The following is a 115,343-nucleotide window of genomic DNA, read 5'->3' on the forward strand; positions in this document are numbered from 1 at the left end:
GCCCAACCCCCCCCCCCCCCCCCCCCCCCCCGCCCCCCCCCGGCCCCCCCGCGGGGGGGGGGGGGCCCCCCGACCGGTACGGCTCCGACGCCGAGGATCCGGTCGCTCCGATCGTCCTGGAGACATATCTCCGCGATGATCGGGGCGGCCGGTTTTCACGCCGTCGGAGCGGGCCGACAGACCGGCCCGGGCGGGCCGAACAGCCCGCGGTGATCGACGGATGAGACCCTGTCGACCCGGTCCGAGCAGCAGCTAGGCTGCACCATCGCCCGCACTCCAGGAGGTTGCGCTGAGACTCGAACTGCGCGGCATCACCAAGCGGTTCGGTGAGCTGGTCGCCAACGACCACATCGACCTGACGGTGGAGCCCGGAGAGATTCACGCGCTGCTCGGTGAGAACGGCGCGGGCAAGTCCACCCTGATGAACGTGCTGTACGGCCTGCTCCAGCCCGACGAGGGCGAGGTGTTGGTCGACGGCAGGCCGCTGAAGGCCAAGGGCCCCGGCGACGCCATCGCGGCCGGCATCGGCATGGTGCACCAGCACTTCATGCTGGTCCCGGTCTTCACCGTGGCCGAGAACGTCATGCTCGGCGCCGAGCAGGTCCGGGGCGGCATCGCCGGCTTCCTCGACCGGCGGCGGGCCCGTCGCCAGGTGACCGAGGTGTCCGGCCGCTACAACCTGCGGGTCGACCCGGACGCGGTGGTCGAGGACCTGCCGGTCGGCGTGCAGCAGCGGGTCGAGATCCTCAAGGCACTGACCCGGGACGTCGACCTGCTCATCCTGGACGAGCCGACCGCCGTGCTGACCCCCCAGGAGACCGAGGAACTGCTCGGGATCATGCGGTCGCTCAAGGAGTCCGGCAAGTCGATCGTCTTCATCACGCACAAGCTCAAAGAGGTCAAGGCGATCGCCGACCGGATCACCGTGATCCGCCGGGGCCGGACCGTCGGCACCGCCAGCCCGAGCGCCAGCGAGGACGAGCTGGCCGCGCTGATGGTCGGGCGCACGGTCAACCTGACCGTGCAGAAGGCCGCCGCCGCGCCGGGCGAACCGGTGTTGGAGGTCGAGGGACTCGTCGTCGACGACGAGCGTTCGGTGCGGGCGGTCGACGGCGTCGACCTGACCGTACGCGCCGGTGAGGTGCTCGGCATCGCCGGTGTGCAGGGCAACGGCCAGACCGAGCTGATCGAGGCGCTGATGGGGCTGCGTCCGGTACTGCACGGCACGGTGAGCCTGGCCGGTCAGCGCATCGACGGCTGGCCGACCAAGCGGGTGCTGCGGGCCGGCGTCGGCTACGTCCCCGAGGACCGCAGCGTCGACGGGCTGGTCAAGGAGTTCAGCGTCGCCGAGAACCTGGTGCTGGACATCTACGACCAACCGCCGTTCGGCTCCGGTCTGGTGCTCCGGCCGGACGCGATCACCGCCTCGGCCCGGGAGCGGATCCCCGAGTTCGACGTACGCACCTCGTCGGCGGAGGCGGCCGTCGGCACGCTCTCCGGCGGCAACCAGCAGAAGGTGATCATCGCTCGGGAGATGTCCCGGCCGCTCAAGCTCTTCGTGGCCGCCCAGCCGACCCGGGGCGTGGACGTCGGCTCGATCGAGTTCATCCACCGCCGGATCATCCACGAGCGGGACATCGGCACCGCCGTACTCCTGATCTCCAGCGAGCTGGACGAGGTGATCGGGCTGGCCGACCGGATCGCGGTGATGTACCGGGGCCGGATCCTCGGCGTCGTCGGGCCGGACACCCCGCGCGAGGAGATCGGCCTGCTGATGGCCGGCATCACCGACCCCGCACCGGACGGCACCGCCGGGACAGCCGGCACCGCAGAGAACGCAACCCCCGACGGGCCGGCGACCCCGGCTCCCGACGTCGCTGGTAGCGAGGAAACCCGATGACCGACGTGAACGAGCCCGGGTCGCCCTCGCCGGAGAAGTCTCCGGCCGGGCAGCGGCCCGGTGCCGAGCCGGTGACCACGGTCGGCCCGGCCGATCCGTCCGGCGCCGGCACCGCAGCCGGTGCGGCCGATTCCGACGGTACGTCGCCGGCCGATTCCGGGGCTGCGCCGGGCGGGCCCGGGGACGCGCTGACCGACCGGGACGGCGGCGGGCGGCAACTGCTCCGGTCGTTCGTGCACAACCTCTGGGCGGCCAACACCCTCACGGTCACCGTGCTGGCGATCGTGCTGGCCACGCTGATCGGTGCGGTACTGATCGTCGTCTCCGACCCGGACGTGCTCGCCACCTGGGGTTACTTCACCGCCCAGCCCTCCGACGCGCTCAACTCCAGCTGGGCCGTTGTCAGCGACGCGTACGCGAACCTGTTCAAGGGCGCGGTCTTCGACCCGGCGGCCGTGCAGGCCTGGGCGAACGGCACCGGCGGCTGGCAGCCGGTCTTCGCGCCGATCTCGGAGACGCTGACCTACGCCGCCCCGCTGGTCTTCACCGGGTTGGGCGTCTCGCTCGCCTTCCGGGGCGGCCTGTTCAACATCGGCGCGCAGGGGCAGGCCACCATCGGGGTGATCCTGGCCGCGCTGGCCGGCTTCCTGCTGCCACTGCCGCCGGTGCTGCACCTGATCGTGGCGGTGCTGGCCGGCGCGCTGGGCGGGGCGATCTGGGGCTTCGTCCCCGGCTTCCTGAAGGCGCGTACCGGTGCGCACGAGGTGATCACCACGATCATGCTCAACTACGTCGCGATCTCCTTCCTGGCCTGGATCATCGTGCAGAACGGCGTACACGATCCGAACCGGACGGACGCGATCAGCCGGCCGGTGGACGGCTCGGCCCAACTGCCCCGGCTGCTCGGCAGCGACCTGCGGGTACACCTCGGCATCGTGCTGGCGGTCGCAGTCACCTGGGCGGTCGGCTGGCTGCTCAACCGCTCCACCTTCGGCTTCGAGCTGCGCGCGGTCGGCGCCAACCCGGACGCGGCGCGGACCGCGGGGATCAGCGTCGGCCGGACGTACGTGCTGGTGATGGTGATCGCCGGGGCGCTCTCCGGGCTGGGCGGCGCGAACATGGTGCTCGGGACCACCGCCACCGCGCTCACCCCGCTGGTGGTCGCCCAGATCGGCTTCGACGGCATCCTGGTGGCACTGCTCGGCCGGGTGAAGCCGTGGGGAGTCGCGCTCGCCGCCCTGCTCTTCGGGGCGCTCCAGGCCGGCGGCAACCGGATGCAGTCGTACGCCAGCATCTCCCTGGAACTGGTCACCGTGCTCCAGGCGCTGATCGTCATCTTCATCGCCGCGCCGGCACTGGTGAAGGCGATCTTCGCGCTCCGGGCCGCCCGGGCCGCGAGGTTGTCCACGAGCATGGCGAAGGGCTGGTAGCCACAGATGTCAACCCTTACTGCCGAGGAACTCGCCGTCACCGTACGGCCGGGCTTCTGGACCCGGGACCGCAGGGTCGGCGCCGGTGCCGTACTGCTCGGGCTGGTCGCGGCGGTGCTCTTCGGTGCGCTGGCCACCGGCGAGGACGCGCGGTTCACCCTCAGCGAGGATGCCGGCGGTGCGGCGCTGGCCATCGACGGTACCGTCGGGGCGATCCTGTTCGGGCTGGTCGCGGCGGCGGCCGGCGCGGCGCTGCTGTCCGGGCTGCCGAAGCGCTGGTTCGTGCCGCTGCTCGGCGCGGCGGTGGTCGGAGTGGTGCTCTCCTTCCTCTGCTGGCAGGTGTCGGCCGCGCCGGCCGGGCAGAACTTCATGCCGCTGGTCAACATCGTCCGGGGTACCTTCATCCTGGCCCTGCCGCTGATCTTCGGCGCCCTGGCCGGGGTGCTCTGCGAGCGCTCCGGCGTGGTGAACGTGGCGATCGAGGGCCAACTGCTGATGGGCGCCTTCGCCGGTGCCCTGGTCGGCACCATCGCGGCCAGCGCCTGGATCGGGCTGATCGCGGCGGCGCTGGGCGGGGCGCTGATCTCGCTGCTGCTGGCGGTCTTCACCATCCGCTACCTGGTCGACCAGGTGGTGATGGGTATCGTGCTCAACCTCTTCGCGGTCGGCCTGACCGGATTCCTCTACGAGCGGCTGATGCAGCCGGAGGCGGCCAAGTACAACCAGCCGCCGAGGTTCGAGGCGTGGCCCATCCCGGTGCTGTCCGACATCCCGGTGCTCGGGCCGGCGCTGTTCCGGGGCAACATCTTCCTCTACCTGGCGCTGATCCTGGTGGTGGTGATCCACGTCGCGCTGTTCCGTACGAGGTGGGGGCTGCGGACCCGCTCGGTGGGTGAGCACCCGACCGCCGCCGACACCCTCGGGGTGAAGGTGCTGGCGCTGCGCTACCGCAACGTGCTGCTCGCCGGCATGGTCGCCGGGCTGGGCGGCGCCTCCTACACGCTGGCGCTCTACACCTTCAGCAAGAACATGATCGGCGGCAAGGGCTTCATCGCGCTGGCGGCCCTGATCTTCGGGCGGTGGAGTCCGACCGGTGCCCTGCTGGCGGCGCTCTTCTTCGGCTTCGCCGACCAGCTCGGCACCTATCTGGGCGCGATCGACAGCAGCATCCCGAGCGAGTTCCTGGCGATGCTGCCGTACCTCGCCACGCTGCTGGCCGTGGCCGGCCTGGTCGGCAAGGTGCGGGCGCCGGCCGCCGACGGCAAGCCCTACATCAAGGGCTGACCAGCGGCGGGGCAGGATGGGGGCGTGACGATGGAGATTGACTGGGCGAAGCTGCGGGCCGCCGCGACCGACGTGATGCGGCACGCGTACGCGCCGTACTCGAACTTCCCGGTCGGGGCGGCGGCGCTGGTGGACGACGGCCGGGTGGTGGTCGGCTGCAACGTCGAGAACGCCGGCTACGGCGTGACGCTCTGCGCCGAGTGCGGCGTGGTGTCGGCGCTGCACGCCTCGGGCGGGGGCCGGCTGGTCGCGCTGTCCTGCGTGGGGGCGACCGGCGAGCCGCTGATGCCGTGCGGGCGGTGCCGGCAACTCCTCTGGGAGAACGGCGGACCGGAGTGCCTGATCGAGGCGGATCCGGTACCGCTGCGGATGGCCGAGCTGCTGCCGCACGCGTTCGGGGTGGAGGATCTGGAGGCCATCGCGACGTCGGTGAAGGTGCCGGCGGTGCCGGAGGCGCTGGCCGCGTGGCGGGGCCGGGGGACCGTCTTCGTGCACCCGGACGTCTCGGGCGGCCGGCAGGTCTGGACCGGCTACTGGGAGCGGGCCGCCGGGGACGCCGAGGGGGCGCAGACCGGAGTACTCGAGGAGGCCCCGAGCTGGGACGACCCGGCCGAGGCGGTGAGCTGGGGACAGGCGCGTACGCCCCGGGTGGTGGTGGTCGACGCCGACGGGGCGATGTTCTGGGCGGGCGAGGCGGAGCCGCCGGCCGAGATCCCGCAGCGGTGGGCTGGCTGAGTCCGGTCCGGGGTTACCCAGGCCGGGTTCCGACGGGCCGGCGTTTCGACAGGCAAGTGGGGAAGAGGAAGCTGTGGGTGGGTTGGCCGCGGTCGACGTGATCCGGGCGAAGCGGGACGGTGGGACGCTCTCCGACGAGCAGATCGACTGGGTGGTCGACGCGTACACCCGGGGGCGGGTCGCCGACGAGCAGATGTCGGCGCTGGCGATGGCGATCCTGCTGCGCGGCATGACCCCGGCTGAGATCGCCCGCTGGACGGCCGCGATGATCGCCAGCGGAGACCGGCTGGACCTCTCCGGGGTACGCCGGCCGACCGTGGACAAGCACTCCACGGGCGGGGTCGGCGACAAGATCACGCTGCCGCTCACGCCGCTGGTGGCGGCGTGCGGTGCGGCGGTACCGCAGCTCTCCGGGCGCGGCCTGGGGCACACCGGCGGGACGCTGGACAAGCTGGAGTCGATCCCGGGGTGGCGGGCCGCGCTGGGCAACGACGAGTTCATCGCCCAGTTGGACGAGGTCGGTGCGGTGATCTGCGCGGCCGGTGAACGGCTGGCGCCGGCCGACCGCAAGCTCTACGCGCTGCGCGACGTCACCGGCACCGTGGAGGCCATCCCGCTGATCGCCAGCTCGATCATGAGCAAGAAGATCGCGGAGGGTACCGGAGCGCTGGTGCTGGACGTCAAGGTCGGCTCGGGCGCGTTCATGAAGTCGGAGGCGGACGCCCGGGAACTGGCCCGGACCATGGTGGAGCTGGGCGGCGCGCACGGGGTGCGGACGGTCGCCCTGCTGACCGACATGTCGACGCCGCTGGGACTGGCCGTGGGCAACGCGGTCGAGGTGGCCGAGTCGGTCGAGGTGCTGGCCGGTGGCGGGCCGGCCGACGTGCTGGAGCTGACCCTCGAGTTGGCCCGGGAGATGCTGGTGGCGGCCGGGCTGCCGGACGCCGACCCGGAGCGGGCGCTGCGGGACGGCCGCGCCATGGACGTCTGGCGGGCGATGATCCGGGCCCAGGGCGGGGACCCGGACGCCCCGCTGCCGGTCGCCCCGGAGGCAGAGGTCGTCCGGGCGGACCGGGACGGCTACCTCGCCGCCGTCGACGCGTACGGGATCGGGATCGCGGCGTGGCGGCTCGGCGCGGGACGGGCCCGCAAGGAGGACCCGGTCAGCGCCGGGGCCGGGGTGCTGCTGCACCGCAGGCCGGGAGATCCGGTACGCGCCGGTGATCCGCTCTACGAGCTGCGGGCCGACGACCCGGGGCGGATCCCGGCGGCGCGCGCCGTCGCCGCCGAGGCGGTGTCGATCTCGGCCGAACCGCCGACCCTGCCGGCCCTGGTCATCGACCGGATCGGATAGCCGCCCGCCGGGCGGGAACGGGCTCGTGCCGGTCAGCTTCCACCGCCGCGCCTGCCACGCCGGGCGCCCATGGTGTACGGAGTGCCGACCGGCTATCCTCCGTCGCCGGGGGGTAGCACCGGGTGCGCGGTCGGCTCGACGACGGGCCACACCGCACCCGGTGTCGTGGGTGCCGTGCGCGCCCGACGCGACTCCGACGTGACGGGAAACCAGGCTGTGACCGTATCCGCTCCCGACCCGCAGGCGGTCCGGGCCGCCAACGTGACCGAGTTGCAGCGGTTGGGGCTGCCGGTGCCACCGGAGCAGTTTCCGCTGGTCTGGGAGCCGGGTGACGCGGTCGAGCTGCGACCCACCGCCGAGATCGAGGCCCGGACCGCCGTACTGCACCTGGTGCTGGCACGCTGCTTCGGCATGCCGCCGGAGGCGGGGATGAGCTGGCTGCTCGGCTCGCACCTGGTGGAGGCGGTGACACCGCCGGAGTGGCAGTTCGTGATGGGCAGCCGCGGAGACCACCGGTCGTTCGTACTGCACCACGACGCGGTCTTCGCGCTGGCCTGGGTACTCGGGCTGAGCCGGCACCTGGACCCGACGGAGCCCAGCGACGAGCGGCTGATGGAGCGGCTGCCCAACCTGGCGGCGGGGGAGACCTTCAGCCAGTGGCGCTCCCGCACCCTGGCGGCGCCCCGGGACGCGGCCGAGGTCGCCGTGGTGCTCGACTTCTACTACTGCCTGGACTGGGGTTACCTGGAGGCCGAGCAGTCGGGGCTGCAACTACCGGGGATGATCGACAGCAACGCGATCGGCCAGCGGCGGTGGGCGCTGGAGTGGGCGGTGGTGTTCCACGGCCCGTTCCACGACCCGCCCGCCGGCTGGGAGGAGGTCGACCTCTCCACCTGACCCGCCGGCTCCGTCCGACCGTCCGGTCGGCGCTCAGCGGGGGTGGTGGGCGGTCACCTGGACCGCCACGGTCACCGTGGCCGGTTCCGGGAGTTCGTCGATCCGCCGGTCGAGCCGGGCCGGGTCGGCGTGCCAGGCGCTCGGGCCCATCCCGACCAGGGTGCGGATCCCGGTCCGGTCGAGCCGGAGGGTGGCCCGGTGCACCGCCGTCGGGCCCGGCGCGAAGTGCTCGGCCAGGCTGCCGGCGACCCGGGCCTCCTTGGCCGGGTCGACCCGGAGCAGGCCGAGCCGGTCGACGAGTTCGCCGAGGTGCTCGGCGGTCGGCGTGACCACCAGCAGCGCGCCGTCGCCCCGGAGCACCCGGCGGAACTCCGGCCCGTTGCGCGGGGCGAAGACGTTCAACAGCAGCCCGGCGGCGCCGTCGGCCAGCGGCAGGCCGCGCCACGTGTCGCAGAGCGCGGCACCGGCCCGGGGATGGGCCCGGGCGGCCCGGCGCAGCGCCGGCTTGGAGACGTCCAGGGCCAGCCCGACGGCGGCGGGCAGGGCGTCGAGCACCGCGCCGAGATGCCGGCCGGTGCCGGCCCCGGCGTCCACCACCAGTTCCGGGTACGTCTGCGGTGCCGGCCCGGCGACCGCCCTGGCCAGGTCGGCGAGCGCGGTCGAGATCAGGTCGTAGTGGCCGGCGCCCAGGAACTCGTCCCGGGCGGCCACCATCGCCGCGCTGTCCCCGGAGTGGGTGGCCCGGCCGGCGGTGAGGTTGACGTACCCCTGCCGGGCCAGGTCGAAGCTGTGCCCCACCGGGCAGCGCAGCGCGACCGCCCCGGCGGGCGGTACGGCGGCCAGCGGCCGGGCGCAGACCGGGCAGCGGAGCAGCCGCAGGACCTCGGGTGGCACCCCGCCACGATAGTGCGGGACCGGGTTGGGACCGGCGGCACACCGCCGGTGGTGCGGCGCTGGTCCGGGTGGCCGGGCAACTAGGGTCGGGGCATGGCGGCAATCGGCTACGAAGACATCGTCCGGGTACCCAAGGCGCTGCTGCACGACCACCTGGACGGTGGGCTGCGTCCGGCGACGGTGGTCGAACTCGCCGAGGCGGTGGGGCATCCGCTGCCCACCACCGATCCGGAGGAGCTCGGCCGGTGGTTCGTGGAGGCGGCGGACTCGGGCTCGCTCGAGCGCTACCTGGAGACCTTCGCGCACACCGTGGCGGTGATGCAGACGGCCGAGGGGCTGCGCCGGGTGGCCGCCGAGTGTGCCCTGGACCTCGCCGCCGACGGGGTGGTCTACGCGGAGGTGCGGTTCGCGCCGGAGCAGCACCTGGAGCGCGGGCTCGACCTCGACGGCGTGGTGGAGGCGGTGCTGGCCGGGTTCGCCGAGGGCGCCGCCGAGGCGGCGGCGGACGGGCACCCGATCCGGATCGGCACGCTGCTGACCGCGATGCGGCACGCCGCCCGTTCCCAGGAGATCGCCGAACTGGCCGTCCGGCACCGGGACACCGGTGTGGTGGGCTTCGACATCGCCGGTGCGGAGGCAGGCTTCCCGCCCACCCGGCACCTGGACGCCTTCGAATACCTGCAACGGGAGAACTTCCACTTCACCATCCACGCCGGTGAGGCGTTCGGGCTGCCCTCGATCTGGCAGGCGATCCAGTGGTGCGGCGCCGACCGGCTGGGGCACGGGGTACGGATCGTCGACGACATCACCCCCGGGGACGACCGGCCGGTGCTCGGCCGGCTCGCCGCGTACGTGCGGGACAAGCGGATCCCGCTGGAACTCTGCCCGTCGTCCAACGTGCAGACCGGTGCCGCGCCGTCGATCGCGGAGCATCCGATCGGGCTCCTGCGCGACCTGCGGTTCCGGGTCACCGTCAACACCGACAACCGGCTGATGAGCGGCACCTCGATGTCCCGGGAGATGGCGCTGCTGGTCGAGGCGTTCGGCTACGGCTACCCGGAGTTGCAGTGGTTCACCATCAACGCGATGAAGAGCGCCTTCATCCCGTTCGACGAGCGGCTCGCCATCATCAACGAGGTGATCAAGCCGGCGTACGCGAAGCTGTTGCCCTGACGGGTGGACCGATCCGGCCAGGTGCGGATCGGCCACCGAGTCGGGGCGTTGTCGCACGATTTCCGGTCTGCTATCTCTTTTGGTCCGGGAAAACTGCCGGGCCGGTCAGCCGGGCTGCCCAGGCGGCCATTCGGTGGTCCGCACGGAGCGCGTAATCCGGCACTTCGACCTTGCCGTGGCGGACCGGTCGGGCAATGGTTCTCCCCGCCGTGTGAGCCGGCCTTCCGGTGACACCGGAGCCGAACGCAGCCACCGTACGCGAGGGCGTAGGGTTTCCCGTGCCGGTAACGTTCGATACGTTGCGGTGTGGGTTCCGGGTCCGGGCCGAGCGGTGACCAGCCGGTTCTGGACGGTTGACGGCAGTGGAGCATGGACAGGATGCGTGACTACCCTGGGTGACGCCAGAAAGACAGACTGCTGTCAAATCGCGGGGACATCCGGATGCGCTTCCAGTCGGTGACAACCTGGGCTTTCTTCTTGAGTTGCGGCGTGATGGAATCTCGGAGGTCCGACCCGCCCGGGTCGGTCGATCAGCGGTGCCCTGGGCCATTGGCCGGGTACTGGATGGGAAGGCGGTGACGTGAGCAAGCGGCCGAAGACAGCAAGCCCGATCCTGTCGCGTCTCCGCTGGCCGGTCGCCGGCCGGCTGCGCGACATGCCGATCTGGTCGAAGCTGGGTCTGATCATGATCGCGCCGACCATCGCGGTCGTCGTGGTCGGTACGACCAGCATCGTCGACCACATGGAGACGTTGGACGACGCGAACCGGGCGCACACCCTGGCCACGCTCGCCCAGACCTCCGGCGAACTGGTGCACGACCTGCAGGACGAGCGGGCGGGCGCCGTACTGCTGCTCGGCTCGCCGAACGAGAGCACCCGGAAGGCAGCCCGCGACGCCTACAACAAGGTGCATCCCGAGGTCGACAAGGCCAAGGGGCCCTATTCGGAGCGCCGGGCGCAGCTCGACGAGCTGCCGGGCAACTTCGACGCGCTGCTGGCCCAGATCGACCAGGGCCTGGCCGACCTGCCGGGGATCCGCAGCCAGGTCATCAACTCCAAGCTCAAGCTGACCGACGCCGCGCAGTCGTACGAGGGTCTGATCAACGACCTGCTCAACATCCGGGACCTGGCCTCGCAGCTCGCCGGCGACGCCTCGCTGAGCGACCGGATGCGGGCCGCCGCCGCCAACGCGCGCGGCAAGGAGTTCCTGTCGATGCGGCGGGTCGTGGTGCACCGCGCGCTGATCGACGGTGAGCTGACCGCCGCGTTGCAGACCGACTACATCGCCACCGAGACCGGTCAGCAGCAGGCGTTGCAGACCTTCAAGGCGATCGCGACCGGCTCCGAGTCCGCCTTCTACGACGAGACGGTGACCGGCGCCGACGTGCGCGAGGTCGACAGCTACGGCGGCTGGATCCGGGGGCGGACGGACGAACGCATGTCCGACGCGCCGTTCGACGCCGACGACTGGGACTCGGCGATGGTCGGCAACGCCCAGCTGATCCGTGCGGTCGAGGGCCGGCTCGACTCCGACGTGCTCGCCGAGGCGAGCGCGCTCCGCGACGACGTGCAGCGCCAGGTCTTCCTGGAGACCGGCCTGCTGCTCAGCATGCTGCTGCTGGCTGTGCTCTTCGCCTACCTGGTCGCCCGTTCGATGGCCCGCTCGCTGCGGGAGCTGCGGCACGGCGCGCTCTCCATCGCCCAGTACGGCCTGCCGCACGCGGTGTCCCGACTGCGCGACCCGCAGATGACCGCGCAGATGTCGCCGGTGCAGCTGGCCAACCAGATCGCCGAGCCACTGCCGGTGCGCAGCAAGGACGAGTTCGGCCAGGTGACCGAGGCGTTCAACGCCGTCCACCTGGAGGCCGTCCGGACCGCCGCCGAGCAGGCCGCACTGCGGGCCTCGGTCGCGACGATGTTCGTCAACCTCGCCCGCCGTTCGCAGATCCTGGTCGACCGGCTCATCGGTCACCTGGACCGGCTGGAGCGGGGCGAGGAGGACCCGGACCGGCTGGCCGAGCTCTTCCAGCTCGACCACCTGGCCACCCGGATGCGCCGCAACGACGAGAACCTGCTGGTGCTCGCGGGCGCCGACTCGACCCGGGTGCAGCGCGAGCCGGCGGCACTGATCGACGTGCTCCGGGCCGCGCAGTCCGAGGTCGAGCACTACACCCGGATCGAGTTCGGCATGGTCGACCGGGACATCGAGGTGCAGGCCGCCGCCGTCAACGACCTGGTGCACCTGGTCGCCGAGCTCTTCGACAACGCCACCGCCTTCTCCCCGCCGGACTCGCAGGTGATGGTCGAGGCCCGCCGGGTGGGTGACCGGGCGACGCTCTTCGTCGAGGACCGGGGCATCGGCATCACCGCCGAGCAGCTACAGGACCTCAACGAGCGGCTCGCCACGCCGCCCGCCGTCGACGTGACCGTCTCCCGGATGATGGGTCTGGTCGTGGTCGCCCGGCTGGCGTCCCGGCACGGCGTCAAGGTCGAGCTGCGGCCCGGTCACGACCGGGGCACCGTCGCCGACGTCACGCTGCCCACCTCGATGCTGATTCCCCGGGCGCTCTCCGGCCGGACGCAGCACCCGGGCGGTTTCCCGGGTGCCCCGGAACCCTCCGCCCGTCCCGCGCTCGGCGCACCGCTCGCCCTGGAGAGCGGTCCGGCCACGCCGCCGGTACCGACCTTCGGTGGCGACCGTGGCCCTGGCTTCGGCGGGGACCGTGCTCCCGGCTTCGGTGGTGACCGCGGCCCCGGCTTCGGTGGCGACCGTGGTCCGAGCTTCGACCGCGACGGCGCTCCGCACGGCCGACCCTACGAGCCGGCGATGAACGGCGGTGGGCAGAGCAGCCCCCCGAGCCAGCCCAGGGAGATGCCGGCCTGGTCCGACCTGACCGGCGCCCGGGCGGGACGCAACGGAAACGACCCGTTCACGCCTCGGACCCCCAACGGACACGACATCGAGCCGCTGCCGCAGCGGCGGGCCACCGAGCAGGATCCGGCCGGCCTCTCGGCGGAGACGACGATGTCCGGGTTCATCCCACGGCAGCGCCCGGCCACGCCGGATCAGCAGCCGAACGGGATGACGGCGCCACCGCCGGTATCCGCACCGCCGGTCCCGCCGGTTTCGGCTCCGCCGGCCGCGCAACCGCCGGTCTCCGCACCACCGTTCGGGTTGAACCCGTCGCCGGCCGTGCCGCCGCCGGCGCCGATCCCGGTGCCGCCGCCGGCCGCGCAGCCGCAGGCTCCGGGGGGCAACGCACCACCGGCCTGGCCGCCGGTGAACACGCCGGACCGGGAGGCCACCGCGCCGCCCGTCCCCGAGCGACTGGCCGCGGCCCTGGACATGACCGCCGAGCTGCCCAGGATGGCTCGGCCCCCGGCGGCGGACGCCGCGGCCAACGCGGAGGCGCGGCCGAAGTTCGCCGACGAGACCATGGAACTGCCGATCTTCCGCGAGCTGGAGTCGGCCTGGTTCCGCACCCGCCGGAAGCCGGAAGAGACCGGTGGGCAGCCGCAGGGAGCCGCTGCGGCCTCCCAGGCGACCGGCCAGGCCGTCGCGGTGGACACCGCCGTTCCCGACGCGGCCCAGGTCGGATCCGTACCGACGACAGGCAACGCGGCAACGGTGAACAGCCCGAGTTCCGGTGGCCAGCAGCCGGGGAGCGGGCCGGTCACCAACGGCACCGGTCGGCCGGGCGAGGGCGGCGGCTGGCGTACGGCTGCCGACGACGGTTGGCGGGCAGCCATGGCGGCTACGGCAGCTGCCACGACGTCGGGTGGCCAGACCACCCAGACCGGACTGCCCAAGCGGGTACCGATGGCACAGTTGGTGCCCGGAGCCGTGGAGAAGCCGACCACCTCGGTGCAGCGCCGTACGCCGGAGGCGGTACGCGGGCTCTTGTCCGCGTACCACCGTGGGGTGCAGCGTGGCCGCACGCACCCGACGGACGACCAGTCGACCAACCCGGAGGCGACTCCGGCTGGGCAGCAATCCCCGCAGGCCGGGGTGGGCCCCGCGACCGCAAGCGGCCAGAAGGAGCATGAAGGATGACATCTACGCAGGATCTCGGTTGGCTCTTGGCCAACTTCGCCGATCGTGTGCCCGGCGTCGCCCACGCGATCGCCGTCTCCGCGGACGGCCTGCTCCTGGCGTCGTCACGGGACCTTCCGCGCGACCGGGCGGATCAACTCGCCGCGATCGCGTCCGGCCTGGTCAGCCTCACCCAGGGCGCGGCGCGCTGCTTCGAGGGTGGGGCGGTGCTGCAGACAGTGGTCGAGATGGACAATGGTTTCCTGTTCCTGATGTCCATCTCGGACGGCTCGTCCTTCGCGGTCCTGGCCGCCCGGAGCTGTGACGTCGGGCAGGTGGGATATGAGATGGCACTGCTCGTCGACCGGGTGGGTGACGCGTTGACGCCGCAGCCGCGGGCCGCTGCGGGGATGCTGAGCTAGGTGGTACCCGGCCGGTGTGGTTCGCTGGCCGGTGCGACGACAATGGAACAATGACGAACTCCAGGCGTTGAGTCTCGGGTACGACGAGAAGGGGGTGAACGGCGATGATGGCTGAACGCGACGAGCCGACGGGCGCGCTGGTGAGGCCATATGCCGTTACCCGTGGTCGTACCAGGCCGAGACTGGACATCGCCCTGGAGGCGCTCGTCGAGACGACGGTGCGCGGTCGGTCCGCCGGTAACGGCAATGGCGGCCAGGGCCGGGAGCATCAATACATCGCCGCGCTGTGTGATGGTCGGCTGCAGTCGCTCGCGGAGATCGCGGCGCGGATGCAGTTACCGCTCGGAGTGGCTCGGGTCCTGATCGCCGACATGGCCGCCGATGGCCTGGTGGCGGTGCACGAACCGACAATTCTGGACGACTCAAACGACGCGGTGGGCACTGAACTGCTGGAGAGGGTGCTGAGTGGACTTCGCAGGCTCTGACATGTCGCACCGCCCAACGGCCGGGCGCGTGACATCGGCGAAGATCGTCATCGCCGGTGGCTTTGGCGTCGGCAAGACAACACTGGTCGGTTCGGTCTCGGAGATCACGCCGCTGACCACCGAAGCGATCATGGCGTCGGCTGGGGTGGGTGTCGATGACACCCGCCAGGTGCCGGGCAAGACGACCACCACGGTCGCGATGGATTTCGGTCGGATCTCGATCGACCGGGATCTCATCCTGTACCTGTTCGGCACCCCGGGCCAGACGCGGTTCTGGTTCATGTGGGACGAACTGGTGCGGGGCGCGATCGGTGCGGTCGTCCTGGTGGACACCCGCCGGCTGGCCGACTGCTTCGCGGCCATCGACTTCTTCGAGCACCGGCGGCTGCCGTACCTCGTGGCGATCAACTGCTTCGACGGGATGCAGTACCACGACCCGCAGGACGTGCGGGACGCGCTGGCGATCTCGAACGACGTTCCGGTCGTCGCGTGTGACGCCCGGAACCGGGAGTCGACCAAGCACGTGCTGATCTCGCTGGTCGAGTACGTGCTCACCATGCGGCGTTCGCGCGCCGTCGCCCCGGCCTGACCGGCGAGCACACGTCGCCCGTCGGTAGCGGTCCGGCCCTGGGCCGGCACGCCCGACGAGGTTGCCCGGCCCGTGCCGGGTAGGCGGCTGCCCGCGTCTTCCCCGGCGGCGACGGCGCGGACCCCGGCTGCGGAGTTCCTCGGCCGGCGCGGTGAGGTCGAGCGGCAGGCTGGGCTTCGGTGCAGGTGGCCCGGCACAGCGACCCGGCCGACCGGCATCCGGATCGGACGGTGCATGGTCGCCTCGCATCGGGAGACTGACCGTCGCCCTCGGACGCTCGCCGTCGCCTTCGGACGGTGACCGTCGCCTTCGGATAATGATCGTGGAGTCGTCCTCGCGCCGTGCTGCCTTCTGGCGTCGCCGTGAGGGCCAGGGCGGGGCGCGCGCCGCATCGGAGAGCCGTCACGGGGAGCCGTGGCGGAGACGGTAGGCCGCCGGGCCCGGTGACCGCTGCGGCGGAGCGTCAGGAAACCCGGCTCCAGGAGCCGGAGACCACGGTGAAGACGCCGAGCGAGTCCGGCTCCATCCCGCCGTGCCGGATCGGCGCGAACGAGTACGCCCCGGCGATCCCCTCGGTGATCTGGTTACCCAGGTAGGCACGGAGCCGTCCCCGGTCGACGCTCTTGCCGAGCCGGGCCGCGTTGACGATCAGTCGCAGCGCGTCCGCCCCGTACGGTGCGAAGCCGCTGAACGAGCCGTACAGATGGATGTAGCGGTAGACGAAGTCCCGCCGGTCCAGCCCGGCGGTGGAGGTGTTCGTCAGCGACGAGCTGTTCAGCGAGGCGGGGTGCACGACGTACGCGCCCTCGACCGCCGAGGCGTTCGCCTCCGACAGGGTGTCCTCGGCCACCGCACCGGCGTCGAAGAAGATCCGGCCCTTGTAGCCGGTCTGCCGCAGCGCCCGGGCCGCCGTACCGGAGAACGGCGCGGTGCCCCAGATGACCACGGCCTCGGGGTCGGGGTCGGTAACCTTTCTGGCCGCCGGTCGGTAGTCGGCGTTCTCGGCCCGGGGCAGCCGGGTCACCTTGACGAGGTCGACGTCCACCGCCTTCAGAGCCGCTGTGAGGGCCCGTACGCCCGAATCTCCGTGCGCGCCTGGCGCGGCTAGCAGACCGACCCGTTCGAAGCCCTGCGAGCGAATCAGCGGGGCCAGCGCCCTCGCCACGTCGCGGGCGTCCGGCGTGAGTTTGAAGATGTACGTCCGCTGCGCGAGCGGCACGGTGAGGTTGTCGGCCGCGGCGAAGGAGATGAACGGCACCTGCTGCTGCTGCGCGATCGGGATGATCGCCAGGGAGGTCTCGGCGAGGCAGCCGCCGATCAGCGCGTGCACGTTCTCCCGGGTGGCCAGTTCGGTGGCGTGCTGGGCGGCGAGCCGTGGTTCGCTGGCGTTGTCCCGGACCACCAGCCGGACGCTGCGGCGCAGGTTGCCGACGGCTACGCCCTGCTCGTTCAGCTTGTCGACCGTGATCTTCAGCGCCCGTTCCTGGAGGACGCCCAGTGCCTGGCCGGGGCCGGTGAGTTCGAGGCTGGCGCCGATGACGAGTTCGCGGGCGCCCGGTCCGGGCGGTCCGACCGGATTCTGGTCGTCACGTCCGCAGGCGGCGAGCAGGGTGGTGGCGGCTGCCGCCAGGAGGCCTCGCCGGCTCAGCGTCCACGCCTCGACTGCCGGTCCGGCCATCGTCGCCCTCCATCCGCTGGCCGCAGGTGTCGCCTACGGTCCCGGGGTATGGTCGCGGCCCCTCCCAGGAGTCGTCAACTCCGCACACTGTGGGAAGAAACACCAGGTCGACATAGGTTCGAAGCTGATTGGCCAGTCAGCCTAAGGGTCCTGACCGGACGGTCCGACCGGCATTGTCGGCCGGCCGGCCGGGCAGCGCGGAGCGTGCACGAGCAGCCACGCGCAGCCCTGGGCGGATGCGGAGAACCCACACCGGCCGGGGTCGACGACCCGCCGGTGTGGGTTCGCGGTGGAACGGATGCCGGGTTGATCAGGAGCGGTAGCTGGCGGAGCGGTACTCGTAGTCGAGGTTGTCGGCCCGCTCGTCCGGGTCGCGGCTGAAGTCCCAGCCTCCAGCGGCCTCCCGGCCCGGCCGGCCACCCACGGCGTAGCCGCCGATCTCCTGGCCGCGCCGCCAGCCCCGGAAGTAACCCGTGGTGTGCTCGGCGATCCGGGCCGCGTCACGGACGATCCGCAGCGGGCGCTCGTCCCGCAGTGGCGAGCCGGGCACCAGGTTGGCCTGCGGCACCCGCTTGGGCAGGCCGGCGTTGGTCGAGGCGCCGACCGAGGGCCGGGACGCCTGCTCGGCGGCCCGCCAACCACTGTCGGCCGTCGACGACCACTCCACCTCGGTCTCCTCGGACTGACCGGTGAACCAGGCCGACCTGGCCGCCGCGAAGATCAGCAGGTCGCCGTCACCCTCGTCGGAGACCGGGGGCGTGCTCGGCTCAGTACCGCGGCGGGGCAGGGCCGACCCGGCGCGGGCCGCCGGTTCCTCCCGGTCCACCAGGCGCAGCGGCGGGTTGTCGGCGGGAAGTCCGTTGTGCCGGGGCCGGTCGGCCAGCGGCGCCGGCTCGACGAGGCGCAGCGTCGGCGGCTCGGGGGGCAGGTCGTCCGCCTGCCAGGGCGGGGTCACCCGCCCGTCGGCGGGCGCCGCGCTGACCGGGGCGTCCCGCTCACCCGACTGCCCACCCGGGTAGCCGGGGTATCCCGACCCACTCGCCCGGTCGTCCTGCTCCTCGCCGGAGTTGACCAGCGGCCAGTTGGCCCGGGAACCGGGCGGTGCCGTCGGCTCGGGCCGGGCCGCCGGCACCGACACGGTCAGGCCGGCGGCGGAGATCGTGCCCGGACGCGTCGAGCTGTCCCCGTTGGTCTTCGGCCGCGGCGTGATCGGCGTCGGCCGCCGCTCGTTGCGGGCGCTGTTGATGGCGGCGGTGGTCAGGGTGGCCCGGAAGGGTTCACCGGCCTCGGCGGGCGGGATCGACCCGCGCTGCGTCGGTGGGATCGGCGTCATCCCGGGCGGCGGGGGCGGCGGCGCGGAAACCGGCCGGTTCGCCATCGTGTCGGCCTGGTAGGCCGGCGGCGCGGAGGAGGGCGCGGTCGAACGCGGCTCCCGGGGCGGCCCGGAGACCGGCACGACCGGCATGGAGAGCGTGGCGGCCGGCGACAGCGGCGGCGCGGAGGAGGGGGTGACCGGTGACGGCGCCATCGGTGGCGGCGCGACCGGTGCCGGCGCGACCGGCGGTGGCCCCATCGGCTGCGGGCTGGCGGGCCCGTTGCCGGCCGCCGCCGGCTGGTGCCGGTTGCGCCGACCCGAGCTGGGCACCGGCTCCCGCACCGGACCGGGCAGCCCGGTGCCGGCCGGCGCCGGTGCCTCGCCTGCGCTGCGCCGCCCGGCCCGCCGGCTCGGAGCCGGCGTGCTGACGACCCGGGCGGTCAGGGTGGCGACCAGCGCGTCGCAGCCGGCGTCGCAGGCGCGTACGGCCGCCACGGCCTGTCGCACGGTCTCCGCCGCTGCGGAGGTGAGGGCCTTGTTGGCGGTGGTGCCCCGCCGAGGAGTCTCCGCGATGGCGACCCGGAGCGCGGTGACCGCATCGGTGATGACGTCGGCCTCGGCCACACCGTCGGCGGCGAGGTGAGCGGCGATGGCGTCGGTGGCGACCGAGTTTTCCCGGCCGCGTGCGGCGGTGCCGCCGAGCATGCCCGGCTCGGGCAGCGCGTCGAGTACGGCCAGCGAGACCGGCTCGGCCGGATCCGGGTACGCCCGCAGCGCGGCCGGGTAGAGCTCGCGCAGCACCTCGCGCAGGGCCACGGCGGCGGCGTGCCGGCCGTTGGCGAGCGCGGCGTGCGCGGCGAGTACCGGCTTGAAGCTGGCGAGTTCGCGCGGCGGCGGCAGGGTGGCCGCGGAGAGCGCGCCGGCCTGCAACGCCCGGGCCAGCCCGACGGCGCGTCGCTCGGCCGGGGCGGACTCCCGCTCCTCGGCCGACTCGTCGTCGGCGAACCGTTCGGCGAAGTCGTCGACGGAGTCGTCGTCGGCGATGACCAGTGGACGCCCGGCCGCGCTCAGCAGCGAGGTGACCAGGTGGTCGTCGCTGTCCGCCGCGACGGCCACGCCGCTCGGCCCGCTGCTCCGTTCGACGAGCACCGCGCCGAGCTGGGCGTAGCCAGCCGGGTCATCGGTGATCTCGCAGACGTGGAGCAGTCTGCCTGCGTCGTCGACCACTGCGGAGGTCAGCGTCGCGCCGGCCGGAGCCGGCCGACCCGTCGCATCCGCAGAGGCCAGACCGCAGTACACCCGCACGAGCGCCACGGCGTCGTCCTCCTCCCGAGACACAAGTGGTGTGCCAAAGACTGATGCTCCCTGGTAAGGGGTCAGTCGCGCCAGTCCACGGCGGCAGAGATCTTGCCGATAATCGTGCGCCACCCGAGACTTGCGGTTTGTGCCCCGATTTTCTTGAGTCGCCGCCGACCCCGGAATCCGCCGAGGCCGCCGGCTACGGTGGCCCGGAGCGCCTCGTCGAGGTCGTCCAGGCTGGAGCCGGGGGACAGCATATCCAGTACGGCTGGGAGCCGGAGCGCGTAGGCCAGGTCGCGGGCCACCTCACCTGCCTCGATGAGCAGCGTCGAGTCCCAGACGTCGTGCCCGCCACGGAGGTTCTCCACCACGAGGTCGAGCTCGTAGGAGTCCTCGTCAAGCGGGGCGACGTCGGCCGGGGTGATCCGCTCGACGAGTTGGTCCCAGGTGTCCAGGTCGGCCAGATCGTGCGGCGCGCCGGACCTGACGAATGTGACGAGAGCCTCAGGGCTCTTGAAGAGCAGCAACTTCCCCCGGTACGTGAGGAAGGCCGGCACCTCCTCGCCCTCGTCCTCCTCCTCGGCCGCCGTCTCGGCCGCCTCGGCGTCGGAGTCGGTTCCGGCCTTGCCGTCCCGCTCCGCCTCCTCCTTCTCCGCCTCGGCGAACTGGTCGGCGACCTCCTCGTCGAGGATCACGACGGTCTCGTCGTCGCCGTCCTCGTCCTCGTCGACCTCGGCCCGCCGGGACCGGCTGGCGAAGAGGTCGTCGTGCTCCCGGTCCTCGATGTCGGTGAGAGTCAGTTCGCTCGCCGGGCGGTACGCCCGCAGGGTGTAGCCGGAGCCCGAGGGGAGGGCGATCTCGACCGGGTCGATCCGGACCTCTTCCCACAGCGAACGGTCCGCTGTGCCGGACGCCGCCGCGGCGTCGCCGGTACCGGCGGTGTCGTCGCTGCTTTCCGAGGAGCCGGCGTCGATCTGCCCGGGGTCGACAGCCCCGTCGCTTCCGGCGGGCTCGTTTCCGGGCTCGTCGGTTTCGGGCCGGTGGGACGACTGGCGGGCCACGCTGACCTCCGTGTGCGCTCGATGTGGGCACCCGACCCGGCGAGGGTGCCGGCGGATCGGTGACTCTGCGCACACACCCTAGTAGGCCGGCGGCGGGCGTGGATGCCGGCACCCCGTTGGACTTCGCCGCATATATTAGTAGGCTTACTACCTATGAACGCCCAGGCGCTGCACGGCCACCTCGATGCGCTGCTGCTCGCGGTGCTGGAGCGGGGGGCGCTGCACGGCTACGCGATCATCGAGGCGCTCCGGGCCCGCAGCGGCGGTGTGCTCGATCTGCCCACCGGGACCATCTACCCGGCACTGCGCCGGTTGGAGCGGGCCGGATACGTCAGCAGCGCCTGGAGCACGGTCAACGGCCGCGAGCGCCGGACCTACGAGCTTACCGGTGCCGGGCAGCGTGCCCTGGCGGGCGAGCGGACGAGCTGGCAGGAGTTCAGCTCGACGGTGGGGCAGTTCCTCGGCGGAGCGCCCACTCCGGGCGCACCCGCCTGAGGCGTCGGTGCCGGTGCCGGTGCCGGTGCCGGTGCCGGTGCCGGGCTCAGGCGCCGAGCGCCAGATAGTCCTGTTCCGCGCCGGTCTGGCGTAGCCACTGCTCGCGGTACCAGCCCGGTCGTGCGACCAGTTCGGCGTGGCTGCCCCGGTCGACGATCCGCCCCTGGTCGAGGACGACGACCTCGTCGTACCGGTCCAAACCGGATAGTCGGTGCGTCACGAGTACCACCGTGCGGTCCGGGCCGGCGTGCGCGGTCGCCGAGCCGAGCACCGCGTCGGCGGCGCCGGGGTCGAGCCCCTCGGTCGGCTCGTCCAGCACCAGGACGCCGGCCGGCGCCGCGAGCAGGACCCGGGCCAGCAGCAGCCGTTGCCGTTGCCCGCCGGAGAGTTGACCGCCGTCCTCGCCCACCATCGTGTCCCAGCCGGCGGGCTGCTGGCGTACCCAGTCGAGCAGGCCGGCAGCCGAGGCCGCCCCGGCCAGGTCGTCGTCGGTCGCGCCGGCCGGGTCGTCGGGCGCGGCGGTCCGGCCGAGCAGGAGGTTCTCCCGGACCGTGGCGTGGAAGACGTGTGCCTCGGCGAGCAGCCCGCCGACGATCCGGGGCAGCCGGTCGACGGGCAGGTCGGGCAGGTCGACCCCGTTCAGCAGAACCCGGCCCTGGTCCGGCCGGACCATCCCGGTCAGTACGGCGAGCAGGCTGCTCTTGCCGGCACCGCTCGGGCCGACGACGGCGATCCGGCTCCCCGCCGGAAGGTCGAGGCTCACCCCGTCGAGCGCGGGCGGGCCCGGGCGACGGTACCGCAGGCTCACCCCCTCGACCCGGCAGTGCCAGCGTCGGGCCGCCTCCGCCGCACCGGCACCGGGCTCGGCGCCCGAGGGCGCCGCCGGCCCGCCGGTCGACTCCGCCGGGGCCTCCACCAGCAGGTCGGCCACCCGGGTCAGCCCGGCACGCAGCCGGGTCCAGTGCCGGGCCGCACCGACCAGCGCCAGGGCCGCCTCGACGGCGGCGAGCGTGCCGACCGCGAGGACCCCGACGAGTACCCCGGAGACGCCCGCCCGCAGTGCCACGGTCAGCACGGCGGCACTGGTCGCACCGGCCACCAGTACCCCGAGACCGTCGACGGCCCAGCCCACCGCCGCCGTCCGGCGCTCCAGCCCGGCGAGTTCGCGGGCTCGGGCGTCCGCCCGGTCCAGCGCCGCCGCGGTCGCGCCGAACGCGGCCAGGTCGGCGGCGCCGGCGGTCAGGTCCAACGCGTCCCCGGCGAGCGCGCCGCGCAACGGCGCCACCCGGTCGGCGGTACGCCGGGTGAGCAGTGCCGCCAGCGCCGGGAGCACGACTCCGGCCAGCAGCAGCCCGCCGGCCAGCGCCAGCCCGGCGAGCGGGTCGACGGCGGACGCGCCGAGCACGGCGAGCAGGCCCACGAGGCCGGCTGCGGCCCCCGGCACCAGCACCCGGAGCAGCAGGTCCTGCACCGCCTCGACGTCCGAGACGAGCCGGCTGAGCAGGTCCCCGGAGCGCTGTGGGGCGGCGGTGCGCCGGGCCGCCAGCGCGGCGAAGACCCGGGCCCGGACCTCGGTGACGACCCGCAGCGCGGCGTCGTGCCCGGCCAGCCGCTCGGTGTAGCGCAGCACGCCCCGGCCGATCGCCAGGGCCCGTACCGCGACGATCGCCACGGTGAGGGTGTCCAGCGGCGGCCGGCCGGCGGCGCTGACCAGGAGCCAGGTCGCGGTCGCCAGCAGGGCGAGCCCGGCGAGTTCGGTACCGGCGGCGAGCAGGCCGGCGCCGAGCAGCCGGCCGAGGTACGGGCGGGCCAGCCGCCAGACGGTCCGTTCGGGTCGCAGCCTCACGCCACCACCTCCCGGGGCAGCGCCGCGACCGGCTCCTGTTCGGTCACCCGTCCGTCCTCGACCCGCAACACCCGGTCCGCCTCGGCCAGCAGTGTCGGGCGGTGCGCCACCAGCACGGCCGTACGGCCGGCGACCAGCCGCCGGGTGGCCGCGAGTACGGCGGCCTCGGAACCGGAGTCGAGCCGGGCGGTGGGCTCGTCGAGCAGCACGACCGGGGCGTCCCGGAGGAAGGCCCGGGCCAGCGCGACCCGCTGCCGCTGCCCGCTGGAGAGCCCGTGGCCGCGCTCGCCGAGCCGGGTGTCGAGACCCTCGGGAAGCTCGGCGACCACCTCGGCAAGGTCGGCGGCCCGGACCGCTTCCCGGACCGCCGCCATCGGCGCGTCAGGTGTGCCGAGCCGGATGTTGTCGGCCAGCGAGGTGCCGAACAGGTGGGCCCGCTGCGGTACCCAGGCCAGTTGCCGGCGCCACCGGTCCAGGTCCAGCGTCGCCAGGTCCGTACCGTCGACGGTGATCCGCCCGCTGCTGGGGGTGACGAATCCGAGCAGCAGGTGCAGCAGGGTGCTCTTGCCGGCGCCGCTCGGCCCCAGCACCGCGATCCGCTCGCCGGGCCGGATGGTGAGGGTGACGTCCCGCAGCGCGGTGCCGCGCTGGTATTCGACGGTCACGGACTCGAACCTGATCTCGCCGGGTTGCTCCGGTGGGCGTTCGCCGTCCCCGCCAGCCGGGGCGCGGGTCGGCACGGCGGCCGGTCCGGCGGGGGTCCGGGCGGTGGTGCCGGCGGGCGGCTCGGGCCCGAGCAGGGTCAGCGCCTCGTCCAGCGCCGTCAGTCCCTCCTGGCTGGCGTGGAACTGGCTGCCGGCGGCGCGCAGCGGCAGGAACGCCTCGGGGGCGAGCAGCAGCACCAGCAGCGCGGTCTGTAGGGCGAGCCCGCCGCCGAGCAGCCGCAGGCCGATCGGCACCGCGACGAGGGCGACCGAGAGGGTGGCGACCAGTTCGAGTACCAGCGCGGAGAGGAAGGCGATCCGCAGCGTCTTCATCGTGGCGCGGCGGTGCCGGTCGGCCATCCGGCGTACCACGGTCACCTGGGCGGAGGCCCGGCCGAACAGGTGCAGGGTGGGCAGTCCGCGCAGCATGTCGAGGAAGTGGCCGCCGAGCAGTGCCAGCCGGCGCCACTGGCGCTCGGTGGCGGCCTGGGCCTGCCAGCCGAGCAGTGCGCCGAAGATCGGGACGAGTGGCAGGGTCACCGCGATCACCAGGGCGGAACTCCAGTCGGCGAAGAACAGCCGGGCCAGTACGGCCAGCGGCACCGTGACGCTCAGCACGAGTTGCGGCAGGTAGCCGGTGAAGTACGCGTCGAGCGCGTCCAGGCCGCGCCCGGCCAGGGTGGCGAGCTGACCGCCGCGCTGCCCGGAGAGCCAGGCCGGTCCGCGCCGGTCGACGGCGGCGAGCAGGTCGGCCCGGAGCGTGGCCTTGACCGTGGCGGCGGTCCGGGCGGCCACGGTGCCCTGTGCCCAGAGCAGGGCTGCCCGGCCGGCCACACTGGCCAGGAAGCCGGCCAGCGCGACCCGGTCGAGGTGCCCGCCGGCCGCCCCGGCCAGCACGGTGGCGAGGGTGGTGGCCTGGGCGATGACGAGTCCGGCGGCGACGACGCCGAGCGCGCCGAGCAGTCCGAGCTGGCGCCGTGCGCCGGGCACCCGGTGCAGCAGGCGGGGATCGAACGGGCGGCGACTCACCGCCGCACCGGCCGGCCGGCGCCCGGCCGGCCCGGACCGACCTGCACGCCGCCCGGCGCCGGAGCCGGTGGTGCGGCCGGTGGCAGAGTCCGGGGCGCTACCGGCGCCGGGGCCGGTGGTGTGGCCGGTGGCGGGATCGACGACGGCGGGAGCCGGGGCGGTGCCGGCGGCATCGCCCCGTCGCTCCGGCCTGGCCGGCGACCGTCGAAGACCCATATCCCACGCATCTTTTCGGGCAGCTTCCGTGACAGGGCCAGCTTACTACGAGATGTAGTAGATGCCCGACGACTCAGTGCAGGAACAGCGACACCGGCAGGGCGACCAGGGCCGTCGCCAGCACCAGCGCGGTCGCGCCGGGCAGCCGACCCGGCCGGCGTACCTCCAGCAGGCGCTGCACCCGGGCGTCGAGTTCACCGTCGGCGACGCCGAGCGCGCCGGCCGGGGTGACCCGGGCGCCCGCGCTGGCGAACCGCAGCAGCGCGGCGGCGAGCGGGCCGTCGGCGTGCAGCCGGCGGGCCTTGTCGTCGGCCCGCATCTCCACCAGCAGGGCGACGGCGTCGTGTGCCGCGCGTACCCAGCCGACCCCGGGTAGCGCCCGGCAGAGCGCGGTGAAGGGGAGCAGCACCAGATCGTGCCGCTCGTCGGCGTGCGCCCGCTCGTGGCTGAGTACGGCCGCGAGCTGCGCCCGGTCGAGCAGGCTCAGCGTGCCGGCGCTGACCACCACCTGCGGGCGTACCCCGGGCAGGCAGTAGGCGGCCGCGCTGGGGTGGTCGAGTACCAGTGCGCCGGGGGCGGCCGGGTCGTCCCGGGCCACCAGGGTCAGCAGGTCCCGGTGCCGGCGCTGGGCACGAAGCGCGCCGAGCAGGCTGCGCGCCGTCGAGCCGAGCAGCACCACCGCCACGCCCACCCCGATGCCGACCAGGCCGAGATGGGTCACCCCCAGACCGGGTGGCAGGTCGCCGCCGCCGAAGAGGTCACCGGCGAGCGAGCGAAGTGCCGAGCCGGTGCCCTGACCGTACGGGGCGAGCCCGAGCGAGATCGGCAGCCCGATCGCGGAGAGCCCCAACGCCAGCCCGACGAACTGCCAGCAGACGATCGCGACCCGGGGGCTGTGCCACGCCCACCCCGCACCCAGCCGGCCGGAACGGGCCAGCACCTGGGCGGCGAGATAACAGGCCAGCACGGCGAGCGCGAAGTGCGCGGCGTAGAGCATCGGCTCAGACCTGCCGTTCCGCGGCGGGCGGCCGGTCGGTCGCCGCCGGAAAGTCGTCGGCCTCCTCGGCGAGCGCCGCGCGCAGCACCTCGGCCTCGGTCCCGGTCACCGAGCGGGCGAACCGGACCAGCGCGGCGTCCCGGCTGCCGGCCAGGTCCAGGGCGTCCAGCATCAGCCGGGCGATGTGCGCCTCGCGGCTGGCGGCCGGCCGGTAGCGCCAGGCCCGCCCCTCCCGCTCCCGCTCGACCATGCCCTTGCCGGCCAGCCGGTCGAGCACCGTCATCACCGTGGTGTACGCCAGCTCACGGTCCCGCAACGCCTCGGCGACCTCGCGGACGGTCGCCCCGGCACCGGTGCCCCGGTCCCAGAGCACCTCCATCACCGCACGTTCGAGATCACCGAGTCGCGTCACGCGGCAATTCTACTACCCGCCGTCGTACGCCAGCTCTGCCGTGACAGGTGTTAGGAAGGGGCCCTTCTACAACAGAAAACGCTATGCGGGGGCCCTTCCTTACACGCCCTTCGGGTGCCAGACGGTCTTGGTTTCCAGCAGGGCGGTCATTCGGGCGATGCCGGGATCGGCGGTCCAGTCGACCGGCCCGGCCGCCGGCCGGAGTACCCGCTTGAGGTTGCCGGCCGCCGCCCGCTCCAGCTCGGCGGCGAGCCCCGGATCGTCGACCCCGGTCAGGTCGAGCGCGTTCACGTCCATGTGCCCGGCCAGCCACGGCGCGGTCTCGGCCGGCCGGCCGGTGAGCAGGTTCACCACCCCGCCGGGCAGGTCGGAGGTGGCCAGCACCTCGGAGAGGGTGATCGCGGGAAGCGGGCTCGCCTCGGCGACCAGCACCACCACCGTGTTGCCGGTGACGATCGCCGGGGCCACCACGCTGACCAGCCCGAGCAGCGCCGGCTCGGCCGGGGCGAGCACCCCGACCACCCCGGTCGGCTCCGGTGCCGAGATGTTGAAGTACGGCCCGGCGACCGGGTTGGCGTTGCCGTACACCTGGGTCAGCTTGTCGGCCCAGCCGGCGTACCAGACCCAGCGGTCGATCGCCTCGTCCACCTCGCCGGCCGGCACACCCAGCCCGACGAACTGGTCCCGGCGCCCCTCCAGCATCTCCGCGACCCGGTAGAGGATCTGCCCCCGGTTGTACGCGGTCGCGCCGGACCAGCCCTTGACCGCCGCCCGCGCCGCGAGTACGGCGTCCCGGACGTCCTTGCGGGAGGCGAGTGCCACGTTGGAGTTCTGCACCGGATACGACCGCCCCGACTCGCTGCGCGGGAACTTCCCGCCGATGAAGAGCTTGTACGTCTTGCGTACCGCAACCCGTTCAGACATCGAGGTACGCCTCCAGCCCCTGCCGGCCGCCCTCCCGGCCGTAGCCCGACTCCTTGTAGCCGCCGAACGGCGACGTGGGGTCGAACTTGTTGAACGTGTTCGCCCAGACGACTCCGGCGCGCAGCCGGTCGGCCATCCAGAGGATCCGGGAACCCTTGTCGGTCCAGATCCCGGCCGACAGCCCGTACGGGGTGTTGTTCGCCTTCTCCACCGCCTCGGCCGGGGTCCGGAAGGTCAGCACCGAGAGCACCGGCCCGAAGATCTCCTCCCGGGCGATCCGGTGTGCCTGGCTGACCCCGGTGAAGATGGTCGGGGCGAACCAGAAACCCCGGTCCGGCAGCTCGCACGGCGGGGACCAGCGCTCGGCCCCCTCACTCGACCCGATCTCGCTCAGCGTCCGGATCCGGTCGAGTTGCTCCGCCGAGTTGATGGCGCCGATGTCGGTGTTCTTGTCCAGCGGGTCACCGACCCGCAGCCGGGCCATCCGGCGCTTGAGCGAGGCGAGCACCTCGTCGTACACCGATTCCTGGACCAGCAGCCGGGAGCCGGCGCAGCAGACGTGGCCCTGGTTGAAGAAGATGCCGTTGACGATGCCCTCGACGGCCTGGTCGACCGGGGCGTCGTCGAAGACGATGTTCGCCGCCTTGCCGCCCAGCTCCAGGGTGAGCTTCTTGCGGGTGCCGGCGACCGAGCGGGCGATCTGCCGGCCGACCTCGGTGGAGCCGGTGAAGGCGACCTTGTCGATCCCGTCGTGCTCGACCAGTGCCCGGCCGGTCCCGCCGGCCCCGGTGACGATGTTGACCACGCCGGCCGGCAGGTCGGCCTGCTGGCAGATCTCGGCGAAGAGCAGCGCGCTCAGCGGGGTGGTCTCGGCCGGCTTGAGCACCACGGTGTTGCCGGCGGCCAGCGCCGGGGCGATCTTCCAGGCCAGCATCAGCAGCGGGAAGTTCCACGGGATGACCTGGCCGGCCACCCCCAGCGGGCGCGGGTCCGGGCCGAAGCCGGCGTGGCCGAGCTTGTCGGCCCAGCCGGCGTAGTAGAAGAAGTGCGCGGCGACCAGCGGGAGGTCGACGTCCCGGGACTCCCGGATCGGCTTGCCGTTGTCCAGCGACTCCAGCACGGCCAGCTCGCGGGAGCGCTCCTGGATGATCCGGGCGATCCGGAACAGGTACTTGGCCCGGTCCCGGCCCGGCATCGGCCCCCAGACCTCGTCGTACGCCCGGCGGGCCGCCCGGACCGCCCGGTCCACGTCGGCGGGGCCGGCCTCGGCGACCTCGGCGAGCACCTCCTCGGAGGCCGGGTTGATCGACTTGATCGTGCCGCCGTCACCCGGCTCGACGAACTCGCCGTCGACGAAGAGCCCGTACGACGGCTTCAGGTCCACGACGGCGCGGGACTCCGGCGCCGGGGCGTATTCGAACATCGTCAGTCCAGGGTGAAGTAGTCGGGACCGGAGTAGACGCCGGTGGTCAACTTGGTGCGCTGCATCAGCAGGTCGTTGAGGAGGCTGGAGGCGCCGAACCGGAACTGGTCGGGGTGCAGCCAGTCCGGGCCGGCGGTCTCGTTCACCAGCACCAGGTATTTGACCGCGTCCTTGGTGGTCCGGATCCCGCCGGCCGGCTTGACCCCGACCTGCCGGCCGGTGGCGTCCCGGAAGTCCCGGACCGCCTCCAGCATCACCAGGGTGACCGGCAGGGTCGCGGCCACCGGCACCTTGCCGGTGGAGGTCTTGATGAAGTCGGCGCCGGCCAGCATGGCCAGCCAGGAGGCCCGCCGGACGCTGTCGTAGGTGACCAGCTCGCCGGTCTCCAGGATGACCTTGAGGTGGGCGTCCCCGCAGGCGGCCTTCACCGCGACGATCTCGTCGTAGACCTCCTGGTAGCGACCGGAGAGGAAGGCGCCCCGGTTGATCACCATGTCGATCTCGTCCGCCCCGGCGGCCACCGCCGAGCGGGTGTCCGCGAGCCGGACCTCCAGCGGCGCCTGCCCGGACGGGAACGCCGTGGCGACGCTCGCCAGGTGCACCCGGCCCGCGTCGCCGGCCGGTCGGGCGGTCGGGCCCCAGAGCGCCTCGGCGGCCACCGGGACCATCGTCGGATAGACGCAGAGGGCGGCGACCGGCGGGCAGGACGGGTCGGCCGGGTCCGGGCGGAGCGCCTTGGCGGCGAGCGCGCGGATCTTGCCGGGGGTGTCGGCGCCCTCCAGCGTGGTCAGGTCGACCATCCGGATCGCCAGGTCGATCGCCCACGCCTTGGCGGTGGTCTTGATCGAGCGGGTGCCGAGCATCGCCGCCCGCTGCTCCGCGCCGACCTGGTCCACGCCGGGTAGGCCGTGCAGGAAGGCCCGTAGGGTCGCCTCGGAACGCCCCACCTCGGTCAGGTCGGAGCGCGCCGACGCCGCTGTCGCCGTCATGGCGGCAAGTCTACGCACCGACCCGAGCCTGTGATCTTGGCCATAGCCGCCGGTCGGGTGCCGGCGTCGCCGCCCCGGGGACCGGGCGCCCGGGACGCGGTCCCGCCCGAGGTTAGCGGTAGGTTGAGCGACCGTGGACGTACTCGTGGTTGACCATCCCGTAGCCCAGACGCGGCTGACCGTGATGCGCGACGCCCGGACCGACTCGGCGTCGTTCCGCGCCGCGCTGCACGAACTCACCACCATGCTGGTGTACGAGGCCGCGCGCTCGCTGCCGGTCGAACAGTTCCCGATCGACACCCCGGTGACCGCCACCCAGGGCACCCGGCTGGCCAACCCGCCCCTGCTGGTACCCGTGCTCCGTGCCGGGCTGGGCATGGCCGACTCGGCGCTCGGCCTGCTGCCCGAGTCGTCGATGGGTTTCGTCGGGCTGGCCCGGGACGAGCACACCTACGAGCCGCGCGCCTACATGGAGTCGCTGCCGACCGACCTGACCGGCCGGCCGGTGCTGGTACTCGACCCGATGCTCGCCACCGGCGGGTCGCTGGAGCACTGCTGCCGGCTGCTGGCCGACCGGGGCTGCACGGACATCACCGTGCTCTGCGTACTCGCGGCGCCGGCCGGCATCGAGCGGCTGGAGCGCTCCGGCCTGCCGCTGCGCCTGGTCACCGCCTCGATCGACGAGCGGCTCAACGACCGGATGTTCATCGTCCCGGGGCTCGGTGACGCCGGCGACCGGCAGTTCGGCGGCATGCCCCGGTTCTGATTCCGCGTCGACCGATTCCGGATTCCGGGCCGCGCGTCCACCGGTCCGGCCGGGACGCATGCGCGGCTGGCGCGGAACGGCTACCGTTCCGGGCCATGACAGGTGTTGGGCTGGCCGAAGAGTTGCTGCTGCTCGGCTACGACGATAAGTCCGGCAAGGCGACCGGTTCCCGGATCGGACTCGACCTCGGCATGGCCGCCGCCGTGCTGGTCGATCTCGCGCTCGCCGGCCGGGTCGCCTTCTCCGACGGTTCGATCGTGGCCACCGACCCCACGCCGACCGGCGACCCGATCGCCGACGACGTGCTCGCGCGGATCGCGGCGGACACCCCGCACACCCCGGCCTCGTGGGTGCAGCGGCTCCGGCACGGGCTGCGCGACCGGATCCTGAGCGGCCTCTGCACCCGGGGCGTGATCAGCGACGTCGACGAGACCGAACTCGGCTACATCCACGTGCACCGGTACCCGGTGCTCGACCCCTCGGTCGAGGCCGAGATCCGGGGCCGACTGACGGCCGCGCTGACCGGCGAGGCCGCACCCGACGAGCGGACCGCCGCGCTCGCCGCGGTGATGGCGGCGATCCGGGTGCAGCCGAGCCTCGGACTGACCGGGCCGGCCGCCGAGGACGCCCGGAAGCGGCTGACCGAGATCGCCCGGAGTGCGGGCTTCACCGATGGGGGAAGCCTGGAGGAGTCCACCATCCGCCCCTCGGTGGCACTGGTGATCGCCGCACTCTCCCGGGCAATCGACGCCGCACTGGGCAGCCGGCGCTGACCGCCGGCCGCCCGGGCCCGGCACCGCACCGGCGGGTGGCGGCTACCAGATGCCGAGGGCCGCGGCGGTCTCGGTGCGCAGCGCGCGCACCGAGGCGGCGGCCCGCTCCCGGGCCGCCGGCACGTCGCCGTCGACCACCGGCTCCACCACCTCCAGGTACGCCTTGAGCTTCGGCTCGGTCCCGGACGGCCGGACCACCACCCGGGCCGAGTCGGTACGCAGGATCAGCACGTCGGCCGCCGGAGCCAGGTCCTCGACCGAGGTCACCGGCTCGTCGAGCAGCGTCTTCGGGGTCTTCCCCCGGATGTAGGCCATCGTCTTGCCGATCTCGCCCAGGTCGTCGACCCGGACCGAGAGCTGGTCGGTCAGGTGCACCCCGAACTCGCCGGCCAACTCGTCGAGCCGGTCGGTCACGGTCCGCCCCTGCGCCTTGAGCGTCGCCGCCAGTTCGGCGAAGGTGAGCGCGGCGCTGATCCCGTCCTTGTCCCGCACCTGGTCGGGGGCGACGCAGTAGCCGAGGGCCTCCTCGTAGCCGTAGGTCAGCTCGGCGTCACCGGCCTCGGCCCGGACGATCCACTTGAACCCGGTCAGCGTCTCGCCGTACGGCACGCCACGCGCCGCACACAACGTCCGGAGCAGGGACGACGAGACGATCGTGGTGGCGTACAGGCCGGTGCGGCCCTGCCGGACCAGATGGTCGGCCAGGAGTATCCCCACCTCGTCGCCGTGCAGCATCCGCCAGCCGCGTACCGGGTCGGGGACCGCCACCGCGCACCGGTCGGCGTCCGGGTCGTTCGCCAGCGCGATGTCCGCCCCGATCTGCCGGGCCAGCGCGACCAGCCTGTCGGTCGCGCCCGGCTCCTCGGGGTTGGGGAACGAGACGGTGGGGAAGTTCGGATCCGGCTCGGCCTGGTCGGCGACGATTCCCGGCACGCCGAAGCCGGCCCGGGCGAAGACCGAGGTCAGCACGGCGGCACCCACCCCGTGCAGCGGGGTGTACGCCACGGTCAGCTCGCGCGGCCCGTCCGGGTCGATCAGCCCGGCGGTGGCCCGGACGTACCCGGCGACCGTGTCGTCACCGAGCACCCTCCCGGGCTCGCCCAACGGCACCGCCGCCAGTGGCCCGACCGCCCGGATCGCCGCCTCGATCTCGGCGTCGACCGGGGGCACGATCTGCGCCCCCGCCCCCCGGGGGCCGCCGGTCGAGGCGCCCAGATAGACCTTGTAGCCGTTGTCCTGCGGCGGGTTGTGGCTGGCGGTGACCATCACCCCGGCGACCGCACCGAGGGCCCGGACCGCGTACGCCAGCACCGGGGTCGGCAGCGGCCGGGGCAGCAGCAGGGCCGGCCGCCCCGCCCCGGTGGCCACCCGGGCGGTCCGCTCGGCGAACTCCTTCGAGCCGTGCCGGGCGTCGTACCCGATCAGCAGTGGCCCGGACGCGTCCCGGGCGGCGAGCCAGCCGACCAGCCCGGCCGCGGCCGCGGTGACCACGGCCAGGTTCATCCCGTTCGGGCCGGCCCGCAGCGGACCCCGCAGCCCGGCGGTGCCGAAGGTGAGCGGTCCGGCGAACCGGTCGGCCAGCTCGGCGGCGCTCGCCGGCAGCCGGTCGAGTACCCCGCGCAGCTCGTCCCGGGTCGCCGGATCGGGGTCGTCGTCGAGCCACGCCTGTGCCCGGGCCCGCAGCCCGGTCAGCTCGTCGGGGGACCCGTCCCGGGATGCGCCGTCGGGCTGCTTCGGTTTCGCCACCATCGGACTGTGATAGCACGCCGGCCGCCCCCGGACGCAGTCCGGCCCCGCCCCGGCGTGGTGTACGCCGGAGCCGGGGCCGGATGGAGAGGCGTCAGCCGGCGCTGCCGAGCCGGAACGACTTGACCATCTCGTCGAAGATCGGCTTGCTCTCCTCGAACCGGGCATCGGGGGTGGTCAGGTAGAAGGAGTAGGCCTTGCCGTCCTCGGTGATCGCCCGCCACACCCCGTGCCGCTTGCCCGATCCCTCCCCGCAGGTGTACTCCAGCTCGGCTGCCGGTTTGCCGGCGACCTCGACCTCCTGGAGCGCGACCTGGGTGTACGGCTTCTTGCAGCTGCTGCCGTTCTTCTTCAGCCCGCCCTCGGCGACCTTCATGAAGCCCATCGGGGTCCTGCCGGACTCCACCAGGATCCGGACCCGCCGGCCGCTGTCCTCCGGGTCGGTGTAGTCGGTGTAGACCCCGGCCCCGCTCTTCTTCCAGCCCTTCGGGACGTTGACCGAGACACCCTTCGCGCTGTGCGACTGGGTGGCGAAGGACGCCGGCACCGGGGCCTCGCTGGTCGGTCCGGCCTGCGGCGTAGGCGTGTCGGCCGGGTCGTCGCCACCGCCGAGCGAGAGCGCCACGATGCTGACCAGCAGTACCGCGGCGACCCCGCCGGCGACGGCGAGCTGCATCTTCCGGGGCCAGCCCTGGACCGTCCTGACCACCGAGTCGCCGGCCTGCCGGGCGCCGGCCAGGCCACGGCCCACACCGCCACCCCTGGCCGTGTGCACGGTGCCGCCCCGGCCGCCGGTTCCGGGCATCGCCCCGGTCGGCGTGTTGAGCGGCCCGCCGCGCCGGCCGGCCGAGCCCGGCATCGCCCCGGTCGGGGTGTCCAGCGGGTCGGCGCCGGCCGCAGGGGGCCGGTTGGAGCCGGCGGCGTCGCGGGAACTCCGGGCGATCCGCTCGGTCAGGGACTCGCCCGGGGCGAGCATGGCCGAGCCGCCGATCTCGCCGTTGGTCGCCGGCCGGCTGGGCTGGGCTCCGGCCGGTGCCGGTGACTGGGGGGCGCCCGCGGGCTGCTGCCACGGCGAGCGCTGGCTCGGCACCACCGCGTACGGGTCGGTGACCATGTGCCCGGCGGCGTTGCTGGCCAGCGGGCCGGCCAGCAGTTCGCGGAGCATGGTGCGGGAGGCGGTCACGTCGAGCCGGCGGGCCGGATCCTTCTCCAGCAGCCCGAGCAGCACCCGGGTCAGCGCCCCGGACCGGACCGGCGGGGCCGGCGGGTCCTCCACCACCGCGTGCATGGTCTCGATCGGGTCACCCTTGTCGAACGGCGGCCGCCCCTCGACCGCCGTGTAGAGGGTGACGCCGAGCGAGAAGAGGTCGCTGGGCGGACCGAAGTCCTGGCCCATGGCCCGTTCCGGCGAGATGAAGTGCGGCGAGCCGAGCACCATGCCCGGGGTGGTGAGCTGGACGTCGGTGGGCATCCGGGCCACCCCGAAGTCGGTGAGCACGCAGCGGCCGTCGGAGCAGATCAGCACGTTGGCCGGCTTGACGTCGCGGTGCAGTACCCCGATCGCGTGCGCCACCTCAAGGGCGCCGAGCAGGGCGATGCCGATCTTGGCAACCGCGCGCGGCGCCAGCGGTCCGTCCTCGATCACCATGTCGGCGAGGCTGCGCGCGTCCAGCAGCTCCATCACGATCCACGGCCGACCGCCCTCGGTGACCACGTCGTAGACCTGCACCACCGCCGGGTGTTGCAGGGCGGCCGCGGCCCGCGCCTCGCGGAGGGTGCGTTCGTACATCGCGTCGCGGTCGCTGGGGGCCAGCCCTGGCGGGAGTACGACCTCCTTCACCGCCACGTCGCGGCGCAGCAGGGTGTCGGCCGCGCGCCACACGGTGCCCATGCCGCCGTGGCCGACCGCCGCCCGCAACGAGTACCGACCGCCGATGGTGATGCCGGGTGCCGCACGTCCGTTGGTGGGATTGGCCGGTCCGCCACTCCACGTCGGGATCTGAGTCACAGAAAAGCCACCGAAGAGAATCGAGGGGGCACAGGACAGAACCCCCCTATATTGCGGGTTCCGACCGCAGAAGGGAAAGACAACCGCCGTAGTTCCCGAGAACTCGACCGTACGTGTCGACCGCCTCACCATGCGTTCGGGTTTGTCGACGGGGCGTACCGGTCCGCTCACCGGGGCATCGACGTCCGGTCGAGCCCGCCGGGACACCTCCGGCGGCGCTGCGGCGGTGCCGATTCGGCCCAGCGGAGCCAGGTCAGCGGGTCGGGCCTACCATGCCGGTCATGAGTGAAGGTCGGTCGAGCGAGTCGGGTTTCCCGATCAAGGCGGTCTACGACGCCGCCGACGTACCGGCGGATCTGGAGACCCGGCTCGGTGCGCCCGGTGAGTTCCCGTACGCCCGGGGCGTCTACCCGACGATGTACACCTCGCGGCCGTGGACCATGCGCCAGTACGCCGGTTTCGGCACCGCCACCGAATCCAACGCGCGCTACCACCAGCTTCTCGCCGCCGGGACCATGGGTCTCTCGGTCGCCTTCGACCTGCCCACCCAGATGGGCTACGACTCCGACCACCCGATCGCGCACGGCGAGGTCGGCAAGGTCGGCGTGGCGATCGACTCGGTCGACGACATGCGCACCCTCTTCGGCGGCATCCCGCTGGACAAGGTCTCCACCTCGATGACCATCAACGCCCCCGGCTCGGTGCTGCTGCTCCTCTACCAACTGGTGGCGGAGGAGGCCGGGGTGCCCGGCTCGGCGCTGAACGGCACGATCCAGAACGACATCCTGAAGGAGTACATCGCCCGGGGCACCTACATCTTCCCGCCCAAGCCCTCCCTGCGGCTGGTCGCCGACACCTTCGCCTACTGCCGCGAGGAGGTGCCGAGGTGGAACACCATCTCGATCTCCGGCTACCACATGGCGGAGGCCGGGGCGACCCCGGTGCAGGAGATCGCCTTCACCCTGGCCAACGGCCTGGAGTACGTCCGCGCGGCGCTCGCCGCCGGTCTCGCCGTGGACGACTTCGCGCCCCGGCTGTCGTTCTTCTTCGTGGCCCGGACCACCCTGCTGGAGGAGGTGGCGAAGTTCCGGGCCGCCCGGCGGATCTGGGCCAACCTGATGCGGGACGAGTTCGGCGCGAAGAACCCGAAGTCGCTGATGCTGCGCTTCCACACCCAGACCGCCGGGGTGCAGCTCACCGCCCAGCAGCCGGAGGTGAACCTGGTCCGGGTCGCCGTGCAGGGGCTCGCGGCGGTGCTCGGCGGCACCCAGTCGCTGCACACGAACAGCTTCGACGAGGCGATCGCGCTGCCCACCGAGAAGGCGGCCCGGCTGGCGCTGCGTACCCAGCAGGTGCTGGCGTACGAGACCGACCTGACCGCCACCGTGGACCCGTTCGCCGGCTCGTACGTGGTGGAGTCGATGACGGACGAGATCGAGGCGGGGGTGCGGGAGCTGATGGCCCGGGTCGCCGAGTACGGCTCGGCGGTGGAGGCGATCGAGGTGGGCTTCCAGAAGCGCGAGATCGAGTCGTCGGCGTACCGGGTGGCGCAGGAGATCGAGTCCGGCGACCGGGTGGTGGTCGGGGTCAACCGGTTCACCGTCGACGAGGAGGAGCCGTACCAGCCGCTCCGGGTCGACCCGGCGATCGAGGCGGCCCAGCGCGAGCGGCTGGCCCGGCTGCGGGCCGACCGGGACGGCGCCGCCGTCGAGCGCGCCCTCGCCGACCTGCGCACGGCCGCCTCGGGTACGGGGAACGTGCTCTATCCGATGAAGGAGGCGCTGCGGGCCCGGGCCACCGTGGGCGAGGTTTGCGGCGTGCTGCGCGAGGTATGGGGGACGTACCGGCCCAGCGACCGGTTCTGACCGTCCGCGACCGCGGCGAAGATCTTCGGGCGGCTTCTCCGCCCGCTGGGCAGGCGCCCCTTTCGGGTGATCGGCGGCCTGTGGAGTGCCGGCGTGGTTTTTCGGGTATCGGGAGGTGGCGGGGCCCCGCCGGCAGATGACGGACAGCCAGTGCGCGGCCCGGTTGACACCGACTGTCACCCTGGGGACCCCCGCCACCCCACCCGGTGGTGTTCCACCCTCGTCTGCCCGAGGACCGTCGGACAACTCGACAATTCGGGCAGGTGGCGTTGCTGCCGAGCTAGATCGTGACCGGTGAAACCGTCACGCGTTGTAGGAGGTGTGGCACAGATGGCGGGGTCTGATGGCGGGATAGGTAGCCCTCCGTACTCTGCCGAGCGCTCCTACCAGGGCTTTCGTGACGCTGTGCTGTCTGATCACTACCAGAACGAGGTTGCGCAGCGTCACCGTCGGCGGTCTAGGCTGTCCGAGTCCCATCCCATCCACAGTGATCGAGAATTCGACGTGACGAGTGCGTTGCAACTGCCGACCGGCAGCCAGCCGGCGTCGTCGGAATCCGAGACGCCGCCCGGGGCCGAGCCCCTGCCCTTCGGGCTCGACCGGATGCTCGACGTCCGGCTGCCCGACCTGATCGCGACCCGCCGGTTCCTGCACGCCCACCCGGAACTCTCCGGCCGCGAGTTCGACACCGCCGCGCTGATCGCCCGGGAACTGGCGCTGGCCGGCCTGGAGCCGCGCCTGCTGCCGAAGGGCAACGGGGTGATCTGCGACATCGACGGGCGGGCGTCCGGACCGGTGGTCGCACTCCGGGCCGATCTTGACGCACTGCCACTGACCGACGTGAAGGACGTCCCCTACCGGTCCACGGTGGAGGGTGCCTGCCACGCCTGCGGGCACGACGTGCACACCACGGTCGTGCTCGGGGCGGGCCTGCTGCTGGCCCAGCTCGCCCGGCGGGGTGAGCTGGACGGGCGGGTCCGGCTGATCTTCCAACCGGCCGAGGAGATCCTGCCCTGCGGCTCGCTGGAGGTCATCGAGGCCGGCGGGCTGGCCGACGTGACCCAGATCTTCGCCCTGCACTGCGACCCCAACCTGCCGGTCGGGCAGGTCGGCCTCCGGGTCGGCCCGATCACCGCGGCGGCGGACAACATCACCGTCCGGCTGGCCGGACCGGGCGGACACACCGCCCGGCCGCACCTGACCGTGGACCTGGTCGACGCGCTGGGCCGGCTGGTCACCGAGGTACCGGCACTGGTCAACCGTCGGGTGCCGGCGAACAGCGGACTGCTGCTGGTCTTCGGCCAGGCGTCGGCGGGTACCCAGTACAACGTCATCCCGAACGAGGCGATGGCGGCCGGCACGCTCCGGGTGCTCGACCGGGACACCTGGGACCAGGCGCCGAAGATCGTCGCCCAGGTGGTCCGGGACGTGATCGCCCCGACCGGCGCCACCGTGGACATCGAGTACCTGCGCGGGCGCCCGCCGGTGGTCAACGACGCCGGGGCGATCCGGGTGCTGACCGCCGCCACGGCGACCACGGCCGGCCCGGCCGGGATCGCCGAAACCCCGCAGAGCATGGGCGGCGAAGACTTCTCCTGGTATCTGGAGCACGTACCGGGCGCGCTGGCCCGACTCGGCGTCGGGCGGGCGGCGGCCAACGTCGACCTGCACCGGGCGACGTTCGACGTGGACGAGCGGGCCATCGGGGTCGGCGTACGGCTGCTGGTGCAGACCGCGCTCAAGGCCCTGGCCGACTGACCCGGAACCGCCGGGTACCGCAGCGGCGGCACCCGGCGTACCCGGAAGAAGGGCTCAGTCCGGTCGGGCCGGCGCCTGGGCCGGGACCGTGGGCGCGGTCCGGGGCGGGGTCGGCGGCCCCGTCCGGGAGCGCCGGCTGCGGAGCCGGCGGACCAGCCAGACCACCCCGAGCACCGGCAGGCCCAGCCCGACGGCCCACGGCAGCAGCGCACCCAGCACGGTCAGCAGGACCCGCAGCGACAGCACGAACGCGTCCCAGCCGGCCTTCAGCCCGGCGAGGAACCCGGTTGCCGGCTCGTCGTCCTCCGGCACCTGCGCGTTCGGCCCGAGCAGCACGGCGGTGACCGTGGAGAGCGCGGTCAGGTCGGCCAGCCGACGCTTCTTCGCCTCCAGCGAGGCGAGGTCCGCCTCCCGCTTGGCCAGCTCGCTCTCCAGCATCACCAGCTCGGACAGGGACTTCGCCTGGGCCAGCAGCCGCCGGCCGCTTTCCACCCTCGCCTTCTGGGTGGCGATCCGGGCGTCCAGGTCGAGGGTCTCCTCGGTGACGTCGTCGCTCTTCACCTCCCGGCGCAACTGCTCGCCGAGCCGGGCGATCTCGTCCACCACGGTGGCGAACCGGTCGGCCGGGACCCGCAGTTGCAGGGTCGCCTCGGACCGCGCGGCGTCACTGCTCCGGTTGTCACCGCCGACGAAGCCACCGGCCCCGCTCACGATCCCCACCGCCCGGGCGGCGGCCGCCTCCACGTCCTCCACCCGCACCGTGACCGAGCCGGTGTAGACGATCGCCCGCTGGCCCACCGCCAGATCGGTGGAAGGTTCCTTCGCCGGCTGGCCGGCCTGTGGCTCCCCACCCCCGGTCAGCGGCACCTCGGCCGCACCGGGCTGTGCCCCCTGCTCGGCGCCGCCCACCGGGACGTCCGCCGCCGAGGTGCCGGAGGCGTCGCCCCCGTCGGCACCGCAGCCGGCCAGCGCCAGGGCGGCGGCCAGCGCCACCGCACCCAGCAGCCCGGCCAGCCGGCGATGCCCCGGCCCGGCCAGGATCCCGCCGCGTCCGGCAGCGGTCCCACTTCGTCTGGTCATGTCCCCTCCGTTCGTCCGTCCCCCGTAGAGGCGTTCCGTCAGACGCGCCGCGAAGTCGGCCCGGTTCCGGCAGACTGCGCTGGGGACATCACGATTCGGTGACCGAGGAGTCTCGATGCGACTGGCCAGGTGCGCGTCCACAGTCGACGGACCGGCCGGCGGTACCCCCGCCCGCCCGGCGCCCGCACCCGTCGGCGACTGAACACCGGAGAATCAGGACCATGCCCGGCCTCCCCCGTGACCTCGTGGAACGGCTCTACGCCGCCCCGCCGGACGGCTTCGTCGCGGCCCGCTCCGAGGCGGTCGCCGCCGCCCGGGCCGGCGGTGACCCGGCCACGGCCCGGGAGATCGCCAAGCTGCGCAAGCCGACCGTGGCGGCCTGGCTGGTGAACCTGCTGGCGCTGCGCCGCCCGGAGCTGATGGCCGAACTGGTCGAACTCTCCGCCGCGCTGCGCGGCGCCCAGCGGGAGCTGCGCGGCGACCGGCTGCGGGAACTCTCCGCGCAGCGCCGGGGCGTGGTGGGCGCGCTGGTCGGCCAGGCCCGGGCGCTCGCCGAGGAGGCGGATCCCCGGCTGGCGGCCGGAAAGCTCCCACTGGCCGAGGTGGAGGCAACCCTGAACGCGGCGCTGGCCGACGTCGAGGTCGCCGAGCAGGCCCGGTCCGGCCGGCTGGTCCGGGCGACGAGCTACGCCGGCTTCGGCGAGGTACCCCGCCCGCAGCTGCGCCTGATCGTCGGCGGCCCGGACACCGACGAGCTGACCGGAGGCACCGTCGACGAACCGGACGAGGACGCCGCCGAGGAGACCGTCGACGAGTCCACCGAGCCGGGCCGGGGCGCCCGGACCGGTACGGCGGGCGGGGCGCGGGGCCGGCGTACCGGAGGCGGGACGGCGCGACCGGAGGGTGCCGGTGGGCGGGGCACCTCGACCGCCGAGCGGGCGGCCGCCCGGGCAGCCCGGGCCGAGGAGTCCGCCCGGGCCGCCCGTCGCCGTACCCTGGATCGGGCGCTGGCGGAGGCGCGTACCCGGCAGGAGCGGGCCGAGGCGGAGCTGGCGGCGGCGGTGGCGGCCGAGCGGGACGCGGTGACGGCACTTCAGGCGATCGAGTCCGAACTGGCCGAACTGGAACGGCGCCGGACCGCCGCCGAACAGGAGTCCGGCCGGCGCAAACTGGCGCGGCGGGCCGCCGAGCGTGGTGCGGTCGCCGCCCGGCGCCGGGCCGGCGAGGTGCAGGCGGCGGTCGAGGCGGTGGCGGAGGACGGCGACGACACGCCCTGACCGGCACCGCCACCTCCGCCTCGGCCCCCGCCCGGGAGCCCTTCGGCGGGGGCGCGGACCGGTCGGACCGGACACGACCGGCGAGTCGCTTCGGCGCGGCGGCGGCCGGGGCTGCCCAAATGCCGGTCCGCGAGGCAGACTCAACCGGGTGACGCGGGCGGAACCCGGAACTGCGACCGGAAGGCAGTGTCGTTGACCCCCGAGCAGGCCGCTGGTGCGGCCAGGCCGACCGTGCTGAAGTTGGGCAGCGCGTTCATCGAATGCCCCCGCACGTTGCGCCGGGCGCGCCAGATGGGCATCTCCGGCTGGGCGTTCCTGGTGACCGGCCGCGGCGCGGTCCTCGGCGACGTACGCACCGAGACCGTCGCCGCCGCGATCGGCATCCTCTCGCCCGACGCCGTCGCCGACGGCTGGGAGACCGCCGTCCGGGTGGCCACCCCGAGCGCCGTGGCAGAGGTCAGCCGGGCCGAGTGCTGCCGCTGGGGCATCGACTACCTGGCCGGCTTCCCGCCGATCGCCCGGCTGATCGAGTTGGTCGAGCCGGTCGTGGTGGCCGCCGACGCCACCGGGATGCCGCTCTTCGCGGCCTGGCGCGGCATGCCGGTACCGGCGGACGCCGCCCCGGCCGCGCGGGCGGCGGTGCTGCTGCACCTGCTCTTCGAGTACTACTCCGGGGCAAGCCTGATGGCGGTACGCGCGGCCGGGATGACGGCGATGGAGATCATCCTCGCCGGCCCGGAGGGCGAGTCCGGCGCGGTGGCGTACGGCTGGTCGCCGCCGTACCCGCCGGTCGGGCCGCTGGTCCGGCGGCGGCTCTGGGCCGAGTCGGTGGCCGACCGGATCGTGGCACAGGCCTACGGCGTGCTCGACCCGGCGGAACGGGTGGAACTGGTCAGCCTGCTCGGCGCCGCGCTGACCGGGGTGCGGATGTCACCGCCCAACCTGGACTGACCGCACCCCGGGCACGCGACCGCCGTGGCCCCGCCGGCCTGCGGCGGAACCACGGCACCGTCGGGCGTCCGGCGGCCGGGCCGGGCGGTCACGACCAGCGGAACAGCTTCGCGGCCAGGCCACCGAAGAGCGCGGTGGAGCCGACCAGCACCGCCAGGTGCAGCGGCTGCGGCCAGTCGCCGGCCCAGGTGTCCTGGAGAGCCTGGGAGGCGGCGCCGAGCGGGGTGAAGTCGGCGATCCGGCGTACCGCCTCGGGCATCAGCGGGCCCGGCGTCCAGACACCGGCCGCGAAGAGCATCGGGTAGTAGACCAGGCTGCCGATGCCCATCGCGGCCCGGCTCGTCGGGGTGAAGGCGGCCACCAGCAGGGCCAGCGTGACCATCGAGGCCGAGCCGAGCACGAAGGCGGCGAGCAGTCCGGGTACGTTCGGCCGGGCCTCGATCCCGAAGACCAGCCAACCGGCGAGCAGCGCCAGCGCCGAGCCGACGAGCAGCGCGGCCACGTTGACCGCCAACTGGGCCACCAGCAACCGGACCGGCGAGACCGGGGTGGTGGAAAGCCGGCGCAGTATGCCCTTCTCCCGGTTGGCGGCGAGCGTGCCCAGCAGGTTGACCAGGGCGACGGTGCCGATCGCCAGGGCCAGCACGATCGGCAGGTAGACCTCGATCGGCTTCCGGCCGCCGACGTCCGCACTCGGTTCGTTGAAGCCCGGCATGGCACTGCCCAGGATCAGGATCAGAGCGGCGGGGAAGATCACCGCGAAGAAGGAGCCCAGCGGGTCGCGGACGAAGAGCTTCGCCTCGGTGACGACCAGCCTGGCGGTGCTCCGACCGGCGGTACGGCGTCGGTCTGCCCGACCGGCGGCGCCGGCCGGAACGGTCTCGGGCAGGGCGGTGGCGTTCATGTGAGTCTCCTCGATCCTTCGGTTCGGGTGGCTGGGCCGGGTCAGTTCGGGCTGCTGGCGGTCGGACCGGTCAGGGCGAGGACGGCGTCCTCCAGGGTGGGGCGCGCGACACCGGGCACCTCGGCCCGGGCCACCAACTCGGCCGGGGTGTCGATCGCGACCACCTCACCGGCCCGGATCACGGCCAGCCGGTCGCAGAGTCGCTCGGCCTCGTCCATGAAGTGGGTGACCAGGACCACCGTCACGCCCCGGTCCCGGACCTGGCGGACGAGCTGCCAGGTGTCCCGCCGGGCCTGCGGGTCGAGCCCGGTGGTCAACTCGTCGAGTACCGCGATCCGGGGGTTGCCGACCAGGGCCAGCGCGACGGAGAGCCGCTGCTTCTGCCCGCCGGAGAGCTTGCCGAAGACCGCGTTCCGCTTGGCGGTCAGCCCCAGCTCCTCCATCAGCACCCGCCAGTCCGCCGGCTCCGGATAGAACGAGCTGTAAAGGTCGAGCGCCTCCCAGACCTTCAGCCGGTCCGGCAGGTGGCTCTCCTGGAGCTGGATGCCGACCTGGCGGCGCAGTTCGGTGCGGTCCCGGGCCGGATCCAGCCCGAAGACCCGGATCGTTCCGCCGTCGGCCCGGCGCAGCCCGGTCAGGCACTCGACCGTGGTGGTCTTGCCGGAGCCGTTGGGGCCGACGATCCCGAAGATCTCTCCGGCCCGTACCTCGAACGAGACGTCGCGGACCGCGACCTGGTCGCCGTACCGCTTCTGCAGGTTGCTGACCTCGATGACTGTCATGGCAGAAACGCTAGGAATTTCGGCGCTCCGCCGTAATGCGTCCACCTGCCGGGCCGGGGTGCAGGTAACTACACCCCGGCCCGGCGTCTGGCAGCAGTCCGCCGCAGGCGCCCGGCGATCAGACTGGACGCATGTCGCGCCGGTACGCTCTCGCGTTCGTCCGCAACCTCGCCCAGACCGGGCTGGGCCTGCTCGGCCTGCTGATGTCCGTACTGCTGGTGGCGGCGGCCACCCTGGTCGTGCCGTACCTGCCGGCGGCCCGGGCCGCCAAGCGGCTGGCGGAGCTGGGTCGGCGGCTGGCCGGATCCTGGGGAGGCGTCCCGGTGCCGGTCGAGCACCGCCCGGGACCGCCGGTGCCGCAGCGCCGGGCCGACGGCTGGTACGGGTACCAGAACGAGCTCTACCGCTCACCCCGGCTCCCGGCGTACCTGATGGAACTCAGCTGGCGTAGCGAGGACCCGGCGCTGCTCCGCGAGTGGACCTGGCTGCACCTCACGCCCTTCGCCGGCGGCCTGGCGACGCTGGTCCCGCCGGTGCTGGCCGGGGCCGGGATCGGGCTCGGCGCGCTCGGGCTGACCGGCGGCGCGGCCCCGGTCGTCGGCTCCCCGCCGCCGGCGCTGGCGTTGGTGGTCGGGCCGGCGCTGGTCGTGCTCGGCTTCGCGGTCGCGCCGCTGACGCTGCGGCTGCACGCCCGGTGGAGCCGGCTGCTGCTCCAGCCGTCGGAGCGGTCCTGGTGGCACCGGTCCGGGCTGGCCCGCCCGGTGCAGCGGTGGTCGGCCGCGACCTGGCACGGCGCCGGCCTGGCCGGCCTCGGCCTCGCGGCGTTCGGCGGTTTCCCGCTGAACCTGCTGACCCTCCTGCTCAGCTGGGGCGGGCTCTCGCCGCAGGTGTCGCGGCTGACCCGACCGCTGGTGAGCCGCTACCGCCGCTACGCCCACGCCTGGGGCGGTACGACGATCCCGGAGCCGTACCGGCCGTACCCCGCGCCGCCCCGCCGGGAGGAGGACGGCCACTACCGGGTCGGCCGGACCCTCTACGACGACCGGGCGGCGGCGATCCGGGCCCAGGCGTACGGGTGGACCCTCGGCGATCCGGCGTTCTGGCGCGACCAGCTCTGGATGGCCACCAACCCGCTGCTCGGAATGCTCGGCCTGGTCCCGGCCGCCCTGGTCTCGCTGGGGCTCTACGGGCTGGTCACGCAGCCACTGTGGTGGGCACCGTGGGCGGTGCCGCTGGGGCTGCTCAGCGGCGAGTGGGTGACTCCCTGGTACATCTGGTACGGCGTCACCCACGCCGTGCCGGACCTCGCCGGAATCCCCGGCTGGACCAGTGCCCTGTTCGGTCTGGTGCTGGCCGCCGTCGGCGCGCTGCTCGCCCCGGCCCTGCTCCGGCTGCGCCTGCGGTACGACCGGCTGCTGCTCGCACCCACCCGGTCGGCCGAACTCGCGCTGCGGGTGCGGCAACTGACCGAGACCCGGGCCGACGCCGTCGACACCCAGGCGGCCGAGCTGCGCCGGATCGAACGGGACCTGCACGACGGGGCGCAGGCCCGGCTGATCGCGGTCGGGCTCAACCTGGCCGGGGTGGAACGGCTGATCGAGGAGGATCCGCAGGCCGCGCAGGCGATGGTGGCCCAGGCCCGGCAGGCCTCGGCGACCGCGTTGACCGAGCTGCGCGACCTGGTCCGGGGCATCCATCCGCCGGTACTCGCCGAGCGGGGTCTGCCGGACGCGCTCCGGGCGGTGGCGCTGGACAGTCCGGTGCCGGTACGGGTCACCGGGGAGCTGCCCGGCCGGCTCGACGCCCCGGTGGAGTCGGCGGGGTACTTCTGCGCGCTGGAGGCGCTGGCCAACGCCAGCCGGCACGGCGGGGCGAACACCGTGGAGATCGACATCACGCACACCGGTACGGCACTGCGGATCACGGTCGCCGACGACGGGCGGGGCGGCGCCGATCCGGCCCGGGGTACCGGGCTGCGCGGCGTGCGGCGCCGACTGGGCGCGTTCGACGGGGTACTCACCGTACAGAGCCCGCTCGGCGGCCCGACGCTGGTGACCGTGGAGATCCCCTGCCCGGCGCCGGAGTAGTGCGCGGACGGGTGTGGGCGGACGGGTCAGGCCGAGGCGGTGCCGGTGGGCCGGGAGCGCAGCTCGGCCACGTAGTCGTCGGGCGCGCCGGCCTTCTCGGCCGCGTTGGCGATCTCCGACAGGTACCAGGCGGTGGGCAGCCCGCCCTCGTAGCCGGCGAAGACGTAGACCCAGGCGGTGACCTCACCGTCCAGGGTGACGACCCGGACGTGCAGCTTCCGGTACGTGCCGGAGGCCACCCCCTCGACCTCGTCGAGTTGGGCGGCGTCCCAGGAGTGCACGTCGTAGAGTGCGACGAAGACCCGGTCGCCGGGCGACTCGACGATGGTGGTGACGGCACCCTCCCAGCCGATCACCCCCTCACCGGCGAAGGTGAGCCGCCAGCCTTCCAGCCAGCCGGTGCCCACCATGGGTGAGTGCGGGCAGTAGGCCCGCATCCGGGCCGGGTCGAGGTTTGAGCCGTACGCGGCGTAATGACGCACGGCGATGACGATAGCCCGGTGGAGGGGTGGGGGAGAATACGACCGTGCGTGTCGGACGGGTTCTGAACAAGATTGTCACTGGAAGCAGCGACGGAGGGCGAGCACTGTGAGCCGGATTGTGATCATCGGCGGGGGCCCGGCCGGCTACGAGGCGGCGCTGGTCGCCGCCCAGTTGGACGCGGACGTGACGGTGGTCGAGAGCGACGGCGCGGGCGGGGCGTGCGTGCTGCACGACTGCGTACCGTCGAAGACCTTCATCGCCAGTTCCGAGGTGGTGACCGGATACCGGGACACCGAGGAGTTCGGGGTCCACTCGGACGGGCTGGACGCGATCACCGTCCACGCCCCGACCGTGCACGGCCGGGTCAAGCGGCTCGCCCTCGCCCAGTCCGCCGACATCCAGGCAAAGCTGATCAAGGCTGGTGTGACCTTCGTCTCCGGTCGGGCCCGGCTCGGCGAGGACACGCTCGGTCACACCCACCGGGTACTGGTCACCCCGTCGGACGGTGACTCCACGTACTCGATGGACGCCTCGACCGTGCTGATCGCCACCGGCGCCAACCCGAGGGTGCTGCCCAGCGCGGCGCCGGACGGCGAGCGGATCCTGACCTGGCGCCAGGTGTACGACCTGCCCGAGCTGCCGGAACGCCTGATCGTGATCGGTTCCGGCGTCACCGGCGCCGAGTTCGCCAGCGCCTACCTGGCGATGGGGGTGCAGGTGACCCTGGTCTCCAGCCGCGACCGGGTGATGCCGCACGAGGACCCCGACGCCGCGATGGCGATCGAGCAGGTCTTCCGGGCCCGTGGGATGGAGATCCTGAACAACAGCCGGGCGAACGCGGTCCGCCGCTCCGCCGACGGGGTCGAGGTGGAACTCGCCGACGGCCGGCTGGTGCACGGCTCGCACGCGCTGATGGCGGTCGGCTCGGTCCCGAACACCGCCGACCTCGGCCTGACCGAATACGGCGTGACGGTGGCCCCGGGCGGCTACGTCAGCACCGACCGGGTCTCCCGGACCAACGTGCCCGGCATCTACGCCGCCGGTGACTGCACCGGGGTGCTGCCGCTGGCCAGCGTCGCCGCCATGCAGGGCCGGATCGCCATGTGGCACGCGCTCGGCGAGGCGGTCTCGCCGCTGCGGCTGCGTACCGTCGCCGCGAACGTCTTCACCGACCCCGAGCTGGCCACCGTCGGGGTGTCGCAGAACGAGGTGGACTCGGGGCGGGTTCCGGCCCGCCAGGTGATGCTGCCGCTGGCCGGGAACGCCCGGGCCAAGATGGCCGACGTGCGGGACGGCTTCGTCAAGCTCTTCTGCCGGCCGGCCAGCGGCCAGGTGGTCGGCGGGGTGGTGGTGGCGCCGAACGCCAGCGAGCTGATCCTGCCGATCACGATGGCGGTGGAGAACAACCTCACCGTCGACCAGTTGGCGATGACCTTCACCATCTACCCGTCGCTCTCCGGGTCGATCACCGAGGCGGCGCGGCAGTTGATGCTGCACGGCCTGGAGTAGCCGGCCCGGGGGGAGCCCTCGGGCGGCTGCGGGGGTTGGTACGGATAGTTTCCGGGGCGGTGCCGGGGCGGCTGTCGGCGTACCGTTGTCGGCGCGTGAGCCGTGTCCCGTCGGGTCCCCCGTTCCCGGTGGTCGAAGCGGTTCGCCGCCGGGCCGCCGGCGGGTCCCGCGCCGGCGGCCCTCCTACGACCACCGGACAGCAGTGCGAACTGCCCGACCCCGCTCGGCGAGCGGTGCGACGTGGGCGGGTGGAAATGTGCTGCGGGGGAAATGTGCTGCGGTGGTGCGGCCGGCAGGAGTACGGTGGCCGCCATGCGCAGCGCGATGAGCGAGACGACGACGCCGGGACACCCCGGCGTGCCGCGCTGACGCAGACCACACTCGTCGACTGGCCCCGGGGCGATCCGCTCCGGGGCTTCGTCGTGCGCACCAGATCGGCGCCGATCCCGGCCGGAGCCGCCGCCGGGCCCGTACCGATCCGGGAGACAGAAGATGCACGACCACCGCAGGCTCGGTCGCGAGCTGGAGCTGTTCCACGCCGATCCGCTGTCCGGGGCGGGGCTGCCGGTCTGGCTGCCGGCCGGTGCCGCCGCCCGGCACAGCGTCGAGGAGTACGTCCGCGAGCTGGAGCGTCGGGCCGGGTACCAGCACGTCTACTCGCCCCCGCTGGGCAAACGCGAACTCTTCGAACTTTCCGGGCACCTTGGCTACTTCGCCGACGACATGTTCCCGGTGCTGCGGCTCTCGGCCGACGACGAGTTCGTACTCCGGCCGGCCCTCTGCCCGCACCACGCCCTGGTCTACCGGGCCCGCGGCCGGTCCTACCGGGAACTGCCGCTGCGCGTCGCCGAGTTGGGCGGGATGTACCGGCCGGAGCGGTCCGGGGTGCTCGGCGGGCTCAGCCGGGTACGGGCGATCTCACTCAACGACGCGCACAACTTCTGCCCACCGGAGCAGGTCGGTGCCGAGGTCGCCGAGGTGCTGGAGCTGATCCGGGTGGCGCACGCCGCACTCGGGGTGCGCCCGGCGGGGTTCCGGCTGTCGCTGCGCGGACCGGGTGAGAAGTACGTCGGCGACGACGAGGAGTGGCGGCGCGCCGAGGACCTGCTCCGGGCGGCGCTGGTCGGCCTGCCGTACGTCGAGGCACCGGGGGAGGCGGCGTTCTACGGACCGAAGATCGACATCCAGGTCCGGGACGCGGCGGGCCGGGAGTCGACCCTCTCCACCATCCAGCTCGACTTCGACAAGCCGGCCCGGTTCGACCTCGGCTACACCGACCGGCGGGGACGGCGGGCGCGACCGGTGATGGTGCACCGCAGCCTGGTCGGCAGCATGGAGCGGCTCTTCGCGTACCTGATCGAGGTGCACGCCGGAGCCTTCCCGGCCTGGTACGCCCCGGTCCAGGTGCATGTGCTCCCGGTCGGGGAGGAGCAGGTGGCAGCGGCGGAGGCGTTCCGGCGGGACTGCGTACTCGCCGGGCTGCGGGCCGAGCTGGCCGTCGACGGATCACTCGGTGCCCGGATCCGGGAGGCCGCCCGGCGCCGGGTCCCGTACGCGGCGGTGCTCGGCGCCCGGGAGGTGGCGGCCGGGCAGGTGGCGCTGCGGCTGCGGGACGGCCGGTCGGTGGAGCCGATGCCGGCGGCGGACGCGCTGCGGTTGGTCAGCGGGATCGTGGCCGACCGCTCGGCGGACCTTCTGCCCTGAACCGCCGCACCGCCACCGCCACCGTCACCGCTGTCGCTGTCGCGGGTCGAACCGGCTCGGGGGCCCTGCTCGGGCCCCCGGGGCGCTTCCGCGGGGCGCAGACCGGTCAGTCGGGGAGCAGGAGCACGAGCAGGGCGGCGCCGACGAATAGCACCTGTTCGGCGGTACGGATGCCGAGCGGGGTGACCGGTCGACCGGCCAGGGTCAGCTTGCGGCGGGCGGCGTAGACGTTGGCCGGGAACATCGCGACCATCAGCAGCGCCAGCCCGGCCGCGGTCCAGCGGGCGCTGGCCGGGACGAGCAGCCCGACCGTTCCGGCCAGTTCCAGTACGCCGGTCGCGGTGACCAGCAGGGCGGCGCGGGGCAGTACCGGCGGCACCATCGCGATGAGATCGCGGCGGTGACTCGGCGCGAAGTGCGCGTAGCCGGTGAGCAGGAACATCAGGGCGAGCCCGATCCGGAGGGCGGGCTGCCAGCCGTCGAGCGCGTCGACGCCGAGGAGCCCGGCGAGTCGGGCGACGAGCGAGCCGGCGATGAGGGCGATCAGCGGCGCCATGACGGTGTCCGTTTCACTGTAGGGGAACTTGTCAGCATCAAGATTGGCTCACGCGAGGTATCTTGTCAACGGCAAGATATGCTGCCGGGTATGACCGAGGAGGATGCCGCCGGGCGGCCGTACCATCACGGGAACCTGCGCCGGGCGTTGCTCGCCGCCGCCGCGACCGCGATCGAGGAGTCCGGACCGGCCGCGCTCAGCCTGCGCGACCTGGCCCGCCGGGCCGGCGTCTCGCACGCCGCCCCGGCGCACCACTTCGGCGACAAGGCCGGGCTGCTCACCGCGTTCGCCACCGAGGGCTACGAGATGCTCGCCGACACGCTGGCCCGGGTCCGGGAGGCGACCGACGGCAGCCTGCTCGAACTCGGCGTCGGCTACGTCATGTTCGCGGTGCGTCACCGGGCACACTTCGAGGTGATGTTCCGGCCGGAGCTCTTCCACCGCGACGACGCCGGGCTCGCCGCCGCCCAACAGCGGGCCCGAGCGGCACTCCGGGCCGGGGTGGCCGGGCTGCCGGCGCCGCCGGCCGGTGCGGAGGCGGCACAGACCGAACTGGCCGCCTGGTCGATCGTGCACGGCTTCGCCACCCTGTGGCTGGGCGGTGTGCTCCGGACCGACCAGGTCGGCGACGACCCGGAGGCCGCCGCCCGGCTGGTGATCAGGCGACTCTTCGCGAAGCCCGACTGAGCCGCTGCGCCCCGCCCACCCGACCAGGCCGCTGCGCCCCGCCCACCTCACCAGTTGGTGGGCAGCGGCATCCCCTCGGTGTAGCCGGCGGCGCTCTGCACCCCGACCACGGCGTTGGCGTGGAACTCGGCGAGATCGGAGGCACCGGCGTACGTGCACGCGCTGCGTACCCCGGCCACGATCTCGTCGATCAGGTCCTCGACGCCCGGCCGGTTCGGGTCGAGGTACATCCGCGCACTGGAGATGCCCTCCTCGAAGACCCCCTTACGCGCCTGGTCGTACGGGCTGTCCTCGGCCGTACGCGCGCTGACCGCCCGGGCCGAGGCCATGCCGAAGCTCTCCTTGTAGCGCCGGCCGTCGGCATCCGTGTAGAGGTCACCGGGTGACTCGTAGGTGCCGGCGAACCAGGTGCCGATCATCACGTTCGACGCCCCGGCGGCCAGGGCCAGGGCGACGTCGCGCGGATGGCGTACCCCGCCGTCCGCCCAGACGTGCCGGCCCAGTTCCCGGGCGGCGGCGGCACAGTCGAGTACCGCGGAGAACTGCGGCCGCCCCACCCCGGTCATCATCCGGGTGGTGCACATCGCCCCCGGCCCCACGCCGACCTTGACGATGTCGGCACCCGCCTCGACCAGGTCCCGTACCCCTTCCGCGGTCACCACGTTGCCGGCGGCCACCGGGACCGGCGGGTCGAGGCTGCGCACGGCCCGCAGCGCCCGGAGCATCCGCTCCTGGTGACCGTGCGCGGTGTCCACCACCAGGGTGTCCACCCCGGCCTCGAAGAGCGCGGCGGCCCTGCCGGCGACGTCGCCGTTGATGCCGATCGCCGCGGCGATGCGCAGCCGGCCCTTGCCGTCCAGCGCCGGCCGGTACAGCGTGGCCCGGAGCGCGCCCCGGCGGGTCAGCACCCCGACCAGCCGGCCCTCGACGTCGACCACCGGGGCGAGCCGCCGCCGGCCCCGGGACAGCCGGTCGAACCCGGTCCGGGGATCGGCCTCGGCGGGCACGGTGTGCAGTTCGGTGGACATCACATGCCGCAACTGCGCGAACCGGTCGACCCCGACCGTGTCGGCCTCGGTCACCACGCCGACCGGCCGCCCGTCCGGGTCGACCACGATCACCGCACCGTGCGACCGCTTAGGCAGCAGGTGGATGGCGTCTCCGACGGTGTCGGTCGGGCCGAGCGTGATCGCGGTGTCGTGCACCAGGTGCCGCTGCTTGACCCAGCCGACGACCTCGGTGACCACCTCGATCGGGATGTCCTGCGGCAGTACCGTCAGGGCCCCGCGCCGGGCCGCCGTCTCGGCCATCCGCCGACCGGCCACCGCCGTCATGTTGGAGACCACGATCGGGATCGTGGTGCCGGTCCCGTCGCTGCTGGACAGGTCGACGTCGAGCCGGGACTCCACGGCCGACCGGACCGGGGCCAGGAAGACGTCGTTGTAGGTCAGGTCCTGGGTGGGCTTCCCGCCGGTGATGAACCGCACCTGGCCATCATGCCGGAGGACGATCCAGCCGGCCCGACAGTCCCGCCGGTCCCGTGACCGGCCTCTCCATCCGGTCCACCGGTCCCGGGTGGTCGCTCGGTCGTCGGTCGTTCGATCGTCGGGTGGGTCAGCGGATGAGGCAGATGGCGGCGCCGGCGGTGAGCACAGCGCCGACCTCGGCGGTCAGTTCGCTCACCACGCCGGCTTTGTGCGCGTGCAGCGGCTGCTCCATCTTCATCGCCTCCATGACGACGATCAGGTCGCCCTCGGCAACGGTGTCACCCTCGGCAACCGCGATCTTGACGACTGTGCCCTGCATCGGGGAGGTCAGCGCGTCTCCACCGGCGGCGGCGACCCCGCCCGCCGTACCGGACCGGCCAGCGCGCCGAGCCGGCCGTCGGGCGCCGGCAGCGGGGGTACCGGACGCGGCCGGGCCGGCGGCTGTGGTCGTACCCGTGGCGTAGCCGGCGGGGAGGCTGACCTCCAGCCGCTTGCCGGCCACCTCGACCACGACGGTCTCCCGGGCGCCGGCCGGCTCGTCGAGCGGTACGGCCCCGGCGAACGCCGGCACGGTGTTGTCGAACTCGGTCTCGATCCACCTGGTGTGCACGGCGAACGGGGCGGAGGTGAACGCCGGGTCCCGGACGACGAGCCGGTGGAACGGCAGCGCCGTGGCCATCCCGTCCACCACCATCTCGTCGAGGGCCCGGCGGGCCCGCTCCAGCGCCTCGGTACGGGTCTCCCCGGTGACGATCACCTTGGCGAGCAGCGAGTCGAAGTTCCCGCCGATCACGTCCCCGGCGACGATGCCGGTGTCCACCCGTACGCCGGGTCCGGTGGGCAGCCGCAGCGCGGTCACCGTGCCAGGTGCCGGCAGGAAGTTCCGCCCCGGGTCCTCGCCGTTGATCCGGAACTCGATCGAGTGCCCGCGCGGGACCGGATCGGCGTCGAGCCGCAGCTTCTCGCCGGAGGCGATCCGGAACTGCTCCCGGACCAGGTCGATGCCGGCGGTCTCCTCGGTCACCGGGTGCTCGACCTGGAGGCGCGTGTTCACCTCCAGGAAGGAGATGGTGCCGTCCGCGCCGACCAGGTATTCCACGGTGCCGGCGCCGTGGTAGTCGGCCTCCCGGCAGATCGCCTTCGCGCTGGCGTGGATCTCCGCCCGCTGCTCGTCGGTCAGGAACGGCGCGGGCGCCTCCTCGACGAGCTTCTGGTGCCGGCGTTGCAGCGAGCAGTCCCGGGTACCGACCACCACGACGTTGCCGTGCCGGTCGGCGAGGATCTGTGCCTCGACGTGCCGGGGACGGTCCAGGTAACGCTCGACGAAGCACTCGCCCCGGCCGAACGCGGCCAGCGCCTCCCGGGTCGCCGACTCGAAGAGCGCCGGAATCTCCTCCATCGTCCGGGCCACCTTGAGGCCCCGGCCGCCGCCGCCGAACGCCGCCTTGATCGCCACCGGCAGCCCGTGTTCGGCCGCGAAGGCCAACACCTCGTCGGGCCCGCTCACCGGCTCGGAGGTGCCGGGCACCAGCGGAGCGCCGGCCCGCTGCGCGAGGTGCCGCGCGGTGACCTTGTCACCGAGGTCGCGGATCGCCTGCGGCGTCGGCCCGATCCAGGTCAGGCCGGCGCCGATCACCGCCGCCGCGAAGTCGGCGTTCTCGGAGAGAAACCCGTAACCCGGATGTACGGCGTCAGCACCCGACCGGGCGGCCACGTCGAGCAGTTTGTCGATCCGCAGGTACGTCTCGGTCGCGGTCTCGCCGCCCAGCGCGTACGCCTCGTCGGCGAGGGTGGCGTGCAGCGCGTCCCGGTCGGAGTCGGCGTAGACGGCGACGCTGGCCAGTCCGGCGTCCCGGCACGCGCGGACGACCCGGACCGCGATCTCGCCCCGGTTGGCGATCAGTACCTTGCGCACGCCGCTGCTCCTCCTCGAATCGTCCCGCCCCGTCCCCGTCCTGCTACCCACCGCCGCTTCCGCCGCAACGTTGCCGGTGCCGGAGTGACTGCCAGGGGCGCTGCCAGGGACATTGTCACGACCCCGGCCGGCCCCCCGGCGGGTGGGGGAGGTGATGTCAAAGGTGCCACTACCGGTCACCGTCGTCCGGTCCGGCCGGTCACCGTCGTCCGACCCGGCTCGGCCCGGCTCGGCCCGATCGGTCACCGGCGTCCGGCCCGATTCGGCCCGGCCCCCCCGGGCGCTGCCGAACTTCTCGCCGGCCCGCGACGGGAGTCGCTGGTCGATAGTCAATTTTGGTTATTACGCTTCTGGGTGTGTCAGCTACCCGAATGATGATTCTCGGCCTGGTCCGCTGGATGCAACCGGTGCACGGCTACGACGTACGTCGCGAGCTGTTGAGCTGGAGCGCGGACAAGTGGGCGAACGTCCAGCCCGGTTCGATCTACCACGCGCTGCGTAAGTTGACCGAGGAGGGGCTGCTGCGGGAGGTGGCCACCGAGCAGGTCGGCGCCCGGCCGGCCCGGATCACGTACGAGATCACTCCGGTCGGCGAAGAGGAGTTCCAGGGTCTGCTCAGGGGCATCTGGTGGAACCTCGGCGAGGTGGTCGACCCGTTCTTCGCGGCCTTCTCCTTCCTGCCGGCGCTGCCCCGGGAGGAGGCGTCGGCGGCGCTGCGCAACCGGGCCCGGCTGCTGCGGGCGGTCAACGACAGCCTGCGGGCGGCGATGGAGTCCGGCTGGATGAAGGAGGGCAAGCCGGTGCACGTCTCCTGGATGTGGCAGCTCTCCATCGCCCGTTCGGAGGGTGAGATCGGCTGGTGCGAGCGGATCGCCGACCTGATCGACGCCGGGGTGTCGTACCTGCCGGAGGACTACGCCGAGCAGCCCGCCTGGGCGCAGTTCGCGAAGTTGACAAACGAGGCGACCAGCTTCGGCGGTGCTGGCACGCCGGACGAGCCTGGCCCGACTGACGCGACCGGGCAACCGGCTGACACGTAATAATCAACGTTGACTAAATGCGCTATATCGCGTTAGCCTCCCGGAAGCGTTGCGGTGGGCGCCTTCTGGCGTGCCCCGGGGGATGGGGCCGGTGGGGATGCCGGTCCGGCTGACCAGGAGCAGGCATGATCGAGACAAAGGGACTGCGGAAGTCGTTCCGCTCCCGCCAGGGCAGAGCGAAGAAGTCGGTCGACGCGGTCCGCGGCGTCGACCTCATGGTGGCCGAGGGGGAGATCTTCGGCTTCCTCGGCCCGAACGGTGCGGGCAAGACCACCACGCTGCGGATGCTCGCCACACTGATCGAACCGGACGGCGGCGAGGCCAACATCGCCGGTGTCGACCTGCGGACCAACCCCGGTGAGGTGCGGCGACGAATCGGCTACGTGGCCCAGGGCGGCAGCACCTGGGACGAGTCGACCGCCCGCGAGGAGCTGGTACTGCACGCCCGGATGTACGGCCTCAGCAAGGCCGAGGCGCACCGGCGCGCGGTACGTGCCCTGGAGGCGTTCCAGCTCACCGAGTACGCCGACCGCAAGTGCAAGACGTACTCCGGAGGCCAGCGTCGCCGGGTCGACATCGCGCTCGGCATCATCCACGAACCGAAGATCGTCTTCCTGGACGAGCCGACGACCGGCCTCGACCCGCAGAGCCGGGCCCACATGTGGGACGAGATCCGCCGGCTGCGCGCCGAGGGCATGACCGTCTTCATCACCACGCACTACCTGGACGAGGCGGACGCGCTCTGCGACCGGATCGCCATCATGGACCACGGCGAGGTGGTCGCCGAGGGGACACCGGCGGAGCTGAAGCGGGAGATCTCCGGCGACGTGGTGCTGGTCGCCATCGAAGGTTCGGCCCAGGACGCCGGCAAGGTGCTGGAGACCGAGTCGTACGTCACCAGCCTGGAGACCTCCGACGACGGCACCCTCCGGCTCTACGTCAACGACGGGGCCCGGGACATGCCCCAGATCCTCCGCGCGCTCGACGCCGCCGGCATCGCGCTCAGCTCGATCGAGCTGCACCGGCCCAGCCTCGACGACGTGTTCCTCACCAAGACCGGCCGCTCGCTGCGCGAGTCCTGACCCCTCGCCGCGCGAGTCCCGCGCCTACGCCGCGCACCGCCGAACAGGAGACTTTGATGAAATTCGCCCGCGACACATGGTTGATCTTCCAGCGGCAGTTCCTGCTGCTGGTCCGCCAGCCCGTCTGGCTCTTCGTCGGCATCTTCCAGCCGGTGATGTACCTGCTGCTCTTCGCCCCGTTACTCAAGCCCGCGTTGCAGGCGTCGAGCAACGCGGAGGCGTACCGGATCTTCGTGCCCGGTCTGCTGGTGCTGCTCGCGATCTTCGGCGGGCTGTTCCAGGGCTTCGGCCTGATCGCCGAACTCCGGGCCGGGGTGATCGAACGATCCCGGGTCACCCCGGTCAGCCGGCTCGCCCTGCTGCTCGGCCGGTCGCTGCGGGACGTGGTGTCGCTGATCGCCCAGGCGATCATCATCACCGTGCTGGCGCTGGCGTTCGGACTCTCGGTCTTCATCGGGGACCTGCTGCTCGCGTACCTGCTGCTGGCCCTGATCGCGCTGATGACGTCGGCGCTGTCGTACGGGATCGCGCTGGTGGTGAAGAGCGAGGATGCGCTGGCGCCGCTGATGAACACGATCGCCCAGCCGGTCCTGCTGCTCTCCGGGATCCTGCTGCCGCTGACCTTCGCGCCCGGCTGGTTGCAGGGGATCGCCGACTGGAACCCGTTCTCCTGGGCGGTCGACGGCGCTCGGGCGCTCTTCGCCGGTGATCTCGGCAACGACGCCGTCTGGCAGGGACTGTCGGTGATGGCGGTGATCACGGCGCTCGCCGTGGTCTGGGCCGCACGCGAGTTCGCCCGCAGTGTCCGCTAGCTCCTCATCGGGTACGGGTGGAGCCGGCACCGCCGCCGGTTCCACCCGTCCTCGGCCTACCCGGTCGCTGCCGGTGGCCCGCTGCCGGTCAGCGGCGGCGGTCAGCGGCGCCGGGCCAGGGTGAGGCCGTCGGCGATCGGCAGCATCACCAGGTCGACCCGCTCGTCGGCGAGCACCGCCTCGTTGAAGTCGGCGATCGCCCGGTCGGCCACGGTTTCCGGGGCGAGGATCCGGCCGCCCCGCAGCACGTTGTCCACCACGAGCAGCCCTCCGGGTCGCATCCTCGGCACCAACTCGGCCCAGTAGGTCGGGTAGCCCGTCTTGTCTGCGTCGACGAAGGCGAGATCGAGGTGCGGCTCGGCGGGGAGGGACCGTAGGGTCTCGGCGGCCGGGCCGATCCGCAACTCGATCCGGTCGTCGACTCCGGCCCGCGCCCAGTAGCGGCGAGCGACCGCCGTGTACTCCTCCGAGATGTCGAAGCAGGTCAACCGGCCGTCGGCGGGGAGGCCACGGGCGATCGCCAACGAGGAGAGCCCGGTGAAGGTGCCGACCTCGACCGCATGCCGGGCGTTCACCAGCCTGGTGAGGAAGGTGAGCAGCCCGGCCTGTTCCGGAGCGATCTGCATGCCCGCGTCGGCCGGCAACAGGGAGACCGTCTCGTCGATCAGCTCTCGGAGCAGGGCATCCGGCGGTGAGCCGTGCGCCACGACGTACGCGTGCAGGTCATCGGTGAGCGGAATCGACTTCGTCGGCACCGCTCGACGTTATGCCAGGTCGGCGGCGGACGGTAGCGGTTCGGTCAGTGTGGGTCGTCCGCCGCTGTCGTCCCCGTCCCGAAGCCGACACCGTTCGGGGCCGTCCGGTCGGCCCAGAGATCGGTGATCCGCAGGTCGAGTTCGCCGAGCAGGTTGCGGAACAGCGGCAGGGAGAGCCCGATCACCGCGCCGGGATCGCCGTCCACCCGGTCGACGAACGGGCCGCCCAGCCCGTCGATGGTGAACGCGCCCGCCACCTGCAACGGCTCGCCCGTCGCGACGTACGCGGCAATCTCGTCATCGGTGATCTCAGCGAAATAGACGCCGGTGGCGGCCACCCGGGCCACCTCGCGCCCGCTCAGTAGGTCGATCAGGCAGTGCCCGGTGTGCAGTACGCCGCTCTTGCCTCGCATCGCCTGCCAGCGGCGGGTCGCCTCGTCCGCATCGGCCGGCTTGCCGAGGATCTCCCCGTCGAAGGCGAGCACCGAATCACAGCCGAGGACGAGCGTACGGAGTTTGTCGCCGCTCTCACCTCGGCTGTCGGCACCGCTGCCGGTGTTGGTGGCGTCGCGGCCGTTCAGGTCCGCGCCGAAGTTCCCGGCGACGGTTCGGGCCTTCATCTGGGCCAGGGTGAGACTCAGCGCTTCCGGCGTCGAGGGATCCACCTGAGACTCGTCGACCCCGCTGACCAGCACATCCGGCTCGATGCCGGCGGCCTGGAGGAGCTTGCGTCGGGCCGGGCTCGCCGAGGCGAGCACCAGGCGCAGCCGGTTCGTGGTGTGCACGACGGCCAACGTACCCGGCCCGACGGGGGCTACCCGCGATCGGGCCGGGTGTTCACATCGGTTCGGTTCCGAAGCGGCTCAGAGGCGCGGCTGTTGCCGTCGCCGAACCAGGAGCACCACCAGAAGGGTCACCAACAGCCCGAGTACGACAAGAGCCACCAGGACACCGACAAGGATCGTCGAACCGGAGTTCGACTTGTTCTCCGGCTCGGGGGCCGCGTTGTCGGCAGGCTGTGTCTCGGTGGGGCTGGGTGCGGCGCTAGCGCTGGGGTCGACACTTCCCTCCAGCGGAGGTACGTCGGCCGTGAGTGCCTTGACCAGGTTGAGCACGCCGTACCCGTACTCCTCGTCCCGCCCCGGCGTCCCCTTGTCGTCGGCCGTAGCGGTGAGCCGATGTACGACTTCCTCCGCCGACAGATCCGGGAACTTGCTGCGTACGAGCGCAGCCGCCCCAGCAACGATGGCCGTCGAATAGGAGGTTCCGTTGCCGGCTTGGTACCTGCCGTTCTTCTGAGTGCTGTTGATACTCACTCCCGGCGCCGCAAGGACAATCTTCGAACCAGTGACTGAAACGTCTGAATGGTTGCCCTTCCGGTCCGTCGCGGAAACCGCGACGACGCCTTGGTAAGCGGCAGGGAACCTTACCATGACTCCACCGGATCGATTTCCTGCTCCGGCTACGATAACCACGCCCGCCTGGAGTGCCGACTCTATTGCTTGGCGAAGACTTGTTGTAGAGCTCGAGCTCGAGGATATGCTTACTACCTTCGCGCCTTTCGTTACGGCCCAGTTTATTCCCTCCGCGATGTAATCTGGATCGTCGGCGCCTGAAGGTGCGACATAGCGGATCGGTAGGATCTTGGCCTTGGGTGCTATGCCGAGTATGCCGTTGTTGCGGTCCCGGCCATGGGCGGCAATAATTCCCGCCATAGCTGTGCCGTGTCCATCGGCATCAATCCTACCTCTACCTCGGCCTCCAGGAAATGTGTCAATTCCCGGCAGTAGATTATCGCGAAGGTCGGGATGAGGATCAACGCCAGTATCGATGACCGCAACCGTCACGCCATTTCCCTGGCTGACTCTATGCGCCTCGGTCACTCTCAGATATTGGAGGTACCACTGATTGTCGCGGGCTTGGTCCGCGTGTGCTGGTACAGGGGGTAAAACGGCCACGGCCGTGACACAAAGAAGTGCCACGGCCGTTCGGATCGTGCGGTTGGTCACCGGGTAGAGCCAATCGTGGGACCGGGATCGATGCGGCGGTTCTCGCGAGATGGCATCATGACTGGTGCAACGCCCTCGTCGGTTTCCCACGGATTGTCAGGATCCCAGTGCCGGGCTTCTTCTTCCCTGCCTTGGCTGGCGGGCCGTGCACCGGAACCCATTCCGTAAGTCTGACCCCCGCCCATTGGCCGACTTGTTCCAAGAGCAGCTCTCTGTCCGGTGCTGCTGGGAGGGGTTGCTCCGCTTCCACCAATCACTCCACCGACAGGATTGATCCGTCGGGTCGCCCCAGCTCCCGAAGCCGGCTGCGATAGACCTGCGGCCGGTGTGTTACCGATCATTCCGCCCGGGGGCATCGCTCGTGGAGCAAGCCCCGCGTTGGGACCGAATCCTGATTTGTTCAGTCCACCGCCAGGGGGCATCGTAGATGGCGTGGGATAACCAGTTGGTAGCCCCGACGGCCTGGCCCCGGGCGGCAATCCTGGCGGCTTAGTGCCGGGCGGCAACCCAGGGGGGATTGGAGTCGGAAGGAGACCAGGGCCAGTGGTGGGTGGCGGTGGTGGAATAACACTCGGTGGTGTGGGAGGCACGGCCGGCGGTGCTATCGGTCCAGTGCCACCGAGAATCGGGCCTGCGCCTGGCGCAGTGGTTGTCGGAACGACGACCTGAACGGCTGGAGTAGGAGTCGACGGAGGCGTATAGCTCGCGCCACCACCTGTTGGCATGGGTACAACAGGTGGCAGGACTGGCGGTCCTGAAGTACCCATCACACCGCTCCCCCCGCTGCCATCCGGAGGTTGTTCCCCAACCCGTCGCGTATCTTTGTACACCGGAGGCTTGCGCAGCTGTACCTGAGCGGTGGCGAGTTCGCTACTGAGCCCGTACATAATGTGGCGGGCGCGCCAGTTCAGGTCTTCCAGGTCGGCCTGGGTCGTCGGCTGCTGGCCCTCAGGAGGGCGTCCATTGTTAGCCGTGACCGCAGCGTCGTACTGCTGCTTAGCCTTCTCCTTCGCGAGGTATTCCTTGTGAATTTCCTCAAGGTTCCTGCGCGACTCCCAAATTGCCTGAGTCACACCCGTCAAGGTCTGCTGGTTCGCGGCGGCCGTATCGTAGACGCCCTGCACCGTTTCGATGAGGTAGTCCAGTCGTGCGACGTAGGCCTTCGAAGCCTCGTTTTTCTCGGGCGGCCAAGCCTCCGCTAGGTTCTCACGGTATTGCTTCAAACGCGACAGGTGTAGCAAGGTGAGTTCGGAAGTCTTCCGCCAACCGCTCACGTGCTGCCAGTGCGTGTCCGACTCTTGGTTCGCCAACAGGGCCCACATCTGCGAGACATTCTGCGACGTCCAGTTGGTCGTACCGGAGATCTGGCCGCTCCGCCCGCCTCCGTCATCAAGCATTGGGGCTCCCCGTGTTTTCTGGGCCGCCCTGCGGCGGCGCTGCGCTCCGCGACCCGGGTGGCGGCGGTGCCGCTGCACCGGTCTGATCCAGCGCGTTCTCAACCTCGCGGACGCGGGCGTGCGAGAAAGCGTCGGAGTTGACGTAGTTCTTGCTGACGGTCTCAGCGGCGGTGGCGAGGCCGCCGGTGCCGTCGCCGACGTCCCAGATGCGGTTAGAGGTGTCCTGCTGGACATTCCGATGTCTGTCGAAGAACGACACGAGCTCGGGGAAGTCCGCGCTGGGCCGAGGCGGCTCGGGCAGCATGTCCGACTGGACTTCTTCCATGTGTGGGACGTAGTTCTTCTGGACCTCGGCCAGGAGCTGCTGGGCGAACTCTTCCATGCGCTGGATGTCAGCTTCTATGGAACCGCCGTAGTCACGCAGCCACGCAGGCCCGCGGTCTTCCTCAGGTATCACGTCTTCTCCCCAGGTGCTACGTACTGCCCCACACCAAGGTTAGTGGGTACGGGCCGGCGTGGGCAGCCCCGTCGGGGCGCCAGAAGCAGGTCAGTGAGGAAGGCCGGAGACCCGCCAGGCGTCGCCACCGGTGTGGGCCGGCATGCCGGACGGGGACACCGTACCGGGGCGACCTCTTCGTGCCCAGGTCGACACGACAGCGGGTCGGGCCGATGTGGTCGGTCGCGGACGGAGGAAGATCGCCCCGACCAGGGCGGCCAACTCCTCCGGCGTGGGGGTACCTCGGACCACCCGGAGCAGCCGTTCTTCGTCGGTCATGGCACTGAGGGTACGTCCTCGTCAATTGGTGCGCGTCTCAGATAGGCGTGCCGAGGGTGTGACTCTTGTTGCCGTTGGGTACCGTCCACGGGTGTCTAGTGCGCCTCCACAACTCATCGCTGACCGGTACCGACTTGTCGAGCCGCTCGGCCAGGGCGGGATGGGTCGGGTCTGGAAGGCGCGTGACGAGGTGCTGCACCGCGACGTCGCGATCAAGGAGTTGGTCCCGCCGCCGGGGCTGACCGAGGACGAGCGCCGGGAGATGCGCGAACGCTCGCTCCGCGAGGCACGGGCTATCGCCCGGCTCAATCACGCAAACGTGGTCCGGGTCTTCGACGTACTGCGTACCGATGGTGACCCGTGGATCGTCATGGAGTACATCCCGTCGCGGTCGTTGCAGGACGTACTTGCCAGCGACGGACCGGTGTCGCCGACCCGGGCCGCCGAGATCGGTCTCGGAGTGCTCGGCGCGCTGAAGTCCGCGCACCGGGCCGGGGTGATGCACCGGGACGTGAAGCCCGGCAACGTGCTGCTCGGTGACGACGGCCGGGTGGTACTGACCGACTTCGGCCTCGCCACCGTGCCGGGTGACCCGAACGTGACCCGTACCGGCCTGGTGCTGGGGTCGCCCGCGTACATCGCGCCGGAGCGGGCGAAGGACGGCACGGCCGGGCCGGAGGGTGACCTCTGGTCACTGGGCGCGACGCTCTACGCCGCCGTCGAGGGGCAGTCGCCGTTCGCCCGGCCGTCCGCGATCGCGACGTTGGCGGCGCTGGCCACCGAACCGCCGCCGGTGTCGCGCCGCGCCGGCCCGCTCAAGGCCGTGCTCGCCGGGCTGCTGCGCAAGGATCCGACGACGCGGATCAACGCCGAGGTGGCGGAGCGGTTGCTCCGTCGCGCGTCAGGCCGGCGCAGGAACCCGGGGCTGTCACTGCTTGACGGGGTACGCCGACCAGGGCCGCACGGCCCGCGCGAACCGGGCGAGCCGCGTACCCGGATCGTGCCGTTGCCGTCGCCCCGACCGGCCCCCGCCGCGCCACCGACCGCACCGCCCCCTGCCCCGGCGACGCCGCCGGCCGCCGAGACGACCAAGTTGCCGGCGGCCCCGCCGGCCGCCGAGACGACCAAGCTCCCCGCCGCTCCGCCGGCCGCCGAGACGACGAAGCTCCCCGCCCCGCCGGCCGAGAAGGAGTCGCCGGCAGAGGAGTCGAGGTCAGAGGCGCCCGCAGCGGAGGCCCCGGAGGAATCCGCGAGTTCGGACAGCGCCCGACCGCCCGCCGAGCCGACGGTCGTCGTCGTGCCCGGCGAGTCGGCCGACGCGGTCGAGGCGAAGTCGGAACCGGCGCCGACCGCGGTTCAGCCGAAGGCGGAGACCTCCCCGGAGCAGGCGCCGGCAGCTCAGCAGGTAGACCAGGCAGCGCAGCCGGAGAACCAGGCAGCGCAGCCGGAAAACCGGGCCGCGCTGCCGGCGGGCCGGGCGGCGGTCCCGACGAGCCGCGACGACGAGTACGGCGACCGGCGTGGCCCGTTGGCCGCCGTCGCGGCCGGCAACCGCCGGATGTGGCTGCTCGGCGGGCTGGTCGTACTGCTCCTGCTCGGCCTCGTCGTGATCGTGCCACTGACTCGGGACGGCGGGTCGGGCGACGAGGACCGGAACCCGAGTTCCGGCTCGGCGCCGACGAGCCAGCCCGCTGGTACGCCGTCCGCCGCGCCCACCAGCGCGCCCCCGGAGCCCACACCGGCGGCGACCACGGCTCAGCCGGCCCAGCCGCCGGTGACGCCGACGGGCCAGGCCGCTCCGCAGCTACCGGTGGGTTGGCGGCTGTACCAGGATCGGACCGGCTTCTCCGTGCCGGTGCCGAACAGGTGGACGGTCAGCCGGGAGGGCCCGCGGGTCAAGTTCAACGATCCCGACAGCCGCCGGTTCCTGATGATCGACCAGACGAACAATCCTCGGCCGGATCCTGTGGCGGACTGGCGGGAGCAGGAGCGCGCTCGCCGGAGTACGTACCGGAACTACGAGCTGGTGACGATCCGGGCCGTCGACTACTGGCTGAAGGCCGCCGACTGGGAGTGGCTGCACGACGAGGACGGAGTGCGGATGCACGTCCGTAACCGGGGCTTCGTCACCAGCAGCAAGAAGGCGTACGCGATCCGCTGGGACACCGAGGCGGCCGACTGGGACCGGGAACTCGCCACGTTCAAGATCATTGCGGACGGGTTCCGCCCCGCGAAGAGTTGACAGGCATGACCTCACTTTCATCGGGGTAGTGATGATCTCGACGGAAGGAGGTACGACTGATGCGTTCCCGACATCATGCGACGAAGCCCAGCATTGCACTGTGGATGCTGGTTGCGATCGGCGATCTCGCCCTGCTGGTGGCGAGCGTCGGAATGGTCGCGCTGATTGCGCTCGCGAGCGTCGTCACCGTGGCCGTCGCTACGGTCGGCGCCTGGTTGTTGCTGCGGCGAGGCGTGCAGAACCGGACGCCGGTGCCAGCCCGGGTCGCCATGCCGACGACGGGCCGGGCGCAGGCGGGCTCCGCCGCGCAGTTCCGCTGAGACTGGACAACGAGGGATAGCGGCAGCCGGATCAGTTATCGACCGGAGAGGTGATGACAGGTCCCGCTGCCGCTAACTCGTGTCAGGGGCGCGGCCAGCGGCTGTTGAGTCGGCGCGCCACTTCCGCGATGTCGTGCCGGTCGTGCGCGAGCAGGCTGCTGCGGACGTCGCGGTAGCGGGGACAGGGCCAGCGACGCCGGCACGCGACACAGCGCCACATGCCGAGCAGTCGCCACAGTGGCGCCGGGCGATGTCGTTCGACGATTGCCATGGAGCGGTCGCGTTCCATTGCGGACCTCCGGCGGTTGCGGGGCGCGCGACGGCTCGCCGGGCTGTCGGAGGGAGACGAGCCGCCGCGCGGGAGACCGACCTACCAGGTTGCGGACCAGGGAGAAATCGGCCTTCCGTAACTTAATGCATAAGGTAAAGCAAGGCAAGACCATATGCACCCTGATGCCTCTGGATGCTTGTAGTTGCCCGGTTCGCCGTGATCAAATAGCACCCGCGGACCAGGGAGCGGATTGTGCCCACGTCGAAGACACAGAAGATCATCAACGACCTCACCGAACAGATCGAATCGGGAGAGCTGGCACCTGGCGACCAGTTGCCGAGCACCGCAGAGCTGCGTGCCCAATACGGTGTCTCCGTCACCGTGGTGCGTGGTGCGATCAGCTGGCTCAAGGCGAAGGGCCTGGTGCAGGGGCACCCGGGGTTGGGCGTCTTCGTCGTCGAGCGTGAGAAGTAGGCAGCCCGCTGGGCAGCGACGACGTGAGCTAGGCTCGCTCGGATGTCAGTGGACGGCTTGACAGACCTCTGGGACAAGCTCTTCGGGGCGCAGCCCGACCCACCCCCGTTGCTGGTCCTGATCACCGGGCTGGTGGCCCTCACCGTGGTGGTCACCCGGCTGCCCTGGCGGGTCGGCCGCAACGCCATCACCATCGCGCACGAGGGCGGGCACGCGCTCGCGGCCGTACTCACCGGACGTCGTCTCCAGGGCATCCGGCTGCACTCGGACACCTCCGGGCTGACCCTGTCGGCTGGTCGACCCACCGGTCCCGGGATGGTCTTCACCCTGCTCGCCGGCTATCTGGCACCATCACTGATCGGGCTGGCCGGTGCCTGGGTACTCGGCGGAAACAGGATCACCCTGCTGCTCTGGGTCGCGGTCGCCCTGCTGCTCGCCATGCTGGTGATGATTCGCAACGTCTTCGGCATCATCTCGATCGTGGTCACCACCGGGGTCGTACTCGGGGTCTCCTGGATGGCGTCACCGGAGGTGCAGGCGGCGTTCGCGTACACCGGGGTCTGGTTCCTGCTGCTCGGCGGCGTACGGCCGGTGGGCGAACTCCAGACCCTGCGGCGGCGGGGGCAACTGCCGCAGTCGGACGCCGACCAACTCGCCTGGCTGACCCGGGTACCGGGCCTGGTCTGGGTCGGGGTCTTCGGCGCGGTCAACCTGATCGCCCTGTTGGCCGGAGCCGCCCTGCTCACCGGCCCGATACTGAGCTCCACCGGCCTGCCCGGCTGACCAGCGGATCGGCCGGCGACCGACCACGCCGATCGGCCGAGGAAACAGGGGACGAGATGCGTTACGTGATCATCGGCGCTGGCGCGGTCGGCGGCACCATCGGGGTACGGCTCGGCGAGGCCGGTCGGGACGTGACCCTGGTGGCCCGGGGTGCCCACCTGGAGGTGATCCGGGCGCACGGGCTGACCCTGAGCGCCCCGGACGGCGAGTACGTCTCCCGACTCCCCGCCATCGGCGACCCCGCCTCCGAGAAAACCGGCGAGCCGCTGACTCCGGACACCGTGCTGGTGCTGACGGTGAAGTCGCAGGACACCGAGGCCGCGCTCCGGAGCTGGGCCGACCTCCCGGTCCAGGGCGGTGGTACGGCGGCACAGCGGCTGCCGCTGCTGACCGCGCAGAACGGGGTGGCCAACGAACGCGCCGCCGCCCGGCTCTTCGACCGGGTCTATCCGGTCTGCGTCTGGCTGCCGGCGACCCACCTCGAACCCGGACGGGTCGTCGCCAGCGGCCACCCGTACTCGGGCATGCTGCATCTCGGCGCCTTCCCGCACGGCTCCGACGACCTCGCGCACCGGATCAGCGCGGACCTGGCGGCGGCCCGGATCCTCGCCCCGGTCCGGGACGACGTGATGCGCTGGAAGTACGGCAAGCTGCTGCGCAACCTCGGCAACGGCGTCCAGGCGCTCCTCGGCCTCTCGGTCGGCGGCACCGCGCCCGGAGCCGCCGACGGGCGGGCGGCCCGGGCGGCCGAGCTGCTCGCGGCGGTACTGGCCGAGGGTGAGGCGGTGCTCGACGCGGCCGGGATCGGCTACACCTCGCGGGCGGAGGAGGCCGCCGAGCGCGGCGACCGGGTCGAGGCGGTACCGGTGGCCGGGCAGCCCCGGCAGGGCGGCTCGACCTGGCAGAGCCTCGCCCGGGACGCCGGATCGGCCGAGACCGACTACCTCAACGGCGAGATCGTGCTGCTCGGCCGGCTGCACGGCGTGCCGACCCCGGCCAACGCGGCAGTGCAGCGGGCGATGCGCCGGGCGGTACGCGAACACATCCCGGCCGGCGAGTTCCCGATCGCCGAACTGAGCTGACCGGTCCGGCCAAATTGAGCCGGGGCCGCTGCCAATAGTTCCGTCCGACCCGCAACCGCACCCCCGGGCCCAGGCGTATTGGCTATGTCCGGCAGGGGAGGTCGCAGGTGCCCGACGTCGACGACTTCGACGAGTTCTACCGGGGGAGCCGGCAACGGCTGCTCGGGTACGTCTATCTGTTGACCGGTGACCTGGGCGAAGCCCAGGACGCCGTCCAGGAGGCGTACATCCGGGCGTGGCAGCGCTGGTCGCGGGTGCGCGGGTACGCCGATCCGGAGGCGTGGGTGCGGGTGGTGGCCGCCCGGGTGGCGATCAGCCGCTGGCGCAGCCTGCGCAGCCGGAGCCGGGCGTACCTGCGGCACGGGTTGCCGCCCGACACCCCGGCGCCGGGTACCGAGACGATCGAGGTGGTCGCCGCGCTCCGTCGGCTGCCGGAGGAGCAACGTACCGCGATCGCCCTGTACTACCTGCTCGGCCTGCCGGTCGCCGAGGTGGCCCGGGAGACCGGTGCCCCTGTCGGCACGGTGAAGGCCCGGCTGGCCCGTGGCCGGGCGGCGTTGGCCGGCCTGCTGACGGTCGTGGATCTGGAGGAGGTCGCCGATGCCTGATTTGATGTCCACCCGCGTCGCCCAGCCCGGATACCGGTCCGATCCGCCGACGGGTCGGTCGACCGGCCCGCTGGCGGACCTGTCGGCCGGGGTGGGGCCGGACCTGGCGGACCGGATCGCCGAGGAGATCGCCGCGGTGCGCTGGCTCGCGCCCGAGGAGATCCGGGCGCGGGCCCGGCGGCGTAATCGAATCCGGTCGCTGGTCGGGACGGTCGCGGTGCTCGTCGTGGTCGCGTCGGGCTCGGTCGTGGCCGTCGAACGGTACGGGCCACGGCCGCTGCCGGCCGGGGGGCAGCCGCCGCTGGCCGGACCTTCGGCCCCGGTGCCGTCGCCGGATCCGGTCGCCATCCCGGCGTCGGCACTGCTGCAACCCGAGGACGTCGGGCCGGGGCTGGTGGTGGAGCGGGAGGATGTGCGGCTGGACACGGTGGTGGAGGTGGTCGACGCGACCGTGCCGCTGGGCTGCTCCGGGTACGCGCTACGCGACCGCTACGACGGGCTGGCCCGGATGGTCCGCCGGCACACCGTGCAGCAGCCGCCGACGGTACCCGGTGACCCGCACAGCGGCGCGCCGGTCGTACACGAGCGGGTTTTCCGGCTCTTCCCCGATGCGGCCCGGCAGGTTTTCGCGGACGCCCGTGCGGTGCCCGACCTCTGCGCCGAATACCGCACGTCCGGGGCGATCGAGGTCGACGGCCGCGGACTTGCCGTCGACGCGGAGCACCGCTGGCGGCTCCTTGCCGAGGGCTTCGCCGGGGACGAGTCGGTGCTGTTGGACTGGCGGACCACGGTCCGCCGGCAGGACACTTCGGCGGTGGTGGACGGTCCCGCCAGCCGGCTGGTCGGAGTCGTCCGGGTCGGCGACCTGGTCGCCACGGTGGACCGGGTCGACGAGGCGCCGGACCCGAAGCGGGCCGAGGCGCTGACCCGGCGCGCCGCCGTCCGGCTCTGCGAGGCCGTGAACCCGCCCTGCTGAGAGGCCGGACGAGGGTGCGCGGAGCAGCGCGGTCAGAGCGGAGCAGCGCGGTCAGAGCGGGATGTTGCCGTGCTTCTTCGCCGGCAGCGTCTCGCGCTTGGTGCGGAGGATCCGCAGCCCGCGCACGATCTGGCTCCTGGTCTCCGCCGGCCGGATCACCGAGTCGACGTAGCCGCGCTCGGCCGCCACATAGGGGTTGGCGAGGGTGTCCTCGTACTCCCGGATCTTCTCGGCCCGGACGGCGGCCGGATCCTCGGCGGCGGCCAGCTCGCCCCGGTAGAGGATGTTCACCGCGCCCTGCGCGCCCATCACCGCGATCTGCGCGGTCGGCCAGGCGAAGTTGAGGTCCGCGCCGAGATGCTTGGAACCCATCACGTCGTACGCCCCGCCGTACGCCTTCCGGGTGATCACGGTGACCTTCGGGACGGTGGCCTCGGCGTACGCGTAGATCAGTTTGGCGCCCCGCCGGATGATGCCGTCCCACTCCTGGCCGGTACCGGGCAGGAACCCGGGTACGTCCACAAAGGTGAGTACCGGGATGTTGAACGCGTCGCAGGTGCGGACGAACCGGGCGGCCTTCTCGGAGGCGGCGATGTCCAGGCAGCCGGCGAAGTGCATGGGCTGGTTCGCCACCACCCCGACCGGCCGCCCCTCGACCCGACCGAAGCCGACCACGATGTTCTGCGCGTAGAGGGGCTGGACCTCCAGGAACTCCCCTTCGTCGAGAACGTGCTCGATCACCTGGCGGATGTCGTACGGCTGGTTCGCCGAGTCCGGGATCAGCGTGTCCAGCTCCCGGTCGAAGTCGGTGACCTCCAGCTCGGCCGGGGCGTCGAGGACCGGTGACTCGTCGAGGTTGTTGCTCGGCAGGTACGACAGCAGCGCCCTGACGTAGTCGATCGCGTCGTCCTCGTCGGTGGCCAGGTAGTGCGCGTTGCCGCTGCGGGTGTTGTGGGTACGCGCCCCGCCCAGCTCCTCCATCGCGACGTCCTCACCGGTCACCGTCTTGATCACGTCCGGGCCGGTGATGAACATGTGCGAGGTCTGGTCGACCATCACGGTGAAGTCGGTGACCGCCGGGGAGTAGACGGCCCCGCCCGCGCAGGGTCCCATCACCAGCGAGATCTGCGGGATCACCCCGGAGGCGCGGACGTTGCGGAAGAAGATCTCGCCGTAGAGGCCGAGGCTGACCACGCCCTCCTGGATCCGGGCGCCGCCGGAGTCGTTGATGCCGATCACCGGGCAGCCGATCTTCATCGCCAGGTCCATCACCTTGACGATCTTCTCGCCGAAGACCTCGCCGAGGGAGCCGCCGAAGACCGTGAAGTCCTGGGCGAAGACGCAGACCTGCCGGCCGTCGACGGTGCCGTACCCGGTCACCACGCCGTCACCGTACGGGCGGGTGCGGTCCAGCCCGAAGTTGGTCGACCGGTGCCGGGCCAGCCCGTCCAGCTCGACGAAGGAACCCGGGTCGAGAAGCAGCTCGATCCGCTCCCGGGCGGTCTTCTTGCCCCGGGCGTGCTGTTTCTCCACCGCCCGGGCCGAACCGGCGTGCACCGCCTCGTCGACCCGGCGGTCCAGGTCCGCCAGGCGGCCGGCGGTGCTGTGGGGGTCGACGTCGGTGGTGCTCGGCTGCCCAGTCACGTTCGCGATCGTAACGACGGCCGGCGCCCCGGCCACCGCCCGGTGGCGGGGCGTGTGCCGCACCACCCGGCCCCGCGACCCGATGGTCCAGGGGAGGAGCCCGGCTGGCGACCGGCGGGAGGACCCGGCCGCGACGGTAGGGCCCGCACCGGGAGGCCGGACCCGTACGCTGGGCTGATGCCGGGATCGCCGTACACCGACCTGGACCGTCCGCCGCTCGACGCGCGGCGGCTCCGGCGGGCCCTGATCACACCGGAGAGCCTCTGGACCCGGCTGGTGCTGCACCGCGAGACCGGATCGACGAACGCCGACGCGGCCGAGGCCGCCCGGGCGGGCGAGCCGGAAGGGCTGGTGGTGGTCGCCGAGCGGCAGACCGCGGGGCGGGGCCGGCGCGGGCGTACCTGGGAGTCGCCGGCCCGGGCCGGGCTCGCGGTCAGCGTGCTGCTCCGGCCCGGGCTGGCCGCACCCGACCGGGACTGGCCGGCGGTGCCACCACCCCGGTACGGCTGGCTGCCCCTGTTGGCCGGTGTCGCCCTGGTGGAGGCGGTGGACCTGCTGGCCGAGCTGGACTCGGCGCTGAAGTGGCCGAACGATCTCCTGCTCTGGGCCGGCCCGCGCAACGGCCGCCCCGCCGAGCGATCCCCGAACGATGCAGACCGGTCCCCGGACGAAGCGGGCCGGTTCCCGGATCCGGGGGACGCGCAGGGGCGGCCGACCGGTGCGGCGGGCGGCCGGCCGAACGGCGAGGCGAAGGCCGCCGGGATCCTGGCCGAGGCGGTCTCCGAGGCCGGTGCGGGGGACCCGGGGGTGGTGCTCGGCCTGGGCGTCAACGTGACGGTGCGCGCCGACGAACTGCCGGTCAACCCGACCGGGCTGCCGGCCACCTCGCTGCAACTGGCCGGTGCGGCAGCCACCGACCGTGACCCGCTGCTGCGGGCGCTGCTGCGCGGGATCGACCGCTGGTACGGCCGCTGGCGGACCGCCGGTGGCGACGCCGCCGCCTGCGGCCTGCACGAGGCGTACGTGCGCAACTGCGCCACCCTCGGCCGCGAGGTACGGGTACTGCTGCCAGCCGGCGACGAACTTGTCGGCACCGCCAGCACGGTCGACCCGGACGGGCAACTGGTGCTCGCCACCGCCGACGGCGAGCGCCGGGTCGCCGCCGGTGACGTCCTGCACCTGCGTTGACCGTCAGCGGGGCCCGGCCGGGGCGCCGCTGCCGTGCCGACGGCGATCCGCCCGACTGTCGGTAAAGAGTCGATACCGGATACCACGGCGGTGGCGCGGAACCGCTACGGTCACCGCGGACATTCGGTTATGGACGAGGAGGATGGGGTGGCTTTCCCTGAGGACGTGCTCACCCAGGACGAGCATGTCGTAGCGCACCTGCACCCACACTGGAAGGCGTTGATCCGACCGGTCGTGGTGCTGGTCCTGGCCGTTGCCGCCGTGGTCGCCGGCCTCGTCCTGCTGCCGTCGACCGGTGCCGGCACCGTGCTCGGCTACGTGATCGCGGCGGTGGCGCTGGTGCTGGTGGTCTGGTTGAGCGTCCGGCCGTACCTGGTCTGGCGGACCACGCACTATCTGTTCACCAACGAGCGGGTGCTGTTGCAGAAGGGCGTCTTCTCCCGCGACCGCCGGGACATTCCGCTCGGCCGGATCAACGACCACTCGATGAGCCAGAAGTTTCTCGAGCGACTGCTCGGCTGCGGCACGTTGACCATCGAGTCGGCCGGCGAGCGGGGCCAGTCGGTGCTGGAGGACATCCCGGGCGTGGAGCGGGTGCAGACCATGCTCTACGAGCTCGTGGAGGCCAACCACGACAAGCACTCGCTCGGTGACGGCGAGATGCGCGAGATCATGGCCGACATGGCCGAGGGCAAGCCGCTGCGCGAAGAGTCGAAGTAACGTCCGAGGGCCCCGGGAACCCGAGCCGCTCCGCGCGGCCGGGCCGGGGCCCTTCCGCTCGGGCCAGGGCGCTGCGGCTCGGGCAGGTCAGCCCGGTGGCAGCGGTTCCCGCATGACGAACCAGCCCCGGAAACGGGTACGCAGCACCTCGCGGTCCGGTTGGCCCTGTGCGTCCAGCCGGTCCATGCTGGCGGTCAGGGTGACGGTCCCGAAGCCGGGCCGCGCGACCGACGGCTTGCTGCCGAGTACGGTCAGCCGGGTCGCCAGCCGGTCACCGGCGCGGACCGGGGCCAGCCAGCGCAGCTCCTCCAGCCCGGGTGAGGCGTCCCCGGCGGCCCGGGCGAGCACGTGGTCGACGTACGCCCGCATGAAGAGGCTGACCGTGAAGAAGCCGCTGGCGATCAGTCCGCCGTGATGACTGCGCCGGGCCAACTCCTCGTCGACGTGGTACCACTGCGGGTCGAACCGCCGGGCGAAGTCGACCATCTCCCGCCCGTCGACGACGGTGACCCCGAGGTCGAAGGAGCGGCCAGGCGTCAGATCCTCGAAGAACAGCTCGGCGGGCGCGCCGGTACCCGAGCGGCTCACCGCGCCGCTCAGCGGGCTGACGAACGCCGGGGCGCGGCGTTCAGCTCGGCGGCGAGTTCGGTCTCCAGCGCGGCGTCGATGGTCTCGGCGAACTGGACCTCGAGTGGCTGGGCGGAGCCGTCCGGCGCTCCGACGCCGGTTCGCCGCCCGTTCGTGGCGGGTGTGGCTCCGTTCGTGGCCGGGCGCGCCCCGTTCGTGGCGGGTGTGGCCCCGTTCGTGGCGGGCGTGGCCGTGTCGTCGGGTACTCCGGTCTCCGGACCCACGCCCTGGCCGCCGTTGGCGGCCTGGGCGTCGGCAGGGTGGGGGCCGGTCAGCTCGCCGACCGCCTCGGCGAGTTCGGCGACCGGGTCGAGTTCGGCCAGGAAGTCGTCATCCAGCTCGGCGGCCCGCCCGGGGGCGGTCGTCTTGCCCACCGCACCGCCCTCGACCGGGACGAATGCCATGTTCGGGGATTTCCGGAAGACAAAGGTGCGGTAGGACCAGAACCGGAAGACGGTGGCGAGTCCGACGCCGACCGTCTTGGCGAGGTTGAGCGCCAGCAGGCTGCTGATGCCGAACCCGTACTTGGCCAGGGCCAGCACGCCCAGCTCGATGGCCAGCCCGGCCCCGTTGAAGAGGAAGAAGAGGGCGTACTCGCGGCGCATTGCCGACTTCGGCCGGTCCCGGTAGGTCCAGTGCCGATTCATCAGATAGGACGAGACGGTGGCGACGACCGTGGCGATGACATTCGCCTTCAGTTGCCCGTCGGCGAACACGGTGAGCGCCAACGCGTTGAACACCGCGTAGTTGATGGCGGCGTTCAAACCCCCGACGGCACCGAATTTCAGCACCTCACGCAGGAACTTCTGCCAGCGTTCGGGCAACAGACGGGCGAAACGCATTCGACCACCTTAGGGCAGATCTGGGCGCCGGGTGCGCCGACCGGACGGAGGTGGGTTGCCGGTCACTGCCTCTTGTGACTCTGTGTGATCACGTCCGGTGCGTCGACGGCCGCCGGGCCGACGAAGACGAACCGGCGGTAGGACCAGAACCGGAAGAAGGTGCCCAGCGCCGCGCCGACGAAGTTGGCCGCGATGTTGTCGGCGACCAGCGACTTGAACACGCCCGGCCAGATGCTGCCGAGCCCGTAGTGGCTGATGGCCAGGCAGGCCAGCCCGATGCCCAGGCCGACGGCGTTGAAGAAGAAGTAGAGCGAGTATTCGCGGGCCATGCCGGAGCGTTCCCGGTGCCGCCAGGTCCAGAACCGGTTGCCGACGAAGGCGACGGTCGCGGCGATGACCGTGGAGAACGTCTTCGCGGTGAGGGTCTCCCAGCCGAGGCTCGCGTTGGCGTAGTTGAACAGCACGAAGTCGACCACGAAGGCCACCCCGCCGACCGTGCCGAACTTGCCCAGCTCATGGATCAGATGACCGAACCGGTCCAGAAGGGTGCGAATCACGCCGCGCCGCGCATCCGGCGGGGAGGGCTGTTCGCCGGTGGCGGTCGAGGACACGGCTTCAGCGTACCGGTTGCCGGTCGTCCTCACGGGCCGCAACCGGCGACTCGCGATGCCGGACCCCGTCCCGGCTCGGGTGGCGGGCATGCGGTTTGGGCGAACGGAGGGTCTGATGTGACCTCCGGGTCACCTGGCGTCACTGACCACTGTGAGGATGCCGTGACGCAATGCGGTTGCCCTGAAGGATTTGCGTGAAACTGCGCGTGGGAGCGAGGAAAGAACCGCCTTACCGCAGCCCGACCGCATCTTGTGCAGTTCTTCACAACCAGTCTCGCTGCCCCGAACGCCGGCTCGGTTTACGCTGACGGAAATCCCAGGCTTTCACAAGGCGACGCGGTCGCCGGTCTGTTCGGCACCGCACGCCCTGCAATCGGTCAGCGTCGACCAAAGGAGAACTGTCATGGCCGCTCCGGCTACTATCCGGGGTCTCGATCAAGCTCCGACAAGCCATCCGAAACTACTCGCCTGGGTCAAAGAGGTAGCCGAACTCACCAGTCCCGACCAGGTGGTCTGGGTCGACGGCTCGGACGAGGAATGGCGCCGCATCACCGACGAACTGGTCGACGCCGGCACCCTCGTACGCCTGGATCCGGCCCGTAAGCCGAACTCGTTCTGGGGGCGTACCGATCCCGGCGACGTGGCCCGGGCCGAGGACCGTACCTTCATCTGCTCGGTCGACGAGTCCGATGCCGGCCCCACCAACAACTGGATGGCCCCGGCCGAGATGAAGCGCATCATGACCGACCTCTACCGGGGTTCGATGCGCGGACGCACCATGTACGTCATTCCGTTCTGCATGGGTCCGCTGGAGGCGGAACAGCCGATGTTCGGCGTCGAGATCACCGACAGCCCGTACGTCGTGGCGAGCATGCGCATCATGACCCGGATGGGCACGAAGGTGCTGGCCGGGATGGGGGAGAACGCGGACTTCGTGCACGCGCTGCACTCGGTCGGCGCTCCGCTGGAGCCGGGCCAGTCGGACGTGGCATGGCCGTGCAACGACACCAAGTACATCTCGCACTTCCCGGAGACCCGGGAGATCTGGTCCTTCGGCTCCGGCTACGGCGGCAACTCGCTGCTCGGCAAGAAGTGCTACTCGCTGCGGATCGCCAGCGTGATGGCCCGGGACGAGGGCTGGCTCGCCGAGCACATGCTCATCATGAAGCTGACCTCGCCGGAAGGGTCGGTGCACTACATCGCCGGCGCCTTCCCGTCCGCCTGCGGCAAGACCAACCTGGCGATGCTGGAGCCGACCATCCCGGGCTGGAAGGTCGAGACGATCGGCGACGACATCGCCTGGATGAAGTTCGGCCCGGACGGCCGGCTCTACGCGGTCAACCCCGAGTACGGCCTCTTCGGTGTCGCGCCCGGCACCGGCTGGAAGACCAACGCCAACGCGATGCGCACCATCGACCTGGGGAACTCCATCTTCACCAACGTCGGGCTGACCGACGACGGTGACATCTGGTGGGAGGGGATGAGCGAACCGCCGGCCCACCTCATCGACTGGAAGGGCCGGGACTGGACCCCGGAGAGCGGGGAACTCTCCTCGCACGCCAACAGCCGGTTCTGCACGCCGCTGCTCCAGTGCCCGATCGTCGCCGACGAGTTCAACGACCCGAACGGCGTACCGATCGACGCCATCCTGTTCGGCGGGCGGCGCAAGGACACCATCCCGCTGATCACCGAGGCCCGGGACTGGGTGCACGGTGTCTACATGGGAGCGACGCTCTCCTCGGAGACCACCGCCGCCGCCTCCGGCGAGGTCGGCGTGGTCCGCCGGGACCCGATGGCGATGCTGCCGTTCATCGGCTACCACGGCGGGGACTACTTCCGGCACTGGATCGAGATGGGCAAGGGCGCCGACGGCGACGAGTCGAAGCTGCCGAAGATCTACTACGTCAACTGGTTCCGTAAGAACGCCGACGGCGACTTCATCTGGCCCGGCTTCGGCGAGAACTCCCGGGTGCTGAAATGGATCGTCGAGCGCCTGGAGGGCCGGGCCGAGGCGGTCGAGACGCCGATCGGGTTCGTACCGGCCCCGGACGCGCTCGACGTCGACGGCTTGGACATGAGCCCGGAGGACCTGCGGATCGCGACCCGGGTCGACGTCGAGGAGTGGCGCGACGAACTGCCCATGATCACCGAGTGGTTCGAGAAGTTCGGTGACAAGCTGCCCGGCGTGCTCTGGGCCGAGCTGGACGCCCTGCGGGCCCGGCTCGACGACGAGGCGACCCGGGTCGGCGCCAACCAGCCCTGAGGTGTGAGGAAGGGCCCCCTGTACAACAGAAAACGATAAGCGGGGGCCCTTCCTTGCAGGTGTGCGGGTGGCGCCCGGCGGGCATCATCGACGGCATGACGACGGCCGCCGCGACCGAGGTCCGGCGGCCGTCCGCCGTCCGCGCGCTGACCTGGCTGCTCGCCGCGACCGCGGCGGCCACCGTCGCGGTCGACGCGCTCAACTGGTGGTACGCCGACGACCGCGGCTTCGGGCTGGCGGTACGCAGCGGCTGGGCGCTGCTGCGCACCCTCGGCTTCCTGATCCTGATCCGGCACGTCCGGCGGGGCCGGGCCGGTGCCCGCCCGCTCGGACTGATCCTCGCGGTGACCACGGTCTTCGCGGTCGGCCGGCTGATCGTCCCCCGGGCCGGCGTACCCGCGCTGCCCGGAGTGCTCGGCTTCGCCGTACTGGCCGTACTCTGCGTGGCCGTCGTCTGGCTGCTCTACCGGTCGCCGGCGCTGCGGGAGTACCTGGTCCGGCACCCGAGCCGGCTGGTCGTCGACCGGCGGGGCATCTCCTGGCGGGAGGTCACCCCGCGCCGGCCGCCGGTCACCGGCTGGCTGCTCACCGCCCGGGTCGCCGCGTTCACGTACGGGCCGTTGACCCTGGTGCCCTGTCTGGTGGCCGTCGGCACGATTCTCGACGGCCGGCTGCTCGCGGTGCCTACCCTGGTGCTGTGGTTCGGCATCGGCGTCGGGGTCAGCTACGCGGTGCTGTTCTGCACCTTCTTCCTGCTCCGGGGCAAGACCTGGGCGAGCGGGCTGCTGGTGGTGGTCAGCGTGGCGGTGGTCGCGGTCGACCTGGCGTTCTGCTGGCTGCTGCTCGGAGTCGACGGCCTGGTCCGGGACGGTGTGCCGCTGGTGGTGGCCGCCGGGCTGACCCTCTACGCGCTGCGCCGGGCCGACCGGGCGGCCCGGGCCGACTCCTCGGGCCCGGTTCCCGCCGTGGCCCGGCCGGGCTGAGCTGATCCGCGGTGGAGACCGTCGACGTCGCGGTGGTGGGTGCCGGGCCGGCCGGGGCCAGTGCCGCGGTGGCGGCGAGCCGGGCCGGAGCGCGGGTACTGCTGCTGGACCGGGCCGATTTTCCTCGGGACAAGGCGTGCGGGGACGGGATCGCCGCGCACGCGCTCGACGTACTCGCCGAACTGGGGGTTTCCGACCCGGTCGCCGGTTATCGGCCGGTGCCGGCGCTGCGGCTGGTGGCGCCCGGTGGCGGGAGCGTGGCGCGGCGGCTGCCCCGGCCGGCGTACACGGTGCCTCGCCGGGTCTTCGACGCCCGGCTGGTCGCGGCGGCGCTCGCGGCCGGCGCGGAGCTGCGCCGGCACGCGGTCCGGCGGATCGAGCGCTCCGACGGCCTGGTGCTGATCGACGGTACGATCGCCGCCCGCGCCGTGGTCGGCGCCGACGGCGCCGGTTCGGTGGTCCGGCGGGCGCTGGGGCACGGACCGAATCCCGACGGGCATCTGGGGCTGGCCATCCGGGGGTACGCCCCGGTCCCCGCCGGCCCGGCCGAGCAGCGGATCGTCACCTCGGCGACGCACTGGCCGGGCTACGCCTGGGCGTTCCCGATCGGGGACGGGCGGGCGAACGTCGGGTACGGCGAGGTGCTGGCCGGCCGCCCGCTGCGCCGGACCGAGCTGCTGGACCGGTTGGCGGCGCTGCTTCCCGAGATCGACCCGGCGGCCGTCACCGGGCTGCGCGCGCACCACCTGCCGCTCTCCACCCGCCGTCCGGCGCCGGGCCGGGGCCGGATCGTGCTGGCCGGTGACGCGTTGTCGCTGGTCAACCCGTTCACCGGCGAGGGGATCTTCTATGCGGTGCTCTCCGGTGCGCTGGCCGGGGCGGCCGCTGCCACGGCACCGCACGCCGCCGCCGACCGGTACGCCGCCGCGCTGCGGTCGCGGCTCGGCGCTCACCTGCGGGACAGCTCGGCGGTGGCCTGGCTGGCGCGCCGGGCGCCGGTGGTGGACGGGGTGGTCCGGGCCGCCGAACGGGACGCCCAGGTCTTCCGGACGCTGGTCGAGCTGGGCCTGGGTGACGGCCGGCTGGACGCCCGGACATTGACCAGGGTCGCCGGTGCGGTGGTCGGTTCGGCCGGGCGGCACTTCCGTCGTCGACTCTGATCGGTACGCTGCAAGGGATGAGTCTGCGCGACCTGATCTACTCGGTGTATGAGCGCCGTCTGACGGCGAAGCTCGCCGGTAAACCCGTGCCGAAGCATGTCGGGGTGATGTGCGACGGCAACCGGCGCTGGGCCAGGGAGATGGGGTACGTCGACCCCAACGACGGGCACCGGGTCGGCGCAGCCAAGATCAAAGATGTCCTGGGCTGGTGTGACCAGGCCGGGATCGGGCACGTCACGCTCTATCTGCTGGCCACCGACAACCTGCGCCGGCCGGCCAGCGAGCTGGACCCGCTGGTGCAGATCATCGAGGACCTGGTGGTCGAGCTGGCCGAGGAGGGCAACCCCTGGCGGCTGCGGATGGTCGGCGCGCTCGACCTGCTGCCGGCGCAGACCGCGATCACGCTGAAGTCGGCGCAGGAGCGCACCCAGGACCGGGTCGGCGGGGCGCAGGTCAACATCGCGGTCGGCTACGGCGGCCGGCGGGAGATCGCCGACGCGGTCCGGTCCCTGCTCTACGAGCACGCGGCGTCCGGCGGCACCATCGAGGAACTCGCCGAGGTGCTCGACGTGGAGCACATCGCCGAGCACCTCTACACCCGTGGGCAGCCCGATCCGGACCTGGTGATCCGGACCAGTGGCGAGCAGCGCCTCTCCGGTTTCCTGCTCTGGCAGTCGGCGCACTCCGAGTTCTACTTCTGCGAGCTGAACTGGCCGGACTTCCGGCACGTCGACTTCCTGCGCGCGCTGCGGTCGTACGCGAACCGGCAACGCCGCTACGGCGCATAGCCGGCGCCGCCGGGCCCACCGGGCGCCGGGCCACCGGGGTGGCGCGGCGGTCTGCGGCGCGGGTCAGGTGAGCCGGTGCAGGGCCTCGGTGAGGAAGTCGCCGAGGGCCTCCGGGGACTCGATGTTCAGGTCGGCGGCGGTGGAGACCTCGTCGCCGGTCTCCGGGTTCGCCACGGCGACGCAGACGCCGAAGAAGTCCGGATCGACCGCCTCGCGGGCGCGCAGGGCGGCGAACGCCTTGATGTCCGAGACGTCGTCGCCGAAATACCACGCGCAGCCGGCGTCCCGGACCGCCTCGTCGATCACCATTCCCTTGTCCCGGTCGACCGGCGGCTTCAACTCCAGCACCATCCGGCCGACCTGCACCCGCAGGCCCAGCCGGTCGGCCTGGTCCCGCCCCCAGCGTTCGACCTGCTCGGCCAGGTGCGGCGCGGTCCGGTAGTGCAGGGCGACGGAGAGCCGCTTGTATTCCACCAGCGTGCCCTCGGGCAGCTCGGCCCGGGCCCGGTCGGCGAGTTCGGCCATGGTGGGCACGAACGGCAGTGCCGCCTCCACGGTGACGGTCTCGCCCGAGGCGTGCAGGTGCTCCAGCCCGTAGAGGCCGTAGAGGTCGACGCCGGGAGCGCCGGCGAACCGGTCCCGGAGGAACTCCACCGGCCGGGCCGAGACGATGGCCACCCGCTGCACCACCTCGGTGAGCGCGGTGATCGCGGCCAGCGCCTTCGGAGCCGGCTCGACGGTGGTCGGATCGTCCCGGACCGGGGCGAGGGTGCCGTCGAAGTCGAAGAACAGGACACACCGCCCGACCCGCTCGGCGGTCGCCCGCCATGCCTGCTCGGCAGTCAGAGAACGGGTCGAGGGTTCGCCCCCCGTGTTGATCGGCCGCACGGGCGTCAGCGTACCCCGGCGGGTTGCCACCGCAGACGTCGAAGCGAAAACGTCTCACTCGTCGAGGCGGCAACCTCGATCCTCGCGGTGGCAACCCGTCGACGGTGTCGGTACGGATCCGCCGGTGGCTGGCACGGCAACCGGCCGGCGGTGCTGCGGCGATCTCCCCTCGTCGCCGCGCTGGTCGGCTCGGGCGTCCCGGCCCGGGGCCGACCCTCGGTGCGGTCGGGCCTGTTGTGGCGCCCGGCCGAACCTCAGTCGTCGCCGCCGAGCATCGCCCGGCGGCCGTGCAGTCGGGGCCCGATCGGCACCACAGCCGAGTCCTGGTTGCGGCTCAGCAGGTAGCCCTCGACGAACCCGGTGTTGTGGTCTCCGGTGTTGCGGTCGAGCTCGTTCAGTCGGGCGATCAGGAACTCGGTGAGTGCGGTGATCCGGGCGTTGAGCCGTTCGTGGAGATCGGCGACGACGGCCAGCACGATGGCGGTACCGGTGGCGGCGATGGCGAGCACGTTCACCAGGAACGGCACCGGGTCGCCGCCGTGCACCGTCCCGACCACGACGTTCGCGGTCACGCACAAGGTCAGGGAGACCGCCGCGACAACGACAGCCATCCACTTCAGGGTCATGGCTGACCCTCCTTCTGTCCCGCAGGGCTGAATTCGGCCTTGTCCCGTCCCCCCGCCGACGACGAGCCCAAGCAGTACGAAGAGGGACGTTAGCGCGACTGATTGATTCCTGGAGCTGATTGGATGGGACTCATGCGCGAAGTTGCGCCATCTGAGTAACTAACCAGCTTGCTTCCGCCCTTTTCGGACTTCCAGCGGCAGAGGCGGGCGATACGCCAGATAGCGGATGGTCTCTCGAATGTGGAACTTCTCCGCGTCCGAGACGTTAGGGTCGACCAGCCGGCGCAGCAGCGCCTCGACGTCCGGATCCATCGGCGGGGCGCTCGGCGCCGGGCGGGACGGGGTGGCCCGGTCCCAGCCGAGCACTCCGAACGCGACACTCGGATCCAGCCCCAGGCCCTCGCAGAACGCGACCACCCGGGCCGCCTCGGGGTCGCTGGCCCACTCGCCGCGTACCCAGCGGTTGATGGTCTGGCGGGACACACCGGTCCGCCGGGAGACCTCGGTGCCGGTCCAGGCGCGGGTGGTGCGGGCGTCGTCGAGTGCCTTGCGTACGAAGGCAGCGAACGCGATCTTCCGTCCGTGGGCGCGGTCCGGCACCCGGTGACGGTACGGCCAGCCACCCGCCTTCGGGGGGACTGCGGCGAGCCTGTACTGCGTGCGTGACAACGGCTCACTTTTCCGGCGCGCGGTGCTCTTGCTTGTGTCGAGGGGTATCACGTGGCAACAATAGGTGTACGTAGGTGTGGGGGTAATCAGACGAAAAGCTGATACTGTCACGCGTACGATACGCCCTACCGTTTGTCTCGTGCATGAGACGTTTCGTGCTCGTGAGGGTGACACCCTCGCGACTGGAGGAGTCCGGTGACCGAACTAGCAACCCGGGCCCAGGCATTCGGTCTGATCGCCGACGGCGTCGCCGCCGGTCTCAGTGCGCCATGGCGGCTCTACCTGGCACGCGGCTGCCGTTACCTCTCGCTCAACGTCGGCGACCGTGCGGAGTGGAACTCCTGGCGTACCCACCTCGGCTGCCCGGAGCTGAGCGTCCGGGTGTACGACGCCGGCGGCGAGATCCGGCGCGCCTCGGTCGCCGAGGTCGTGCTGGACGGCTGCCGGATCAGCGTCGAGCTGGTCGAGGAGGTGAGCACGGAGGATCTCGACCGGCTGCTCATCACCGATCCCACCTCTTTCGACCCGACCTCCTCCGACCCGGAGGAGAAGTGACCCGGCTCCTCCGGCCCGAGGAGAAGTGACCCGACCGGCGACCGGTCGGGTGTGGAACTGAAGGACAGCGACGAGCGGAGCGAGGAGATCGGGTGAGCGAGAGTTACCAGCGAACCGGCCGGCTCAGGCCCCGGACTTGCGGCCCCGGCGGGCGACCTGGCGTCGGCGAGCGGTGCGAGGAGACACGGTGAGTCCGTTCTTCGTGGTCTTCCTCCTGCTCCTGCTCGTCTCGGCCAGCTATGCGGCCGGACGGCTGCACGGCCAGCTCAGCTACCGGCTCGGTTACCGGTTCGGTTACCGGCAGGGATATTTCGACGGGGACCGGGGGGCCTGGAACCGTCGACGTAGGGAGGCGCAGGCGGCCATCGCCTCGGTGTTGGCGGTGCCATCACCCACCACACCGCACATCGCCCACACCGTCGTAGGTCAGGGAACGACGTATACGGGCGCCTCCTTCGCGGGGACCGCGACCAACGGCGGACGGCACTCCACCGACGCCCTCGCCGTCAGGAACGCCTGACCGGCGGCGCGGTGGGGTGAGCGGTCACCCGCGAGCACGGTGCGCTGGTCCGTGAGGATCCGCACCGTCGGGATCACGTCAGACCGGTGACGGTGATCCCACCGGCCGGGATGCGCGCAGGGGGCATGCATCCCGGCCGGTCCGCCGTCCGGCGCCGTGCGATGTCGCACAGCCGCCCGCCCTAGCCCAAGCTGGCATCTCCCGGTTAGCGTCTACCCATGGCACGGGGTCGTCCCGAGCCAGCCGGCCGGCCCGGACTCTGCGACTGCACGTGCCACGGGGCCCGCATCCGACCCCGTGTCTCCGGGCACCGGACGAGGCGGAACGCGGGTGGACGGGTGCACACCCGCCGGAGCAGGCCTGTGACGAATCGCCGTACCACCCCTCGGGCCGACGAGCAGAACCCGGCCGCCACCAAGACCCCGGGCCGGGCCAGGAGCGGACGCCGTACCCGGACGGCCGAGCCGGCCGCCAGTGCGGAGCCCGCACCAGGACCCCGGGCGTACGTCCTGGACACCTCGGTGCTGCTCTCCGACCCCGGTGCCTTCCACCGGTTCGCCGAACACGAGGTGGTGGTGCCACTCGTGGTGATCTCGGAGCTGGAGGGGAAGCGCCACCATCCGGAACTGGGCTGGTTCGCCCGGCAGTCGCTGCGGATGCTCGACGAGCTGCGGGTGAAGCACGGCCGGCTGGACCAACCGGTACCGGCGAACGACTCGGGCGGCACGCTGCGGGTGGAGCTGAACCACGCCGACGACGGCGTACTGCCGCCGGGGTTCCGTACCGAGTCCAACGACACCCGGATCCTGTCGGTCGCGCTCAACCTGGCCGCCGAGGGGCAGCCGGTCACGCTGGTCAGCAAGGACATGCCGCTACGGGTCAAGGCCGCGTCGGTGGGGCTGACCGCCGACGAGTACCGGCACGGCCAGGCCAGCGATCCGACCTGGACCGGCATGGCCGAGCTGGAGCTGGCCGAGGAGCAGGTCAACCAGCTCTACGAGGGCGCGGCGCTGGACGTGGACACCGCCGCCGGACTGCCCACGCACACCGGCCTGGTACTGCACTCGCCGCGCGGCTCGGCGCTCGGCCGGGTGGTGCCGGACAAGACCGTACGGCTGGTCCGGGGTGACCGGGAGGCGTTCGGGCTGCGCGGCCGCTCGGCCGAGCAGCGGATCGCGCTCGAACTGCTGCTGGACGAGTCGATCGGCATCGTCTCGCTCGGCGGCCGGGCCGGCACCGGCAAGTCCGCGCTGGCGCTCTGCGCCGGCCTGGAGGCGGTGATGGAGCGGCGCCGGCACAAGAAGGTCATCGTCTTCCGCCCGCTCTACGCCGTCGGCGGCCAGGAACTCGGCTACCTGCCCGGCTCGGAGGCGGAGAAGATGTCGCCGTGGGCCCAGGCGGTCTTCGACACCCTCGGCGCGGTGGTGCACGAGAACGTGATGGAAGAGGTGCTGGCCCGGGGGATGTTGGAGGTGCTCCCGCTGACCCACATCCGGGGCCGGAGCCTGCACGACGCCTTCGTCATCGTCGACGAGGCACAGTCGTTGGAACGCGGGGTGCTGCTCACCGTGCTGTCCCGGGTGGGTCAGGGCTCCCGGGTGGTGCTCACCCACGACGTCGCCCAGCGGGACAACCTGCGGGTCGGTCGGCACGACGGTGTGACGGCGGTGATCGAGGCGCTGAAGGGGCATCCGATCTTCGCCCACGTCACCCTGAACCGGTCCGAGCGGTCGCCGATCGCCGAGGTGGTCACCGACCTGCTGGAGGACATCCCGTTGTAGCGGACGAGCCCGAGACGGTCGAGAATCACGGGGTAGTCTGTCCTGGTTTGAGCCTATAAATCCCGTGACCCAATTCACAAATCTCGTCTCCCGTTTCCCAAGGGCCTCACCTTGCGCAATGGTGTCCTTCGAGCGCCCACGTCCCAGGGGGCATAGCTGGAGATCAGTTCTCCTCCCGGGGCGGAGGCACCGACGGACAGCGGTCGGTCGGGGGTCGCGGCCCACCGGGCCGGGGCGCTCGCGGCGTGACCAGCGGGCCTTCCGCCTCCGGTGCGCCGCGACCCTGATCCCGACGAGAGGACCACTTTGTGAGTCGGCTGTCGAGCCGGTTCGCTGTCCGGGGAGTCGCGGTCGCCCTGCTTCTGGGGGGCGTCGGCGGCGGTTACTACCTCGGCGAAGACCGGGAAGCACAGCAACACAGCATCGAGGCCGAGTCGGCGTTCGACGCGCAGCAGGCCGAGTGGGACCTGCTCCGCGAGCGGCACGCGGCGCACATCCGAGCCACCGCCGAGCAGCGGGCCGCCGAGGCGGAGGCCGCCCGCAAGGCGGCCGAGGTCGCCAAGGCCGCGGCGGAGCGGGCCAAGAAGGCGGAGCAGGCCGCGAGCCGTAAGCGCGAACGCGAGAAGCAGGAGAAGAAGGAGGCGGAGGAGGCCACGAAGCCCTACACCGGGCCGATCCCCGCCTCGTGCAACGAATACAGCGGTAACCGCAAGATCGGCTGTGCTCTCCTGCTCGAAGAGGGCTTCAAGCTCGCCGAGATGCCCTGTCTCGACAAGCTCTGGAAGAAGGAGAGCGGCTGGAACCACAAGGCCGAGAACAAGTCGTCCGGCGCGTACGGCATCCCGCAGGCGCTGCCCGGCACCAAGATGGCCTCGGCCGGCAGCGACTGGAAGACCAGCCCGGCGACCCAGATCGAGTGGGGGTTGGGCTACATCAAGGGCCGCTACGGCACGCCCTGTGACGCCTGGGCACACTCCCAGGACGTCGGCTGGTACTGAGCGCGACGCGGCAGGGCGGGGGTCCGGACGATCGGTCCACACCCCCGCCCTTCCCGTCCGGTGGCCGAGCGGTCTGAGATCCCGGCGACAGCGCGCCGAGGTTCGCGCGGGCTCTTCCGCCCCCTCGACGTGCTTCGCTGGCGGTCGGCGCGGGAAGCTGATAGCAACTTGAGGGTGACGTTCGACCCGATGTCCCGCGGCAACGACCCGAACAGGTTCGGCACCGAAGCGTTCTACGCGGCGCTCGGCCGGGCCTTCGTCGCGATGTGCGCCGTGGTGCCGGTGCTCTTCGTGATCGAGGCGCTCGACGTCTGGCTGAACGCCGGATTCGACACCACCGCCGGGATCATGCCCCGGAGCATCGCCGGGCTCGACGGCATCTTCTTCGGACCCTTCCTGCACCACGGCTTCGACCACCTCTACAGCAACAGCGTGCCGCTGATCCTGCTCGGCACCTTCGTACTCGCCACCGGGGCGCGGCGGTTCCTCTACTCCACGCTCCTGATCATGTTCGTCAGCGGGCTCGGTGTCTGGATCACCGGATCACCCCAGTCGATCGTGGTCGGGGCCAGCGGCGTGGTCTTCGGCTACCTCGGCCTGCTCTTCATGCGGGGGATCGTCGAACGGAGCTGGTGGAACTTCGGCGTCGTACTGCTGGTCGGCCTGCTCTACGGCTGGCAACTGCTCGGGGTACTGCCCACCGACGAACCGATCTCCTGGCAGGGGCACCTCTTCGGGCTGCTCGGCGGCCTGGTGGCCGCGATCGTCTTCCGGCGGCGTCGGCCCCGCGACGACGACCCGTACCGGTCGGAGTCGACCATGACGCTGCCCTGACGCTGCGTACACCCTCGGGTGGGACGGCTATTGCTTCGATGCCTGGTGTCCGCCTACGGTCGGATCAGCACAACTGTTGATCAGTCCGTGGTCGGAGAGCGACGGTGAGCACATGCGTGAGGTCGATGTCGCCATAATCGGGGCCGGCCCCACCGGGCTCTTCGCCGCCTACTACGCCGGCTTCCGTGGACTGTCGGTCGCGGTCATCGACGTGCTGCCCGAGCCGGGCGGACAGGTCACCGCGATGTACCCGGAGAAGGTCATCTACGACGTCGCCGGGTTCCCGTCGATCAAGGGCCGCGACCTGGTCGCCAACCTGGTCACCCAGGCCGCGTCGTTCAACCCCGAATACCTGCTCGGGGTACGCGCTGAGAAGCTGTCGTACCTGGACGGAAAGCCGGTGCTCAGCCTCGCCAACGGCGACATCCTGCACTGTGGCGCGATCATCGTCACCGCCGGGCTGGGCAGCTTCACGCCCCGCCCACTGCCGGCCGCCGAGAACTTCGTCGGCAGCGGCATCGTCTTCTTCGTGCCGCACCTGGCCGATCTCGCCGGGCACGACGTGCTGATCGTCGGCGGCGGCGACTCGGCCTTCGACTGGGCGCTGGCACTGCAACCCCTGGCCCGGTCGGTCACCCTGGTGCACCGCCGGGAGAAGTTCCGGGCCCACGCCGCGACCGTCGACCGGGTACGCGAGCTGCCGGTACGCATCGTGGTCAACGCCGAGGTGACGACGCTGCACGGCGAGGGCGCCGTGACCGGGGCGGAGATCGCCGTCAAGGGTGGTCCGACCGAGACGATTCCGGTCGACACCGTCGTGGCCGCGTTGGGCTTCACCGCCGACCTCGGCCCGCTGACCGAGTGGGGGCTCGACCTCGACAAGCGACACATCCGGGTCGACAGCACCATGGTCACCAACCTGCCCAGGGTCTTCTCCGCCGGTGACATCACCGAATATCCGGGCAAGGTCCGGCTGATCGCCACCGGCTTCGGCGAGGCGGCGACGGCGGTGAACAACGCCGCCGTGGTGATCAACCCGGCCGCGCACCTCTTCCCCGGTCACTCCTCCGACGCGGGCTGACCCGGCTCGTCGGGTAGGCCGGCCAGGTCGGCCATCAGCCGCATCTGGTGGTCGAAGTACGCCTCGTAGTTCTCCACCACCCCCTGGGCGAGCCGGCCGAACACCTCGAAGCTGACCAGGCCGAAGAGCTGGCTCCAGGCGGCCATGCAGCGGACGAGCTGCTCCTCGGTGAGCGCGCCGGGACGTTGCTGGAGCAGCCGGGCCAGGTCGGCGCGGACCGGGGATGGCACGGGGGTGGCGTCGGGTGGGGCGAGCCGGCCGGCGGCGGCCCCGTCGACCATGATCTCGACCAGCGCGAAGACCACCCGCTGGGCCGGGACGACGGTCTCGGCCGGGGCGGCGTAGCCGGGCACCGGGCTGCCGTACAGCAGCGCGTACTCGGCGGGGTGCGCCAGCGACCAGGCCCGTACGGCGTGGCTCACCCCCAGCCAGCGCCCGCGCAGGTCGTGCCGGTCAACCGCCGCGTCACCCGCCTCGGCCGCGTCACCGAGCGCCTGGTACGCCTCGACGATCAACACGGTGAGCAGCGCGTCCCGGCTGGGGAAGTACCGGTAGACGGCTGACGAGACCATGCCGAGGTCCCGGGCGACGGCCCGGAGCGAGAGGTTGCCGCCCTCGGTCGCGAGGTGCCGCCGGGCGACCGTCTTGATCTCCTCGATCATCTCGGCGCGGACCCGGGCCCGGATCGATGGTGCGGACATGCCGCCACCCTGCCACACCCCGGTCGTCTCCCGAGCGCACCGGTGCCGGATGTGAGCACCGGACGAAAATGAGAGCAGTGCTCTTGACGACGGCCGGGCTGGAGGGCAGGCTGTGAGGGCCAGTCGAGAGCACTGCTCTCGAAGCAGAGAGTTGATCTGAAAGGTGGGGTGGATGGCACTCCAGGTGATCGTCGGTGCCGGCCCGGTCGGCCAGGGCGTGGCCCGGCTGCTCGCCGAGCGGGGCGAGCGGGTCCGGCTGGTCAGCCGCCGGGGCGGTGGACCGGCGCATCCCGGCATCGAGCGGGTCGCCGCCGACGCGACCGATCCTCGGTTGGCCGAGCTGGCGGAGGGTGCCGCGACGATCTACAACTGCGCCAATCCGGCGTACCACCGCTGGGCCACCGACTGGCCGCCGATCGCCGCCGCGCTGCTGACCGTGGCGGAACGCACCGGGGCGGTGCTGGCCACCACCGGCAACCTCTACGGCTACGGCCCGGTGGACGGGCCGATCACCGAGAGCGCGCCACTGCGCCCGAACGGCGTGAAGGGCCGGGTCCGGGTCCGGATGTGGCAGGACGCCCTGGCCGCGCACGAGGCGGGGCGGGTCCGGGCGACCGAGGTACGTGGCTCCGACTACCTCGGCGCGGGCGCGCAGACCATCTTCACCCTGCTCGCGGTGCCGAAGGTGCTGGCCGGGAAGCGGGCGAGCGTACCGGCCGACCTGGACGCGCCGCACAGTTGGACGTACGTCGGCGACGTCGCCCGTACCCTGGTCGCCGCCGCCGCCGACGAACGGGCCTGGGGGCGGCCCTGGCACGTACCCAGTCAGCCGCCGGTCTCGATCCGGGCGCTGGCGGCCCGGCTCGCCGAGCTGGCCGGCGCCCCCGCACCCCGACTCGCCTCGATGCCGCCCGCGCTGCTCTGGCTCGGCGGGCTCTTCGACCCGACCGCGCGGGAGCTGCGGGAGACGGCGTACCAGTTCCGCCGGCCGTTCGTGCTGGACTCCTCGGCGGCGACCGCCACGTTCGGCATCGAGCCGACCGGGCTGGACACCGCACTGCGGGAGACCGCCGGACCCACCCCGGCGGCGTCCCGCTGATCCAGAACCCCGCCGGGCGACGCGCCGACAGCCGGGCTACTCCTGCTCGGCCAGCGGGCGCCCGTCGAAGTCGATCGCCGAGTAGAGCGCCAGCTTCTCCAGCCGGTGGTACGAGTCGATCACCCGGATCGTGCCGCTCTTGGAACGCATCACGATCGACTGGGTGTACGCGCCACCGGCCCGGTAGCGGACGCCGCGCAGCAGGTCGCCGGAGGTGATCCCGGTGGCCACGAAGAAGGCGTTGTCCCCGGTCACCAGGTCGTCGGTGTGCAGTACCCGGCCCAGGTCGTGTCCGGCGGCGAGCGCCTTCTCCCGCTCCTCGTCGTCGCGGGGCCAGAGCTTGGCCTGCATCGCCCCGCCCATGCACTTCAGGGCGCAGGCGGCGGTGATGCCCTCCGGGGTGCCACCGATCCCCATCAGCACGTCGACGCCGGACTCGCCCCGGGCGGCGGCGATGGCCCCGGCGATGTCGCCGTCCGAGATGAACTGGATGCCGGCGCCGGCCCGGCGGATCTGCTGCACCAGCTCCTTGTGCCGGGGGCGGTCGAGCACGCAGACCGTGACGTCGGAGACCTCGCTCCCCTTGACCTTGGCGATCCGGCGCAGGTTCTCGGCCACTCCGGCGTTGATGTCGACGACGTCGGCGTAGACCGGGCCGACCGCGAGCTTCTCCATGTAGAAGACGGCGCTCGGGTCGAACATCGCGCCGCGTTCGGCCACCGCGAGCACGGCCAGGGCGTTCGGCATGCCCTTGCTCATCAGGGTGGTGCCGTCGATCGGATCGACCGCCACGTCGACCTCCGGCCCGGTGCCGTCGCCGACCTGCTCGCCGTTGAAGAGCATCGGGGCGTTGTCCTTCTCGCCCTCGCCGATCACCACCACCCCGCGCATCGGGATCGAGTTGATCAGCTTGCGCATGGCGTCGACGGCCGCGCCGTCGCCACCCTCCTTGTCGCCCCGGCCGACCCACCGGCCGGCGGCCATCGCCGCCGCCTCGGTGACCCGGACGAGGTCGAGGGCAAGGTTGCGGTCGAGGTTCTGTGGCACCCGGGTACGGGTGTTCGTCATGTCGGCTCCTCCTCGCGACACTGCGGGGTGGCCCGGCACAGCGTGGCGCGCGCCGCCGGCCTTGTCAGGAATCCTGACACGCTGGTCAACTTAACGCCGGTTCGGGGGGCCGGTGGCCCGGATCGCCGGATCCGGCGGCTGTGCAGGGCGGGGCCAGCGCCTCGGCGGGCTGCCCGGAGGGGCACTGCCGGCGAGGCTGTCAAGATAGTGGGGTGAACTCCACGCAGCCTGCCGACCGCACCCCGGACGACCAGTTCCCGGCCGAGCCGGCCACGGCCCCCGCCGCCGGGCCGGAGCCGGAGGGCGCCGGGCCGGAGGGCGCCGGACCGGACGACGAGCAGGTCGTGCCGGCCGCGATCCGGTCGCAGCGGTCGACCAAGGACGTCGTCATGTCCCTGCTGGTCCTGCTGGTGCCGATCGCCCTCCTGATCGGCTTCGGCCGGGTCGTTCTCGGCGCGGACCAGCCGGTGGTGGTCGATCCGGCCCCGGTGTTCCAGCAGGCCCGGAACGCCAACGCCTTCCCGGTCGGCGAGCCGACCGAGCTGTCCGACGGCTGGCGTACCGTCACCGCCCAGTTCCGACGGGAGGCCGGTGGTGCGACCCTGCGGCTCGGCTACCTCAGCCCGGACGGCGGGGGAGTGCAGTTGGTGCAGAGCAGCCTGCCGGCCGACGAGCTGATCCCGGCCGAGCTGACCCGCGACGGTCGGCCGCAGGGCACGGTCGAGGTGGCCGGGCGCAGTTGGCAGCGGTACACGGCCCGTCCTGGCGAGTCGGCTCTGGTCCTGCTGGAACCCGGGCGGACGGTTCTGGTGGTCGGTCAGGTGCCCGAGCGTGACCTGCGCCGGATAGTCGTCGCCATGCGGTAGTCGTCCCCTCCCGGTACGCTGCGTGCCTGCGCGTCACGGTGGGCAGAAGCCCGCCGGGCACTTACTGGGGAGGATCGACAGTGACATTCCGACGGTGGGGCGTCGCCACGGTAGCGGCGGTGGCCCTGTTCGCGCCGGCTCTGACCGCCTGTGGGGGCGAGGGCGCCGAGCCGGAGGCGTCCGGTTCAGCGGCACCGGCGATCCCGGCGGATGCCAAGGAGGCGCTGCTCGCGTCGACCAAGGAAATCACCAAGGGTAACTTCAAGTTCAGCATGACCGGCGCGGATCTCGACGGTCAGGGCTTCGTGCACCAGCCGAGCCAGAGCGCCCAGATGCGGGTGAAGGCCGGCAACGACGAGTTCTCGATGGACATGGAGATCGTCTACATCAAGCCCGACAGCTGGGTGAAGATGACGATCGAAGGTGCCGAGGGCGTACCGGGGCTGGAGAAGCTGAACTCCGGCAAGTACCAGCACCTGGACCAGTCCAAGATCAAGAGCGCCAAGGGACTGGGCTTCGACTTCACCGACGTCGACCCGGCCGGCAGCGAGGCGCTGACCAAGGCGATCGTCGACGTGCAGAAGACCGGCGAGGGTGCGTACAGCGGCACGATCGACCTGACCAAGGCCACCGGCGCCGGCATGGTCGACGAGGACGCGGTCAAGCTGCTCGGCGCCGAGGCGAGCAAGCTGCCGTTCGAGGCCAAGCTCGACACGCAGGGCCGGCTCAGCTCGCTGACCATCCAGCTGCCGGCGGTCGGCGGCGGCAAGGCGCAGGAGCTGAAGGTCGGCTACTCCGACTACGGCGCGGCGAGCCAGGCCAAGGCGCCGCCGGCGGCCGAGGTCGTGGAGGCGTCGCCGGAGACGTACGAGCTGTTCAACAAGTGAGTAACGGTGCCGGGTGGGGTGGCTACGGCCGCTCCGCCCGGGCCTGCCGGACGGTGTCGATCCGCTGCCGGGCCCCGTCGAGCCAGCCCTGGCAGATCTCGGCCAGCCGCTCACCCCGCTCCCAGAGCGCCAGCGACTCCTCGAGCGAGGTGCCGCCGGCCTCCAGCCGTTCCACCACCGTGGCCAGCTCGGCCCGGGCCTGCTCGTAACTGAGTCCGTCGCCCGGCCCGCTCGCGCGTTCTTCCGTGTCAGTCATGGTGGCTCCCATCTCAGCACACCGCCGCCGGAGGCGGGTCCGCGCACACACCCGCGCAGGCGCCCGCGCAGCGGCTACGGCTCGACGACCGCGCCCAGTTCGCCCTCGGCGAGGCGTACCCGCAGCGGGTCACCGGCGGCGACCTCGCCGGGTGCGCGTACGACGTGCCCGTCGGCGCGCTGCACGATGGCGTACCCCCGGTGCAGGGTGGCCGCCGGGGAGAGCGCGCGCAGCCGCGCCACGGTGTGCCGCAGCTCCCCCGTCGCGGTGCCGAGCCGGTGCTCCACGCAGCGGGCCGCGCGGTCGCGCAGCGCCGTCACGTCGGCGGCCCGCTGGTCGAGCAGCACCTCCGGCCGGGCCAGTGCGGGGCGGGACCGCCAGGCGTCGAGCCGGTGCGCCTCCCGGTCGACGAGTCCGATCATGGCTCGGTCGAGCCGGTCCCGGGCCATCCGGATCAGCCGGGTCTCCTCGCCGAGGTCCGGCACGATCCGTTTGGCGGCGTCGGTCGGCGTCGAGGCGCGCAGGTCGGCCACGTAGTCGACCAGCGGTGCGTCCGTCTCGTGGCCGATGGCGCTGACCACCGGGGTACGGCAGCCGAAGACCGCCCGGCAGAGCGCCTCGTCGGAGAAGGGGAGCAGGTCCTCGACGCCGCCACCGCCCCGGGCCAGCACGATCACGTCGATGCTCGGGTCGGCGTCGAGCACCTTGAGCGCGTCGACGATCTGCGGTACGGCGGTCGGGCCCTGCACCGCCACGTTGACCGTACGGAACTGGACCGCCGGCCAGCGGCGTCGCGCGTTCGTCAGCACGTCCCGTTCGGCCGCCGAGGCCCGGCCGGTGATCAGGCCGATCCGGCTGGGCAGGAAGGGCGGCCGGCGCTTGCGGGCCCGGTCGAAGAGCCCTTCGGCGGCGAGCAGCTTCTTCAGCTTCTCCAGCCGGGCCAGCAGTTCGCCGAGCCCGACCTGCCGGATCTCGTCGGCCCGCAGGCTCAGCGTGCCGCGTGCGGCGTAGAACTCGGGCTTGGCGTGCAGCAGCACCCTGGCCCCCTCGGCCAGCTCCGGCGCACCGGCGTCCAGTACGTCCCGGTTGGTGGTGACGGTGAGGCTGAGGTCCGCCGACGGGTCGCGCAGGGTGAGGAAGACCGTCGCCGCGCCGGGGCGGCGGCTGAGCTGTGCCACCTGGCCGTCCACCCAGACCCAGCCCAGCTTGCCGATCCAGGCGCTCAGCTTCTGGCTGACCACCCGGACCGGCCACGGCTCCTCGGGGGTACTGCGCGGGGTGGCGGCCTCGGTCATCCGGTCAGCCTACGGCCGCCGCCGCCCGTCCCCGCCGCCGCCGGTCCCGGGCGCGGCGGTACCCCGGCACGGCGGCCAGCGGGCGCGACCACGGGCGGAACGTAGACTGGGCGGGTGACCGAGGCTCAGGCGACACCCCAGACCGGCAAGCGCGTCCTGTTGGCCAAGCCCCGCGGCTACTGCGCCGGGGTCGACCGTGCCGTGCAGACCGTGCAGGAGGCCCTGAAGCTCTACGGGGCGCCGATCTACGTCCGCAAGCAGATCGTGCACAACAAGCACGTCGTCTCCACGCTGGAGCGCCAGGGTGCCATCTTCGTGGAGGAGAACGAGGAGGTGCCGGAGGGCTCGACCGTGATCTTCTCCGCGCACGGCGTGGCGCCGGAGGTCTACGAGCAGGCGAAGACGCGCTCGCTGAAGGCGATCGACGCGACCTGCCCGCTGGTCACGAAGGTGCACCACGAGGCACGGCGGTTCGCGGCGGACGATTACGACATTCTGCTCATCGGTCACGAGGGGCACGAAGAGGTGATCGGCACCGCAGGCGAGGCGCCCGCGCACATCCAGCTCGTGGACGGCCCGGACGACGCCGACAAGGTGACCGTACGGGACCCGGCGAAGGTGGTCTGGCTCTCCCAGACGACCCTGTCGGTGGACGAGACGATGGAGACCGTCGCCCGGCTCAAGCGCCGGCTGCCGCTGCTCCAGTCGCCGCCCAGCGACGACATCTGCTACGCCACCCAGAACCGGCAGCACGTGGTGAAGGAGATCGCCGCCGACTGTGACGTGGTGATCGTGGTCGGCTCCCGCAACTCCTCCAACTCGGTCCGGCTGGTCGAGGTGGCGGTGGACGCGGGCGCCCGGGCCGGCTACCTGGTCGACTACGCCTCCGAGATCTCCGACGACTGGCTGGCCGGGGCCAGCACGGTCGGGGTGACCTCCGGGGCGAGCGTCCCCGACGACCTGGTCATGGAGGTGCTCGACCACCTCGCCGCGCGCGGCTTCGCCGACGTGACCGAGGTGACGACCGCCGACGAGCGGCTCACCTTCTCGCTGCCGCAGGAGCTGAAGCGCGACATGAAGGCCGCGGCGGCCAAGGCGGCGGCCGAGCAGTCCGACGCACTCGCGGCGAGCGCCGCGAACGGCTGACCGGGGTACGCGCGGTGCCGGCGTCGACCAGCGCGGGACGCGGAACGGGCGCCGTGGCGTACGCGTCAGAACTGCCATGACCACGCGGTGGATGGTCGGCGCGGTGCTGGCCGCCGGGCTGGCCCTCGGTGCCTGCGCGGACTCCGGCTCGACGCCGCCGAACGCATCGGGAGGAAGCCCGGTGACCCGGCCCGCCTCGCCCGACCCGACCGCTTCGGGTCCCGGCGCCCCGACGGTGGATCCGGTCACTCCGACCAAGTCGCCGCGCGGCGGGGCGGCACCGAGCGGCACGACGACGCTCAGCGGGACGGTCCGGGCCGGTGTCGAGCCGAACTGCCTACTGCTGGACGGCTACCTGCTGGTCGGCGGCCCCCGAGACGTGATCACCGCCGGTGCCCGGGTGACGGTGACCGGCCAGGTACGCGCCGATCTGATGACCACCTGTCAGCAGGGCACTCCGTTCCAGGTGCAGAGCGCGGCCCGGGCCTGACGGCCGAGACCCGAGGTCGACCGCCGAGGCGTTCCGAGCGGCAGCCTGCCCGGGATCCTGCGGGAGCCCGCCCCGAAAGCGCTGCGCGGTCGTCCCGGCGCAGGCATATATGCCCGGTGCGCGTGATACCACCCTGTCATCACGATGACTCGGTGGTATCACGCTCGAAGAAGTGATGCCTCGTTGTCGGAGGGCACCGCACCAGCGCGGGAGCCGGCGCTACAGACAGGCGAAACGGGGCCGGTCCCAGCCCGGGACCGGCCCCGCTCCGTTCGGTGGATCGTCAGTTCACCGCGTCGACCAGTACGAGGGCGTCGCCGACCACGGCACCCTCCACGGTGACCACCCGCATCTCGCCGGAGAGCTGCCGGCCGGCGGCCGGCGCCGCCAGCGCGGTCACCGAACCGGTGATGCTGGTGCTGTCCTGGTACGCCAGCGACTCGTAGTTCGCCGGAGTCGACAGGTTGCCGAGGGCGGGCGAGAAGAAGACGTCCCGGTAGTCGAGCTGGGTGGTCCCGGCCGGCACCGAGTACCCCTCGATCTCGATCTCGTAGGTCCCGGCCGCCGGGTTGGCCAGCGAGACCGACTCCTCCGAGTCACCGTCGGCGTCGTACGCCACCCGTACGCCGTCCTTGTAGACGTAGAGGTCGAGGTCGGCACCGGCGTCACTGGTGTTCCCGATCGACACGTCGAGCCGGCTCGCCCCGGCCGGTACCGCGACCTCGTAGCTCAGCACCTCGTGGTGCGCGATGGTCGGCCGGGTCTCCCGGGTGCTGCCGAGCGGCCCGCCGGAACCGGTGATGACGACCGGGCCGAACTCGTTGGTCAGCTCCCAGGTGACCGGGGTCGGCTCCCCGGCCTCCACGCTGAGCAGCTCGGTCACGTCCGGGGTGACCTCGACGCCCTGCACCCGGGCCTGGAGCTGGTACGGGTTGCCGAGCAGCGGCGACGTACGCCGCGACTCGACCTCGATCTCCCACACCCCCGGGATCGGGTTGTCGTACGACCGCTCCTCCGGCTTGCACGCGGCGGCGTCGGAGAAGTTGGTGAAGCAGGCCGTGCTGGCGGTCGGGTCCACCGGGACGCCCCACGGGTTGATCGCGATGAACCGGGTCTGCGAGCCGGGGGCGATGCCGGTCAGGTTGACCTGCAACGAACCCGCGCCCTCCGGCACGGTGACGAAGTACGTCTTGAAGAGGTTGCGGTCGACGTTGCCGGCCGCCGAGAAGGAGAAGTCCTTCTTCTTCGGCACCTCGGCGATGGTGACCGCGTTCATGAACTCGAAGTCCACCGCCGGGGTCGCCGGGTCGTCGACCTCGACGATCGCGCTGTGCACCCCGACCCCGGCCTTCGCCTCGACGCTGAACGTCACCGTCTTGCCCAGCGGCAGGTCCAGGTGTGCCGGCACCTTGCCGAACACGTTGCCGGTGTTGCCGACCAGCCGCAGGTCGTGCCGGACGGTCCCCTTCGGACCGCTGTTCCGGGTCACCTTCACCTTGTACGTCTTCGCCACGTTCGGCTTCTGCCCGCCCGCGCCGACGGCGCACCGGTTGTAGATGCCGGTACCCCGGAACGGCGTGGCCAGCATGCCGGCCAGCGGCGTGCAGACCGGGGCGTCGACGGTGTAGCCGCGGGTCTCCAGCGCGGCACCGGCCAGCAGTTGCCAGGCGGCCGGCACGTTGAGCTGCCCGTTGCCCTGGCCGTGCGCCGGTACCCCGTCGATCCAGGACGCCGACGAGTAGATCGCCCGGCGCAGCGCGGCGGTGGTGACCAGCTTGCGGTTCGCCTTGGCAGCCGAGAGCAGCAGCGCGATGCCGCCGGTCACCTGCGGGGCGGACATCGAGGTGCCGTTGATCATCTGGTAGCCGGGCGGCAGCGGGTAGCCGGCCTCGGGGACCGGGTTGCCCGGCAGCCAGAGCGGGGTGGTGGAGATCGCCGATCCCGGCGCGGTGATGTTCGGCTTGAACCCGCCGTCCTCGCGCGGACCGCGCGAGGAGAAGTAGAGCAGCTGGTACGGCGTGCGGGTCTCCGAGCCGTAGTTGGCCAGGTAGCTCTCCTGGCTGATCCCGGCGGCGACGCTGACGATGTTGGTCACCGTGGAGGGGTCGCCGATGGTGTTGATGCCGGGGCCGGAGTTGCCGGCCGAGAAGACGAGCTGCACGCCGAGTTCGTTGACGATCCTGTCGTACAGTTCGGCCCGCAGGTCACTGCCGTCGTTCAGCGGGCCGAGGCCGCCGATCGAGATGTTGACCACGTCGACGTCCCGGTTGACCACCAGCTCGACCATGCCGTCGGTGAGCGCGGCGAAGGTGCAGCCGCCGCCCCACGAGCAGGCCCGGGCGGAGACCAGCTTGGCGCCGGGCGCCCCTCCGTCCAGATTGGCGTTGCCGAACATGTCGTTCGCGGCGGTGATGCCGGCGACGTGCGAGCCGTGCGGGTCCTCGACCACGCCGATGTTGACGAAGTCGTACGCCCCCGGCAGGCCGGCCGGGGTGGTGTCGACGTCCTCGCGGAACTCGACCACGAACGGGGTCTGGTCGCGTACCGGGGTCTCCGGCCGGTCGGTGCCGAAGTGGCCCACGTCGTAGCGCTCGGCGTACGGGCGCATCACCGGGTCGTCGGTGAAGTTCCGGTTCCCGTTGGCGTCGACCCGGATGTCGTGGCTCGCCGGGTCGTAGAGGATGCCGAACAGGTCCGCGGTGTCGCCGTCCCGGTTGATGTCGCCGCCCGGCGCGCTGCCCGCGGTGATCGACTCGGCGAACCGGTTGATCCGGTACGTCCCGGCCGGCGCGGTCCAGGTGGCACCCGCGTAGCTGAAGCTCGGGCCGGTCACCTCGTCGCGCATGATCCGCCAGGTGGCGTCACCGTCGAAGATCGGGTCGGTGGCGGTGAACCAGTCGGCGATCTTGCGCTCACCGGTGGAGGTGGTCTGCAACGCCGGGTGGTCGAGGTCGACCCCGGTGTCCATGATGCCGATCGTGACGCCCCGGCCGTCCCAGCTCGGATGCGCGGCCTTGAAGTCCACCGCGCCGATCTCGTGGGTCGGCATGTACGGGTTCCGGGCCGGCGTGTCGGCACCCGGTCCGCTCACTGCCGCCTTCGCCCGAGCCTGTGCCTGCGCCCGGGCCGGGGTCGGTTCGGGCTTCGGCAGCTCGACCTTCTCGTCGAGGTCGACCGCCGCGACGCCGGGCAGCGCGGCGGCGGCCGGCACCGCCGAGGTGGGCACGCTGGCCCGGACGTAGCCGACCTCGTCGGCCCGCTTGGCGATGATGCCGCCGAGCTTTCGCAGCCCGGTGACGACGGCGCCGGAGCGCCCCTTGTCGGCCGCGATGAGCAGCGTCACCCGGGCTTCCTTGCGGGACTTCGCCTCGGCGAGTAGTTCCAGGTCGCGCGGACCCAGGGTGTCGGTGGGATCGGTCTTCAGGGTTTCCGGTGCGGCGGTCGGATCGGCGCTCGCCGGGGTGGCACCGGTGGCCAGGGTCAGGCCGCTCAGGACCAGGGCCGAGGCGAGTACCCCGGCCGAGGTCCGTCGACGCCACGTGCGGGATCTACTCACGTTCATGTCCTTCGGGAGAACAGGCCCTGGAAGGCAGGGCACACGTGACCGGAATCCTCGGACGCCGTACGCACGCCTGTCACTATCGTGCTGCGCGTTGTGACCACCCCGTGATCTGTGTGGACCGATCGGCGGGCCGGCGGCGCGGATCAGCGTCGATGACCGGCCGATCGCCGATTCCGATCTGGACGATCAGGGCTGCGGCGACCGGGGGATCTCCAGTTGCCGGGCGGCCGGCGGGTCGACCAGCTCGGGCGCCTGCGGCTGGCGCGGAGCCGTCTCGACCTGCGGCGGCACCGGCAACTCGTCGCCGGCCACACCCAGCTCGGCGAGCTTGCGGGCGCTGACCAACACCCGGGCCTCCAACGAGCCCACCGCCCGGTTGTACGCGGTCACCGCCCCGCCCAGCGCCCCGCCCAACTTGGAGACGTGCTCGCCGAGGGTGCCGAGCCGACCGTACAGCTCGCGGGCCAGCGCGTGCACCGCCACCGCGTTGCGGGCCAGCGCCTCCTGCCGCCACGAGTACGCGACGGTACGCAGCAGCGCCACCAGGGTCGCCGGGGTGGCCAGCACCACGTTGCGGGCGAACGCGTGCTCCAGCAGCGTCGGGTCGCGTTGCAGCGCCACGTCGAGGAACGGGTCCGCCGGCACGAAGAGCACCACGAACTCCGGGGACTGGTCGAAGGCGGCCCAGTAGGACTTGGCGGCCAGCGCGTCGACGTGTCCCCGCAGATGCCGGGCGTGCGCGTCCAGGTGCCGGTCCCGGCCCTGCTCGTCCCGGGCCTCCATCGCGGTCAGGTACGCCTCGAACGGTGCCTTCGCGTCCACCACCACCGAGCGGCCGCCGTGCAGCCGGACCACCAGGTCGGGGCGGACCGTCTGATGCTCGGTCGCCGCCGTCACCTGCTCGGCGAAGTCGCAGTGCTCCAGCATGCCGGCGGCCTCCACCACCCGGCGGAGCTGGTGCTCGCCCCAGCGGCCGCGCACCTGCGGGGCGCGCAGCGCGGCGACGAGCTGCTTGGTCTCGGTACGCAGCTCGCCGGAGACCGCCGTCATCGAGCGGACCTGCTCACGCAGCTCGGCGTACGCGTCGACCCGGTCGTGCTCCAGCTCGGCGACCCGCTGCTCGTACCGGCGCAGCGTCTCGTGCAGCGGCGCCACCGCCCGGGCCACCGCCTCCTGGGACTGGGCGGTCGCCTCGTAGGAGAGCGCCCGCATCGACTGCTCCAGCCGGCCCTCGCCCTCCCGGGTGGCCCGCAGGGTCGCGTCCAGCCGGGCGATCTCGGCGGTCGACCGCGCGGTCGCGGCGAGCCAGCCGATCACCCCGCCCGCGACGAGGCAGACGATCACCACGGCCACGGTCGAGAGGTCCACTCACAGAGCATGCCAGGCGCCGGGCGCAGCGGCGCGAGTACTCGCCGGTGGTGGTGGGTACCGTGGGGTGATGGGCGAGGTGATCTGGTTCCTCCTGCTGGTGGTGCTGCTCGGCGGTGCGGTTCTCTGGTGGCGTCGCGAGCGTGCGGCCCGGCAGGCCCGGGAACTCGCCGACGCGCGGGCCGAGGCCGGTCGCTGGTACGAGCGGCTGGGCGGGCAGTTGATGAACCTGCACGGTGCCGAACCGGCGGTCCGGCAGGCGCTGGCCGACGCGGGGGAGCGCTACAACGCCGCCGGCAGCCAGCTCGAACAGGCGCGCAGCGCCCGGCAGTACGAGCTGGCCCGGGAGACCGCCCTGGAGGGGTTGGCGTACGTCCGGGCGGCCCGGGTGGCGCTCGGCATCGACCCGGGGCCGGAACTGCCGCCGCTGGCCGCCGCCCGGGGCGTCGGCGCGGTCACCGTGCCCAGGGAGGTGCAGGTCCAGGGCGAGACGTTCCGGGCCGGGCCGAATCCCGGCTCGGCGACGCCCTACTACTACCCGGGTGGGCGGATGCGGGGCCGTCCGGTGCCGGCCGGCTGGTATTCGACCCCGTGGTGGAAGACCGGGCTGGCGGCCGGCGCCGGGGTGCTCGGCGGCATGTTGATCGCCGACGCGCTCTTCTCGCCGGCCTTCGCCGACCCCGGGTACGGCTACGACGCCGGATACCAGGAGGGTTTCACGGACGGCGCGGACTACGGCGACGCGGGGGACGCCGGTGCCGCCGGGGACTTCGGCGGCGGCGACTTCGGTGGCGGGGGGTTCGGCGGGGGTGACTTCGGCGGTGGCGACTTCGGTGGTGGGGGAGATTTTTAGTCGTACGCTCTGAATGTCCCGGTGTCCCGGCCGGCCTTCGGGCTAGCCGTCCGGTGGATGGTAGGGCTGACCGGATGGTCCTCCCCACGGGGCAACCGGCAGAGTCGTCAACTGTGAGCGTTGACGTGGAGACCGTAGGGAGGCGCCGGCCGGTGATTGCCGGACGCTGGGTGACCAGCCTGGCCGCGGCGGGCCTCGGGGTCGTGGCGGTGACCGTGACCGCACAGTCGATCGACCGGTTCCACTGGTGGGCCGGCTTCGTCCTGGTACCCGGAGCCCTGGTCGCCGCGTCCGGCGGACCGCTGCTCGCCCGCGGCGGCGGGCGTGCGTTCGTCGGCTACCTGCTGGCCTGCGTCGGCGGGTTGGTCTTCGCGGTCGGCGCGATGCTGATGCTCGGGGTGATGGGGCAGGGCTGGCCATTCATGATCACTCTGCCGGGGCTGGCCGTCGCCGGCACCTACTACTGGCGTTCGCCCGACCCGCTGCCCCGGGCCTTCCACCGCACGGTGGCGATGCTGGCGCTGAACACCGCCGCGCTCGGGGTGACCTTCCTGCTGCTGGTCAACGACGCGCTGGACTTCGGCTCCACCGGCTGGTGGGGCGCGTTCATGATGGTCGGCGGCGTGATCATCCTGGCCAACGGGCTGGAACTGCTCCGGCACCGGATCATGTACCGGGCCCAGGCCGTCACCCTGGCCGTCGGCCCGGCGGTGATCGCCTTCCTGCTCGGTCTGCGCTTCCTGCGCGACTGGCCGTTCCACTTCTGAGCGCGGGCGTCCCCGGGCTCGGCTGCGCCGTCACCGGGGGAGCCGCCAGGTGAGGCCGTGGCCGTACGGGTAGCGGACCGCCGTCGGGTCGGCCGGGTCCGGGACGCTGACCGGGAGCTTGCCGCGCGGCGCGACCTCGCCGACGAGTACCCGGGTCAGCGCCTCCATCGACGCCTTCGTGTAGCCGAACGTGACGAGCTGGGTCGGTACGTCGTCGAAGTGCCCGACGTCGTAGGCGTCCCGTACCGCGACCACCACGACCGGCCGGCCGGTGGCGGCCAGCGCGTGCACCAGCTTCTGCTGCCGGGCGTTCGGGTCGGTGACCGTGGTGTCGAAGGACTTCTGGGTCAGCACGACCGTCAGGTCGTTGGCCTGGGCGGCGGCCACCGCCTCGGCGATCTTCGCGTCGTTCGGCAGCCCGGTCGGCAGCGCCGTGCTCCGGTTGCCCCTGGCGGCCAGCCCGGCGGCGAGGGTGCCGACGTTGTCGAAGGCGCTGGAGTTCCAGCCGGTGACCAGCACCGACCGGTCGGCCGTCGGCAGCGGCAGCAGCTTCGCGTCGTTGCGGACCGCGGTCACGGTACGGTCGGTGATCTTCCGTAGTTCGACCTGGTGGGCGGGGTGCCCGACCACCCGCTCGGCGGCGGCCGGGTCGACCGGCGGCACCCCGTCGAGTACGCCCCGGCGCTGCTTGAGGGTGAGGATCCGGCGTACCGACTGGTCGATCCGGGCCTCGGTGAGTTCGCCGGAGGCGACGGCGGCGAGTACGGAGTTGACCGCCAGGTCGAGGTTCGGCGGCATCAGCAGCAGGTCGGCGCCGGCTTTGAGGGCGAGCACCGGGACGCGGTCGTCGCCGTACTGCTGGCGTACCCCGGCCATGGCGAGCGAGTCGGTCACCACCACGCCCCGGAAGCCGAGCCGTTCCCGGAGCAGCCCGGTGAGGATCGGCGCGGAGAGCGTGGCCGGGTCGCCCGAGTCGTCCAGCGACGGTACGACGATGTGCGCCGTCATGATGGTGTCGACTCCGGCCGCGATGGCGGCCCGGAACGGCGGTTCGTCGAGCCGCTGCCACTCGTCCCGGGTGTGGTGGATCACCGGCAGCGCCGTGTGGCTGTCGTCCCGGGTGTCGCCGTGTCCGGGGAAGTGCTTGGCGGCCACGCTGACCCCGGAGCCGGCCTGGAAGCCGACCACCTGGGCGGCGGTCATCCCGGCGACCAGCAGCGGGTCGGAGCCGAAGGAGCGTACCCCGATCACCGGGTTGGCCGGGTTGACGTTGACGTCGGCCGACGGTGCCCAGGCCTGCCCGATGCCGACCGCCCGCAGTTCCCGCCCGGTGATCCGGGCGGCGGTGTACGCGTCGACCAGGCTGCGTCCGGCGCCGAGCGCCATGTTGCCGGGGAAGAGGGTGGCCGGGGCCGGCAGCCGCTGCACGATGCCGTGCTCCTGGTCGGTGGAGATGAGCAGCGGGATCCGGGGACCGTTGGCGGCGGCGCTCGCCTGGAGCCCGTTGGAGAGCGTGGCGATCTGCCGGGGCGAGTCGAGGTTGTGCGACCAGGTGAAGTAGATGACCCCGCCGAGGTGGTATTTCGCCACCACCTCGGCCCCGGTGTCCACCCCGTACGCCTGCCGGTTGGCGGTGGCGTCGGCCGCGCTCGGCGCGGTGGCGGAGCCGCCGTAGACGTAGGTGGCGAAGAGCTGGCCGACCTTCTCCGGCAGGCTCATCCGGGCGATCAGCCGGTCCACGGGGGACGGCTTGGCATGGGTGGACGGTGCGGCCTGGGCGGGTGGGCTGGCGCCGCCGGCGGCGAGCAGGGCGATCGTGACGCTTGATGCCAGTAGCCGGGCCCGCATGGCGCCTCCAGGTGATTCATCAGACCCTATAAATTAGTCCGCCCCCGGGCTGTCGGGCAAGAAGCTTCTCTGTTATTGCCAACATCGAAGGAAAGCTTCATCCTGGTCGTGACGGGCGGCAGTTGTGGCAGGCGAAAGTCCTAACTGACCAGAGTCGTGGCCGACGAGATCGGTCGATGACCGGCACGGAGGTGTGGCGATGCGTCGTCGGAGGATCGGCAGTGGGCTCCTCGGTGCCGGAGTCGGCACGGCCCTCCTGGTCACGGTCCTGGCCGTGCCACAGCCGGCGACCGCCGGCCCGAGGGTCGGCCAGGCGCTGACCGGCCCGAGGGTCGGCCAGGCGGTGGCTGCCGGTCGGAGTGGGGGATGGCCGGGCGGGCCGCCGACCGTCGGCCCCGACGACGTCCGGTTCGAGCGGCGCACGCTGCGGCCCGGCCGGCCGCAGGAGGTCGGCCTGCTGCCCGAGTACGTCGACCGGCTGCGCACCGACGCCGAGGCGTACCTGACGCCGACCCCGGACCACCCCACCTTCCCGACCTACGCCGGAGCCGTACTGCTCGCCGCCAAGGACGGGGTGGTCGTCCGGCACGAGGCGGTCGGCACGGCGGTGAAATATGAATCGGTCGGATCGGCCCCTGGACGCGTCGGTGTCGAGTTGCCGGCCGAACAGCAGATCCCGATGCGCAAGGACACCATCTTCGACCTCGCCTCCATCTCCAAGCTCTTCACCACCGTGGTGGCCCTGCGCCAGGTCGAGCGCGGCACCGTCGAACTGGACGCGCCGGTGGTGCGCTACCTGCCGGAGTTCGCCGCCGGTGGCAAGGAGGCGGTCACCGTACGGATGCTGCTCACCCACACCGGCGGGCTGCCCGCGTTCGCACCACTGTGGAGCAGCTACCCGACCCCGGAGGAACGGGAGGCAGCCGCGCTGGCCACCCCGTTCGCCGCCGGTGCCAGCCCCGGCAACCAGTACGTCTACTCCGACCTCGGGCTGATCGCGCTCGGCGTACTCGTGGAGCGGGTGACCGGCCGCCCGCTGGAGCAGCTCGTCGCCGCCGAGGTGACCGGGCCGCTGCGGATGGTCGACACCGGCTACAACCCGGCAGCGGCGCTGCGGCACCGGATCGCCGCCACCGAATACCAGCCGTACGCGAACCGGGGCATGGTCTGGGGCGAGGTGCACGACGAGAACGCCTGGGCACTCGGCGGGGTGGCCGGACACGCCGGGCTCTTCTCCACCGCCGCCGACCTGGCCATCTTCTGTCAGATGCTGCTGAACGGCGGCGAATACCGGGGCGCCCGGATCCTGCGCGAGTCGACCGTGCGGGACATGCTGGTCAACTACAACGCCGGCCTGGAGAGCCGCTATCCGGAGAGTGACCGGGGACTCGGCGTCGAGCTGCACAAGCACTGGTACATGTCCGGGCTCGCCTCGCCGGTCGCGTTCGGGCACACCGGGTTCACCGGCACCTCGATCGTGATCGACCCGCTGTCGCACACCTTCCTGATCCTGCTGAGCAACCGGGTGCACCCGGATCGGAACTGGGGCAGCAACAACGTGGCCCGGCGGGCGCTGGCCCGCGACCTGGCGTACGCGGCTCCGGTCCGGCCGCCGCTGGGCGGCACCGCCTGGCGCGCGGACGACCTCGACGGCGGCAGCGTCACCCTCACCGCGCCGCTGCGTCGCGCCGCCGGCCGGGCGGCGGTGGCCAGCTTCCAGCTCTGGTACGACACCGAGCCGCGCTACGACCTGCTGCACTTCCAGACCTCGGCCGACGGCGGCGAGACCTGGGCCCCGGTCGACGTGACCCTGGTCGGCCCGACCGGGCGGTGGACCGCCGAGGGCTCGGTCACCGGGTACGGCGGCCGGCGCTGGTGGCAGGCGTTCGCGGAGCTGCCGGCCGGCACCACCGACCTGCGCTGGAGCTACGCCACCGACGGCAGTTCCCGGGGCCGGGGCGTCTACGTCGACGGCCTGCTCGTGGTCGGCACCAACGGCCTGCTCTTCTCCGGCGAGGGCACCGACGCCACCCGCTTCTCCGCCACCGGCTGGACCCCCTCCCGCACCTGACGCCGCGCATCAGGCTGCCCAAGATTCTTGTTGAGCTGCGGTTAGCCACGCGCCACGATTCAACAAGAATCTTGCGGCGCCTGTGGGTTGTCCACAGGACGAAGCGCATGAGCTGCCTCCAAGTGAGTTTACGAGACTTATATTGAATATAAGCAGCGACAAGAGGGGGACAAGATGTCGGCAGTGCCGGAACGGCGGCGGTACGACTCGCTGGTCCGGACCGCGCAGGCCGACGAGACCCGCCGGCAGATCGCCCAGGCGGCCCGCCGGCTCTTCGTGGCCCAGGGGTGGGGCCAGACGACCGTCCGGGACGTGGCCCGCGAGGCCGGCGTCTCGGTCCCGACGGTCTACTCGGCGTACGGCAACAAGAAGGGTCTCGCCATCGCGCTGATGGACGCCGCAGACCTCGCCGCCGACCCGGACCGGCTGGTGGCGGACCTGGCGGCTGCCGGTGACCCACCCGGCCAGCTCGCGGTCTCGGTCGCCTTCCACCGAAGGCTGTACGAGCGGGCCGGGGACGTGATCCTGCTGCTCCGCGAGGGCGGGCGGACCGAACCGGAACTGGCCGCCGCCTACCGCGAAGGACCTCGGCGCGGCGAGGAGGCGCTGCTACGGCTCTTCTCCTCCTGGCCCGCCGGCACCTTCTCCGACGGCGTCGACCCGCGTACCGCCGTCGACATGTACGGGGCGATCTGCGGCATCGACGCGTACACCGGGTTGACCGCCGGGCGCGGCTGGTCGCCCGAGCGCGTCGAACGCTGGTGGACGGGCCTGCTCACCCGGGAACTACTCGGCTAGAAGGCGCAGGCGATGACGAGTTCCGGGGTGCGGTCGGGGAGGAAGTCGAGCTTGCCGATCCGGCCCGCCGCCTTCAGGTCACCGGCGATGCTGGCCAACTGTTCCAGCATCGCCGCCGGGCCGAGCGCCTCGGCCAGCGGAATCTCGGTACGCATCGACACCTTGCGCTCCGACTTCGCCCGCCGGACCTGGGTCAGCGCCGCGCCGGCCAGTTCCAGTAGCGCCGGATCGCCGTCGGCGGCCACCCGCCCGATCTCGTACGTCGTCGGCCAGGGCGAGCGGTGCACCGAGCCGTACCGCCACCAGGACCAGACCTCCTCGGTGACGTACGGCAGGAACGGGGCGAAGAGCCGCAGCAGCGTGGCGAGGGCGGCGGCGAGTGCCGCCCGGGCCGAGTGGGCACCCGGCCCCTCTCCGTAGGCGCGCTCCTTCACCAACTCGATGTAGTCGTCGCAGAACCGCCAGAAGTACGCCTCGGTGACCTGCATCGCCTCGGTGTGGTCGTACCGGTCGAAGGCGGCGGTGGCGCTCGCGACCACAGTGGAGAGTCCGGCGAGCATCGACCGGTCCAGCGGCTCGGTCGCCGGCGCCCGCAGGGCGTCGGCGGCACCGAGCCCGAGCGCGAACTTGGACGCGTTGAGCAGTTTGGTGGCGAGCCGCCGGCCGATCCGGATCTGTCCCGGGTCGAACGCCAGGTCGGTGCCGGGCCGACCGTTCGCCGCCCAGTAGCGGACGGCGTCCGGGCCGTGCTCGGTCAGCAGCCCCATCGGGGTCTGCACGTTCCCCTTGGACTTCGACATCTTCTTGCGGTCCGGGTCGAGGATCCAGCCGGAGAGCACCGCGTCCCGCCACGGCAGCACCCCGGCCTCCAGGTGCGACCGGACCACGGTCGCGAACAACCAGGTACGGATGATCTCCTGCCCCTGCGGCCGCAGGTCCATCGGGAAGACCCGGGCGTAGAGGTCGGGGTCGTCGAGCCAGCCGCCGACGATCTGCGGGGTCAGCGACGAGGTGGCCCAGGTGTCCATCACGTCCGGATCGGCCATGAAGCCGCCCGGCTGGCCGCGCTGCGCCTCGGTGTAGCCGGCCGGCACCTCGGAGGTCGGGTCGACGGGCAGCGTCGCCTCGTCCGCCGTGAGAGGCTGGGCGTAATCCGGCTCGCCAGCGTCGTCGAGCCGGTACCAGACCGGGAACGGCACCCCGAAATAGCGCTGCCGGCTGATCAGCCAGTCCCCGGTCAGCCCGCCCACCCAGTGCTCGTAGCGGTGCCGCATGTGTGCCGGCACCCAGTTCAGCTCGCCTCCCCGGTCGAGCAGGGCGGCCCGCAGCTCGGCGTCCCGGCCGCCGTTGCGCAGATACCACTGCCGAGTCGAGATGATCTCCAGCGGGCTGTCGCCCTTCTCGTAGAACTTCACCGGGTGGGTGACCGGCCTCGGCTCGCCGACCAGGTCGCCCGAGTCGGCCAGCAGCTCCACGATCCGCCGCCGGGCCGCGTTGACCCTCAGCCCGGCGAGATCGGCGTACGGGGCCGGGTCGACCCCGGGCGGCGGCTCCGGCAGCAACCGGCCGTCCCGGCCGATCACCACCCGGGCCGGCAGTCGCAGCTCCCGCCACCAGGTCACGTCGGCCAGGTCACCGAAGGTGCAGGTCATCACCAGACCGGTGCCCTTGGCCGGATCCGCCAGCGGGTGGGCGTAGACGGTCACCTCGGTGCCGAACAAGGGGCTGCGGACCGTGCCGCCGACCAGGTCCGCGTACCGCTCGTCGTCGGGGTGGCAGACCAGCGCCACGCAGGCCGGCAGCAGCTCGGGGCGGGTGGTCTCGACGTACACGTACGCCTCGTCGCGGCCGGGGCCGGGACCGACCGGAGTGCCGGCGCTGCCCGGCCCGGAGGCGAGCACCTCGAACCGGATCCGGTGGTACGCCCCCGGCCGCTCCCGGTCCTCCAGCTCCGCCTGGGCGACCGCCGTGCCGAAGCCGACGTCCCAGAGCGCGGGCGCCTCGGCAGAGTACGCCTCACCCCGGGCCAGGTTCCGCAGGAACGCCCGCTGCGCGGTGGCCTGCGCGGTACGGCCGATCGTGGTGTACGTCAGCGACCAGTCCACCGACAACCCGAGGCGTCGCCACAGCTCCTCGTAGACCTGCTCGTCCTCGGCGGTCAGCGCGGCGCAGAGTTCCACGAAGTTGCGCCGTGAGATGGCGACCGGGTGCCGGCGGGCCTCCTCGCTGACCGGTCGGCGGGGCGGCTGCCACCGCGGGTCGTACGGCAGGCTCGGGTCGCAGGCGACGCCGTAGACGTTCTGCACCCGGCGCTCGGTGGGCAGCCCGTTGTCGTCCCAGCCCATCGGATAGAAGACCGTCCGGCCGCGCATCCGCTGGAACCGGGCCACCGTGTCGGTGTGGGTGTACGAGAAGACGTGCCCCATGTGCAGTTCGCCGGATACGGTCGGCGGCGGAGTGTCGATCGAGTACACGTCCGACCGGCTCTTGGTCCGGTCGAAGGCGTACGTCCCCTCCTCCTGCCACCGGCGGGCCCACTTCTCGGCCAGCCCGTCCAGGCTCGGCCGCTCGGGGACACCGGTGCGCTGGTGCCGCTCCGCATCCGTCATTGGCCGATGGTACGGGAGAAGGCCGGGCGGCCGACCGGGATTTCCGCAGCGCCCGCCCACCCGCCGGCCTGCTACTCCGGCCGCGCGTCGGCCAGCGTCCTCTCGGGTGGATGCACGAGCGGGGCAGCTCGGCAGTCCGCGCGACTCGGCACCCGGGCCGGCGGCCGGATGTTGATCCGCAAGCTAACGTGGACGCCGTGATTACCGAGGTGCTGGCCCGCAACGCACGGCAGGTGTGGGGGGCGGACGGTGCCCGCTGGCTCGCCGAGCTGCCCCGGGTGCTCGCCGAGGTGGCCGCCGACTGGGAGTTGACCGTCGGTGAGCCGTTCGACCTGTCGTTCCACTACGTCACCGGGGTGACCTGTGCCGACGGCCGACCGGCGGTACTGAAGCTGGGCGTGCCGAGCGGGAAGTCGCTGCGTACCGAGGCAGCGGCGCTGGCCGCGTTCGCCGGCCGGGGCGCCGTACGCCTGCTCCGCGCCGACCTCGAACGAGGTGCCCTGCTGCTGGAGCGGGCCGGGCCCGGCTGGCGGCTGCGTGACCTGGTGCCCGGCCGGGACGCCGAGGCGACCACGGTGGCGGCGGAGCTGCTGCGCCGGCTCGCCGTGCCGCCCCCGCCCGACTGCCCGCTGCCGGACCTCTCCACCTACATCGCCGGCTTCGACGACTATCTCGCGGCACACGGCGACGGCGGGCCGCTCCCGGCCGACCTGGTCGGCCGGGCCGGTGGCCTGATGCGCGAGCTGTGCGCCTCGGCGACCGAGCGGAGCGTGCTGCACGGCGACCTGCACCACGACAACATCCTGCGCGCCGAGCGCGAACCGTGGCTGGCGATCGACCCGCACGGACTGGTCGGCGATCCCGGCTTCGAGGTCGGCGCGCTGCTCTACAACCCCGAGCCGGGCGACCGGGACGCCGCGTTGACCGCGCTGGTGCCGGCCCGGGTCGAACAGCTCGCCGACCTGCTGGCGATGCCGATGGACCGGGTGGTCGGCTGGGGCTTCGTGATGGCGGTGCTGTCGGACGTCTGGACGGCCGAGGACTGGAAACCGGGCGACCGGTCGCCGGCCAGCCGGGCCCTGGACGTCGCGCGCCTGCTGCTGCCCCGGCTGGGCTGAACCCTTCCGGGCCCAACCCGGCCAGCCTCACAGTCAGTGCAGCAGGGAGTCCTGCCACTGCCGGTGCAGGGCGGCGTACCGGCCGCCCCGGGCGATCAGCGTCTCCGGTGCGCCGTCCTCGACCACCCGGCCGCCGTCCAGCACCAGCACCCGGTCCGCGATCTCCACCGTGGACAGCCGGTGGGCGATGACGATCGCCGTCCGGTCGGCGAGGATGGTCCGCAGGGCCCGCTGCACCAGTCGCTCGCTCGGGATGTCCAGCGACGAGGTGGCCTCGTCCAGGATCAGTACCGCCGGGTCGGCGAGGAACGCCCGGGCGAACGCGACGAGTTGCCGCTGCCCGGCCGAGAGCCGGCCGCCGCGCCGGTGCACGTCGGTCTCGTACCCGTCGGGCAGCGCCGCGACGAAGTCGTGCGCGCCGATCGCCTCCGCCGCCGCCACCACGTCGGCGTCGTCCGCCCCCGGCCGGCCGAACCGGATGTTGTCCGCCACCGACCCGGCGAAGAGATGGTTCTCCTGGGTGACCATGACGACCGCCCGGCGCAGGTCGGCGTCGGCGACCTCGCGCAGGTCGACGCCGTCCAGGGTGACGGTGCCCCGGGTCGGGTCGTAGAACCGGGCAACCAGCTTCGCCACCGTCGACTTCCCCGCCCCGGTCGCGCCGACCAGCGCCACCGTCTGGCCGGCCGGGATCGACAGGGTCAGCTCCGGCAGTACCGGGGTGTCGCACCGGTAGCCGAAGGTCACCGCCCGCAGTTCGACGGCACCCCGGACCGGCCCGGTCGGCAGCGGGCGGGGCGCGGCCGGTTCCGGTACGCTGGGCCGCTCGTCGAGTACTCCGGCCAGCTTCTCCAGCGCCGCCGTCGCCGACTGGAGAGCGTTGTAGAACTGGCTCAACTCCTGCATCGGCTCGAAGAACCGGCGCAGGTAGAGCAGGAATGCGGCGAGTACCCCGATCTCGGCGTGCCCGCCGAGTACCCGCATGCCGCCGTACGCCAGCACCACCGCGATGGTCACGTTGCCGATCACCTTGATCGCCGGGGAGTAGGTGGCGATCAGCCGGAACGCCCGCAGGTTCGCCCGCCGGTGGTCGTCGTTGAGGACGGTGAAGATCTGCTGGTTGCGCGGCTCCCGGCGGAACGCCTGCACCGCCCGGATCCCGCCGAGCGACTCGACGAAGTGGACGATCACCAGCGCGACCGTCTCCCGGGTGCGCCGGTAGGCGGACGCCGAGGCGCGGGCGAACCAGCGGGAGAGCCAGAGCAGGAACGGGAAGGCGAGCAGGGTGACCACGGCCAGCGGCGGGTCGAGCCAGAGCAGGACGCCGGCCACCGAGACGATGGAGAGCACGGCGAGCACCAGGTCGTCGATGCCGCCGTCGACCAGTTCGGCGATCGAGTCCATGTCACTGGTCAGCCGGGCCACCAGCCGGCCCGAGGTGTAGCGCTCGTGGAAGCTGACCGAGAGCCGCAGGAAGTGGTCGTACACCCTGCGCCGCAGGTCCAGCAGGATGGCCTGGCCGATCCGGGTGGAGAGGGTGAGGAAGCCGCGCTTGCCGGCGTACTCGGCTCCGGCGGCGAGCCCGAACGCGGTCGCCACCGCGACCAGTGGACCGGGATCACCGGCCCGGAGCGGTCCGATCGCCCGGTCGATGCCGAGCATCACCAGGTAGGGTCCGGCCATCCCGGCCGCGTTCTGGAGCAGCAGCAGGGCGACCGCCACGCCGATCAGCCTGCGGTGTGGCCGGATCAGCGAGCCGAGCAGGACCCGGCTGCGGTTGCGGAGCCGGGCGATGCCCTGCGCGGTGCCGGTCTCGGCGGCGGTACGGTCCGCCTCCGGATCGGCGGCGATCCCGCGCCACCGGGCCAGGCCCGGGGCGCTGGTCGTCGCGGTGTCGGCGGACTCGGCCGCCGTCGCGCCGTCGACCGGACCGGCTGTCGTCATGACCGGACGAGTCCCAGGTCGTCGGTCTCCTCGGCGGCCTCGGCGGTCTTCGCGGCCTCCCCGGCGACCTCGGCAGTCGCGGCGCTCCCGGCGGCTTCGGCGCTCTCGGCGGTCTCGGCGGAGAGCACCGCCCGGTACGCGGGCACGTCGCGCAGCAGTTCGGCGTGGGTGCCGACGGCGGCGATCCGGCCGTCGGCGAGCAGCGCCACCCGGTCGGCGAGAGCCACGGTCGAGGGCCGGTGCACCACCACCAGTGCGGTGGTGTCCCGGAGCACCTGGGCCAGCGCCCGCTCGACCAGCGCCTCGGTGTGTACGTCCAGCGCCGACAGCGGATCGTCGAGCACCAGTACGCCGGGCCGGCCGAGTACCGCCCGGGCCAGGGCCAGCCGCTGCCGCTGCCCGCCGGAGAGGGAGAGCCCCTGCTCGCCGATCCGGGTGTCCAGACCCCACGGCAGGTCGTACACGAAATCGGCCTGGGCCACGGCGAGCGCGGCGCGGACCTCGTCGTCGCCGGCATCGGCCCGGCCCAGGGTGAGGTTCTCCCGGACGGACATGGAGAAGAGCGTCGGCTCCTCGAACGCGAACCCGACCCGGCTGCGCAGCGAGTCGAGCCGGATGTCCCGGATGTCCCGCCCGTCCAGGGTGACCTGGCCGGCGGTGACGTCGTAGAGGCGCGGCACCAGCGACAGCAGGCTGGTCTTGCCGCAGCCGGTGGCTCCGACGATGGCCAGCGTCTCGCCGGGTTGGACCGCCAGGGCGACGTCGCGCAGCACCGGGGGACCCTGCGGGTAGCCGAACCAGACCCCGTCGAAGCGGAGCGCGCCGCCCCGACCGGGCGCCTCCGGCCCGGCCAGCGCCACCGCACCCGGCCGGTCGACGACCGTCGGACGGGTGTCGAGTACCTCGTAGATCCGGTCCGCCGCCGTCATCGCCTCCTGGGCGTTGGCGATGATCCAGGCGAGCGACTCGATCGGCCAGACCAGCATCAGTTGCAGGCTGACGAAGGCGACCAGTTCGCCGATGCTCAGCGAGCCGTCCGCGACGGCCACCGCACCGGCGACCAGCACCGCGGCCAGGGTCAGGTTGGGAATCAGGTCGAACTGCGCGGAGGTACGGGCCAGCAGCCGACCCTTGCCGGTCGCGGTGTCGTGCAGCGTACGGCTGCCGGCGCCGAACCGCCGGGTCATCTCCGGGCGCCGGCCGAACGCCTTGACGGTGCGGATGCCCTGCGCGGACTCCTCGATCAGGGTGGCCAGGTCGCCCTGCTCGTCCTGGAGCCGCCGGGCCGCCAGCAGATAGGCCCGGGTGAACCGGCGACTCGCCAGGAACAGCGGTACCGCGCCGGCCGCGACCAGCAGCCCCAGGCCCGGGTGCAGCGTGATCAGCAGGGTCACCACGGCGAGGTAGGTGGTGACGTTCACGACGAGGAAGAGCAGCCCGAAGGAGAGGAAGCGCCGGATCACCGACAGGTCGCTGGTGACCCGGGACAGTAGCTGCCCGGACTGCCAGCGGTCGTGGAAGCCGATGTGCAGCCGTTGCAGGTGGGCGTAGATCTCGTCGCGGATGGTGGCCTCCATCCCGACCGCCGAGGAGGACTGGGCCCACCGCCGGATGAAGATCAACGCCGCTTCGGCGAGCCCGAGCAGCAGTGCCAGCCCGCCGAGCCGGAGCAGCCCGCCGGGGTCGCGGTGCGCGATCGGGCCGTCCACCGCCCGCTGCACCACCAGCGGTACGCAGATGCTCGCCCCGGTCGCCGCGAACGCCGCGAACAGCAGCCAGACCAGTTGACCCCGGTACGGGCGGAGATAGCGGCGCAGCCGCCAGAGGTTGCGGGGCAACGGATTGCCGGGCAGCCGGAGCCGGCGGCGGGGCGGCGGATCGGTGCTGTGTCGCGCCGGGTCCCCGCTGCGGCGTGACCACCGCCGGACGGGCAGCCGGAAGCCCGGCCGGCCCCGGACCGTGGGCTCGTCGTCACGATCCGGCGCCATGCCCTGACGTTAACGGTAAATCCAGCCTCCGGTTGAGTCGTGTTGTTGTCACCTGGTCTCCGCGGCACCGGCACCGGCCGACACCGGGCGCCGGATCGATGCTGATCCGCGACTCAGCCCCGTCGACCTCCCGGCGCCGGCGGGCTGCCGGGGACCGGCGGCCGCATCCAACGTTGCGGGGCGGTCATCAGCGGACCGGGCTGCCCTCGTGCGCGAGCAGCCAGCGCTTCACCGGCAACCCCCAGCGGAAGCCGCCTAGCCCGCCGTCGGTACGCAACACCCGGTGACACGGTACGAAGAGCGCGGCGGCGTTGCGGGCACAGGCCATCGCGGCGGCCCGGACCGCCCGGGGCCGGCCGGAGAGCTCGGCGAACTCGGTGTAGGTGACCGGCTCACCCGCCTTGACCTGCCGCAGCGTCTCCCAGGCGTGCGCCAGGAACGCGCCTTCGGTGTGCTGCGCGACCGGCACCGCGTCGATCGCGGTCAGGTCCCCGTCCAGATAGCGGCGTACGGCTGAGGTGACCGGGCCGAGTTCGGGCCGCTCCCGCACCTCGCGGCGCAACCGCGGGTGCACCAGCCCGAGCAGGGTGCCGGAGTCGGTGCCGAAGCCGGCGGCGTGCACCGTTCCCTCCGGGTCGGCCAGTACCGTCAGGGGACCGGCCGGGGTCTCGATCCGGCTGCTGTACATCTCGTTCATTCCGCTCTCCATAGTCTGATCACCGCGTACGAGCGCCAGGGCCGCCAGCGGCCGGCGTACGCGTCGAGGCTCTTCGGGTCGTCGGGGAGGCCGAGCGCTGCGGCGCCCCGGCGTACCCCTAGGTCGGTGGGGAGGAAGACGTCGGGGTCGCCGATCGCCCGCATCGCGACGTAGCCGGCGGTCCAGGGGCCGATTCCGGGCAGCGCGGTCAGCCGGTCGACCAGTTCGGCCCGGTCCGCGCCGGGGTCGAGGTCAAGGTCCCCGGCGGCGACCGCCTCGGCCAGGGCCCGGATCGTCGCCCGCCGGGCGGCCGGCATCCCGAACGCCGAGTCCGGCAGCGCCAGCACCTCCTCGGCGGACGGAAACGCGCGCAGCCCACCGGTCCCGCCCAGGCCGGGCAGGCTGCCCACCGCTGCCGCCGGGTCGACGTCCGGCCCTGCCCCGTCGGACGGGTCGGTGGCGGGCAGGTCGTCCCGGGGCGGGGCGGTCGGCGTCCCGGCGGTGGTCGCGGCGGCGAGCCGGGCCAGCACGGTACGGGCACCGGCGACCGACACCTGCTGGCCGACGATCGCCCGGACGGCCATCT

At 72.4% G+C, this 115,343-nt stretch carries 96 protein-coding genes and 4 pseudogenes (1 of these 100 running past the window's edge); 55 read left to right on the forward strand and 45 right to left on the reverse strand.

Translation table 11 applies throughout. From position 1 onward, the window contains the following. Positions 1–349 precede the first annotated feature (349 nt). The 6 genes from V1634_RS20730 (at position 350) to V1634_RS20755 (ending at position 7,600) form a co-directional block, all read left to right on the forward strand. Positions 350–1,900: an ABC transporter ATP-binding protein gene (locus V1634_RS20730; RefSeq protein ID WP_331209752.1), complete on the forward strand. Its 1,551-nt coding sequence runs from the start codon at positions 350–352 to the stop codon at positions 1,898–1,900. Beyond that, positions 1,897–3,330, forward strand: coding sequence for an ABC transporter permease (locus V1634_RS20735; protein ID WP_331209550.1), 1,434 nt, complete (start codon positions 1,897–1,899; stop codon positions 3,328–3,330). Before V1634_RS20730 ends, V1634_RS20735 begins: the two co-directional genes overlap by 4 nt. A 6-nt stretch (positions 3,331–3,336) precedes the next feature. Further along, entirely contained in the window at positions 3,337–4,614 is a 1,278-nt protein-coding gene (locus tag V1634_RS20740) for an ABC transporter permease (RefSeq protein ID WP_331209551.1), read from the forward strand. 30 nt (positions 4,615–4,644) lie between these two features. Then, positions 4,645–5,349, forward strand: coding sequence for a cytidine deaminase (locus V1634_RS20745; RefSeq protein WP_331209753.1), 705 nt, complete (start codon positions 4,645–4,647; stop codon positions 5,347–5,349). Positions 5,350–5,422: 73 nt separating this feature from the next. Then, the gene (locus V1634_RS20750; protein ID WP_331209552.1) at positions 5,423–6,703 is read left to right on the forward strand and encodes a thymidine phosphorylase; all 1,281 of its coding nucleotides are present in this window, start codon (positions 5,423–5,425) and stop codon (positions 6,701–6,703) included. 216 nt (positions 6,704–6,919) lie between these two features. Then, the gene (locus tag V1634_RS20755; protein ID WP_331209553.1) at positions 6,920–7,600 is read left to right on the forward strand and encodes a DUF4272 domain-containing protein; all 681 of its coding nucleotides are present in this window, start codon (positions 6,920–6,922) and stop codon (positions 7,598–7,600) included. 33 nt (positions 7,601–7,633) lie between these two features. On the opposite strand, the gene V1634_RS20760 is transcribed toward V1634_RS20755, so the two are convergent. Beyond that, positions 7,634–8,494, reverse strand: coding sequence for a putative RNA methyltransferase (locus V1634_RS20760; RefSeq protein WP_331209554.1), 861 nt, complete (start codon positions 8,492–8,494; stop codon positions 7,634–7,636). A 93-nt stretch (positions 8,495–8,587) separates the two neighbouring features. On the opposite strand from V1634_RS20760, the gene V1634_RS20765 reads away from it, so the two are divergent. The 5 genes from V1634_RS20765 to V1634_RS20785 all read left to right on the forward strand — a co-directional run bounded on the left by V1634_RS20765 (position 8,588) and on the right by V1634_RS20785 (position 15,196). Next, a complete protein-coding gene (locus V1634_RS20765; protein ID WP_331209555.1) occupies positions 8,588–9,667 on the forward strand; it encodes an adenosine deaminase in 1,080 nt (359 codons plus the stop codon). A 580-nt stretch (positions 9,668–10,247) separates the two neighbouring features. Then, the gene (locus V1634_RS20770; RefSeq protein WP_331209556.1) at positions 10,248–13,721 is read left to right on the forward strand and encodes a sensor histidine kinase; all 3,474 of its coding nucleotides are present in this window, start codon (positions 10,248–10,250) and stop codon (positions 13,719–13,721) included. Continuing rightward, positions 13,718–14,122, forward strand: a complete 405-nt coding sequence (locus V1634_RS20775) for a roadblock/LC7 domain-containing protein (protein ID WP_331209557.1) — start codon at positions 13,718–13,720, stop codon at positions 14,120–14,122. The genes V1634_RS20770 and V1634_RS20775 overlap by 4 nt, the downstream gene beginning before the upstream one ends. A gap of 107 nt (positions 14,123–14,229) precedes the next feature. Further along, positions 14,230–14,607 (forward strand): DUF742 domain-containing protein, encoded by a 378-nt coding sequence (locus tag V1634_RS20780; protein ID WP_101371820.1) that lies wholly within the window; start codon positions 14,230–14,232, stop codon positions 14,605–14,607. 1 nt (position 14,608) lies between these two features. After that, positions 14,609–15,196 (forward strand): GTP-binding protein, encoded by a 588-nt coding sequence (locus V1634_RS20785; RefSeq protein WP_331209558.1) that lies wholly within the window; start codon positions 14,609–14,611, stop codon positions 15,194–15,196. Positions 15,197–15,659: 463 nt separating this feature from the next. On the opposite strand, the gene V1634_RS20790 is transcribed toward V1634_RS20785, so the two are convergent. The 3 genes from V1634_RS20790 to V1634_RS20800 all read right to left on the reverse strand — a co-directional run bounded on the left by V1634_RS20790 (position 15,660) and on the right by V1634_RS20800 (position 20,549). Next, the gene (locus V1634_RS20790) at positions 15,660–16,874 is read right to left on the reverse strand and encodes an ABC transporter substrate-binding protein (protein ID WP_331209559.1); all 1,215 of its coding nucleotides are present in this window, start codon (positions 16,872–16,874) and stop codon (positions 15,660–15,662) included. A 310-nt stretch (positions 16,875–17,184) separates the two neighbouring features. Continuing rightward, positions 17,185–19,527, reverse strand: a complete 2,343-nt coding sequence (locus tag V1634_RS20795) for a serine/threonine-protein kinase (RefSeq protein ID WP_331209560.1) — start codon at positions 19,525–19,527, stop codon at positions 17,185–17,187. A gap of 38 nt (positions 19,528–19,565) precedes the next feature. Further along, positions 19,566–20,549 carry a DNA primase gene (locus V1634_RS20800; protein WP_331209561.1) on the reverse strand — a complete coding sequence of 328 codons (984 nt, stop codon included), beginning with the start codon at positions 20,547–20,549 and terminating at the stop codon, positions 19,566–19,568. 153 nt (positions 20,550–20,702) lie between these two features. Here V1634_RS20800 and V1634_RS20805 point away from each other — a divergent pair, with 153 nt between their 5' ends. After that, entirely contained in the window at positions 20,703–21,044 is a 342-nt protein-coding gene (locus V1634_RS20805; protein WP_107257780.1) for a PadR family transcriptional regulator, read from the forward strand. A gap of 46 nt (positions 21,045–21,090) precedes the next feature. On the opposite strand, the pseudogene cydC reads toward V1634_RS20805, so the two are convergent. The 7 genes and pseudogenes from cydC to deoC all read right to left on the reverse strand — a co-directional run. Continuing rightward, positions 21,091–22,947 (reverse strand): annotated as a pseudogene (cydC, locus tag V1634_RS20810) (thiol reductant ABC exporter subunit CydC); the annotation flags it as partial. Next, positions 22,887–24,623, reverse strand: coding sequence for a thiol reductant ABC exporter subunit CydD (cydD, locus tag V1634_RS20815; RefSeq protein WP_331209562.1), 1,737 nt, complete (start codon positions 24,621–24,623; stop codon positions 22,887–22,889). The gene cydD and the pseudogene cydC, both read right to left, overlap by 61 nt. A gap of 289 nt (positions 24,624–24,912) precedes the next feature. After that, positions 24,913–25,836 carry a M56 family metallopeptidase gene (locus tag V1634_RS20820; RefSeq protein WP_331209563.1) on the reverse strand — a complete coding sequence of 308 codons (924 nt, stop codon included), beginning with the start codon at positions 25,834–25,836 and terminating at the stop codon, positions 24,913–24,915. 4 nt (positions 25,837–25,840) lie between these two features. Continuing rightward, positions 25,841–26,248 carry a BlaI/MecI/CopY family transcriptional regulator gene (locus V1634_RS20825; protein ID WP_331209564.1) on the reverse strand — a complete coding sequence of 136 codons (408 nt, stop codon included), beginning with the start codon at positions 26,246–26,248 and terminating at the stop codon, positions 25,841–25,843. A 99-nt stretch (positions 26,249–26,347) separates the two neighbouring features. Further along, complete coding sequence (locus tag V1634_RS20830; protein WP_331209565.1) at positions 26,348–27,172, reverse strand: aldehyde dehydrogenase family protein; 825 nt, start codon at positions 27,170–27,172, stop codon at positions 26,348–26,350. After that, positions 27,165–28,595 carry an aldehyde dehydrogenase family protein gene (locus V1634_RS20835; protein WP_331209566.1) on the reverse strand — a complete coding sequence of 477 codons (1,431 nt, stop codon included), beginning with the start codon at positions 28,593–28,595 and terminating at the stop codon, positions 27,165–27,167. The genes V1634_RS20830 and V1634_RS20835 overlap by 8 nt, the downstream gene beginning before the upstream one ends. Positions 28,596–28,597: 2 nt before the next feature. Next, on the reverse strand, positions 28,598–29,584 hold the full coding sequence (gene deoC, locus V1634_RS20840; RefSeq protein WP_331209567.1) for a deoxyribose-phosphate aldolase: 987 nt from the start codon (positions 29,582–29,584) through the stop codon (positions 28,598–28,600). A gap of 133 nt (positions 29,585–29,717) precedes the next feature. On the opposite strand from deoC, the gene upp reads away from it, so the two are divergent. Then, the gene (upp, locus tag V1634_RS20845; RefSeq protein ID WP_331209568.1) at positions 29,718–30,350 is read left to right on the forward strand and encodes a uracil phosphoribosyltransferase; all 633 of its coding nucleotides are present in this window, start codon (positions 29,718–29,720) and stop codon (positions 30,348–30,350) included. A 95-nt stretch (positions 30,351–30,445) separates the two neighbouring features. Continuing rightward, on the forward strand, positions 30,446–31,123 hold the full coding sequence (locus V1634_RS20850) for a GOLPH3/VPS74 family protein (RefSeq protein ID WP_331209569.1): 678 nt from the start codon (positions 30,446–30,448) through the stop codon (positions 31,121–31,123). Between the two features lie 42 nt (positions 31,124–31,165). Here V1634_RS20850 and V1634_RS20855 read toward each other — a convergent pair whose 3' ends face one another. Both V1634_RS20855 and V1634_RS20860 read right to left on the reverse strand, forming a co-directional pair. Next, positions 31,166–32,872 carry a phospho-sugar mutase gene (locus V1634_RS20855; protein ID WP_331209570.1) on the reverse strand — a complete coding sequence of 569 codons (1,707 nt, stop codon included), beginning with the start codon at positions 32,870–32,872 and terminating at the stop codon, positions 31,166–31,168. A 91-nt stretch (positions 32,873–32,963) separates the two neighbouring features. Beyond that, positions 32,964–34,877, reverse strand: coding sequence for a protein kinase domain-containing protein (locus tag V1634_RS20860; RefSeq protein ID WP_331209571.1), 1,914 nt, complete (start codon positions 34,875–34,877; stop codon positions 32,964–32,966). A gap of 281 nt (positions 34,878–35,158) precedes the next feature. On the opposite strand from V1634_RS20860, the gene V1634_RS20865 reads away from it, so the two are divergent. Continuing rightward, on the forward strand, positions 35,159–36,742 hold the full coding sequence (locus V1634_RS20865; protein ID WP_331209572.1) for an acyl-CoA mutase large subunit family protein: 1,584 nt from the start codon (positions 35,159–35,161) through the stop codon (positions 36,740–36,742). 504 nt (positions 36,743–37,246) lie between these two features. After that, positions 37,247–38,500, forward strand: a complete 1,254-nt coding sequence (locus tag V1634_RS20870) for an amidohydrolase (RefSeq protein WP_331209573.1) — start codon at positions 37,247–37,249, stop codon at positions 38,498–38,500. A 54-nt stretch (positions 38,501–38,554) separates the two neighbouring features. Here the strand turns inward: V1634_RS20870 and V1634_RS20875 are convergent, their stop codons facing one another. Beyond that, a complete protein-coding gene (locus tag V1634_RS20875) occupies positions 38,555–39,580 on the reverse strand; it encodes a DUF4349 domain-containing protein (RefSeq protein WP_331209574.1) in 1,026 nt (341 codons plus the stop codon). A 221-nt stretch (positions 39,581–39,801) separates the two neighbouring features. Here V1634_RS20875 and V1634_RS20880 point away from each other — a divergent pair, with 221 nt between their 5' ends. Beyond that, positions 39,802–40,857 (forward strand): hypothetical protein, encoded by a 1,056-nt coding sequence (locus V1634_RS20880; RefSeq protein ID WP_331209575.1) that lies wholly within the window; start codon positions 39,802–39,804, stop codon positions 40,855–40,857. Positions 40,858–41,049: 192 nt separating this feature from the next. Then, a complete protein-coding gene (locus tag V1634_RS20885; RefSeq protein WP_107263801.1) occupies positions 41,050–41,808 on the forward strand; it encodes an SCO6745 family protein in 759 nt (252 codons plus the stop codon). A gap of 88 nt (positions 41,809–41,896) precedes the next feature. On the opposite strand, the gene V1634_RS20890 is transcribed toward V1634_RS20885, so the two are convergent. Both V1634_RS20890 and V1634_RS20895 read right to left on the reverse strand, forming a co-directional pair. Beyond that, positions 41,897–42,712, reverse strand: a complete 816-nt coding sequence (locus V1634_RS20890; RefSeq protein ID WP_331209576.1) for an ABC transporter permease — start codon at positions 42,710–42,712, stop codon at positions 41,897–41,899. Between the two features lie 125 nt (positions 42,713–42,837). Continuing rightward, positions 42,838–43,494 (reverse strand): annotated as a pseudogene (locus V1634_RS20895) (ABC transporter ATP-binding protein); the annotation flags it as partial. 131 nt (positions 43,495–43,625) lie between these two features. On the opposite strand from V1634_RS20895, the gene V1634_RS20900 reads away from it, so the two are divergent. After that, positions 43,626–45,581: a sensor histidine kinase gene (locus V1634_RS20900; protein ID WP_331209577.1), complete on the forward strand. Its 1,956-nt coding sequence runs from the start codon at positions 43,626–43,628 to the stop codon at positions 45,579–45,581. A gap of 26 nt (positions 45,582–45,607) precedes the next feature. Here V1634_RS20900 and V1634_RS20905 read toward each other — a convergent pair whose 3' ends face one another. Beyond that, the gene (locus tag V1634_RS20905) at positions 45,608–46,063 is read right to left on the reverse strand and encodes a gamma-glutamylcyclotransferase (protein ID WP_331209578.1); all 456 of its coding nucleotides are present in this window, start codon (positions 46,061–46,063) and stop codon (positions 45,608–45,610) included. A 106-nt stretch (positions 46,064–46,169) separates the two neighbouring features. Between V1634_RS20905 and V1634_RS20910 the strand changes: the two genes are divergently transcribed. Together V1634_RS20910 and thrS are read left to right on the forward strand one after the other, a co-directional pair. Then, complete coding sequence (locus V1634_RS20910) at positions 46,170–47,573, forward strand: NAD(P)H-quinone dehydrogenase (RefSeq protein ID WP_331209579.1); 1,404 nt, start codon at positions 46,170–46,172, stop codon at positions 47,571–47,573. 492 nt (positions 47,574–48,065) lie between these two features. Then, a complete protein-coding gene (gene thrS, locus V1634_RS20915) occupies positions 48,066–49,277 on the forward strand; it encodes a threonine--tRNA ligase (RefSeq protein ID WP_331209580.1) in 1,212 nt (403 codons plus the stop codon). A 106-nt stretch (positions 49,278–49,383) separates the two neighbouring features. Here thrS and V1634_RS20920 read toward each other — a convergent pair whose 3' ends face one another. Further along, complete coding sequence (locus V1634_RS20920; RefSeq protein ID WP_331209581.1) at positions 49,384–49,833, reverse strand: DoxX family protein; 450 nt, start codon at positions 49,831–49,833, stop codon at positions 49,384–49,386. 90 nt (positions 49,834–49,923) lie between these two features. On the opposite strand from V1634_RS20920, the gene V1634_RS20925 reads away from it, so the two are divergent. Then, on the forward strand, positions 49,924–50,520 hold the full coding sequence (locus tag V1634_RS20925) for a TetR/AcrR family transcriptional regulator (protein WP_331209582.1): 597 nt from the start codon (positions 49,924–49,926) through the stop codon (positions 50,518–50,520). A 47-nt stretch (positions 50,521–50,567) separates the two neighbouring features. Here the strand turns inward: V1634_RS20925 and V1634_RS20930 are convergent, their stop codons facing one another. Next, positions 50,568–52,007 carry a GuaB1 family IMP dehydrogenase-related protein gene (locus tag V1634_RS20930; RefSeq protein WP_331209583.1) on the reverse strand — a complete coding sequence of 480 codons (1,440 nt, stop codon included), beginning with the start codon at positions 52,005–52,007 and terminating at the stop codon, positions 50,568–50,570. A gap of 127 nt (positions 52,008–52,134) precedes the next feature. Continuing rightward, complete coding sequence (locus V1634_RS20935; RefSeq protein WP_331209584.1) at positions 52,135–53,922, reverse strand: ATP-binding protein; 1,788 nt, start codon at positions 53,920–53,922, stop codon at positions 52,135–52,137. A 356-nt stretch (positions 53,923–54,278) separates the two neighbouring features. Between V1634_RS20935 and V1634_RS20940 the strand changes: the two genes are divergently transcribed. The 3 genes from V1634_RS20940 (at position 54,279) to V1634_RS20950 (ending at position 56,856) form a co-directional block, all read left to right on the forward strand. Then, on the forward strand, positions 54,279–54,962 hold the full coding sequence (locus V1634_RS20940; protein WP_331209585.1) for a PadR family transcriptional regulator: 684 nt from the start codon (positions 54,279–54,281) through the stop codon (positions 54,960–54,962). 125 nt (positions 54,963–55,087) lie between these two features. After that, on the forward strand, positions 55,088–56,044 hold the full coding sequence (locus tag V1634_RS20945; protein ID WP_331209586.1) for an ATP-binding cassette domain-containing protein: 957 nt from the start codon (positions 55,088–55,090) through the stop codon (positions 56,042–56,044). A gap of 56 nt (positions 56,045–56,100) precedes the next feature. After that, a complete protein-coding gene (locus V1634_RS20950) occupies positions 56,101–56,856 on the forward strand; it encodes an ABC transporter permease (RefSeq protein WP_331209587.1) in 756 nt (251 codons plus the stop codon). Between the two features lie 101 nt (positions 56,857–56,957). Here the strand turns inward: V1634_RS20950 and V1634_RS20955 are convergent, their stop codons facing one another. The 5 genes from V1634_RS20955 to V1634_RS20975 form a co-directional block, all read right to left on the reverse strand. Beyond that, positions 56,958–57,611 (reverse strand): O-methyltransferase, encoded by a 654-nt coding sequence (locus V1634_RS20955; RefSeq protein WP_331209588.1) that lies wholly within the window; start codon positions 57,609–57,611, stop codon positions 56,958–56,960. Between the two features lie 44 nt (positions 57,612–57,655). Continuing rightward, complete coding sequence (locus tag V1634_RS20960) at positions 57,656–58,396, reverse strand: Maf family protein (RefSeq protein ID WP_331209589.1); 741 nt, start codon at positions 58,394–58,396, stop codon at positions 57,656–57,658. Between the two features lie 78 nt (positions 58,397–58,474). Continuing rightward, a complete protein-coding gene (mycP, locus tag V1634_RS20965; RefSeq protein ID WP_331209590.1) occupies positions 58,475–59,494 on the reverse strand; it encodes a type VII secretion-associated serine protease mycosin in 1,020 nt (339 codons plus the stop codon). 1,515 nt (positions 59,495–61,009) lie between these two features. Beyond that, a complete protein-coding gene (locus tag V1634_RS20970; protein ID WP_331209591.1) occupies positions 61,010–61,474 on the reverse strand; it encodes a hypothetical protein in 465 nt (154 codons plus the stop codon). A gap of 90 nt (positions 61,475–61,564) precedes the next feature. After that, on the reverse strand, positions 61,565–61,792 hold the full coding sequence (locus tag V1634_RS20975; RefSeq protein ID WP_331209592.1) for an acyl-CoA carboxylase subunit epsilon: 228 nt from the start codon (positions 61,790–61,792) through the stop codon (positions 61,565–61,567). 91 nt (positions 61,793–61,883) lie between these two features. Here V1634_RS20975 and V1634_RS20980 point away from each other — a divergent pair, with 91 nt between their 5' ends. Together V1634_RS20980 and V1634_RS20985 are read left to right on the forward strand one after the other, a co-directional pair. Next, a complete protein-coding gene (locus tag V1634_RS20980; protein WP_331209593.1) occupies positions 61,884–64,034 on the forward strand; it encodes a serine/threonine-protein kinase in 2,151 nt (716 codons plus the stop codon). A gap of 59 nt (positions 64,035–64,093) precedes the next feature. After that, positions 64,094–64,354, forward strand: coding sequence for a hypothetical protein (locus V1634_RS20985; protein ID WP_331209594.1), 261 nt, complete (start codon positions 64,094–64,096; stop codon positions 64,352–64,354). Positions 64,355–64,436: 82 nt separating this feature from the next. Here the strand turns inward: V1634_RS20985 and V1634_RS20990 are convergent, their stop codons facing one another. After that, a complete protein-coding gene (locus V1634_RS20990) occupies positions 64,437–64,625 on the reverse strand; it encodes a hypothetical protein (protein WP_331209595.1) in 189 nt (62 codons plus the stop codon). 252 nt (positions 64,626–64,877) lie between these two features. Between V1634_RS20990 and V1634_RS20995 the strand changes: the two genes are divergently transcribed. The 5 genes from V1634_RS20995 (at position 64,878) to V1634_RS21015 (ending at position 68,548) form a co-directional block, all read left to right on the forward strand. Continuing rightward, positions 64,878–65,099, forward strand: coding sequence for a winged helix-turn-helix domain-containing protein (locus V1634_RS20995; RefSeq protein ID WP_331209596.1), 222 nt, complete (start codon positions 64,878–64,880; stop codon positions 65,097–65,099). Positions 65,100–65,141: 42 nt separating this feature from the next. Continuing rightward, positions 65,142–65,882, forward strand: a complete 741-nt coding sequence (locus V1634_RS21000) for a M50 family metallopeptidase (protein ID WP_331209597.1) — start codon at positions 65,142–65,144, stop codon at positions 65,880–65,882. A 56-nt stretch (positions 65,883–65,938) separates the two neighbouring features. Next, positions 65,939–66,964 (forward strand): ketopantoate reductase family protein, encoded by a 1,026-nt coding sequence (locus tag V1634_RS21005; protein ID WP_331209598.1) that lies wholly within the window; start codon positions 65,939–65,941, stop codon positions 66,962–66,964. A 107-nt stretch (positions 66,965–67,071) separates the two neighbouring features. Further along, positions 67,072–67,572 (forward strand): SigE family RNA polymerase sigma factor, encoded by a 501-nt coding sequence (locus V1634_RS21010; protein WP_331209599.1) that lies wholly within the window; start codon positions 67,072–67,074, stop codon positions 67,570–67,572. Then, complete coding sequence (locus V1634_RS21015; protein WP_331209600.1) at positions 67,565–68,548, forward strand: hypothetical protein; 984 nt, start codon at positions 67,565–67,567, stop codon at positions 68,546–68,548. The genes V1634_RS21010 and V1634_RS21015 overlap by 8 nt, the downstream gene beginning before the upstream one ends. A gap of 51 nt (positions 68,549–68,599) precedes the next feature. Here V1634_RS21015 and V1634_RS21020 read toward each other — a convergent pair whose 3' ends face one another. Beyond that, positions 68,600–70,192 (reverse strand): acyl-CoA carboxylase subunit beta, encoded by a 1,593-nt coding sequence (locus tag V1634_RS21020; protein ID WP_331209601.1) that lies wholly within the window; start codon positions 70,190–70,192, stop codon positions 68,600–68,602. Between the two features lie 177 nt (positions 70,193–70,369). On the opposite strand from V1634_RS21020, the pseudogene V1634_RS21025 reads away from it, so the two are divergent. From V1634_RS21025 to V1634_RS21035, 3 genes and pseudogenes are all read left to right on the forward strand, one after another. Then, positions 70,370–70,795, forward strand: a pseudogene (locus V1634_RS21025) (biotin--[acetyl-CoA-carboxylase] ligase); the annotation flags it as partial. A gap of 420 nt (positions 70,796–71,215) precedes the next feature. Next, on the forward strand, positions 71,216–71,380 hold the full coding sequence (locus tag V1634_RS35490; RefSeq protein ID WP_369938668.1) for a hypothetical protein: 165 nt from the start codon (positions 71,216–71,218) through the stop codon (positions 71,378–71,380). 147 nt (positions 71,381–71,527) lie between these two features. Beyond that, positions 71,528–72,100: a PH domain-containing protein gene (locus V1634_RS21035; protein ID WP_331209602.1), complete on the forward strand. Its 573-nt coding sequence runs from the start codon at positions 71,528–71,530 to the stop codon at positions 72,098–72,100. 87 nt (positions 72,101–72,187) lie between these two features. Here the strand turns inward: V1634_RS21035 and V1634_RS21040 are convergent, their stop codons facing one another. The 3 genes and pseudogenes from V1634_RS21040 to V1634_RS21050 all read right to left on the reverse strand — a co-directional run bounded on the left by V1634_RS21040 (position 72,188) and on the right by V1634_RS21050 (position 74,270). Next, positions 72,188–72,688, reverse strand: coding sequence for a MaoC/PaaZ C-terminal domain-containing protein (locus V1634_RS21040; RefSeq protein ID WP_331209603.1), 501 nt, complete (start codon positions 72,686–72,688; stop codon positions 72,188–72,190). Positions 72,689–73,139: 451 nt separating this feature from the next. Continuing rightward, a pseudogene (locus V1634_RS21045) lies at positions 73,140–73,569 on the reverse strand (GtrA family protein); the annotation flags it as partial. A 62-nt stretch (positions 73,570–73,631) separates the two neighbouring features. Next, a complete protein-coding gene (locus V1634_RS21050; RefSeq protein WP_407951818.1) occupies positions 73,632–74,270 on the reverse strand; it encodes a GtrA family protein in 639 nt (212 codons plus the stop codon). Between the two features lie 313 nt (positions 74,271–74,583). On the opposite strand from V1634_RS21050, the gene V1634_RS21055 reads away from it, so the two are divergent. From V1634_RS21055 to V1634_RS21070, 4 genes are all read left to right on the forward strand, one after another. After that, on the forward strand, positions 74,584–76,443 hold the full coding sequence (locus V1634_RS21055; RefSeq protein WP_331209605.1) for a phosphoenolpyruvate carboxykinase (GTP): 1,860 nt from the start codon (positions 74,584–74,586) through the stop codon (positions 76,441–76,443). A 95-nt stretch (positions 76,444–76,538) separates the two neighbouring features. Then, positions 76,539–77,426, forward strand: a complete 888-nt coding sequence (locus V1634_RS21060) for a hypothetical protein (RefSeq protein WP_331209606.1) — start codon at positions 76,539–76,541, stop codon at positions 77,424–77,426. Positions 77,427–77,437: 11 nt separating this feature from the next. Then, a complete protein-coding gene (locus V1634_RS21065) occupies positions 77,438–78,586 on the forward strand; it encodes an NAD(P)/FAD-dependent oxidoreductase (RefSeq protein ID WP_331209607.1) in 1,149 nt (382 codons plus the stop codon). Between the two features lie 17 nt (positions 78,587–78,603). Beyond that, complete coding sequence (locus V1634_RS21070; protein WP_331209608.1) at positions 78,604–79,374, forward strand: isoprenyl transferase; 771 nt, start codon at positions 78,604–78,606, stop codon at positions 79,372–79,374. Between the two features lie 63 nt (positions 79,375–79,437). Here V1634_RS21070 and otsB read toward each other — a convergent pair whose 3' ends face one another. The 3 genes from otsB to V1634_RS21085 all read right to left on the reverse strand — a co-directional run bounded on the left by otsB (position 79,438) and on the right by V1634_RS21085 (position 81,488). Further along, on the reverse strand, positions 79,438–80,262 hold the full coding sequence (gene otsB, locus V1634_RS21075) for a trehalose-phosphatase (protein ID WP_331209609.1): 825 nt from the start codon (positions 80,260–80,262) through the stop codon (positions 79,438–79,440). A gap of 254 nt (positions 80,263–80,516) precedes the next feature. Further along, the gene (locus V1634_RS21080) at positions 80,517–80,888 is read right to left on the reverse strand and encodes a hypothetical protein (RefSeq protein ID WP_331209610.1); all 372 of its coding nucleotides are present in this window, start codon (positions 80,886–80,888) and stop codon (positions 80,517–80,519) included. A gap of 159 nt (positions 80,889–81,047) precedes the next feature. Further along, positions 81,048–81,488, reverse strand: a complete 441-nt coding sequence (locus V1634_RS21085; protein ID WP_107257821.1) for a helix-turn-helix domain-containing protein — start codon at positions 81,486–81,488, stop codon at positions 81,048–81,050. 264 nt (positions 81,489–81,752) lie between these two features. Between V1634_RS21085 and V1634_RS21090 the strand changes: the two genes are divergently transcribed. From V1634_RS21090 to V1634_RS21115, 6 genes are all read left to right on the forward strand, one after another. Then, on the forward strand, positions 81,753–82,112 hold the full coding sequence (locus tag V1634_RS21090) for a hypothetical protein (protein WP_101369646.1): 360 nt from the start codon (positions 81,753–81,755) through the stop codon (positions 82,110–82,112). A 187-nt stretch (positions 82,113–82,299) separates the two neighbouring features. After that, a complete protein-coding gene (locus V1634_RS21095) occupies positions 82,300–82,632 on the forward strand; it encodes a hypothetical protein (protein ID WP_107257823.1) in 333 nt (110 codons plus the stop codon). Positions 82,633–82,994: 362 nt separating this feature from the next. After that, positions 82,995–84,413 (forward strand): PhoH family protein, encoded by a 1,419-nt coding sequence (locus V1634_RS21100; RefSeq protein WP_331209611.1) that lies wholly within the window; start codon positions 82,995–82,997, stop codon positions 84,411–84,413. Positions 84,414–84,721: 308 nt separating this feature from the next. After that, positions 84,722–85,411, forward strand: a complete 690-nt coding sequence (locus V1634_RS21105; RefSeq protein ID WP_331209612.1) for an aggregation-promoting factor C-terminal-like domain-containing protein — start codon at positions 84,722–84,724, stop codon at positions 85,409–85,411. Between the two features lie 189 nt (positions 85,412–85,600). After that, positions 85,601–86,245, forward strand: a complete 645-nt coding sequence (locus V1634_RS21110) for a rhomboid family intramembrane serine protease (RefSeq protein WP_331209754.1) — start codon at positions 85,601–85,603, stop codon at positions 86,243–86,245. Positions 86,246–86,357: 112 nt separating this feature from the next. After that, positions 86,358–87,326 (forward strand): NAD(P)/FAD-dependent oxidoreductase, encoded by a 969-nt coding sequence (locus V1634_RS21115; protein ID WP_331209613.1) that lies wholly within the window; start codon positions 86,358–86,360, stop codon positions 87,324–87,326. On the opposite strand, the gene V1634_RS21120 is transcribed toward V1634_RS21115, so the two are convergent. Continuing rightward, the gene (locus tag V1634_RS21120; protein WP_331209614.1) at positions 87,305–88,027 is read right to left on the reverse strand and encodes a TetR/AcrR family transcriptional regulator; all 723 of its coding nucleotides are present in this window, start codon (positions 88,025–88,027) and stop codon (positions 87,305–87,307) included. The genes V1634_RS21115 and V1634_RS21120 overlap by 22 nt on opposite strands. Before the next feature lie 172 nt (positions 88,028–88,199). Here V1634_RS21120 and V1634_RS21125 point away from each other — a divergent pair, with 172 nt between their 5' ends. After that, the gene (locus V1634_RS21125) at positions 88,200–89,126 is read left to right on the forward strand and encodes an NAD-dependent epimerase/dehydratase family protein (protein ID WP_331209615.1); all 927 of its coding nucleotides are present in this window, start codon (positions 88,200–88,202) and stop codon (positions 89,124–89,126) included. Between the two features lie 36 nt (positions 89,127–89,162). Here the strand turns inward: V1634_RS21125 and glpX are convergent, their stop codons facing one another. Further along, entirely contained in the window at positions 89,163–90,194 is a 1,032-nt protein-coding gene (glpX, locus tag V1634_RS21130; protein WP_331209616.1) for a class II fructose-bisphosphatase, read from the reverse strand. Between the two features lie 212 nt (positions 90,195–90,406). On the opposite strand from glpX, the gene V1634_RS21135 reads away from it, so the two are divergent. Together V1634_RS21135 and V1634_RS21140 are read left to right on the forward strand one after the other, a co-directional pair. Further along, a complete protein-coding gene (locus V1634_RS21135) occupies positions 90,407–91,060 on the forward strand; it encodes a DUF4245 domain-containing protein (protein WP_331209617.1) in 654 nt (217 codons plus the stop codon). Between the two features lie 80 nt (positions 91,061–91,140). Continuing rightward, positions 91,141–91,947: a hypothetical protein gene (locus V1634_RS21140; RefSeq protein WP_331209618.1), complete on the forward strand. Its 807-nt coding sequence runs from the start codon at positions 91,141–91,143 to the stop codon at positions 91,945–91,947. 22 nt (positions 91,948–91,969) lie between these two features. Here V1634_RS21140 and V1634_RS21145 read toward each other — a convergent pair whose 3' ends face one another. Both V1634_RS21145 and xseA read right to left on the reverse strand, forming a co-directional pair. Then, positions 91,970–92,203 (reverse strand): exodeoxyribonuclease VII small subunit, encoded by a 234-nt coding sequence (locus tag V1634_RS21145; RefSeq protein ID WP_331209619.1) that lies wholly within the window; start codon positions 92,201–92,203, stop codon positions 91,970–91,972. A gap of 74 nt (positions 92,204–92,277) precedes the next feature. Beyond that, on the reverse strand, positions 92,278–93,498 hold the full coding sequence (gene xseA, locus V1634_RS21150; RefSeq protein WP_331209620.1) for an exodeoxyribonuclease VII large subunit: 1,221 nt from the start codon (positions 93,496–93,498) through the stop codon (positions 92,278–92,280). A 114-nt stretch (positions 93,499–93,612) separates the two neighbouring features. Between xseA and V1634_RS21155 the strand changes: the two genes are divergently transcribed. Further along, positions 93,613–94,644 carry a 4-hydroxy-3-methylbut-2-enyl diphosphate reductase gene (locus V1634_RS21155; protein WP_331209621.1) on the forward strand — a complete coding sequence of 344 codons (1,032 nt, stop codon included), beginning with the start codon at positions 93,613–93,615 and terminating at the stop codon, positions 94,642–94,644. A 76-nt stretch (positions 94,645–94,720) separates the two neighbouring features. Further along, on the forward strand, positions 94,721–95,134 hold the full coding sequence (locus V1634_RS21160) for a hypothetical protein (RefSeq protein ID WP_331209622.1): 414 nt from the start codon (positions 94,721–94,723) through the stop codon (positions 95,132–95,134). 283 nt (positions 95,135–95,417) lie between these two features. Here V1634_RS21160 and V1634_RS21165 read toward each other — a convergent pair whose 3' ends face one another. Further along, on the reverse strand, positions 95,418–98,690 hold the full coding sequence (locus V1634_RS21165; RefSeq protein WP_331209623.1) for a S8 family serine peptidase: 3,273 nt from the start codon (positions 98,688–98,690) through the stop codon (positions 95,418–95,420). A 192-nt stretch (positions 98,691–98,882) separates the two neighbouring features. Then, entirely contained in the window at positions 98,883–100,064 is a 1,182-nt protein-coding gene (gene rmuC / locus V1634_RS21170; RefSeq protein WP_331209624.1) for a DNA recombination protein RmuC, read from the reverse strand. Positions 100,065–100,134: 70 nt separating this feature from the next. Here rmuC and V1634_RS21175 point away from each other — a divergent pair, with 70 nt between their 5' ends. Both V1634_RS21175 and V1634_RS21180 read left to right on the forward strand, forming a co-directional pair. Then, the gene (locus V1634_RS21175) at positions 100,135–100,917 is read left to right on the forward strand and encodes a hypothetical protein (protein ID WP_331209625.1); all 783 of its coding nucleotides are present in this window, start codon (positions 100,135–100,137) and stop codon (positions 100,915–100,917) included. Positions 100,918–101,069: 152 nt separating this feature from the next. Continuing rightward, positions 101,070–101,684: a hypothetical protein gene (locus tag V1634_RS21180; protein WP_331209626.1), complete on the forward strand. Its 615-nt coding sequence runs from the start codon at positions 101,070–101,072 to the stop codon at positions 101,682–101,684. A gap of 30 nt (positions 101,685–101,714) precedes the next feature. On the opposite strand, the gene V1634_RS21185 is transcribed toward V1634_RS21180, so the two are convergent. Then, positions 101,715–103,532, reverse strand: coding sequence for a glycoside hydrolase family 3 protein (locus V1634_RS21185; RefSeq protein WP_331209627.1), 1,818 nt, complete (start codon positions 103,530–103,532; stop codon positions 101,715–101,717). A gap of 199 nt (positions 103,533–103,731) precedes the next feature. Between V1634_RS21185 and V1634_RS21190 the strand changes: the two genes are divergently transcribed. After that, entirely contained in the window at positions 103,732–105,603 is a 1,872-nt protein-coding gene (locus V1634_RS21190) for a serine hydrolase (RefSeq protein WP_331209628.1), read from the forward strand. 174 nt (positions 105,604–105,777) lie between these two features. Continuing rightward, positions 105,778–106,401 (forward strand): TetR/AcrR family transcriptional regulator, encoded by a 624-nt coding sequence (locus V1634_RS21195; protein WP_331209629.1) that lies wholly within the window; start codon positions 105,778–105,780, stop codon positions 106,399–106,401. Here the strand turns inward: V1634_RS21195 and valS are convergent. Continuing rightward, positions 106,398–109,010 (reverse strand): valine--tRNA ligase, encoded by a 2,613-nt coding sequence (valS, locus tag V1634_RS21200; protein ID WP_331209630.1) that lies wholly within the window; start codon positions 109,008–109,010, stop codon positions 106,398–106,400. The genes V1634_RS21195 and valS overlap by 4 nt on opposite strands. A 197-nt stretch (positions 109,011–109,207) precedes the next feature. Here valS and V1634_RS21205 point away from each other — a divergent pair, with 197 nt between their 5' ends. Beyond that, positions 109,208–110,128, forward strand: a complete 921-nt coding sequence (locus tag V1634_RS21205) for an aminoglycoside phosphotransferase family protein (RefSeq protein ID WP_331209631.1) — start codon at positions 109,208–109,210, stop codon at positions 110,126–110,128. Positions 110,129–110,161: 33 nt separating this feature from the next. Here the strand turns inward: V1634_RS21205 and V1634_RS21210 are convergent, their stop codons facing one another. The 4 genes from V1634_RS21210 to V1634_RS21225 all read right to left on the reverse strand — a co-directional run. Next, the gene (locus V1634_RS21210) at positions 110,162–112,072 is read right to left on the reverse strand and encodes an ABC transporter ATP-binding protein (RefSeq protein ID WP_331209632.1); all 1,911 of its coding nucleotides are present in this window, start codon (positions 112,070–112,072) and stop codon (positions 110,162–110,164) included. Continuing rightward, positions 112,069–114,060 (reverse strand): ABC transporter ATP-binding protein, encoded by a 1,992-nt coding sequence (locus V1634_RS21215; protein ID WP_331209633.1) that lies wholly within the window; start codon positions 114,058–114,060, stop codon positions 112,069–112,071. The genes V1634_RS21210 and V1634_RS21215 overlap by 4 nt, the downstream gene beginning before the upstream one ends. A 187-nt stretch (positions 114,061–114,247) precedes the next feature. Beyond that, complete coding sequence (locus V1634_RS21220; protein ID WP_331209634.1) at positions 114,248–114,757, reverse strand: methylated-DNA--[protein]-cysteine S-methyltransferase; 510 nt, start codon at positions 114,755–114,757, stop codon at positions 114,248–114,250. Continuing rightward, a protein-coding gene (locus V1634_RS21225) for a DNA-3-methyladenine glycosylase 2 family protein (protein WP_331209635.1) crosses the window boundary here: on the reverse strand, positions 114,754–115,343 show its end. Its footprint extends 1,027 nt past the window's final position; the window shows 590 of its 1,617 coding nt (coding positions 1,028–1,617); its start codon lies beyond the right edge, outside the window; it ends in the stop codon at positions 114,754–114,756. Before V1634_RS21225 ends, V1634_RS21220 begins: the two co-directional genes overlap by 4 nt.

Source organism: Plantactinospora veratri (assembly GCF_036421995.1).
Lineage (GTDB): Bacteria > Actinomycetota > Actinomycetes > Mycobacteriales > Micromonosporaceae > Plantactinospora > Plantactinospora veratri.

Coding starts and splice junctions, on each gene's coding strand:
- V1634_RS20735 (WP_331209550.1), top strand. CDS start 1,897: ATGACCGACGTGAACGAGCCCGGGTCGCCCTCGCCGGAGAAGTCTCCG.
- V1634_RS20740 (WP_331209551.1), top strand. CDS start 3,337: ATGTCAACCCTTACTGCCGAGGAACTCGCCGTCACCGTACGGCCGGGC.
- V1634_RS20745 (WP_331209753.1), top strand. CDS start 4,645: ATGGAGATTGACTGGGCGAAGCTGCGGGCCGCCGCGACCGACGTGATG.
- V1634_RS20765 (WP_331209555.1), top strand. CDS start 8,588: ATGGCGGCAATCGGCTACGAAGACATCGTCCGGGTACCCAAGGCGCTG.
- V1634_RS20775 (WP_331209557.1), top strand. CDS start 13,718: ATGACATCTACGCAGGATCTCGGTTGGCTCTTGGCCAACTTCGCCGAT.
- V1634_RS20780 (WP_101371820.1), top strand. CDS start 14,230: ATGGCTGAACGCGACGAGCCGACGGGCGCGCTGGTGAGGCCATATGCC.
- V1634_RS20785 (WP_331209558.1), top strand. CDS start 14,609: ATGTCGCACCGCCCAACGGCCGGGCGCGTGACATCGGCGAAGATCGTC.
- V1634_RS20790 (WP_331209559.1), bottom strand. CDS start 16,874: ATGGCCGGACCGGCAGTCGAGGCGTGGACGCTGAGCCGGCGAGGCCTC.
- V1634_RS20805 (WP_107257780.1), top strand. CDS start 20,703: ATGAACGCCCAGGCGCTGCACGGCCACCTCGATGCGCTGCTGCTCGCG.
- V1634_RS20820 (WP_331209563.1), bottom strand. CDS start 25,836: ATGCTCTACGCCGCGCACTTCGCGCTCGCCGTGCTGGCCTGTTATCTC.
- V1634_RS20830 (WP_331209565.1), bottom strand. CDS start 27,172: ATGTCTGAACGGGTTGCGGTACGCAAGACGTACAAGCTCTTCATCGGC.
- V1634_RS20835 (WP_331209566.1), bottom strand. CDS start 28,595: ATGTTCGAATACGCCCCGGCGCCGGAGTCCCGCGCCGTCGTGGACCTG.
- deoC (WP_331209567.1), bottom strand. CDS start 29,584: ATGACGGCGACAGCGGCGTCGGCGCGCTCCGACCTGACCGAGGTGGGG.
- V1634_RS20850 (WP_331209569.1), top strand. CDS start 30,446: ATGACAGGTGTTGGGCTGGCCGAAGAGTTGCTGCTGCTCGGCTACGAC.
- V1634_RS20855 (WP_331209570.1), bottom strand. CDS start 32,872: ATGGTGGCGAAACCGAAGCAGCCCGACGGCGCATCCCGGGACGGGTCC.
- V1634_RS20865 (WP_331209572.1), top strand. CDS start 35,159: ATGAGTGAAGGTCGGTCGAGCGAGTCGGGTTTCCCGATCAAGGCGGTC.
- V1634_RS20875 (WP_331209574.1), bottom strand. CDS start 39,580: ATGACCAGACGAAGTGGGACCGCTGCCGGACGCGGCGGGATCCTGGCC.
- V1634_RS20880 (WP_331209575.1), top strand. CDS start 39,802: ATGCCCGGCCTCCCCCGTGACCTCGTGGAACGGCTCTACGCCGCCCCG.
- V1634_RS20890 (WP_331209576.1), bottom strand. CDS start 42,712: ATGAACGCCACCGCCCTGCCCGAGACCGTTCCGGCCGGCGCCGCCGGT.
- V1634_RS20900 (WP_331209577.1), top strand. CDS start 43,626: ATGTCGCGCCGGTACGCTCTCGCGTTCGTCCGCAACCTCGCCCAGACC.
- thrS (WP_331209580.1), top strand. CDS start 48,066: ATGCACGACCACCGCAGGCTCGGTCGCGAGCTGGAGCTGTTCCACGCC.
- V1634_RS20920 (WP_331209581.1), bottom strand. CDS start 49,833: ATGGCGCCGCTGATCGCCCTCATCGCCGGCTCGCTCGTCGCCCGACTC.
- V1634_RS20925 (WP_331209582.1), top strand. CDS start 49,924: ATGACCGAGGAGGATGCCGCCGGGCGGCCGTACCATCACGGGAACCTG.
- V1634_RS20945 (WP_331209586.1), top strand. CDS start 55,088: ATGATCGAGACAAAGGGACTGCGGAAGTCGTTCCGCTCCCGCCAGGGC.
- V1634_RS20950 (WP_331209587.1), top strand. CDS start 56,101: ATGAAATTCGCCCGCGACACATGGTTGATCTTCCAGCGGCAGTTCCTG.
- V1634_RS20975 (WP_331209592.1), bottom strand. CDS start 61,792: ATGACCGACGAAGAACGGCTGCTCCGGGTGGTCCGAGGTACCCCCACG.
- V1634_RS20985 (WP_331209594.1), top strand. CDS start 64,094: ATGCGTTCCCGACATCATGCGACGAAGCCCAGCATTGCACTGTGGATG.
- V1634_RS20990 (WP_331209595.1), bottom strand. CDS start 64,625: ATGGCAATCGTCGAACGACATCGCCCGGCGCCACTGTGGCGACTGCTC.
- V1634_RS21000 (WP_331209597.1), top strand. CDS start 65,142: ATGTCAGTGGACGGCTTGACAGACCTCTGGGACAAGCTCTTCGGGGCG.
- V1634_RS21005 (WP_331209598.1), top strand. CDS start 65,939: ATGCGTTACGTGATCATCGGCGCTGGCGCGGTCGGCGGCACCATCGGG.
- V1634_RS21015 (WP_331209600.1), top strand. CDS start 67,565: ATGCCTGATTTGATGTCCACCCGCGTCGCCCAGCCCGGATACCGGTCC.
- V1634_RS21050 (WP_407951818.1), bottom strand. CDS start 74,270: ATGCCCGCCACCCGAGCCGGGACGGGGTCCGGCATCGCGAGTCGCCGG.
- V1634_RS21055 (WP_331209605.1), top strand. CDS start 74,584: ATGGCCGCTCCGGCTACTATCCGGGGTCTCGATCAAGCTCCGACAAGC.
- V1634_RS21060 (WP_331209606.1), top strand. CDS start 76,539: ATGACGACGGCCGCCGCGACCGAGGTCCGGCGGCCGTCCGCCGTCCGC.
- V1634_RS21070 (WP_331209608.1), top strand. CDS start 78,604: ATGAGTCTGCGCGACCTGATCTACTCGGTGTATGAGCGCCGTCTGACG.
- V1634_RS21080 (WP_331209610.1), bottom strand. CDS start 80,888: ATGACCCTGAAGTGGATGGCTGTCGTTGTCGCGGCGGTCTCCCTGACC.
- V1634_RS21110 (WP_331209754.1), top strand. CDS start 85,601: ATGTCCCGCGGCAACGACCCGAACAGGTTCGGCACCGAAGCGTTCTAC.
- V1634_RS21115 (WP_331209613.1), top strand. CDS start 86,358: ATGCGTGAGGTCGATGTCGCCATAATCGGGGCCGGCCCCACCGGGCTC.
- V1634_RS21120 (WP_331209614.1), bottom strand. CDS start 88,027: ATGTCCGCACCATCGATCCGGGCCCGGGTCCGCGCCGAGATGATCGAG.
- V1634_RS21125 (WP_331209615.1), top strand. CDS start 88,200: ATGGCACTCCAGGTGATCGTCGGTGCCGGCCCGGTCGGCCAGGGCGTG.
- glpX (WP_331209616.1), bottom strand. CDS start 90,194: ATGACGAACACCCGTACCCGGGTGCCACAGAACCTCGACCGCAACCTT.
- V1634_RS21145 (WP_331209619.1), bottom strand. CDS start 92,203: ATGACTGACACGGAAGAACGCGCGAGCGGGCCGGGCGACGGACTCAGT.
- xseA (WP_331209620.1), bottom strand. CDS start 93,498: ATGACCGAGGCCGCCACCCCGCGCAGTACCCCCGAGGAGCCGTGGCCG.
- V1634_RS21160 (WP_331209622.1), top strand. CDS start 94,721: ATGACCACGCGGTGGATGGTCGGCGCGGTGCTGGCCGCCGGGCTGGCC.
- V1634_RS21175 (WP_331209625.1), top strand. CDS start 100,135: ATGGGCGAGGTGATCTGGTTCCTCCTGCTGGTGGTGCTGCTCGGCGGT.
- V1634_RS21185 (WP_331209627.1), bottom strand. CDS start 103,532: ATGCGGGCCCGGCTACTGGCATCAAGCGTCACGATCGCCCTGCTCGCC.
- V1634_RS21190 (WP_331209628.1), top strand. CDS start 103,732: ATGCGTCGTCGGAGGATCGGCAGTGGGCTCCTCGGTGCCGGAGTCGGC.
- V1634_RS21195 (WP_331209629.1), top strand. CDS start 105,778: ATGTCGGCAGTGCCGGAACGGCGGCGGTACGACTCGCTGGTCCGGACC.
- valS (WP_331209630.1), bottom strand. CDS start 109,010: ATGACGGATGCGGAGCGGCACCAGCGCACCGGTGTCCCCGAGCGGCCG.
- V1634_RS21210 (WP_331209632.1), bottom strand. CDS start 112,072: ATGACGACAGCCGGTCCGGTCGACGGCGCGACGGCGGCCGAGTCCGCC.
- V1634_RS21215 (WP_331209633.1), bottom strand. CDS start 114,060: ATGGCGCCGGATCGTGACGACGAGCCCACGGTCCGGGGCCGGCCGGGC.
- V1634_RS21220 (WP_331209634.1), bottom strand. CDS start 114,757: ATGAACGAGATGTACAGCAGCCGGATCGAGACCCCGGCCGGTCCCCTG.